Below are 115,343 nucleotides of genomic sequence, written 5' to 3' on the forward strand. Positions count from 1 at the left end.
TCACTCCCGAGGACCTCAAGGCCATCAAGAAGGAGATGGAGCGCATCGTCCGCGAGAACCAGCGCTTCGTCCGCCGCGTGGTCGACGAGACCGAGGCGCGAGAGCTCATGGCAGACGAGCCGTTCAAGCTCGAGCTCATCTCGCTCGCTGGTGGCCCGGGCTCCGGGGCGAACGCCGCCGAGGGTGCCTCCGCAGAGATCGGCGCCGGGGAGCTCACGGTCTACGAGAACGTGAACCGTGACGGCGAGGTCGTCTGGCGCGACCTGTGCCGCGGGCCCCACGTTCCCGGCACCCGCTATGTCGCCAACGGCTGGGATCTCACTCGCGTCGCCGGCGCCTACTGGCGCGGCAGCGAGAAGAACCCGCAGCTGCAGCGCATCTACGGCACCGCGTGGCCCACGAAGGACGAGCTGCGCGCGTACCAGCAGCGTCTGGAAGAGGCGGCCAAGCGCGACCACCGCAAGCTCGGCAAGGAGCTCGACCTCTTCTCGTTCCCCGACGAGATCGGCCCCGGACTCAGCGTGTTCCACCCCAAGGGCGGCATCATCCGCTACGAGATCGAGCGCTACATGCGCGAGCGCCTGCTCGCCAGCGGCTACGAGGTCGTGAACACGCCGCACATCACGAAGGGCGACCTGTTCATGACGAGCGGCCACCTGCAGTGGTATGCCGACGGCATGTACCCGCCGATGGTGCTCGACGAGGTCGTGGATGCCGACGGTCACGTCAGCCGCGAGGGCCAGGAGTACTACCTGAAGCCCATGAACTGCCCGTTCCACAACCTGATCTTCCGCTCGCGCGGCCGCTCCTACCGCGAGCTGCCGCTGCGCCTCAGCGAGTTCGGGTCGGTGTACCGCTACGAGAAGAGCGGCACCCTCTCGGGCCTCACGCGCGTGCGCGGCATGACCCAGGACGACACCCACATCTACGTGACGGCCGACCAGGTCAAGGGCGAGCTCACCCACAGCCTCGACTTCGTGCTGCAGACCCTCCGCGACTACGGCCTGAACGACTTCTACCTGGAGCTGTCGACGAAGGAGAACGGCAACCCGAAGTTCATCGGCGCCGACGAGCTCTGGACGGAGGCGACCGAAACCCTGCGCGAGGTGGCCGAGGCATCCGGGCTCGAGCTCGTGCCCGACCCGGGCGGCGCCGCCTTCTACGGGCCAAAGATCTCGGTGCAGGCGCGCGACGCGATCGGCCGCACCTGGCAGATGTCGACCATCCAGCTCGACTTCAACCAGCCCGAGCGGTTCGAGCTCGAGTACACCGGCCCCGACGGCGAGAAGCACCGCCCCGTGATGATCCACCGTGCTCTGTTCGGCTCGGTGGAGCGCTTCTTCGCGATCCTGCTCGAGCACTACGCCGGCGCCTTCCCCGTGTGGCTGGCTCCCGTGCAGGTGGTCGGCATCCCCGTCGCGGACGACTTCGCCCCCTACCTCGATGAGATCGTCGCGCGCCTCCGGGCCGCGGGCGTGCGGGCCGAGGTCGACCACTCCGACGATCGGATGCCGAAGAAGATCCGCACGCACACCACCCAGAAGGTGCCGCTGCAGCTGATCGCGGGGGAGCAGGACCGCTCCGCCGGTACCGTCTCGTTCCGTTTCCGTGACGGGTCGCAGACCAACGGCATCCCGGTGGATGAGGCGATCGACAAGATCGTCGCCGCGATCGCCGGCAAGCTGCTCGTCAACACCGCCGAGGACCTGGCGTGAGAGGGCCCGGTCGGTGAGCGAGCCGGAGGCGAGTCGAAACGCCGACGCCGCCCTCGAGGACGCCGCGACGTTCGCGGCCGTCCCCGACGCCTTCCAGCGGCTCTGGACGCCGCACCGCATGGCCTACATCAACACGGGCGCCGATGCCCTCCGGGGCTCGGGCTGCCCGTTCTGCGCCGCGCCGCAGAAGTCGGATGCCGAGGGGCTCATCGTCCACCGCGGTGTCACGTCCTACGTGCTGCTGAACCTCTTCCCGTACAACTCGGGTCACATGCTGGTGTGCCCGTACCGCCACATCGCGACGTACGACCAGGCCACGCCGGAGGAGGTCGCCGAGATCGGCGCTCTCACACAGACCGGGATGCGGGTGCTCCGCGAGGTCTCGCGCTGCGACGGCTTCAACATCGGCATGAACCAGGGCGCGGTCGCCGGCGCGGGGGTCGACGAGCACCTGCACCAGCACATCGTTCCGCGGTGGAGCTCGGACGCGAACTTCTTCCCGATCATCGCGCGTACGAAGGCCCTGCCGCAGCTGCTCGGCGAGGTCCGCGAGGCCGTCGCGGCCGCCTGGCCGACGGCGTGAGCCCGGGCGGTCCGGACGACGGCGCGGCACCGTTCACGGTCGACGCGCGGCGCCTGCGCACGCTCCCGGCATCCACCGTGGAGCTGTGCGGAGACATCACCGCGTTCGACGCTCGCCGCGCCGAGGCAGAGACGCGCGAGCGTCAGGACCCGCTGTACTGGGTCGACCTCGAGGTGCCACGGGGATGGGTGCTCGTCGGCGACAACGGCCAGGGCGATGAGTGGTGGCTCGGTCCGCGTGGCGACGTCTGGTTCTTCGACCACGTCGACGGCGAACGGGCCGTGTCGCGCTTCGCGCCGATGCACCTCTCGATCACGCAGTGGCTGATGGTGGGGCACGTGCTGCACGCGCTCGAGCAGTTCGACGAGGCGAATGATGCCGCCGTGGAGCGCACCCTCGCCGCACTGGATGCGATCTCGCCCGAGCTCGGTGTGCGCTGGCCATACGAGCTGGTCTGACCAGGCAGGGCGTTTCGACTCGCTGCGCTCGCTCAACGACCGGGGAAGGGCGCGAAGTCCCGGTCGTTGAGCGAGGCGCGCAGCGCCGAGTCGAAACGCCGAACCTCAGCGCACCCGGGTGACGGGGAACTGCAGGCGCGGGTGGGCGTAGAACTCCTGCGCCTCGACCAGCTGCAGTTCGCGCTGCCCGGAGTCGAACGTCGTCTGCAGTAGGTCGTACACACTCGACACGGTCTTCGCCAGCGCATCTGCGGCGTCGCCGCTCGCACGATAGTGGGCCGTGAACAACGCCGCCGTGACGTCGCCCGACCCGTTCGCCTTCATGGGGATGCGCGGCGTCTGCACGATCCACGCGCCGTCATCGGTCACGGCAAGCATCTCGATCGTGCCTTCGGGGGCATCCGGACGCTCGACCGACGTGACGAGCACGGTGCGCGGGCCCATCGCGCGCGCGGCATCCGCCGACGCGAGCGTCGAGGCGAGGTCCGTCGGCTCGGTTTCCGTGAGGAAGCCGAGCTCGAACTGGTTGGGCGTGATGATGTCGGCCGCCGGCACGACGCGATCGCGGAGCAGCACGGGGATCGCCGGAGCGACGAAGCACCCACTCTTGGCGTTGCCCATCACGGGATCGCAGGAGTACACCGCCGCAGGATTGGCCGCTTTCACGCGCGCCACCGCATCGAGGATGACGTCCGCGATGCCCTCCCCGCCCTGATAGCCGCTGAGCACGACGTCGATCTCCCCGAACACGCCCCGCTCCTCAATGCCCGTGATGACGTCGCGGACGTCGTCGGGGGCGATGAGCGGACCGCGCCAGGCGCCGTAACCGGTGTGGTTGGAGAAGTTCACGGTGTACACCGGCAGCACCTCGACGCCGATGCGCTGCAGCGGGAACACGGCGGCCGAGTTGCCGACGTGGCCGTACGCGACGGCGGACTGGATGGAGAGGATCTTCATCGGGCGATCATCCTGCTTTCGAGGTCGCGGCTGCGGCGGGGATCGCCGCGGCCAGGTCGGTGGCCAGACGCGCGAGATCGGCGTCCGAGAGGTCGTGGACGGTGATGCGCAGATGGCGGGCGGCGCGCGCGCCTTCGAGCACGAACTCGTCGCCCGGACGCACGAGCCATCCGCGACGCATGAGCTGCTCGGATGCCGCGCGCGCCGGAACCGGCAGCGACACCCAGAGGCTCAGACCGTCGCCCGCGACCACCGGGACGCCCGCCGCGGTGAACGCCGCGGCGGCCGCGCGGTTGCGCGCGGCGTAGTGGGCGGATGCCGCTGCCACCGCCGCGACGGCGTCCGGATCGGTGAGCTGTTCGAGCGCCACGCGCTGGAGGAGGTGGCTGACCCACGTCGCGCCCGGATTGAGGCGCTCAGCGAGCCGCTCGGCCGTGTCGGGGTCGGAGGCGACCACGGCGAGACACATGTCGGGCCCCAGGAACTTCGAGACGGACCGGATGAGCGCCCAGCGCCGATGCGACGCGGAGATCACCGAGTGAAAGGGCTGCGCCGACAGCATCGAGAAATGGTCGTCTTCGATGACGAGGACATACGGGTGGTCGGCCAGCAGTGTGCGCAGCGCCGCAGCGCGCTCGGCACTGAGGCTCGCCCCCGTGGGGTTCTGAGCGCGAGGAGTGAGCAGCACGGCGCGCACCCCGGCATCCAACGCGGCCTGGAGCCCGGCGACGGTCATGCCCTCATCGTCGACGGGGACGGCGATGGGGCGGTAACCGCCGAGGCGAACCGTGTTCAGGCTCGCGAGGAAGCACGGGTCCTCGAGAGCCACGGCATCGTCGCGCGTCAGCGTCTGGGCGAGCAGACGTTCGATCGCGTCGGAGGCGCCGCCCGTGATCGTGAGACGCAGCGCGCGGTCGTCTCCGACGGCGGCCCGCATCCACTCTTCGGACCACGCTGCCAGGTCGCGGTCGATGACGGGTTCGCCGTACAGCACCGGCCGACCCGCGATGCGACTGAGGGCTGGATGCAGATCGGGGATGAGTGCCGGGTCGGGGTTGCCCGCCGCGAGGTCGCGCAGCACCGTGCCGCGTGCGAAGCCTTCTTGCGCCACGGGGGTGCGTTCAGCGACGCGCGTGCCGGCGCGGCCGCGGGCCTCGACGAGCCCGGCCTGCGTCAGCAGACGATACGCGGACACGACGGTGTTGCGATTGACCCCCAGCTCGTCGGCGAGGGTTCGCACCGGGGGCAGTGCCGAGCCGGGCGCCAGCTCGCCGCGCTCGATCCTCTGTCGCACGCTGTCGGCGATATCGGTCGCGGTGGCCCCGGCGATGCGCAGCACGGAGGAGGCATCGGGGACGGCGTTCACGGTGATCAGTGTATGTGACAGGACATGCTACGTTTTGGCCTAGGCCAATAGCTGCGGCATCCCGCTCCGCCGCACCGAGCGACGTCCACACCCGAAGGAGAAACCCGTGTCCACTCCCGTCACCGGCTCGTCCCGCGTCAAGCGCGGACTCGCCGAAATGCTCAAGGGCGGCGTCATCATGGACGTCGTCACCCCCGATCAGGCGAAGATCGCCGAGGACGCCGGCGCCGTCGCCGTCATGGCCCTCGAGCGCGTGCCCGCCGACATCCGCGCCCAGGGCGGCGTGTCACGGATGAGCGATCCCGACATGATCGACGGCATCATCGAGGCCGTATCGATCCCCGTCATGGCGAAGGCGCGCATCGGCCACTTCGTCGAGGCTCAGGTGCTCCAGGAGCTCGGCGTGGACTACATCGACGAGTCCGAGGTGCTCTCACCGGCCGACTACGTGAACCACATCGACAAGTGGAACTTCACCGTTCCGTTCGTCTGCGGCGCCACCAACCTCGGCGAGGCGCTGCGACGTATCACCGAGGGGGCGGCGATGATCCGCTCCAAGGGGGAGGCGGGCACCGGCGACGTGTCGGAGGCCATGAAGCACATCCGCAAGATCCGCGGCGAGATCGCCGCGCTCGGGGCGCTGTCCCGCGACGAGCTGTACGTCGCGGCCAAGGAGCTGCAGGCACCGTACGAGCTCGTCGCCGAGATCGCCGAGACCGGCACGCTCCCGGTCGTGCTGTTCGTCGCCGGCGGGGTCGCCACACCCGCCGATGCCGCGATGATGATGCAGCTCGGCGCCGACGGCGTCTTCGTCGGCTCAGGGATCTTCAAGAGCGGCGACCCGGCCGCCCGTGCCGCCGCGATCGTGAAGGCGACCACGTTCTTCGACGACCCGAAGGTCATCGCGGATGTCTCGCGCGGCCTCGGCGAGGCCATGGTCGGCATCAACGTCGCCGACCTGCCGGCCCCGCACCGGCTCGCCGAGCGCGGATGGTGACGACGGGGATGCCTCGGGTCGGCGTCCTCGCCCTCCAGGGGGATGTCCGCGAGCACGTCCGGGCCCTGGAGACGCTGGGCGCGGAGGTCGTCGCGGTGCGCCGCCCCGAGGAGCTCGCAACCGTCTCGGGGCTCGTGATCCCGGGCGGCGAGTCCAGCGTGATCGACAAGCTGGCGCGGACGTTCGGTATGCAGCAGCCGATCCGTGAGGCCCTCGCAGGCGGGATGCCGGCGTACGGCACGTGCGCCGGGCTCATCCTGCTGGCGGACCGCATCGCCGACGGCATCCGCGGACAGGAAACCTTCGGAGGGATCGACATCACCGTGCAGCGCAACGCCTTCGGCTCGCAGATCGACTCCTTCGAGACGGAGCTCACGGTCGCGGGTTTCGATGAGCCGGTGTCCGCCACCTTCATCCGCGCGCCGCGGGTGGTGGAGACCGGACCGGCCGTCGAAGTGCTGGCCTCCCTTCCGGACGGAGCGATCGTCGCCGTCCGGCAGGGAGCGCTGTTCGGCACCGCGTTCCACCCCGAGGTGTCGGGGGAGACGCGGTTCCACGAGCTGTTCCTCGATCTCGTCGCCGCACGCGCGAGCTGAGCGGATGCCGCGACCCGCATCTACGGATGCGTAGGATCGCGCCATGACACGACGCGCATCGCGGATGATCGGCAGCGCCGCGGCCGGTGCGATCTCGGTCATCCTCCTGACGGGGTGCGTGGCCCATGAGAACGCAGCGGACGCGGCCGCACGCGACGCGGTCGCGGGGCTCATCGGCGAGATCTCACATCGGCAGGCGTCCGACATCGACGGATGGGCGCGGCTGGCTGCGCAAGCCGCGGGTGACCGCAGCGAGATCACCCTCATCGGCATCGCCCCGCAGACCGCGCAGAAGCCGATCGACCCGCTGGGCACGCTGTCCTTCCGCGTCGAGATGACCGCGCGCAGCACCGGCATGTGGTCCGCCGAGACCGTGTCGAGCACGTCGTGCTACGCCGTCGACTTCACGAGATACGGCCCGGTCGCTCAGGATCGGCCGTGGAGCGATCCCCCCTCGGTTCGCACGATCGACTGCTCGGACGGGGCGCGATCGGTGACACCGCCGCCCGACACCTTTCCGGTCTTCGTGGTCCCCGAGGGGGCGGCCGACGCGATCCTCGCCGTGGTCGCCGACGCCTCTGCGACGGACCCGACGAGCGAGCTGGAGAGCTCCATCCTGGCCCGACTCAGCCCGCCCACCGGCCCCTACGAGCACCTCGCCCCCCTCGAGGTCGTCCGGACCGCCGACGGTGCGATCGGCGCCTCGATGGGCACCGAGAGCAGATGCGTGCTCGTGCGTCGCGTGGACGGTGTGACCGAGCGGGTGTACGCGCCGCGCGTGTACCTGCAGCCGGGTGAGCTCGGATGCCGCGGAACGACCGCGCTCAGCGATCTCCGCCCACCGCACTGACCGTCCACGATCACGCCCTGTCGGTGCGGCGAGCTAACGTGGCGGCATGACGACATGGGTGGCGTTGCTTCGCGGCGTGAACGTCAACGGCATCACGATCCGCAGCGCGGAGCTGGCAGACCTGATGTACGCGCTCGACGTCGGCGAGGTGACGACCATACTGGCCAGCGGCAACGTCCGCTTCACCGCCGACGTCGACGTATCGGGGCGAGCGCACCTCAAGAAGCGGATCGAAGACGCCCTGCGTCAGCGGTTCGACTACGACGCCTGGATCGTCCTCATCACGCGGGACGAGCTGGAAGCGACCGTGGCGAGGTTCCCCTTCGATGCCCACGACGACGCCCGTCAGCCCTACGTCGTCTTCTGCAGCGAGATGGCGGTGCGCGACGCGCTCGTGGATGCCGCGGCATCCCTCGATCCGCAGGAGGATCCGACACAGCCCGGGTTCGGTGTCGTCTACTGGAGCCCGCCGAAGGGGCGCACCCTCGAGACGCCCTTCGGAAAGATCCTCGGACGCGCCGAGTACAAGCCGACGACCACGACGCGAAACCTGCGCACGCTCGTCAAGATCCTGCGCTGAGAATCGGCGGTGTCGCCTGAGTAAACTGGAGATCATGTCCGGACACTCCAAATGGGCCACGACCAAGCACAAGAAGGCGGTCATCGACTCCCGCCGCGCGAAGTCGTGGGCGAAGCTCATCAAGAACATCGAAGTCGCCGCGAAGCTCGGCGGCCCGGACCTGCAGGGGAACCCGACGCTGTTCGACGCGGTCCTCAAGGCCAAGAAGACCTCGGTACCCAAGGACAACATCGACCGCGCCATCAAGCGCGGCGCCGGCATCGGCGGCGAGTCGGTCGAGTACTCGTCGATCATGTACGAGGGCTACGGACCGAACGGCGTGGCGCTCATGATCGAGTGTCTGACCGATAACAAGAACCGCGCCGCCGCGGAGGTGCGCACCGCCCTCAGCCGCAATGGCGGAACGCTCGCCGACCCCGGCTCGGTCGCCTACAACTTCTCCCGCAAGGGCGTCATCGTCGTGTCCGAAGAGAACACCAGCGAAGACGACGTCATGCTGGCCGCCCTCGAGGCCGGCGCCGAAGAGATCGAGCCGCACGCGCAGGGCTTCGAGGTCATCACCGAGGCGTCCGATCTCGTTGCGGTCCGCTCGGCACTGACCGACGCGGGCATCGAGTACGAATCCGCCGACGTCGAATTCGTGCCGAACCTCAAGGTGGAGATCGACGCCGAGACGGCACGCAAGATCTTCCGCCTGATCGACGCGCTCGAAGACAGCGACGACGTGCAGAACGTCTTCAGCAACTTCGACCTGAACGCCGAGGTGCAGGCCGAGCTCGAAGACGACGAGTAAGCCGCGTTTCGACTCGCTCCGCTCGCTCAACGACCGGGAGGGAGCACCGGTCGTTGAGCGAGCGGCGCAGCCGCGAGTCGAAACGCCCCCGTCCGCGTCGAGCGCTTAGCGTGGGGGAGTGGCATCCGCTGTACGCATCCTCGGCATCGACCCCGGCCTGACCCGGTGCGGCGTCGGCGTCGTCGACGTGCGCGCCGACCGGTCGGCGACACTCGTCCACGTCGGGGTGGTCCGCTCCGGCGCCGATCTTCCCATCGCGGAACGTCTGGCACTCATCGCCCGGGGCCTGCGCGAGGTGTTCGCGGCGCACCACCCCGACGTGGTCGCCGTGGAACGGGTCTTCGCGCAGCAGAACCGCAGCACGGTGATGGGCACCGCCCAGGCCAGCGGCATCGCACTGCTGCTCGCCGCGGAACACGGTCTTCCCGCCGCGACACACACCCCCTCCGAAGTGAAGGCGGCGATCACCGGCTACGGGTCCGCCGACAAGCTGCAGGTGCAGACGATGGTCGCGCGGGTACTGCGCCTGGACGCCTTGCCACAGCCCGCCGATGCCGCGGACGCCCTCGCCATCGCCCTCTGTCACGGGTGGCGGAGAGGTGCCCCCTCGGGCAGCGCCGCCGCCGGGGCGCTCACGCCTGCGCAACGGGCGTGGGCGGATGCCGAGAAGAGAGCGACGCGACGCTGACAGCTGCGTACCCCGCGCGCGTGTCGATCGAACAAAACTGCGAATCACTGTCTAGGGTGGTGCCATGATCTCCTCGCTGCGCGGCCGTGTGCTGCATCTGGACGCCGAATCGGCGATCGTCGAGGTCGGCGGCGTGGGCTTCAGCGTGGCAGTGCCCGCCTCCGTGGCCCGCTCGCTCCACGTGGGCGACGAGACGACACTGCACACCGCGCTCATCGTGCGGGAGGACGCACTGTCGCTGTTCGGCTTCGCCGAGCGCGACGAGCTCACCGTGTTCCATCACCTGCTCAGCGTGTCGGGGGTCGGCCCCAAGTCCGCCCTCGGCGTGCTGTCGTCGCTGAGCGTCGATCAGATCGCGCACGCCGTCGCCGACGAGGATGACGCCCCGTTCCGGCGCGTTTCCGGGATCGGGCCCAAGACGGCCAAGCTCATCGTGGTGCAGCTCGCCGGCAAACTTCACGTGAGCTCCGCAACAAGCCGGCCGACTGCCGGCTCCGCCGCCGGCGATATCGCGGGCCAGGTCGTCGCAGCACTCACAGCCCTCGGGTGGAACGAGCGCACGAGCGTCGAGACGGTGACGCTGGTGCTGGATGCCGCGACCGATGCCGACAGGCGGTCGGTGCCGGTGCTGCTCAAGCTCGCCCTCGCCCAGCTGGGTCCCGCCCGTCCGGAGCGCGCCGGTGTCTGATTCCCAGGATCCCGCCGTGGCGGAAGACGAGACCGAGCTCGCCGTCGAGGGCGCGCTGCGGCCGGCATCCCTCGCCGAGTTCGTCGGCCAGCAGAAGGTGCGCGGACAACTCCAGCTGCTGCTCGATGCGGCGCGCATCCAACAGCGACCGCCGGACCACATCCTGCTGTCCGGTCCGCCGGGGCTCGGAAAGACCACGCTCGCCATGATCGTGGCGCACGAGAGCCAGCGGCCTCTGCGTCTGTCCAGCGGGCCGGCCATCCAGCACGCCGGCGATCTCGCCGCACTACTGTCGAGCCTGGTGCCCGGCGAGGTGCTCTTCATCGACGAGATCCACCGGATGGCGCGCTCCGCCGAAGAGATGCTCTATCTGGCGATGGAGGACTTCCGCATCGACATCATGGTCGGCAAGGGAGCGGGGGCGACCAGCATCCCACTCGACCTGGCGCCGTTCACCCTCGTCGGTGCGACCACCCGGTCTGGCCTGCTACCCAACCCGCTCCGCGACCGGTTCGGGTTCACCGCGCACCTGGAGTATTACGAACCCGGCGAGCTCGAACAGGTCATCTCCCGTTCGGCAGCGGTCCTCGGCGTCGATCTGCCCCGCACCGCCCGCGCCGAGATCGCCCGACGTTCTCGCGGCACACCCCGCATCGCCAACCGTCTCCTGCGGCGGGTACGCGACTACGTCATCGTGCACGGAAAGAGCGCGTCGTCGGCGACCGATGCGCACGTCGCGGCCGCCTTGGAGCTCTATGACGTCGACGCGATCGGTCTCGATCGCCTCGACCGTGCGGTGCTGGATGCCGTCGTCCGTCGGTTCCGCGGGGGACCGGTCGGCCTCAGCACGCTCGCGGTGACCGTCGGCGAGGAGGCGGAGACGATCGAATCGGTCGTCGAGCCGTACCTGGTGCGGATCGGATTCCTCGGGCGCACGCCGCGGGGACGGGTTGCCACGCCGGAGGCCTACGCGCATCTGCGCGTGCCTCGTCCGGACGGGGCGCTCAGATTCGATGACCTATAATCACTGAAGGCTTCCTGCCGCCCTCTTCAGCGTCGATCCGGCGCGCTCCCGAAAGGTGTATCCGCATGGATTGGATTCTGCTCGTCGCGATGGTGGCGCTGCTCGGCTTCATGTTCTGGAGCTCTCGCAAGCGCGCCGCCAAGATGAAGGCGGAGCAGGAGGCCAAGGCACGGGCGATGCTCCCCGGCGTCAAGGTGCTGCTGCAGGGGGGCCTGTACGGCGTGCTCGTCTCGTACGACGGCGAGGACCTGTCCAAGGCGGCAACCGTCGAGCTCGCGCCCGGCGTCGCGGTCGAGGTCCACAGCCAGGCGATCCTGCGCGTCGTGGACGACGAGGACGTCACCGAGGACGAGTTCATCGAAGCCGAGGCCGACCAGGCCGAGTACGAGGGCGATGTCGCCAACGGCGTCATCTCGTCAGTGAGCGACGACCGTGCCGCAGAAGCCGCCGAGAAGGTCGCCGACAAGCCGGCCGATTCCGGCGACGCGAAGCCGCACGCCTGATCTCGCCGCACGTTCCCGAAGAAAGCTGACCCTCCGTGGCCACACCCACCCCGGTGCGCCGTGCCTGGCGCGCACTGACCGGACTTCTCGTCATCACGGCACTGCTGTTCGGAGTGAACGCCCTCGGCGTCTACGTCTTCGGCAAGAGCTCGTGGGCGCCTGAGCTCGCGCTCGATCTGCAGGGCGGCACGCAGATCATCCTCGAGGCGAAGACTCCCAACGGTGCCGCGCCGACGACCGACCAGATGAACCAGGCCGCAGCCATCATCCGCCAGCGCGTCGACGCGTCCGGCGTGGGCGAGGCCGATATCACCACCCAGGCCGGCAACCAGATCGTCGTGCAGATCCCGGGACAGGCCGACGAGGAGACGCGCAAGCGCATCGAGTCCTCCGCACAGATGCAGCTGCGGGCAGTGCTGGCCACGACCGCCGCGAGCACGTCGTTCGTCGGACAGGACGGCAACTCCACGCCGTATCCGACGCCCGACCCGTCGCTGCCCTCCACACCCACGGCATCGCCCACCAACGGCAGCGACCTCGCCTGGATCACCCCCGCACTCCAGGCGAAGTTCCTCGCCTACGACTGCGCGAACAAGGACAATGACCCGGCAAACAGCCCGGCAGACCAGCCGCTGATCGCGTGCGACCCGACCGGCACGGCGAAGTATCTTCTCGGTCCCGTCGAACTCGACGGCTCGTCCATCAGCGACGCCACGAGCGGTATGAACACCCAGAACGGACAGTGGGTCGTCAACATCGTCTTCGACGATCAGGGCACCAAGACCTTCGGTGAGGTCAGCCAGCGCCTGTACGCGTTCACCCAGGCGGGCAAGAGCCCGCAGAACCAGTTCGCCTTCGTTCTGGACGGAGCGGTCATCTCCGCACCGTCCATGAACGGCGTGATCCTCGACGGCAAGCCGCAGATCAGCGGCTCCTTCAACCAGGAGAGCGCCAAGACGCTCGCCGACCAGCTGAAGTACGGCGCGCTGCCGCTCAGCTTCGGCATCGTGAGCGACAATGCGATCTCGGCCACTCTGGGCTCGCAGCAGCTGCAGATCGGCCTCATCGCCGGCCTCATCGGTCTCGCGCTCGTTGCCCTGTACTCGCTCATCGTGTACCGCGCGCTCGGCTTCGTCATCATCGCCTCCCTCGGCGTGATGGGGGTGCTCACCTACATCACCCTCTGCGTCCTGGCCTGGCGCATGGGATTCCGCCTGTCGCTGGCCGGCGTCGCGGGTCTGATCGTCACGATCGGGTTCACCGCGGATTCGTTCATCGTGTACTTCGAACGCATCCGCGACGAGCTGCGTGACGGCAAGTCGATCACCGGCGCGGTCGAGGACGGCTGGGGTCGCGCGAAGCGCACCATCTACATCTCGAAGTCGATCAACATCCTCGCCGCCGTGGTGCTGTACATCCTCGCCGACGCCACCGTCAAGGGCTTCGCGTTCACGCTGGGCCTGACGACGTTGATCGACATCCTGATCTTCATCCTGTTCACCCACCCGGTCCTGCAGCTGCTGGCTCGAACGCGCTTCTTCGGCGGGGGCCACCCGCTGTCGGGGCTCGATCCCGATGCCCTCGGCGCCGTCTATCGCGGGCGCGCGCAGTTCCGGGCTCCGGTGCTGGACGGCGCGAAGGGCTCGGCTGCGCGACGCGCGGGCCGCTCGCGCGGTGAGGCGGAACGCCGTCAGACCATCGCCGAGCGCAAGCAGGCCGAGCTCGCGGCGAAGAACGCCGGCAAACCGACTTCGACGACGGAGGGAGACGACTGATGCGCTCCATGAACGAGTTCGGCAACGACCTCTACACCGGCAAGACCTCTTTCCCCTTCGTCGGACGTCGCCGCCTGTGGTTCATCATCGCCGCAGCCCTCGTCATCGCCGCAGCGCTCGTACCGCTGATTCGTCCCATCCAGTTCTCGATCGAGTTCACCGGCGGATCGCAGTTCACCGTCAACCAGGTCGCGAACCCCGATCAGACCGCCGCGACCGCAGCGGTGCAGTCTGTGGTTCCCGGAGCGACGACGAAGGTCACGACCATCGGATCGGACGCGCTGCGCATCCAGACCGACCAGATGACCAACACCGACACGCAGGCCGTCACCACGGCCCTGGCACAGAAGTTCGGGGTGCAGGAGTCCGACGTCAGCTCGTCCTTCATCGGCCCGAGCTGGGGTCAGGACGTCACGCGTCAGTCGCTGTGGGGTCTCGCGATCTTCCTCGCCCTCACCTTCGTGATCCTCGCGATCTACTTCCGCACCTGGAAGATGTCGGTCGCCGCGATTATCGGCCTGGTCGATGTGCTCGTCATCACCGTGGGTGTCTACGCCCTCTTCGGGTTCGAAATCTCGCCGGCGGCCGTCATCGGCTTCCTCACGATCCTGTCGTACTCGCTGTACGACACGACGGTCGTCTTCGACAAGATCCGTGAGAACACACGCGATGACGGTGAGAAGTCAGGACGCACCTTCGGCGAGTCCGTCAACCTCGCCGTCAACCAGACGCTGATCCGATCGATCAACACGACGGTGGTCGCCGCGCTGCCGACGGGTGCGATCCTGTTCATCGGAGCGCTGTGGCTCGGCGCGCAGACGCTGACCGACATCTCCTTGTCGATCTTCGTCGGAACGATCGTCGCCGCATACTCGACGCTGTTCGTCGCTGCCCCGCTGTATTCGCTGTTGCGCGAGAACGAGTCGGACCTCAGGTCGCGCGACGCGCGCGTTCTCGCTGCTCGCGAGCGCGCCCGCGTCGACGCGTGAGCAGGACACGGTCCGCCCGGGCGTAGGATAAACGGATCAGTCAAGGCGGAGGTGAGCGGATGGCCGAGACGGTTCCCACGTCTGCCAGTGCCGGAAACGTCGCGCCCCCGCCCAGCTCGCTGCGTCGCCTCGTCCCGAGGATCTTCTCGCGCGCGCCCTCGCGCAACGGCGTCGAGCAGCTGATCCGCACTGTCCGCACGCACCACCCCAAGGGCGACGTCGCGATCATCGAGCGCGCCTATCAGGTGGCCGCACGGGCACATGCCAGCCAAAAGCGGCAGAGCGGCGAGCCCTACATCACGCACCCGCTCGCCGTCGCGCAGATCCTTGCCGATCTCGGCCTCGGCCCGCGCGCGATCGCCGCCGCGCTCCTGCACGACACCGTCGAAGACACCGACTACCGTCTCGACGAGCTGACGGCGGATTTCGGCGACGAGGTCGCCATGCTCGTCGACGGCGTGACCAAGCTCGACAAGGTCAAGTACGGGGATGCCGCGCAGGCGGAGACCGTCCGCAAGATGATCGTTGCGATGTCCAAGGACATCCGGGTCCTGATCATCAAGCTGGCCGATCGCCTGCACAACGCGCGAACCTGGGGCTTCGTGCCTCCGGAGAAGGCCGCGAAGAAGGCGACCGAGACGCTCGAGATCTACGCGCCGCTGGCCCACCGGCTCGGCATCCAGGCCGTCAAGAACGAGCTGGAGGACCTCTCGTTCGCAGTGCTGCACCCGAAGCTGTACGCCGAGATCGACAGCCTCGTGAAGCAGCGCACGCCGCAGCGCGAAGAGTACGTCCACAACGTGATCGACGCCGTCGAGGCGGACCTCCGTGACCTCCGCATCCGCGGACGCGTCATGGGCCGCCCGAAGCAGCTCTACTCCGTCTACCAGAAGATGGTCGTGCGCGGCCGCGAGTTCGACGACATCTACGACCTCATCGGCATCCGGGTGCTGGTCGGGACCGTGCGCGACTGCTACGCCGTGCTGGGCTCGATCCATGCGCGCTGGACCCCGATTCCGGGTCGCTTCAAGGACTACATCGCCACGCCCAAGTTCAACCTCTACCAGTCGCTGCACACGACGGTGATCGGCCCCGGCGGTCGCACCGTCGAGATCCAGATCCGCACCAACGAGATGCACCAGCAGGCGGAGTACGGTGTCGCCGCGCACTGGAAGTACAAGGAGCGGATGGCGGGCGGAAAGTCCGATACGAAGGCCGTCGACACCGATATGGCCTGGATCGCGCACATCTCCGACTGGCAGGCCGAGACGGCCGATCCGGGGGAGTTCCTCGACTCGCTGCGCTTCGAGATCGGCGCGAAAGAGGTGTACGTCTTCACGCCGAAGGGCCGGGTCATCGGGCTTCCCGCCGGCGGCACTCCCGTGGACTTCGCGTATGCGGTGCACACCGAGGTCGGTCACCGCACCATGGGCGCGAAGGTCAACGGCCGACTCGTTCCGCTGGAGTCCGAACTGCACTCCGGCGACGTCGTCGAGGTCTTCACCTCCAAGAACCCGGATGCCGGCCCGAGCCAGGACTGGCTGAGCTTCGTCAAGAGCACGCGGGCGCGCAACAAGATCCGCGGATGGTTCACCAAGGAGCGCCGCGAAGAGGCGGTGGAGCAGGGCAAGGACGCCATCGCGCGGGCCATGCGCCGCCAGAACCTGCCGCTGCAGCGCCTGATGAACCAGGACTCGTTCACCGAGGTCGCCCACCAACTGCGCTACGAGGACGTCACTGCCCTGTACGCCGCCGTCGGCGAGGGCCACGTGTCGACGCAGTCGGTGATCGAGAAGGTCACGGCGCTCGTCAGTTCGGAGGAGGACACCTCCACCGGCCCGATCGAGATTCCGCACATCGGCCGCTCGAAAGCACCCCGCGGCGGCGACTCGGGTGTCCTGGTGCGCGGCGCGCCGGACATCCTCGTCAAGCTCGCCAAGTGCTGCACGCCGGTACCGGGCGACGACATCGTCGGCTTCGTCACGCGTGGCAGCGGAGTGTCCGTGCACCGGGCGGACTGCACGAACGTGCGATCCCTTCAGGACGATCCCGATCGCATGATCGACGTGGCATGGGCGCCGACGACCAAGAGTGTGTTCCTGGTCCACATCCAGGTCGAGGCGCTGGATCGCTCGGGACTGCTCAGCGACATCACCCGCGTGCTGAGCGAGCACCACGTGAACATCCTCTCGGCCTCGGTGCAGACGACCAATGACCGCCTCGCGCTCAGCCGCTACGTGTTCGAGATGGGCGACATCGTGCATCTGGACCGGGTGCTCAACGCCGTCCGCCGTATCGACGCGGTGTACGACGTCTACCGCGTGACGTCCTCCTGAGCGCAGGCCCGCAGCACCGCGACGGCCGCGCGCTTGTGGTGAAGGGGCGGACCGTCCGCCAAGACCTGAGCCGCCGCGGAGGCAAGGCCCGGCGACCAGCGCAGGAGGGCGGCGATCGCCGCCGCGGTGTCGGCGCCACCGCACTGATCCCTCACGAGGTCGCCGAGCGTTCGCGCCGGTGTGGTCACGGCCACACCCGAGATCATCGTGACGTCCTCACGACGGAGCGCCACATCCCGATACGCCAGCCGGGTGTCGACCACGGAGTGGATGCGCCTCACGGACAGACGCTGAACGTCATGACGCACGGGTGGCTCCGCCAGCGCTCCATGCACCCAGGCCGCTGACCTTCGCGTCAGCGCGAGCGCCGCGGACAGCGTCGGACGCATCGATCCGGCCCGCAACTCGCGGGTTTCGACGGCGTCCGTCGGCATGTACGCTTCACCGACCTCGACGAGGTCGCCGTCCAGTCGCGCCGCGCTGAGCTCAGCGGTCGACAGCCGCTCGCCGGCGAAGTACAGAAAAGGCCAACCCATGACGGCAGTCTCCCCGTCGCACGCTGCGCGCGGACGGGGAGACGACGATCTGTGGACAGACGAGGACGAAGGCTCCTCCGGGAGGAAGCGTGCTCAGCCGCCGAGCGCCTTCAACCAGCTCTTGCGTGCCTCGAGGGCCTCGGTGGCCTTCGCGATCGCCCCGGCGTTCTTCGACGCCTTGGCCTTCTCGAGATCGGCCTCGAGAGCGGCGATGGCGTCGCGCAACTGCTGCGTCATGTCGTTCTGACGCGCCTTGGTCTCCGGGTTGTTGCTCTTCCAGTCGGCATCCTCGCGAGCCTTGACGCCGTGCTCGATCTTGCGCAGCTCGTCGTCGAGACCCCGTTCGGCCTCGCGCGGGAAGATGCGGCCGATCTCGTCCCAGCGACGCTGGATACCGGTCAGCAGCGTCCGCGCCTTCACCAGGTCCTTCTCCTGCGGCACCGCGGCGGCCTCCGCGAGGAGCGCGCGCTTCGCCTCGATCTTCTCGCGCGACTCCTCGGCATCCGCCTGCTCACGCTCGCTGCGGGCCGCGTAGAGCGCGTCGCCAGCCGCCTTGAAGCGTGCCCACAACGCGTCGTCTGCCTTCTTGCCGGCGCGCCCCGCGCTCTTCCACTCGTCCAGCAACGTGCGGTAGGCGCCGATGCCGTCCTCGCCCTTACTGGCCAGCGCCTCGGCGCGCTCGACGAGGCGAGCCTTGGCGTCGCGAGCGGCGCGGTGCTGTTCGTCCATGCCCGAGTAGAACTCGCGACGGTGCTTGTCGAGCGTGGCGCGCGCATCGCGGAAGCGCTTCCACAGCTGCTGGCCCGTGCTCTTGGGCAGGCGCGGACCCGTCGCCTGGTGAGCCTGCCACTGCGCGAAGAGCTCGCCGATATCCGCGGTGGTCTGCTTCCACTGGATCGACTTGGGGTCGCGGGCCGCCAGGGCCTCGATCCGCTCGACGAGCGCCGTCCGCTCTGCGATGGCGGCATCGACCGCCTCGCGCTGCGCCTGCGCCTCTTCGGCCGACGCCTCGCTGAGTGCGGCATCCAGCGCGCCCAGTCGCGCCTCCAGGGCCGCGAGGTCACCCACGGCGGCCGCACCGACGACGCGCTCACGCACGGTCGCCAGCGTCGAACGGAGATCGGAGGCCGACGCCCCGCCGTTGCGGTGACGAACCTCGAGCAGAGTGACCTCACCGGCGAGATCGACGTACTTCCGCTCGAAATAGGCGAGGGCCTCCGCGGGCGTGCCGTCGGGGTACTGACCCACGACACGCCAGTCATCGCCCTCGCGCACCGAGACGGTGCCGTCGTCATCCACGCGACCGAACGAGTCGGGCGCGGCTGCCGGGAGGGGGGCGACGGCGGCGCGACGCGCGGGAGGGCGCGGGACCGGCATCGCCCGGGGAGTCGGAGCCGGCGCCGGTCGCGCCGAAGCGGGCGTAGCCTCCGCGGCTGCGGCCTCGTCGGAGACGGGCGCGGCCTCGTCGGCGGCAACGGTGGCGGTGTCCTCGACAGCGGCCTGTTCGGCAGGCTCGTGGTCGGGCTGGGAAGGGGAGACGTCAGTCACGGATAGCACCTCGTCGCGGCGCACGCCGCATGGGGGTTCGGTCGGCTTACAGCCTATACGGGCGTGCCCGCCGTCCGTGGAGCGCTCACCCGCGACGCGCGCTCCACCGCTGACTGTCAGGGCGCGGTGGTAGAAGACGGTGTCGGTGCCGGGATCTCGGAGGAGCCGGGCAACTCCAGCGGCGTCGGGGCGGGTGTGGCGGCGCCGCTCGGAGCGGGCGTCGGCGCGCCTGGTCCGGCGGTGTAGTACGCGACCTGACCGCCGACCACCGCGAGCAGCAGAAGGCCTCCCGCGACGCCGGCGATGACGTTGTCGCGGCGCCGGCGTGCGATGAGGCTCGCGTGGAACTCCTGGCGTGCCCGATAGAGGCGCGCGCGTTCCTTCTCGTCGCGCGATTGCTTCTTGCCCGCCGCAGCCACCCGGACCTCCTTCGTGTTGATGCGCCCCGGCCGCCGTGATCCGGGCCGGGCAGCACTCTGGGAAGACTACGTCGCGGCGCACGCTGTCGACAAACCTGGACGACCCCGACGTCGGCGGTCACGGATACCCTGGTCCGGTGGCATCGGCATCCGCTCTCTTCCAAGGCCAGACCCCTCTGGCCGTCCGGATGCGACCGACCTCTCTGGAGGAGGTGGCCGGCCAGGGGCACCTGCTGCGCCCCGGATCTCCGTTGGTCGCCCTCGCCGACCCGGCAGGCGCCGCGAAGACAGCCGTCTCGGTGATCCTGTGGGGCCCGCCGGGCACCGGAAAGACAACGCTCGCGCAGGCGATCGCGCGCACGTCGGGACGCCGGTTCGTGGAGCTCTCGGCGGTCACCGCCGGCGTGAAAGATGTGCGCGAGGTGATGCAGGAGGCGATGACCCAGCGCGACCTCTACGGCATCTCGACGATCCTCTTCCTCGACGAGATCCACCGCTTCACCAAAGCCCAGCAGGACGCTCTTCTGCCGGGCGTGGAGAACGGTTGGGTGATCCTGATCGCCGCGACTACCGAGAACCCGTCCTTCTCGGTCATCTCGCCGCTGCTGTCGCGGTCGCTGCTACTGACCCTGAAGCCGCTCACCGACGACGATCTCGGCCTCCTGCTCGATCGCGCGGTGTCGGATGCTCGCGGGCTGAATGGGGCCGTGGTCCTGGATGCCGAGGCACGCACGGCGCTCGTCCAGCTGGCTTCCGGCGACGCACGCCGCGCGCTCACTTCGCTCGAAGCGGCGGCGGCCATGGTCGTCGACGACGATGCCGATGGCGACGGGCGCCCGGCCGTCACAGCGGCCCACGTCGCCCACGCCGTCGACCGCGCTCTGCTGCGCTACGACCGCCAAGGGGATGAGCACTACGACGTCATCAGTGCGTTCATCAAGTCGATCCGAGGCTCCGACGTCGATGCCGCCATGCACTATCTGGCGCGGATGATCGAGGCGGGGGAGGACCCGCGCTTCATCGCCCGGCGTCTCGTGATCTCGGCATCCGAGGACATCGGCCTCGCCGACCCGCAGGCGCTGGTCATCGCGGTCGCCGCCGCCGACGCCGTCGCCTTCATCGGCATGCCCGAGGGCCGTATCCCGCTCGCGGAGGCCACCGCCTATCTCGCGACGACGGCCAAGTCCAACGCCGCCTACCTCGCGATCGACACGGCGATCGCCGACGTGCGTGCCGGGGGATTCGGCCGTGTGCCCACGCACCTCCGCGACGCGCATTACCCGGGCGCGAAGCGGCTCGGCCACGGCAAGGGCTACGTCTATCCGCACGACCTCGAGGTGGGCGTCGCTACCCAGCAGTACCTGCCGGACGAGCTGCGGGGGCGCCACTACTACGAGCCCACCGGACGCGGTCTGGAGCGCGACATCGCGGCACGCGTCGAGAAGATCCGCAAGATTCTCGGGGATTGAGAGTGCCCGCGGCGTGCGAGGAGACTGTCGCTCCGCCGGCCGGTGCGAGGATCGAGAGATGGACGACGAGCGCGCACAGCCCTGGGAGCTGCTCACCGAGACCGAGGTCTACAACGGGTATACGCGGGTACGCCGCGACACGTACCGTCTTCCGGACGGCTCGGTCTCCGACTGGGACGTGCTCGATCAGGGCGACACCGTCGCCGTTATCGCTTTCACCGACACCGGTGACGCCCTCCTGTTCGAGCAGTACCGCGTCGGTCCGCGCGCTCTGGTGCGCGAGCTTCCCGGCGGGCTGATCGACACAGGCGAGGATGCTCTCACCGCCGGCGCGCGCGAGCTGCTCGAGGAGACGGGGCATCGCGCCGCGGCCCTGTTCCACGCCGGGAGCGAGTGGTCGGGAGCCAACTCCACTCGACGCAAGAACGTCGTGGTCGCCGCCGGCTGCCGCCGCGTCGCAGATCCGCACTGGGAAGACGGCGAGACGGGTGTCGTTCGCACGATCGGGATCGACGAGCTCGTCGCGCACCTGCTGGCGGGCGGTTTGAGCGACGCGGGGGAGGCTGCGCGTGGGCTGCTCGTGTTCACGCGGGCATCCGTCGCCGACCCCGTGCTCCGCCGTGCACAGGAGCGAGTGCGCTCCGCGCTGGAGCGTGCGCTGCGATCGACGCCGGTCGCTGATCCCGTTGATGAGTTCGCACTGTTCTGGGATCGCTTCGATCCGGCGGACCCCGCGACGGCGCACGCAGAGCTTGGGCGCCTCCTCGACGCGTGTGGACAGGAGGATGCCCGCGCCGCATTCGAGCGGGCGTCGCTGTATGACGCGCTCGGCGAGGAAGAAGCCGCGATCCCGCTGTACCGGCAGGCTCTTGATCGGGGCCTGGCCGCCTCGCACCGCACGCAGGCGGTCATCCAGCTGGCGAGCTCACTGCGCAACGTGGGCGACGCCTCCGCCGCGATGGCGCTCCTGCGCACGGTCGGCGACGACGACCCGCTGATCGCCCCCGCCCGCGCCTTCCTCGCCCTCGCGCTGCATGACGACGAGAAGCCGACCGCGGCGGTGCGCACGGCTCTGCAGACGCTCGCGCCGATGCTGCCGCAGTATCGCCGGGCCATCGACGCGTACGCGGGGGAGCTGGCGAGCCTCGCCCGCATCCGCGCGATCGCCGTCGGGCTGGTAGTCCAGGACGGACATGTGCTGCTGGAGTCGTACCCGGAGACCAACCGGCACGGCGAGTTCCTCCGCGCTCCGGGGGGCGGCATCGAGTTCGGCGAGACCGCGGCGCGTGCCGTCGTCCGGGAGTTCGCCGAGGAGCTTGCGGCGGAGTTCGACGACGCCATGCTCGTGGCCGTGACCGAGAACATCTTCGACAGCGGCAGCGGTCGCGGGCACGAGATCGTGCATGTCTTTCGGGGACGTTCGCCGCAGCTGGCCGCACTGCCGGTGGGTGAACGGCTGCCCGTGCGGGACAGCCACACGACGGTGGGATGGTACGAGATCGCGGCGCTGTCCGCTGCGGATGCGCCACCCGTATACCCGATCGGCGTCCTCGATCTGCTGCGCTGAGCGTCGACTATGACAGGCTGACGGGATGTCGGCTCTGCTCATCGGTGTCATCGCCGTCACGCTGCTCAACCTGTACGCGGCCGTCCTGATCGTGCTGCGCGCGCGGGTCTACGGCGTGAAGCTGTACCGGCCGATGCTCCTGAACATCGGACTTTCCTTTCTTCCGGTGCTGCTCGCTGTCGTGCTGGGCGCGGGCCTGCTTCTGCTGACGCCCTTGATCGGGCGGGCGACCGAGGCGATCGCCGGGGCGGGCGCGTTCGCCGTGTGGGCCTACCTGATCGTCGCGACGCTGCTGTGGCTCGTGTTCTTCCCGAACTCGGTGTACCTGATCACGGAGCTCAACTTCAGCCATCGAGCCGAGACCACACCGGTACCCCTGTGGTACGACATCGTCCAGACGCTGGCGCTGACGCTTTCCGGCATCGCCAATGCGGTCCTCAGCCTGGCCGTCGTGCAGACGATGGGCCTCGTTCTCATCGATCGCCCCGACGGACGCATCCCCGCAGCCAGCTGGGGCTTCGCCGCGACCGTGATCCTGCTCGGTGCCATCGGCGTCTATCTGGGGCGCTACCTGCGACTCAACAGCTGGGACATCCGCCATCCGGGATCAATGATCCGCAGGTTGGGCGCCCACCTGCGTCAGCGGGGGAAGGCTCTGGAGGCGTTCGGCTTCGTCCTCACCCACGCGCTGCTCATCGGCATCCTCTACGTCCCGCTGTTCGCACTCGGCTGGTCCGCGTTGCGCGCGGGAGCCCTCTGATACAGTGGAGTGGCTCGAAACCGGTTTTCGGGCATCCCCTCTCTTCTTCACCGACCTTCCGGCATGCCCCGGCGTGCAGTCCGGACAGGGCGAGGAGAGGCGATACGTCCGCGAGGCGCGACAGTCGCGTCCGCGTAATGAAAGGAACACTTCGTGGCTACGAAGTCCCAGGACCGCCGCAAGGTGCGTCTGTCGCGCGCCCTCGGCGTCGCGCTGACCCCGAAGGCAGCCAAGTACCTCGAGAAGCGCCCGTACGCTCCCGGCGAGCACGGCCGCACCAAGCGCAAGCAGGACAGCGACTTCGCTGTCCGCCTCCGCGAGAAGCAGCGTCTGCGCGAGCAGTACGGCATCCGCGAGAAGCAGATGCGCAACACCTTCAACGAGGCCCGTCGTCAGGACGGCCTGACCGGTGAGAACCTCGTCGAGCTGCTCGAGATGCGCCTCGACGCCCTCGTGCTGCGTGCGGGCTTCGCCCGTACCACCGCGCAGGCGCGCCAGCTCGTCGTGCACCGCCACATCCTCGTGGACGGCCAGCTCGTCGACCGCCCGTCGTTCCGCGTGAAGCCGGGTCAGACCATCCACGTCAAGCCCAAGAGCGAGTCGCTAGAGCCCTTCCAGGTCGCCGCCCTCGGTGGCCACGCCGAGGTTCTGCCCCCCGTCCCGGGCTACCTCGAGGTCGAGCTCGACAAGCTGCAGGCCAAGCTCGTGCGTCGTCCGAAGCGTGCGGAGGTCCCCGTCACCGGTGACGTCCAGCTCGTCGTCGAGTACTACGCCGCGCGCTGAGCGCGTGCACATCCGAAGGGCGTCGGGGTTCTCCCCGGCGCCCTTCGGCGTTCTCGCAGACCCACCGACACGAGCCGTGCACCTAACATGGAACGCATGAAGAAGGTGCTGTGGTTCGTCGTGGGTCTCGCGGGAGGCTTCGTCGCCGCCCACTTCGTGAACAAGGATCCGCGCGGCCACGAAGTTCTCGCCGAGGTCGATGCGCGCATCACCGAGTTCACCGACCGCATCGGCGAGGCATATCGCGCCCAGGAGGCGAAGATCGACGGCATCGCAGAAGACGTCAAGGATGCCGCCGCGAACGCCGTCGAGGCCGCGAAGGACGCGGCATCCAGCGCCGTGGACGCCGCGCACGACGTCGTCAAGAACGCCGACTGACCCACCCCGCACCGTCCCGTCCGGGACCGCCCGATCCCGCACGCCCGTGCTCTGCCGAGGAACCCACAGATGAAGACCGCCGAGATCGCCCAGCGCTACCTGGACTACTTCGAGAAGAACGGGCACACGATCGTGCCCTCCGCGTCCCTGGTCACCGACGACCCGGCACTGCTGTTCACCGTCGCCGGAATGGTGCCCTTCATTCCCTACCTCTCCGGCGACGTGCCGGCGCCCTACCCGCGCGCGGCCGACAACCAGAAGTGCATCCGCACCAACGACATCGAAGAAGTCGGCAAGACCCCGCGGCACGGCACCTTCTTCCAGATGCTCGGCAACTGGTCGTTCGGCGACTACTTCAAGGAAGGCGCCATCCGCTACGCCTGGGAGCTGCTGACCACCTCCGAGGAGGAGGGCGGGCTCGGCTTCGACCCGAAGGACCTGTGGGTCACGGTCTACGAAGAGGATGACGAGGCGCACGACCTGTGGCTGCGCCTGACCGACCTTCCCGAGGAGCGCATCCAGCGCCTCGGCAAGGACACGAACTACTGGTCGACGGGCCTGCCCGGCCCCGCGGGCCCCTGCTCGGAGATCTTCTTCGACCGCGGCCCCGCGTACGGCATCGACGGCGGACCGGCAACCGACGACGACCGCTATGTCGAGATCTGGAACCTCGTGTTCATGCAGTACGAGATCACGGATGTGCGCAGCAAGTACGACTTCACGATCGTCGGAGAGCTGCCCAACAAGAACATCGACACCGGCATGGGCCTGGAGCGCATCGCGTTCCTCAAGCAGGGCGTCGACAACATGTACGAGACCGATCAGGTGCGCCCCGTGCTCGATGCCGCCGTCGCCCTGTCGGGAAAGTCCTACGGCGCGAACCACGACGACGACGTCCGTTTCCGCGTCGTCGCCGACCACGTGCGCTCCTCGCTCATGCTGCTGAGCGACGGCGTGACCCCGGCGAACGAAGGTCGCGGCTACATCCTCCGCCGCCTCATGCGCCGCGTCATCCGCTCCATGCGTCTGCTGGGTGTGGACGGAGCGACGTTCGCGACCCTGTTCGCGGCGTCGCGGGATGCCATGAAGGACGCCTACCCGGTGGTCGGCACCGACTACGACCGTCTCGTGACTTATGCCCTCGCGGAGGAGGCCACGTTCCTGCGCACGCTCGCCGCAGGCTCGGAGAACCTCGACGCGTCCATCGCGGCGGCCAAGGATGCCGGGACCACCTCGATCGGCGGCGCGGAGGCGTTCCTGCTCCACGACACGTACGGCTTCCCGATCGATCTCACGATGGAGATCGTCGAAGAGGCCGGGCTCACCGTCGACCGCGACGCGTTCGACACCCTGATGCACGAGCAGCGGGCCCGAGCGAAGGCCGACGCCCGCTCACGCAAGCGCCAGCTCGCCGACACGAGCATCTACCGCGACTTCCGCGCGAAGGGCGAGACGGTCTTCACCGGGTACACCGACTGGGAGACCGAGTCGACCGTCCTCGGACTGCTCGTCGACGGCGCCCCCGCGCAGCGAGCGCTGCAGGGCCAGATCGCCGAAGTGATCCTCGCCGAGACCTCGCTCTACGCGGAGAGCGGCGGCCAGGTCGCCGACAAGGGTGTGATCGTGGGACCGGGCTACGAGCTCGAGGTGCTGGACGTGCAGCGTCCGGTGCCGGGGTTGGTCAGCCACACGGTCGAGGTGACCTCCGGCGAGGTCGGCGTCGGCCAGCCGGCGACGAGCGTCGTGGATGCCGTCAACCGCCGTGCCGCGCAGCAGGCGCACTCCGCGACCCACCTCGTGCACGCCGCCCTCCGCGACACCCTCGGGAAGTCCGCGACGCAGGCCGGATCGCTCAACCGCGCCGGCTACATGCGGTTCGACTTCTCGTGGGGTCAGACGCTGACGGAGGCGACCAAGACGGAGATCGAGGAGATCGCCAACAACGCGGTCCGCGACAACCTGCAGGTGACCACCCGTGTGCTGCCCCTCGACGAGGCCAAGGCAGCCGGCGCGATGGCGCTGTTCGGGGAGAAGTACGGCGACACGGTGCGTATGGTCGACATCGGCGGGCCCTGGTCGCGCGAACTGTGCGGCGGCACCCACGTCGGCTCGAGCGCGGAGATCGGCCTCATCAACCTCGTCGGAGAGTCGTCGGTGGGCGCCTCCACGCGACGGGTGGAAGCCCTCGTCGGTCTCGACGCCTTCCGGGAGCTCGCTGCCGAACGCGCCATCGTCTCACAGCTGTCGACCTCGCTGAAGACGCCGAAGGACCAGCTGGCCAGCCGAGTCGCGGATCTGGCCGCAAGCCTGAAGGCGGCCGAGAAGCGCATCGCGCAGTTCGAGGCGAAGGCCCTGGAGAGCCGGCTGCCGGAACTGGCCGGATCGGCCCAGGCGACCGGAGCATTCCGTCTCGTCGCCCAATCGTTGGGTGTCGCGGCCTCGGCGGACGACGTGCGCACGCTCGCCCTCCAGGTGCGCGAGCGCGTGGGCGCCGGTGCCGTCGTCGCGCTCGGCGCCGTCGTCGGCGGCCGGCCCGTCGTCATCGTCGCCACCGACGACGCTGCCCGCGCGGCGGGAGCGAAGGCGGGCGTGCTCGCGAAGAACGCCGCAGCCGCGCTCGGCGGCGGCGGCGGCGGACGTGACGATGTGGCGCAGGGCGGCGGAACGGATCCGGATGCCCTCCCGCACGCGCTCGCAGCGGTGACGCGCGCACTGGAGACCCCCGGCGCGTGAGCGGGTTCCGACCGGGCGTGCGCCTCGGGATCGACGTCGGCAAGGCGCGGATCGGGGTCGCCCGGTGCGACCGCGACGGACTGCTCGCCGTTCCTGTCGAGACGGTTGCGCGAACGGATGCCGCGGCGGCGCACATCGCGCGGCTCGCCGAGGAGTACTCCGCGATGGAACTGCTCGTCGGGCTGCCGATCAGTCTGTCCGGTGGGGAGACAGCCTCCACCGATGATGCCCGCGCCTTCGCGAGGGAGGTACGGGCGGCATCCGGGCTGGAGGTCCGCCTCGTCGATGAACGCCTCAGCACGGTGAGCGCGCACGCGGCCCTGCGCGATGCCGGACGCTCCCAGCGTTCGTCTCGTAGGATTGTCGACCAAGTCGCCGCCGTCGTCCTGCTGCAGCAGGCGATCGACGTCGAGAAGAGCACCGGCGCCCCTGCCGGCGCTGCGTTGCCCGACCCGCAGGAGCCCGCCTGATGCCTGACACCCCGCCGAACGACGACGAGTTCGCGGACCTGTTCAGCAAGCTGCCGACGCCGCGCGATCAGGCACCGACGTCCGGCGAGGGGGCGTCTGTGCCGCCGTCGCGCCGCGCCGCGAGGGAGGCCGCTGCCGCGGCGAACGCCGCACGCGACACGGCGCCGTCGGAGCCGGCCGCGCCGATCGCGGCGCCGGTACCCGCGCGGACAGCCGAGGATGCAGCCGAGCCGCGCCCTGCCGCCGCCGCGGCGAGCTCGGAGCCGTCGGCGGGCGCAGCCGCTCCGGTACATCAGCAGCTCGATGCGCTCTTCAGCGGGGATGCGCACTCCGACCGCGGGCGCGGCAAGAGCCACGACCGCGATCGCCGCAAGAGCCGCATCGCGGGCTGGGTGATCTTCGGGGTGATCCTCGCGATCCTCGGCGGCATCGTGGGGGGCGGCTTCTACGTCTGGAACACCTACGAGGACAAGATCCGCGCGTTCATGGGGTGGGAAGAGCCCAAGGATTACGAGGACGGCATCGCCGAGGGCGACGCGACGGTGACGATCGTCACGGGCGACACCGGATCGACGATCTCGACGTCGCTGTTCCAGGCGGGCGTCACGAAGACGGACACCGTCTTCTACGACTACCTGATCAAGACCGGCCAGAACCCGGACTTCCAACCGGGCGTGTACACGCTCAAGCAGAAGATGTCGTCCGCGGCGGCCCTGAAGGCTCTGGAAGACCCCAGCAGCCGACGCGAGAACACCGCGCAGCTGCCCGAGGGCTTGACCATGGGCTCGACCCTGACGCGACTCGCCGACGGAACCGGCATCCCGCTCGCCGATCTGCAGGCGGCAGTCGCCGATACCTCGCAGTACGGCGTCAGCGCGACGACGCTCGAGGGCTGGCTGTTCCCGGCGACCTATACGTTCGATCCCGGAACGACGGCGCAGCAGGTCATCAAGACACTCGTCGATCGCACGGTGGCCTCTCTCGACAAGGCCGGCGTGCCGACCGACCAGCGCGAGCGCATCCTCACCGTCGCGTCGATCATCCAGCGCGAGGCACGGTTCACGGCCGACTTCTACAAGGTGTCCCGAGTGATCGAGAACCGCCTCGATCCCAACAACGAGGAGACCCACGGCCTGCTGCAGATGGACTCGACGGCGCAGTACGGCTACAACGAGATCAACAAGGGCACAGCCAGCTCCTCGGCAGAAGCCCTCGCCAACGACAACCCGTGGAACACGTATCTGCACCCGGGTCTGCCGATCGGGCCGATCGCCAACCCCGGCGACCTGGCCATCGACGCGGCGATGCACCCGGCAGACGGGCCGTGGCTGTACTTCGTGACGGTCAACCTCGACACCGGCGAGACGATCTTCAGCACCACGTATGCCGAGCACGAGAAGGCCGTGGCCCAGTGGCAGCAGTGGTGCGCGGCCAATGACAGTGCCGACTGCTGAGGTCCCGACCGGATCGCTCCTGGAGGTGTGGGGCGACCCGATCGCTCACAGCCTCTCGCCGCAGATCCACGCCGCGGCGTACGTCGCGCTGGGATGGGACTGGACCTATGGACGCCGACGAGTCGCAGCGGCCGACTTCTCGCGCGAGCTGGGCGGCCTGGGCGCGGCGTTTCGGGGCCTCTCGCTGACGTTCCCCCTGAAGACCGAGGCCTTCGCCGCCGCGACGCACCGCGATCGTACGGCCGAGCTCACCGGCGCCGTCAACACGCTCGTTCGCGCGGACGGACAGTGGCGGGGCTTCAACACGGATGTCGGCGGAATCGTCGGCGACGTGCGAGCCCATGGTCTCGATGCGATCGAGACCGGCCGCATCGTCGGCGCGGGGGCGACGGCGACGTCGGCGCTCGTCGCGCTCGCACAGCTCGGCGCGCGCACGGTCGAGGTCGTCGCGCGACGCCCCGACGCGGCCCACGCCCTTGCCGAGCTGGGGGAGCGTCTGTCGGTCGCCGTCTCGATCGCGGCGCCGGACACGGTGGCGCCGGCATCCGTCCCGCTCACCGTCTCCACCCTGCCCGGCGGCGCCGCGCTGCCGGACGACACCGCCAGACGGATCGCGTCCGGCGGGGGGCTGCTCTACGACGTCGTGTACGGCCACTGGCCGACCCCGCTGGCCGTCGCATGGCAGGCGGCGAGTGCTCCCGCCGTCAACGGCCTCGGCATGCTCGTGCGACAGGCCGTGCTGCAGATCCGCGTGTTCCGAACGGGCGACGTCGACCAGCCACTGCCCGATGAGGATGCCGTCGTGGACATCATGGCCCGTGCGCTCGTGGGAGACTAGGCGAATGCTCCGCGTGCTCACGGCCGGCGAATCGCACGGCCCCGAACTCGTCGCCTTCATGGAGGGACTGCCCGCCGGCGTCCCCGTCTCCCGCGCCGCGATCCAGGCAGATCTCGCGCGTCGCAAGCTCGGCTACGGCCGCGGCTCGCGGATGAAGTTCGAAGAGGACGAACTGACGATCTCCGCCGGCGTCCGGCACGGCCTCAGCATGGGCAGCCCGATCGCGCTGCGCATCGGCAACACCGAGTGGCCCAAGTGGACCGAGGTCATGAGTGCCGAGCCGGTCGAGATGACCGAGATGTCTCGCGGCCGCGGCGCCGCGCTCACGCGCCCCCGCCCGGGCCACGCCGACCTGGTCGGCATGCAGAAGTACGGGTTCGACGAGGCGCGTCCGATCCTCGAACGCGCGAGTGCTCGCGAGACGGCGGCGCGCGTCGCTCTGGGCGCGATCGCCCGCTCGTTCCTCGGTGAGCTCGGAATCCGTCTCGTCAGCCACACGCTGTCGATCGGCCCCGTTCAGGTGCCGGCAGGGGCGACCCTTCCCACTCCGGACGACGTCGCTACACTCGACGCGGACCCGCTGCGCTGCTTCGATCCCGCCACCTCGGAAGAGATGGTCGCCGAAGTGGATGCCGCGAAGAAAGACGGCGACACGCTGGGCGGCATCGTCGAGGTTCTCGCCTACGGTCTTCCGCCCGGTCTGGGTTCCCACGTGCAGTGGGATCGCCGCCTCGACGGCAAGCTCGCGCAGGCCCTCATGAGCATCCAGGCGATCAAGGGCGTGGAGGTCGGCGACGGCTTCGAGACCACGCGTCGGCGCGGCTCGGCGGCGCACGACGAGCTGTTCGCGGCATCCGAGGGCATCACACGCTCCTCGGACAAGGCCGGCGGCACGGAGGGCGGCATGTCCACCGGGACGGTGCTGCGCGTGCGCGCGGGCATGAAGCCGATCGCGACCGTGCCGCACGCGCTGCGCACGATCGACGTCACGACGGGCGAGGCCGCCACGGCGCACCACCAGCGCTCCGACGTGTGCGCGGTGCCCGCGGCGGGCGTGGTGGCCGAGGCGATGGTCGCGATCGTGCTGGCCGAAGCGGTGCTCGAGAAGTTCGGCGGCGACAGCGTCGGCGAGACGGCCCGCAACCTCCGCAGCTACCTCTCCGCGATCCCCGAGACGCTGCAGACGGCCTCGGACAGCGACGACGCCCTCGGATGACGAGTCCTGCGATCGTCCTCATCGGCCCGATGGGGGCGGGTAAGACGAGCGTCGGCAAGCGGGTGGCCAAACGGCTGGGCCTGCCGTTCACCGACAGCGACGCCGCGATCGTTCGCGAACACGGCCCGATCGAGACCATCTTCGCCACGCACGGCGAGGCGTATTTCCGCGAGCTGGAACGCGAGGCTGTGGCCGACGCGCTCAAACGTGGCGGCATCGTCGCACTCGGCGGGGGAGCGGTGCTGCACCCCGACACCCAGGCGGCGCTGGCCCATCACCACGTCGCACTGCTGACCGTCGCGCCGCACAATGTGGCCGCACGCATCCGCGGCGGCGCGCGCCCCCTCCTGCAGGAGGGCGACGCCGTCGAGCGCTGGCATGAGATCTACGCCGCACGGCGCCCCCTCTACGAACGGCTCGCCCAGGTGAGCTTCGACACGTCCGCCGGTCCTCTGCAAGACGCGGTCGACGCCCTCGCGGCGTGGATCGAGGCGGAGCTGGCCGGCGACGATCACGCCCGAGGAGCACACGAATGACCGACACCACCGTCATCGGCGTCGCCGGCGACCAGCCTTACGACATCACGATCGGACGGGGCATCCTCGGCATGGTGGGCGACGCTTTGCCGCCCGCCGCGCAGAAAGTGCTCATCGTGCACCCGCCGACGCTGTCGGCCGCCGCCACCGAGCTGCGCGCGTCGCTGCTCGCCTCGGGGGAGCGTCAGGTGCTGCTCGCCGAGGTGCCGGACGCCGAGCAGGGCAAGCGTGTCGAAGTCGCGGCGTTCTGCTGGCAGGTGATGGGTCAAGCCGACTTCACGCGCACCGACGCGGTCGTCGGCTTCGGCGGCGGAGCCGTCACCGACTTGGCGGGCTTCGTCGCGGCGACGTGGCTGCGCGGCGTCGCGGTGGTGCAGGTGCCCACGACGGTGCTCGGCATGGTGGATGCCGCCGTCGGCGGCAAGACCGGCATCAACACGGCGGAGGGAAAGAACCTCGTCGGCGCGTTCTGGCCGCCGCGCGCCGTGATCTGCGATCTGGCGCTGCTCGACACGCTCAGCCGCAACGAGCGGGTGGCCGGGTTCGCCGAGGTCGTGAAGGCCGGCTTCATCTGGTACCCGGAGATCCTCGACATCATCGAGGCAGACCCGGAGGCTGCCGTCGACCCGCAGTCAGTCGCGTTCCGCCGCTGCATCGAACTGGCCATCGAGATGAAGGCGCGCGTCGTCGGCGAGGACCTGCGCGAAGCCGGCCTGCGCGAAGTACTGAACTACGGGCACACGCTCGGCCACGCGATCGAGCACGCCGAGCGGTACCAGTGGCGCCACGGCGCAGCGATCTCGATCGGTATGCTCTTCGCCGCCGAGCTCTCACGACTGGCCGGCCGGCTGTCCGACGATGCCGCCGCGCGACACCGCCGCATCCTCGAACTGCTGGGACTGCCGACCTCGTACCGCTCGGGCGCGTGGAAGCAGCTGCTGGCGACCATGCAGCGGGACAAGAAGACGCGCGGCGCGATGCTGCGTTTCATCGTGCTCGACGACATCGCCAAACCGACCGTCCTGCAGGCGCCGGACGAGTCCCTTCTGTTCGCGGCCTATCAAGAGGTCGCCGAGTGAGCATTCCCGTCGTCCGGCGCGTCCGCGCGGCGGAATGGCGGGAGATCCGTGATCTGCGTATCGATGCGGTCGGAGACCCGGCGGCATCCATCGCCTTCCTGTCGACCGTGGACCAGGAGCGTGCGCACGATGAGGCGTTCTGGCGGGAGCGCGCGGCCGGCGCATCACTGTCGGATGAGGCCGCACAGTTCATCGCCGACGACGAGGGGCGGTGGGTCGGTACGGTGACCGTGCTGCTGAGGGCGGCGGGCACGGCCGATCATCTGGGCCGGCCGGTGGCCGACGCGCGCGCGGACGTCGTCGGCGTGTACGTGGCGCCCTCGCAGCGGGGGTCGGGAGTGCTCGGGCGCCTCGTCGACGCGGCAGCGGCATGGGCTGCGGATCGTGGCGCCGACCAGCTCACGCTCGACGTGCACGTCGACAACCATCGCGCGCAGGGCGCCTATCGCAAACTCGGCTTCGCTGCGACGGGCGAGACATTCACGAGCGTCATCGGCCCCGAGATGATCATGGTGCGTGCCGGTAGGGTGAGCGCGTGACGACCCCTCGACGCCTCCTGCTGGTGAACGGACCCAACCTCAACCTGCTCGGCATCCGCGAACCCGACGTCTACGGGCACGACACCCTCGCCGACGTGGAGCGCATCGTCCAGGATGCCGCGGCGGCGCGCGGCTTCGACGTCGAGGCGATCCAGAGCAATCACGAGGGCGTGCTGATCGACGCGATCCATCAAGCCCGCACCACCTGCGCCGGGATCGTGATCAACCCCGGCGGTCTCACCCATACCTCCGTCGTGCTGCGCGACGCCCTGTCGGGCGTGTCTCTTCCGGTCGCCGAGGTGCACATCTCCAACGTCTACGAGCGGGAGAGCTTCCGCCATCACTCGTACGTGGCCGACGTCGCCGCCGTGCACGTCATCGGTGAGGGCGTCGCCGGCTACGCGCGCGCCACGGCACTGCTGATCGACGTCATCGCCGGCGCCGCCGAGGGCTGAGCCCCGGACGGCAATGCGGCCGTGGGCTAAGATCGACTGTCGGCCGCCCGCCACCGCGTGCGCCACCTCGAACTCACGAACGGAAACTCCACACTCATGGCATCGACCGCAGACATCAAGAACGGCGTCGTCCTCAGCATCGACGGACAGCTCTGGAGCGTCGTGGAGTTCCAGCACGTCAAGCCCGGCAAGGGGGGCGCGTTCGTGCGCACCAAGCTGAAGAACGTGATGACCGGCAAGGTCGTCGACAAGACATTCAACGCGGGCGCCAAGGTCGAGATCGAGAACGTCGACCGTCGCGACTTCACCTACCTCTACAACGACGGCGAGGGCTTCGTCTTCATGGACGTGGCCGACTACGACCAGATCACGGTCGGGGCCGCGACCGTCGGCGACGCCGCGAACTTCCTGCTGGAGAACCAGCAGGTGCAGATCGCGCTCAACAACGGCAACCCGCTCTACATCGAGCTGCCGGCATCCGTCGTGCTGGAGATCACCTACACCGAGCCGGGCCTGCAGGGCGACCGCTCGTCGGCCGGCACGAAGCCCGCCACCGTCGAGACCGGCTACGAGATCCAGGTGCCGCTGTTCCTGGAGACCGGCACGAAGGTCAAGGTCGACACCCGCACGGGCGACTACCTCGGCCGCGTCAACTGACGACCGGTCTTCGAAGCGATGAGCGCACGGTCCAAGGCGCGTAAGCGCGCCCTCGACATCCTCTTCCAGTCCGACGTCCGCGGCGATGAGCTTGCGGTGACCCTCGCCGCGGAGGCGAAGCGCGCGGCGAACGAGCCTGCTCGCGAGGCGTCGTGGCTGTACGCGCGCGAGATCGTCGACGGTGTCATCGACAACCGCGACGAGATCGACGAGCAGATCATCACCCACGCCCGGGACTGGAAGCTGGAGCGGATGCCGGCGGTCGACCGCGCCATCCTGCGTCTGGCGGTGTGGGAGCTGATGTTCAACGATGAGGTGCCCGCCGCGGTCGTGATCGACGAAGCCGTGGAGCTGGCGAAGGAGTTCTCCACCGACGATTCCGGCTCGTTCGTGCACGGCGTGCTGGGCCGCATCGCGCGCACCGCCTGAGCGGGCTTGTGTCGATGAGGGAACGCCGGTGAGTTCCGTCCTCACCCTCCGCATCGTCGACCCCTGGCTCATCGTCAGCCTGTGTGTGGCGAGCGCTGCCGTCGTCGTCTTCTTGCTGCTGCGTCGCCGCCCGGCGCCATGGCCACTCTGGGCTGCCGCCGCGCTCTTCTCCGGTGGTGCGCTGACCGTGCTGTTCGCACTCGTCGCACGCGCGACACGCATGTTCGGCATGCCGCTTCCGTGGCAAGTCGTGGCGTGGGGAGCGGTGGGCATGGCGGCGATCGCACTCGCGATCGCCAATTTCTGGAAGTCGCGGTGGGGGCGCAAGGCAATCGCCGCGGGAGCGATCCTCCTGTTCACCGTGACGACGGTGCTCGGGATCAACGCTTACTACGGCCTGAACACGACGGTCGCGGGACTCTTCCACATCCAGGTGCACCGCCCGATCAGCGTCCCGACAGGATCCGCCAGTTCGGGCCCGGAATCGCACACACCGCTCTACGAGCGCTGGCATCCTCCCGCCGACATGCCCGCCACAGGCCAGCAGGGCACGATCGAGATCCCCGCGACGCAGTCGGGCTTCTCCGCGCGGCTGGCAGGATTTTACAAGCCCCCCGCGGCACTCACGGCACACCCGCCCCGGTTGCCGTTGGTGATCATGATGATGGGCCAACCGGGTGATCCCGATCCGCAGTACATCGCGAAGATCCTGGACGCGCAGGCGCAGAAGAACAACGGCCTTGCACCCTACGTTCTCGTCGTCGATCAACTGGGCGACCCGACCAAGGATCCGGCGTGCGCGGACTCGGCGACGTACGGCAACGTGGAGACGTACGTCACGAAGGACGTCGTCGCCTTCGCCCGTACTCTGCCGGTGCAGCAACGGCCGCACCAATGGGTGATCGCCGGCTACTCGAACGGCGGTGGGTGCGCCTTCAAATACGCCGCCGAGCACCCCGAGGTCTGGGGCAACCTGCTGTCGATCAGCGGTGAGATCGTCCCCGGATCGGAGCATCCCGACGAGACGATCGCCGACGTCTACGGCGGCTCGCGCGCCGCGTTCGACGCGGCAGCGCCCGCCAGCATCCTCGCCTCGGGCTCCTTCTCCTACACCGACGAATGGGCCCTGTTCACGGCCGGTGAGAACGACCCGGCGTACATCGACCAAGCCCGGCACGGCGCTGCCGCCGCGTTCTCGGCAGGTTGGCAGGCCGACAGCTACGTGGTCCCCGGCGCCGGTCACGTGGTCGACGCCTTGGAGGGCGGGCTCGCCGAAGGCTTCGCCCGGCTGTATCCCCGCCTCGGCCTCTCTGCACCCTGAATCGCCCGCACCGCCTGAGCGGCGGCTCAGGCTCCCACGCGTAGACTCGGGAGCTGTTCGACCAGGAGGACCCATGCGGATCACAGGCCTCGGCCACGCCGGAATGTTCATCGAGACGACGGGCGGCAGCATCCTCTGCGACCCCGTGATGGGTCCGAGCTTCTTCGGCTCATGGTTCCCGTTCCCCGACAACCGCGGCCTGGACTGGGAGCGCTTCGGGAAGGCGGACTTCCTCTACATCTCGCACCGCCACCGCGATCACTTCGACCCGGCGCTGCTGGAGCGCTACGTGCCGAAGGACATCCGCGTCCTGCTGCCGGAGTACCCGACGGACGACCTCGAGGTGGACCTCCGCCGCCTCGGCTACGACAACATCGTCTACACGCAGGCAGGGCAGACTCTGGAGTATCCGGGTGGGCTGAAGATCATGGTGACGCCGCTGCGGGCGCCCAGCGACGGACCCATCGGCGACTCATCACTGAGCGTGGACGACGGCACCGCCAGCATCCTGAACCAGAACGACTCGCACCCCCTCGACCTCGATCGTCTGCTGTCGTTCTCCAAGCCCGACGCCTACTTCACGCAGGTCTCCGGCGCGATCTGGTGGCCCATGGTCTACGACCTGCCGCAGGACTCGAAGCAGCACTTCGCGAAGCTCAAGCGCGACGCGCAGAACAAGCGGGCGATGTATTACATCGAGAAGGTGGATGCCGAGCACGTCTTCCCGATGGCGGGCCCGCCCATGTTCCTGCGCGAAGACCTCTTCCGCTTCAACGGGTGGGGGCTGGAGGACGACTCGATCTTCACCGATCAGCGCCAGTTCCTCGCGCACATGCGCGCCGAGCGTCCCGACCAGAAGGGCTACGAGTTCGTGCCCGGCACGCAGGTCGACCTCAACGGTGGCGTGATCGAGATCACGCAGACCCTCTACACGCCGGAGGAGATCGACCGGGTCTTCGACGACAAGTGGGCCTACCTCGCCGAGCAGCGCGACAGCCGCCAGGCGGAGGTCATCGCGGAGATCGAGACGCGAGCCGAGCCGATGGCACCGGATGAGATGCTCGCCGCGCTGCAGGAATGGTGGGAGCCGCTGCTGCGTCGCGCCCGCACGATCCGCACCGGCGTCGGCGGCAACGTCCGCTTCCGCATCGGCGAGCTCGACCTGCTCGTCGACTTCCCCAAGGCGAAGGTGCGGGAGTACGCGGGGGAGGAGTGCATCTACTGGTACACGATCCCGGCCGATCTCGTCTCCACCAACATCCGCGATCACGAGATCGACTGGTCGAACTCGATCTTCCTGTCGATGCAGTTCGAGGTCGGCCGCAGCGGCAAGTTCAACGAGTTCCTCACGACCTTCCTGAAGTGCCTGTCCCGCGACCGCATCGAGTACGTCGAGAACTGGTATGCGGAGCAGTCGGACCAGACCGAGGATGCAGAGATCGGCGAGTGGACTGTGCAGCGTCGCTGCCCTCACCTGCGCGCCGACCTCACCAAGACCGGCAAGATCGAGGACGGCGTGCTCACCTGCGCGCTGCACGACTGGAAGTGGGATCTGGCGAGCGGGCAGTGCCTCACCGCGCCCGGGCACCCCATCCGTGCATCTCGGGTCGTCGAAACGGCATCCGCGCAGACCTCGTGATGCGTCGCTGACGTAGCGGGATCACGTCGTCAGGATTCGTCTCACGCGTTTCTTCCGTCGCACGGGCGACGTCGTCACCGGCCGCCACCGATGATCCGTGCCGTGCCAGGGCGGCGCTTTAACCTCGGGCACCCCGCTGTTCATGCCCAGCTGCCAGCCGATGCGGTCGAGGAAGCGGTGGTGGTACCAGCATCCCCACGGCTACCCCACACGCCGCGGCGCGGCGCGCGGTTCCCCTCGCCGCGTGGGCCCAGCAGGACGCCGTTGTCGGTGTGTGTCGGGCCGCCTCGGGCATGCTCGGTGACATGGTGGATCTCGCACCAGCCGGCGGGCACGCCGCAGCCGGGGATGACGCAGCCGCCGTCGCGAAGGGCGATGGCGCGACGCTGGTACCGGTTGAACACGCGCTCCTCGGTGCCGATCGCGACGATGCGACCGTCTGAGCCGGTGACGACGCGCTGGATCGCACCCGCGCAGGCGACGTGGCGGGCGACCAGCGTGCTGACAGGCTGATCGCAGCCCTGCGCGTGGGCGAAGCCCGTGCCGGAGACGAGATCGTCGGAGTCGACTTCTGCGGGCGAGTGCGCTCGTCCCGGACGATGAGCGGGGCGTCGGCGGCGGTGATCGGGTCGTCGAAGGCGACGGCAGGGAACAGCTGCGCATCGAAGATCGTCTGCAGCTGAGCGGCCACCTCCGGCAGGAGCGTTCCGCGGATCGGAACTCCTCCCGCGGTGGCCACACCGAGCACGACCGAGCGCTTCCGCTCCGCGATACGCTCGCGCGGCTCGGCGCCGTCCTGATCGAGCGCGAGCGCCCACGTCTGCGCGTGGATGCGCAGCAGCTCGGCGCAGGCGGGCGGCGCGGCATCCGGCCCCTCGCCCCGGGCCTCCGCGACGACGAGGTCGGCGGCTTCCCGGCGTGCGTCCGCGGAGACACGCGGCGCGGTCTGCTGGAGCGGTCCGGTGATCGCGAGGATGCCGTCGGTACCGACCACCCCGTCGACCATCGCGGCCCGCACCGACGGGAACGGCGCGTCGAGCGCCTCACCGGTCGTGGGCGACACGGCGCGGCGGACGGCCGTCGCCGCCCGCTGCAGCCGGGCCGCCGACCGCGGTTCGAGCCGGGTGAGCGTCTGCAGCAGTTCGGTGACATCGCGGCATCCGAGGTGGGAGGTCATCCGCTCGTCGCGCACGAGGTGCTCCGAACGCCGCATGGCCTCGCCGGTCGCGTCGATCAGGAGCGCCTCGACGAAGCGGACGATCTCGGCGATCGCGGTGATCTGCCGGGCGAGCTCGCGTTCGGTGCCCCGCTCGAAGACACGGTTCGAGACCGCCGCACGCAGCACGTCCACGACCTGCGAACGCAGGTCATCGAGGGGCTGTGCGAGGAGATCCATACCCCCATTCTGCCGAGGGCCTCCGACATCGCACGCTGGAAAAGTCCAGATCGAGAGAGGAAACATCAAATGCTGGTCCTCGCCCTCACCGCCGCCCGCGCAGGCGTGCGGCGCGCGATCGCGCCGGGGAGACCCACAACCTGAGGCGCCGCCTGGTTCGGGTAGAGTGGGACCGAACCACAGCAACCTTTAACACCGTCCAGAGAGGCGGAGAAGGGAGCGGCGGATGAGCACCGGTAACACGCGTACCGTGATGCAGACAGCCGACATCGCCCGCGCACTGACTCGGATCTCCCACGAGATCTTGGAGTCCAACAAGGGGGCCGATGATCTCGTCCTCCTCGGCATCCCGACCCGGGGAGTGACGCTCGCCGGGCGCATCGGCGCCCTCCTCGGCGACATCTCCGGCACCTCCGTGCCGGTCGGCGCCCTCGACGTCACGATGTACCGCGACGACCTGCACCGCAACCCCACGCGGACTCCCCGCCCGACGCAGATCCCGGCCGGAGGCGTCGACGGCAAGACCATCGTCCTGGTCGACGACGTGCTCTTCTCCGGACGCAGCATCCGTGCGGCCCTCGACGCGCTCGGCGACATCGGCCGCCCGGCCGCCGTGCGGCTCGCGATCCTCGTCGACCGGGGACACCGAGAGCTGCCGATCCGACCCGACTTCGTCGGCAAGAACCTGCCGAGCGCGCGCAGCGAGCGCGTCAACGTGCACCTGGCCGAGGTCGACGGCCTCGAAGAGGTGACGATCGCGTCATGAGGCACCTGCTCGACACCCGCACGCTCTCTCGCGATGACGCCCTGCGCATCCTCGACGTCGCCGAGGACATGCGCGACACCCAGTCGCGCGAGATCAAGAAGCTGCCGACCCTGCGCGGCAAGACGATCGTCAACCTCTTCTTCGAGGATTCCACCCGCACCCGGATCTCCTTCGAAGCGGCCGCGAAACGACTGTCCGCCGACGTGATCAACTTCTCCGCCAAGGGCTCCAGCGTCAGCAAGGGCGAGTCGCTCCAGGACACCGCCCAGACGCTGCAGGCGATGGGGGCGGATGCCGTGGTCATCCGTCATGGCGCCTCAGGCGCTCCGCAGACGCTCGCCACCAGCGGCTGGATCACCGCGGGGGTCGTCAACGCCGGTGACGGCACCCACGAGCACCCCACGCAAGCGCTCCTGGACGCGTTCACCATCCGCAAGCGCCGCTTCGGCGACGACAGCCGTGGCCGCGACCTCGCCGGCGTGCGGGTGGCGATCGTGGGGGACATCCTGCACTCGCGCGTGGCCCGCTCCAACGTGTGGCTGCTGCACACGCTCGGCGCCGAGGTCACCCTCGTCGCTCCGCCGACGCTGGTTCCGCAGGACGTGTCGCGGTGGCCGGCTCGCGTCGTCTACGACCTCGATGAGGCACTGTCCGCACGGCCCGACGCCGTCATGATGCTGCGAATCCAGCTGGAACGCATGAACGCGGCATATTTCCCGACTGAACGGGAGTATTCCCGTCGATGGGGACTGGACGCCGCGCGTCTGGCCACTCTGGCGGACGGTAGCATTGTGATGCACCCGGGCCCCATGAACCGGGGCCTGGAGATCTCCGCCGACGCCGCCGATTCCCCGCGATCGACCGTGCTGGAGCAGGTCGCGAACGGCGTCTCGGTGCGGATGGCGGTGCTGTACCTGGTGTTGGCCGGAGAGCGTCCCGGCGAGCGCGACACGAACGCAGAGGAGCACACCCCGTGACGGTTCGACACGCGTCGGCGCGCCCGACGATCATCCGCGGGGCCCGCATCGGCGACGGCGCGGCCACGGATCTCCTTCTCGAAGACGGCCGGATCAGCGAGATCGGCGGCGGACTGGCTCGCACCGGCGCCGACGTCGTGGATGCCGACGGTCTGATCGCCCTGCCGGGCCTGGTCGACCTGCACGTGCACCTGCGCGAGCCCGGATACGAGGCCTCCGAGACGGTGCTCACCGGCTCCCGCGCCGCGGCGGCCGGTGGCTTCACGACCGTGTTCGCGATGCCGAACACCTCGCCGGTCGCCGACACCGCCGGCGTCGTCGAGCAGGAGCTCGCCCTGGGCGAAGCGGCCGGCTACGTGCACGTGCAGCCGATCGGCGCCGTCACCGTCGGCCAGAAGGGCGAGCGTCTCGCCGAGCTGGGCGCGATGGCGTCCTCGCGGGCCCGCGTGCGCGTCTTCAGCGACGACGGCTTCTGCGTGTTCGACCCGCTCATCATGCGCCGCGCGTTGGAGTACGTGAAAGCGTTCGACGGCGTCGTGGCCCAGCATGCGCAGGACCCGCGCCTGACCGAGGGCGCGCAGATGAACGAGGGCTCCGTGTCGGCCGAACTCGGCCTCGCCGGGTGGCCGGCCGTCGCCGAGGAGTCGATCATCGCCCGCGATGTGCTGCTCGCCGAACACGTCGGCTCGCGTCTGCACGTGTGCCACCTCTCGACGGCCGGTTCGGTCGACATCATCCGGTGGGCCAAGAAGCGTGGAGTGAACGTGACCGCCGAGGTCACCCCCCACCACCTGCTGCTGACCGAGGAGCTCGTGCGCGGCTACGACGCGCGCTACAAGGTCAACCCGCCGCTGCGCCGCGACGAGGACGTGCAGGCCGTGCGCGAAGGCCTCGCCGACGGCACCATCGACATCGTCGCCACCGACCACGCGCCCCATCCCGCGGAGGCGAAGTCGTGCGAGTGGCAGGCCGCCGCCAACGGCATGGTCGGCCTCGAATCCGCGCTGCGCGTCGTGCACCACGCGATGGTGCAGACCGGCATGCTGTCGTGGGACGACGTCGCCCGCGTGATGTCGGCGGCCCCGGCGCGCATCGGTCGGCTCGACGACGCCGGCACGCCGCTGGCCGTGGGAGCTGCGGCATCCCTCACGCTGTACGACCCCACTCCGACGCGGACGTTCGGCCGCGACGACCTGCGGGGCCGGAGCGTCAACTCGCCCTACCTCGGACGGGAGCTTCCGGGCGAGGTGCGCTGGACGTTCTTCCGCGGCGCCGCGACGGTCGCCAACGGCGTGGTGTCCGAGAGCATGGGGGAGGTGTCGGCATGAACCGCGAAGGCGCCCTCCTCGTCATGATCGCCGTCGCAGTCGCCCTGCTGGCGCTGGGAGCATTCGCCTGGCGACGACGATCGCGGCGGGATGCCGGGATCACCGCCCCCTTCGGGGAGGTGCCGGATGCCGCCGCCGTCCAGACCGTGTCGACCGGCTTCTACGTCGCCACGACCCGGCACGGCGACGCGCTCGAACGGCTCGCCATCCGCGGACTGGGCTTCCGCTCACGCGTCGACGTCACGGTCACCGACCGCGGCGTGGCGCTGGACCTCGTCGGCCAGCCGCGGATGTTCGTCACGACCGAGCGCATCGTCTCCGTCGGCCGGGCCACCACCGCCATCGACCGCGTTGTCGAGCCGGGCGGTCTCGTCCGCCTCGCCTGGCGCGCCGAACGCACCGACGGGACGACCGAGACGGTCGACAGCTACCTCCGCCCGCAGGACCAGTCCGCTCAGGGACTCGCCGCTGCGATCACCGCCATCCTGCCGCCTTCGACCCCGACCGCGACAGACCAGACCTCCACCACTTCGACGGGAAACGCCGCATGACCTTCTTGCTCGACCCCGCCGTCCTCGTCCTCGAAGACGGCTCCCGCCACCCCGGACGCGCGTACGGCGCCCGGGGCACGACCCTCGGCGAAGTCGTCTTCTCCACCGGCATGACCGGTTACCAGGAGACGCTCACCGACCCCTCCTACGCGGGACAGATCGTCCTGCAGACCGCGCCGCACATCGGCAACACCGGAATGAACGGCGAAGACCCGGAGTCCCGTCGCATCTGGGTCGCCGGCTACATCGTGCGCGACCCTTCGCGCGTCGTGTCGAACTGGCGCGCCGACGAGTCGCTCGACGACGCCCTCATCCGTGACGGCATCGTCGGCATCGCGGGCGTCGACACCCGCGCCATCACTCGCGTACTGCGGTCTTCGGGCTCGATGCGCGGCGGCGTGTTCTCGGGCGAGGCCGCCGGCCTCGCGCCGGAGGAGCAGCTGCGCATCGTCCGCGAGGCCCCGCAGATGGCCGGCCAGAACCTCTCCGCCGCCGTCTCCGTGACCGCGGTCGAGGTGACCCCCGCCGCGGAGGGCGTCGAGCGCCTCGGCACCCTCGCCGTGCTCGACCTCGGCGTCAAGCGCGCGACGATCCTCAACCTCGCCGCCCGCGGGTTCGACGTGCACGTGATGCCGCAGTCGACCACGATCGACGAGGTCCGCGCCCTCGCGCCGGCCGCCGTGTTCTACTCGAACGGCCCCGGCGACCCCGCGGCATCCGACGACCACGTCGCCCTGCTTCGCGCCGTGCTGGATGACCGCACACCGTTCTTCGGCATCTGCTTCGGCAACCAGCTGCTCGGCCGCGCCCTCGGCTTCGGCACCTACAAGCTGCCGTTCGGGCACCGCGGCATCAACCAGCCGGTGCGCGACAAGCAGACCGGTCGCGTGGAGATCACGGCGCAGAACCACGGGTTCGCCGTCGACGCCCCGCTGGAGGGTGTCATCGACAGCCCGAACGGGTACGGCCGCGTCGAGGTGAGCCACATCGGCCTCAACGACAACGTCGTGGAGGGCCTGCGCGCTCTCGACATCCCCGCGTTCAGCGTGCAGTACCACCCCGAGGCCGCGGCCGGTCCGCACGACGCCAACTACCTCTTCGACCGCTTCGCCGACATGGTGCGCACCACTCTGGAGAACAAGAACTGATGCCCAAGCGCGACGACATCAACAGCGTCCTCGTCATCGGCTCCGGCCCGATCGTGATCGGTCAGGCCTGCGAGTTCGACTACTCCGGAACCCAGGCGTGCCGCGTGCTGCGCGAGGAGGGCGTGCGCGTCATCCTCGTGAACTCGAACCCGGCGACGATCATGACCGACCCCGACTTCGCGGACGCGACCTACATCGAGCCCATCACGCCGGCGGTGATCGAGACGATCATCGCCAAGGAGAAGCCCGACGCGATCCTGCCGACCCTGGGCGGCCAGACCGCGCTGAATGCCGCCATGGCGCTGCACGAGCAGGGCATCCTCGACAAGTACGGCGTGGAGCTCATCGGCGCCAAGGTCGACGCCATCCGCAAGGGCGAGGACCGTCAGATCTTCAAGCAGCTCGTGCTGGATGCCGGGGCCGACGTCGCCCGCAGCGTCATCTGCCACACGATGGACGACCTGATCTCCGGCGCCGCCGAGCTCGGCTATCCACTCGTGGTCCGGCCCTCGTTCACGATGGGCGGGCTCGGCTCGGGCTTCGCCTACAACGAGGAAGACCTCCGCCGCATCGGCGGCGCCGGCCTGCGCGACTCGCCCACGACCGAGGTGCTCCTGGAGGAGTCGATCCTCGGGTGGAAGGAGTACGAGCTCGAGCTCATGCGCGACATGGCCGACAACACCGTCGTCGTCTGCTCGATCGAGAACGTCGACCCCGTCGGCGTGCACACGGGCGACTCGATCACGGTGGCGCCCGCGCTGACCCTCACCGACCGCGAGTACCAGAAGCTCCGTGACATCGGCATCGACATCATCCGCGCCGTCGGCGTGGACACCGGCGGCTGCAACATCCAGTTCGCCGTCGACCCGACATCCGGACGCATCATCGTCATCGAGATGAACCCGCGCGTCTCGCGCTCGTCGGCGCTCGCGTCGAAGGCGACGGGATTCCCGATCGCCAAGCTCGCCGCGAAGCTCGCCATCGGCTACCGCCTCGACGAGGTCCCCAACGACATCACCCAGGCGACGCCGGCGAGCTTCGAGCCGACGCTCGACTACGTCGTCGTCAAGGTGCCCCGCTTCAACTTCGAGAAGTTCCCCGCCGCCGACGCGACGCTGACGACCACCATGAAGTCGGTCGGCGAGGCGATGGCGATCGGCCGCAACTACACGACGGCGCTGCAGAAGGCGTTGCGCTCGCTGGAGAAGCGCGGTTCGAGCTTCCACTGGGGCGAGGAGCATCGCTCGGTGGAGGAGCTGCTGGAGATCGCGAAGACGCCGACCGACGGCCGCATCGTGACGCTCCAGCAGGCGATGCGCAAGGGGGCGACGGTCGCGCAGGCCTTCGAGGCCACCAAGATCGACCCGTGGTTCCTGGACCAGATGGCTCTCATCAACGAGGTCGCCGCGTTCGTGCAGGCGGCACCCGAGCTGGATGCCGCGACACTGCGTCTCGCGAAGGAGCACGGCTTCAGCGACGCCCAGCTCGCGCAGCTGCGCGGCGTCACGGAGGCGGAGATCCGCGGAGTGCGCTATGGCCTCGGCATCCGCCCGGTGTACAAGACGGTGGACACGTGCGCGGGGGAGTTCCCGGCGCTCACGCCATACCACTACTCGAGCTACGACCACGAGACCGAGGTCACGCCGAGCGAGCGCACCAAGGTCGTCATCATCGGCTCGGGGCCCAACCGGATCGGTCAGGGCGTCGAGTTCGACTACTCGTGCGTGCACGCCTCCTTCGCCCTCTCGGATGCCGGCTACGAGACGATCATGGTCAACTGCAACCCGGAGACGGTGTCGACCGACTACGACACGAGCGACCGGCTCTACTTCGAGCCGCTGACGCTGGAGGACGTGCTCGAGGTGCTGCACGCGGAGAGCGCGTCGGGAACCATCCTGGGCGTCGTCTGTCAGCTCGGCGGCCAGACGCCGCTGGGCCTGGCGAAGGGCATCGAGGAGGCCGGGTACACGATCCTGGGAACCTCGCCCGCCGCGATCGACATCGCCGAGGAGCGCGAGCTGTTCTCGCAGCTGCTCGACCGGGCCGGACTGATCGCCCCGCGTCATGACACCGCCATCGACGAGGCGGGCGCCGTCGCGATCGCCGAAGAGATCGGCTACCCCGTGCTCGTGCGCCCCAGCTTCGTGCTCGGTGGCCGTGGAATGGAGATCGTCTACGACACCGAGAGCCTGCGCGACTACTTTGTGCGCACCGCCGGCGAGGTCGTCATCGAGGAGGGCAAGCCGCTGCTGGTCGACCGCTTCCTCGACGACGCGATCGAGCTCGACGTCGACGCGCTCTACGACGGCCATGAGCTCTACATCGGCGGCGTCATGGAGCACCTCGAGGAGGCCGGTATCCACTCCGGCGACTCGTCGTGCACGCTGCCGCCGATCTCGCTCGGTCGCACCGAGATCGACCGCGTCCGCACCGCCACCCAGGCGATCGCCGAGGGCGTCGGCGTGCGGGGACTGCTCAACGTCCAGTTCGCCGTGTCGGCGGGCGTGCTCTACGTGATCGAGGCGAACCCGCGCGCGTCGCGCACCGTCCCGTTCGTATCGAAGGCGCTCGGCATCCCGCTGGCGAAGGCGGCCTCGCGCATCATGGCGGGCTCGACGATCGCCGACCTGAAGGCGGAGGGGCTGCTTCCGCTCGTGGACGGATCGCGCGTGCCGCTGGATGCCCCCGTCGCCGTCAAGGAGGCCGTGCTGCCGTTCAAGCGTTTCCGCACCGCCGACGGCCACACCGTCGACTCGGTGCTGGGCCCGGAGATGCGCTCCACCGGCGAGGTCATGGGCATCGACCGCGACTTCCCGACGGCGTTCGCGAAGAGCCAGGCCGCGGCGTACGGCGGCATGCCGACGTCGGGGACCGTGTTCCTGTCGGTCGCCGATGACGACAAGCGTGCCGTCATCCTGCCGGCCCACCGCCTGCAGGAGCTCGGCTTCCGCCTCATCGCGACCGAGGGCACCGCCGAGATCCTGGCCCGTAACGGCATCCGCGTCGGTGTGGTGGGCAAGTACTCCGAAACGCAGGAGTCCGGCGAGCGCAACGTCGTCGATCTCATCAACGCCGGGGAGATCGACATCGTCGTGAACACCCCGTCCGGAGGAATCGCCCGTGCCGACGGGTACGAGATCCGCGCGGCGGCGGTGGCGGCCGACAAGGCACTGTTCACCACGATGGCCGTCCTGGGCGCCGCCGTGAGCGCACTGCCCGTCCTGCGTGAAGGCTTCTCGGTGCGCAGCCTCCAGGAGTATGCGCGCGACCGGTCGGACGCTCTCGCCGCCGCCGAGCAGCGGGCGGCCGTGTGATCTCGTCCGGTTCTCGACTGCCGTTCGGCTCTCGACTTCAGAAGGCCGTCGCGGCGCGCGGACGCCTGTGCGTCGGCATTGACCCCCACGAAGCGCTCCTGCGCGAGTGGCGTCTCGGTGTCGACGCCGCCGGCGTCCGCGAGTTCGGGCTGCGCACGGTGGATGCCGCGGCATCCACCGTCGCCGTCGTCAAGCCCCAGGTCTCGTTCTTCGAGCGATTCGGCTCGGCCGGGTACGCCGCCCTCGAAGAGGTGATGGCGGCGGCGCGCGCCGCGGGTCTGCTGGTGATCGCCGACGCCAAGCGGGGCGACATCGGCACCACGATGGACGCGTACGCCGCGGCGTGGCTCACGCCCGGCTCTGCGCTGGAGGCCGATGCGCTGACCGTCAGCCCGTATCTGGGCGTGGGTGCACTGTCGTCGACGTTCGCGTACGCGCTCGCGCACGACAAGGGCGTCTTCGTCCTCGCCGCCACCAGCAATCCCGAAGCCGCGGGACTGCAGTCCGCCCGGCGTGGGCAGGAGACGGTGGCCGCGACGGTGGCCGCCGAGGTCGTCGCCGCTGATCCGACGGGTGCCGACGAGTGGGCGTCGCTGGGGCTCGTCGTCGGTGCGACGGTCGATCTCGCCGCGCTCGGGCTGCGTGCGTTCGAGCGTCCGGTTCCGCTTCTGGCGCCGGGCTTCGGCGCGCAGGGGGCGCAGCCGGCCGACCTCCCGCGTGTTTTCGGCGATCTCGCCGCGGCCGTCATCGCGAGCGAGAGCCGCAGCATCCTCTCGGCCGGCCCGGAGGGCCTCGCCGCACGCATCGCGGAGCGCGCAGAGCTGTACCGTGGAAGATCCCATGGCTGATCCCCGCACTCCTCCCGAGGTCGACCGCGTCGCGGCATCCCGCCGCGCTGTCGCGGCCCGACGCGAGCGCGCCGCGCTCAAACACGATGTCGCGATGCGCGTCATCACGCCGCAGGAACTGCTGCAGCGCGCCCTCGACGCCCCCGACTCGCCCGCCGGTGCGATGCGGATCACCGAGTTCCTGACGGCGCTGCCCGCCATCGGCGAGGGCAAGCGCGACCGCGTGCTCGCCGAGCTCGAGATCGCGCCCGTGAAGCGGCTCGGCGGACTCGGGACGCGCCAGCGCGCCGCGCTCACGGCGTGGCTCGACGGCCGCTTCCCGCCGCTCCAGCCGCGCAGCGGCCGCAGCCGCCTCATCGTTTTGGCCGGCCCGACGGCCGTCGGCAAGGGCACCGTCGCCGCGCACATCAAGGATCACCACCCCGAGATCCTGCTGTCGGTGTCGGCGACCACGCGCGCACCGCGCCCGGGAGAGGTCGACGGCGAGCACTACTTCTTCGTGGACGATGACGGTTTCGACGCCCTCATCGCCGACGACGCCCTCCTCGAGCACGCGAAGGTCCACAACGCGTTCCGTTACGGCACGCCGCGCGCGCCCATCGAGAAGGCGCTGGCGGAGGGGCGCACGGTGCTCCTGGAGATCGACCTGCAGGGCGCACGCCAGGTGCGTGCGGCCGCCCCGGACGCGACCCTCGTGTTCCTGACCCCGCCGAGCTGGGACGAGCTGGTCAACCGCCTCGTCGGGCGCGGCACGGAAGGTCCGGAGGAGCGGGCGCGCCGCCTCAAGACGGCGAAGGTCGAGCTGGCCGCGCAAGGGGAGTTCGATTACCGCGTCGTCAACGACGACGTCGCCCGCGCCGCGGCCGAAATCGCCGCCCTCGCCCGCTGAGGCAGCGGGTTCATCCGTCCGCAGACGCCGTCTCGGTCCCGCAGATGCGGCGTGTCGGGACGGATGAACGGCTTCCTGGAGCGGCGAACGTCGATGAGCTCGGCGCGGACGCGGCGCTGATAGAATGAACGGATGCCGCGGCATCCTGCGGCCACGATTTCTCCCGCGTGGGCATTCCCCGCGAGTTTTCCCACCGCCATTCGATCCTGGAGGTTCATCATGGCCGGACGTGACAAGGGCATCATCGACCCGCCCATCGACGCGCTGCTCGACAAGGTCGACTCCAAGTACCAGCTCGTGATCTACGCGTCCAAGCGCGCACGTCAGATCAACGACTACTACTCCGATCTGCACGAGGGCAACCTCTTCGACAACGTCGGTCCGCTCGTCGACTCGAGCGTCGAGGACAAGCCGCTCACGATCGCGCTGCACGAGATCCACGAGGACAAGCTGCGCCTGCGCGCGGCCGAGTGATCCCTCGCTGACACCATGACGCCGTATGGCGTCCCCATGCCCGTGATCTCCGTTACGACGCCGTCGTGTCGGAGATCACGGGCATGATTGTCGAGTACCCGTTGTCGTCTGGAGCACCGATGAGCGCGCTGCGTCTGTTCACGTCCGAATCCGTCACCGAGGGTCATCCGGATAAGATCTGCGACCAGATCTCCGACTCGATCCTCGACGCGTTGCTGACGGTCGACCCGGGCAGCCGTGTCGCCGTGGAGACGCTGGTGACCACGGGCCTCGTGCACGTGGCCGGCGAGGTCCGCACGGACGGGTACGTCGATATCCCCGGCATCGTCCGCCGTGTCGTCAACCGCATCGGCTACACCTCGAGCGAGACCGGCTTCGACGGCGACTCCTGCGGCGTCACCGTCTCGATCGGCGAGCAGTCCGGCGACATCGCCGCCGGCGTCGACAACGCCATCGAGCACCGCGAGGGCGGGTCGATCGACCCCGTCGACGCGCTCGGTGCCGGCGACCAGGGCATCATGTTCGGCTACGCGACGAACGAGACGCCCCAGCTCATGCCGATGGCGATCTGGACCGCGCACCGCCTCGCCGAGCGCCTCACCGACGCACGCCGCTCCGGTGCGCTCGGCTTCCTGCGGCCCGACGGCAAGACCCAGGTCACGCTCGGCTACGACGGCAACGTGCCCCGCACCGTCGACACCGTGGTGCTCTCGACGCAGCACAACCCCGACATCTCCCTCCCGGCGCTGCGCGCCGCCGTCCAGGCCGAGGTCATCGACCCCATCCTCGCCACGACGGGGCTGGATGTGTCGAACGTGCGGTACGTGATCAACCCCGCGGGCCCCTTCGTCATCGGCGGCCCCAAGGGCGACGCCGGGCTCACCGGCCGCAAGATCATCATCGACACCTACGGGGGCGCCTCCCGTCACGGCGGAGGAGCTTTCAGCGGCAAGGACCCGTCCAAGGTCGACCGCTCCGCCGCCTACGCCATGCGCTGGGTCGCGAAGAACGCCGTCGCCGCGGGTCTCGCCGACCGCCTCGAGGTGCAGGTCGCCTACGCGATCGGCCGCGCGGAGCCGGTGGGGCTCTACGTCGAGACGTTCGGCACCGCGCACGCGTCGGATGAGAAGATCACGGCAGCCATCCGCGAGGTGTTCGATCTGCGTCCGAAGGCGATCATCGACGACCTCGACCTGCTGCGGCCCATCTACGCGCAGACGGCCGCCTACGGGCACTTCGGCCGCGAACTGCCGGAGTTCACCTGGGAGCGCACCGACCGCGTCGAGGAGCTGCGCGCCGCCGCCGGTCTCTGACGCGCGTCCGTGATCGTCGTCGCCCGAGTCCTCATCGACTCGCCTCTGCCGCAGCTCGACCGGCTCTTCGACTATGAAGTCCCGGCCGAGCTCATCGGCGACGCCGTGCCCGGGGTGCGCGTGCGCGTGCCGTTGCGCACCGCCGGTCGCGTGGTCGACGGCTACCTCGTCGATGTCGTCACGGCAGAGGCGCCCGAGCGACCGCTGTCGGAGGTCGATGCGGTCGTCTCGTCGGTGCCCGTTCTCACGCCGCAGCTGTACGCGCTCGCGCGCCGCGCGGCCGATCGCGCGGCGGGTTCGGCGAGCGACATCCTGCGCCTGGTCATCCCGAAGCGGATGGTGCGCGCGGAGAAGGCGTGGCTTGCGAGCGATGCCGCGGATCCGGCACCGGTCGAGGTGTCGAAGGATGCCGCGGCGTGGGCCGACGGCGTGCTCGCCCCGTTCCCGGGGCTGGCCGAGGCCGTGCTGGCGGGGGAGCGGCTCGCGCTCGACGCCCCGCCGCGGCCCGCGTCCGAGCGTTCGGTGGGTGCCTGGGCCGAGCTGGTCGCGGCGATCGCCGTCCATGCCCTGTCGGAGGGACGCAGCGCCGTGCTGGTCGTTCCCGACCACCGCGACCAGGAGCAGCTGCTGACCGCCCTCGACGGACGGGCGCCCGAGGGCGCGGTCGTCCGCGACGACGCGCGGCGTTCCGGGCCGGAGCGGTACGGGACCTATCTGCGACTGCTGACACCGTCGCCGTGCATCGTGATCGGCAACCGGTCGACGGTGTACGCCCCCGCGCACGACACGGCGTGCGTCGTGGTGTGGGACGACGGCGATCCGCTGCTGGCCGAACCGCTCAGCCCCGGCGTGCACGCGCGCGACGCCGCCCTCATCCGCCAGGAACTCGAGGGCTCGGCGCTCGTGTTCGCGGGCCACACGCGCACCACCGACGTGGAGCGGCTCGTCCAGATCGGCTGGGTGCGTGAGCTCCCCGCCGTCCGCCGGCCGAGTCCGACGGTCGTGCTCTCGGCCACCCGCGAGGGGGAGTCCCGCGGGGCACGTGTGCCCTCCAGCGCGTTCGCCGCGGCGCGCGACGCCCTGCGCGAGGGCCCCGTGCTCGTGCAGGTCGCCCGCCCGGGGTACTCGCCCGTGCTCGTGTGCGCCGACTGTCGCACACCGGCTCGCTGCCGCCACTGCACGGGCCCGCTGCGGGCGCGCCGCCCGGGGGCGACACCCGACTGCGCGTGGTGCGGACGCTCTGCGCCGGCGTGGACCTGCGTCCAGTGCGACTCGGTGAAGCTGCGCATGGCCTCGTCGGGCAGCGAGCGCACGGCCGACGAGCTCGGTCGCGCATTCCCGAACACGCGCGTCATCGTCGCCGACGGCGCCCACCCGGTGACCCACGTCGACGACCGCCCCGCGCTCGTGATCGCGACGCGCGGCGCCGAGCCCTCGGCCCGCGGCGGGTACCGCGCCGTCATCTTGCTGGACGGCGATCGGATGCTGCTGGCCGAGCAGCTGCGCATCGGGGAGTCCGCGCTGCGCTGGTGGTCGAACGCGGCCGCACTCGCGGCGCCGGCCGCACCCGTCCACCTGGTGGGAGTGGCGGGCCCGGTGGCGCGGGCTCTCGCGACGTGGACGCAGCCGGCGTACGCCCGCGCCGAGCTCGCCGACCGCACCCCCCTTTTGATGCCCCCGGTCGTCCGGGTCGCGGCCGTCGAGGGCACCGTCGCCGCGGTGGAGGCGGCGCTCGGCGCGGTGCGCGAGGCCGTACCCGCCCTGGCCGCGCCCTCCGGCGCGATCCTGGGCCCGGTCCCACTCGAGGAGGGGATGGTCCGCGCTCTGGTGCGGTTCGACTACGCCCACGGCAAGACCGTCGCCGAGACGCTGCGCGCCGCCGTCGTGGCCGAGGCTCTGCGCGGACGCCGCGCCGCACGGCGCGGACCGGCGCGCGGGGCGAACGCCGGCACGCGCACTACACTGCGGGTGCGGCTCGACGTCCCCGAACTCGATCTCTGATCCGGCGGGCTCGCCGCCGTGATCGTCGTCATCAACCGAGGTATTCCATGCGCATCGTCTTCGCCGGCACACCGGCGCCCGCCGTTCCGTCCCTGAGGGCGGTGGCGGCATCCGCCCACGATCTGGTCGGAATCGTCACCCGCAGCGACGCGCCCATGGGCCGCAAGCGCGTGCTGACGCCGTCGGCGGTGGCCGCCGCAGCCGCCGACGTGGACGTGCCGATCGTCAAGGCGGACCGCCTGGACGCGGCGGCGACCGCCGCGATCGCAGAGCTCGCCCCCGACCTCGGCGTCATCGTGGCGTACGGGGGTCTCGTGCGCGAACCGTTGCTGTCGACGCCGCGGCACGGCTGGATCAACCTGCACTTCTCGCTGCTGCCGCGCTGGCGCGGCGCGGCGCCGGTGCAGCACGCGCTCATCGCGGGCGAGCGCACGACCGGCGCGAGCGTGTTCCAGCTCGTCGCCGCCCTCGATGCCGGCGACGTGTTCGGCGAGGTCCGCTACGACGTTCCGCGAGGCGCGACGGCCGGCGAGGTCCTGACGGACCTGGCGGATGCCGGGGCGCAGCTGCTCGTCCGCGTGGTCGACGAGATCGCGGCGGGCACCGCTCGGGCGGTCCCGCAGACGGGGACGCCCACCCTGGCGCCGAAGCTGTCGATCGCCGACGGCGCGCTCGACCTCACGGCATCCGCCGACGTCGTGCTCGACCGGTTCCGCGGCACGACGCCCGAGCCGGGCGCGCACGTGAGCTTCGACGGCGCCCGCCTCAAGGTGCTCGCCGCCCACCGCGGCCCCGATGCGACTCTGGAGCCCGGGGTTCTCACCGCCTCGGGACGGGACGTGCTGCTCGGAGCGGGTGGCGGCACCACCGTGGTGCTGAAGACCGTGCAGCCGGCCGGCAGGAGCGCGATGGCGGCGGGGGATTGGTGGCGGGGTGTGCGGGTCGACGATCCGCGTGTCGCACTGCCCTCCGCGACGGAGGCGACCTCGTGAGCGCGTCGCCGCGCTGGGTGGCGTACGACGTGCTGCGCGCCGTGCACGACTCGGATGCCTACGCGAACCTCCTGCTGCCGCGCGCGATCTCGCGGGCCGGGCTCACCGGCGCGGATGCCGGCCTCGCCACGGAGCTGACCTACGGAACGCTGCGCCGCGAAGGCACCTACGACGCGATCATCGCGGATGCCGCGCGTCGCCCCGTCACCGACATCGACCCCGCGGTTCGGGACGCCCTGCTGCTCGGGGTGCATCAGCTGGTGGCCATGCGGACGCCGTCGCACGCGGCCGTGAACGAGACGGTCCGCCAGGTCCGCAAGGCGGTGGGCCCATCCGCGGCGGGCTTCGCGAACGCCGTGCTGCGCCGGGTCAGCGAGCGGACGGCGCAGGAGTGGGAGGAACGCCTCGCCGCGGCGGCGCGGTCGGACGACGAGCGCCTCGCGGTCCGCTACGCGCACCCCGTGTGGGTGATCCGCGCCTTCCGTCGCGCGCTGGCCGCCGAGGGGCGCGCCGACGAGCTCGAGGCACTCCTCGCGGCCGACAACGCCGCGCCGGTGGTCACTCTGGCCGCTCTGCGCGGGCTGGCCGATCGTCCGGCCGACGCGGTGCCGACGCCGTTCTCGCCGCTCGGCTTCCGCTCCGCGGGCGGCGACCCGGGAGCGGTGGTCGCGGCATCCGGGGGACTGGTCCGGGTGCAGGACGAGGGATCACAGCTGGCCGCGCTCGCCCTCGCCCGGGTGCGACCCGTCGCTGCCGGCGAGCGCTGGCTCGATCTGTGCGCGGCTCCGGGTGGCAAGACGGCCGTGCTCGCCGCGGAGGCTCTGACACACGGCGCAACCCTGGAGGCCAACGAGCTCTCCTCCGCCCGCGCGGGCCTGGTGCGCGACTCCGTCGCCGCAGTCCCGCTCGACGTTCCGGTGTCCGAGGAGGACGGCCGCACGCGCGCGGGTCGGGGGCTCTACGACCGCATCCTCGTCGACGCGCCCTGCACGGGGCTCGGAGCGCTGCGGCGGCGCCCCGAGGCCCGGTGGCGAAAGCAGCCCGGCGATGTGCCCGAGCTCGCGGCCTTGCAGTCCGAGCTCCTGTCGGCCGCCCTCGACGCGCTGCGCCCCGGCGGCGTCGTGGCGTACGTGACGTGCTCGCCCCACCTCGCCGAGACGGCGGCCATCGTCTCCGATGCGCTGCGCACGAGCGACGGCGCGATCGAGGAACTCGACGCCCGCGCGGCGGTGGCGGCTATCGCCGAGCAGCCGATCGATCTGCCTGCACCGGTGGACGGATCGGGTCGCGCGCAGCTGTGGCCGCACCGGCACGGCACCGACGCCATGTCGATCTCGCTGCTGCGCCGGCGCTGAGCTCGGCCCCGCCACTCAGTCCCAGCGCACGACGGGTGGCGTGACCGTGAGATCGACCAGTGCCGACCCCAGCGACGGCAGGAAAAGAAGCGAGCAGCCGGTGCGGCGTTGGCCGTTGACGTCGCAGTCCGCGGTGACCTCGACACCGCCCAGATACGGCGTACGCACCTGACCCGGATCGCCGTACATCGCGTCGGGCTTCAGGTTCGCGAGCTTCGCCTGCGTCTCGGCGCGGAGCGTGCGGGTGATGGTCCCGTCGATGATCTTCGTGCCGTCGCTGAGGGTCTCCGGAATGTCGATGCCGCATCCCGCTGCGAGATTCTTCGACGCGATGCACGCGTCGACGGCGCTGCGGACGGCCGTCTGGAACAGGCTCGTTCCCTCATCGCTGAGCTCGACGGTGGTGTCGAACCTCAGCGAGAAGTCGTTCGGGTCGGCCGCGAGAAGGGTCGTCGTTCCCGACACGGTGTAGTTGGGATTGTCGATCGCGACGGTGACCGTCCCCGGGAACACGGTGATCGAATCACTGTCGACCGGCACGCCATTGACCGTCGCGTTGAGGCCGCGGAAGCTGCCGCCGAGGTAGATGTCGACGGTGCCGTGCGCCAGCTTCCACGTGCCGTCATCCTCGTAGTCGACGACGTCGAACTGGCCGCTCACGGGCTTTCCGCCGATCGTGTAGTCGACGCGGACGGGGATCGAGTATCCCTTGTCGCTGCCCTTCGGCACCGATACCACGATGTTCTCGATCGTCCCCTTCTCGGAAGCTGCGGCGAGCGCTTCGTCCGACAGGAGCGCGCCCTGACGCGGCTTCGAGTCGAGCATCGCGAGCGCGGCCTCACTGTCGCCGGCGGCGACCGCTTTCAGGTAGTCCGACACGACCGTCTCGGGGGCGGCGCCGGCCGTCGTCGCGCCGCGGACAGCGAACACCACGCCCACAACGATGGCCAGCAGCACCACCAGTGCGCCGGCGATGATGCCGACGAGCGCCCCGGTGGGAAGCTTCTTTCGCGGCGGTACCGGCGCATGGCCGTGTCCGGGAAGTGGCTGCGGGGCGGGCTGCTCGACCGGGGCGCCGTACGGTGCCGAGGCACCGACGTGCTGCGGAGGCGTGAACGCCGCGACGTGCGGCTCTGCCGCCGCGGGCTCTGCGGGTGCCGGTGCCACGGCGGCGGTCTCTGCAGCCGCCTCCGTCGTGCGCGGCACCCACTGGGCCGCCGCGGCATCCCAGCGCAACGCGCCCGCGACCCATTCGCCGCGCTCGGCATCCCACATCGGCGCCTGACCGTCACCGTTCCCGCTCATCGTCCACCCTTTCGTCGGTCACCCGGCTGCGCGCCCATCGGCGCGAACCACCCCCGTGGCTCTCCGGAGACCCTACCGATGGCGGGCCGAGGGCGCGGGCAGGGTGTGGATAATGGGGCCGTGGCACGAATCAACCCCAGCATCCTGTCCGCCGACTTCGTCAACATGCAGGCGGACCTCGAACGGATCGCCACCGCCGACTTCGTGCACGTCGACGTCATGGACAACCACTTCGTGCCGAACCTGACCTTCGGACCGCAGATGGTCCAGCGCATCCAGGAGACGAGCCCGGTACCGCTGGACGTGCACCTCATGATCTCGGACGCCGACAGATGGGCACCCGGGTACGCCGAGCTGGGCGCGGCATCCGTCACCTTCCATCTCGAGGCCGCGACCGACCCCGTCACGCTCGCCCGTCGCCTCCGCTCGATCGGCGCCCGCGCCGGTGTCGCCGTGAAGCCCGCGACACCGGTCGAGGGGCTGTTCGACGTGCTGGACGAGTTCGACCAGATCCTCGTGATGACGGTGGAGCCGGGCTTCGGGGGGCAGTCGTTCATGGCCGATCAGATGCCGAAGCTGGCGCGCCTGTACGACGAGGCGCGCCGCCGCGGATCGCAGGTGTGGTTGCAGGTCGACGGCGGCATCTCGGAGTCGACGATCGCGCAGGCCGCCGAGGCCGGGGCCGACACGTTCGTCGCGGGCTCCGCCGTGTTCGGCGCGGGCGAGCCCGATCGCGCGATCGCGGCCCTGCGCAGCCTCGCCACCGAGCATCATCGCCACTGACGCCGCCACCCGCCGGCACCTCACGAACTCCGCAGAAGCCGCTGTACTCCGCATCCGAGAGGCCGTGCGGATGCGGAGAGCGTGCGAATCTGCGGAGTTCGTGTCACGGCCCGCGGCGCTCACGCGCGGCGCGGACCGGTAGCCTGTCAGGGTGAAGACGTTCGACGCCCTGTTCGCGGAGCTGACGACGACCGCCGAGACCCGTCCCGAGGGCTCCGGCACGGTCGCGCAGCTCGATCGCGGCGTGCACGCCATCGGGAAGAAGATCGTCGAAGAAGCCGCCGAAGTCTGGATGGCCGCGGAGTACCAGTCCGACGACGAGACCGCCGAAGAGATCTCGCAGCTGCTGTACCACCTGCAGGTGCTGATGCTCGCCAAGGGCCTCACACTGCAGGACGTCTACCGACATCTCTGAGCGCGCTCCCGCCCCCGCTCGTCCCGACACCGAAAGCCCTTCACCCATGCTGCGCATCGCCGTGCCGAACAAGGGGTCGCTCGCCGACACCGCCGCCGAGATGCTCGCGGAAGCCGGATACATCGGCCGCCGCGACCCCAAGGACCTCCACGTCATCGACCCCGTCAACGAGGTCGAGTTCTTCTACCTGCGCCCGAAGGACATCGCGACCTACGTCGGCTCCGGCGCGCTCGACGTCGGCATCACCGGCCGCGACCTCCTCCTCGACGCCCGGATGCCGGGTGCCCGCGAGATCGAGCAGCTCGGCTTCGGCGGCTCGACGTTCCGTTTCGCCGGTCCTCCCGGACGCTTCGCGCACGTGACCGACCTCGAGGGTCTGCGCGTGGCGACGGCCTACCCGGGCCTGGTCGACGGCTTCCTCGACGAGCAGGGCGTCGCGGTCGACCTGGTGCCGCTGGACGGCGCGGTCGAGTCCGCCGTGCAGCTCGGCGTCGCCGACGCCGTCGCCGACGTGGTCTCGACGGGCACGACCCTCCGCCAGGCCGGGCTGGAGATCTTCGGCCCCGTCCTGCTCGAATCGGAGGCCGTGCTGATCGGAGCTCCGACCGAGGCCGACGGCACGGAGACGCTCCTGCGGCGCCTGCGGGGCGTCATGGTGGCCCGCCGCTACGTGCTCATCGACTACGACCTGCCGGCAGCGCTCGTCGACGACGCCGTCGCCATCGCCCCCGGCATCGAATCGCCCACGATCTCGCCGCTGCGCGACCCCGAGTGGGTCGCCGTGCGGGTCATGAGCCCCCGCAAGACGGTCAACCAGGTCATGGACGCGCTCTACGCGATCGGCGCACGCGCGATCCTCGTGACGCCGATCCACAACGCGAGGCTTTGACGTGTCTCTGGCACGACGCATCATCCCCTGCCTCGATGTGGCCGCTGGCCGCGTCGTCAAGGGGGTGAACTTCGAGAACCTCCGCGACATGGGTGATCCCGTCGAACTCGCCGCCCTCTATTTCGCTCAGGGCGCCGACGAGCTGACCTTCCTCGACGTGACCGCCACGGTGGACGACCGCTCGACGACCTACGACGTCGTGCGCCGCACCGCCGAGGAGGTCTTCATCCCGCTGACCGTCGGCGGGGGAGTGCGCAGTGCCGACGACGTCGCTCGACTGCTCGCCGTGGGCGCCGACAAGGTCGGCGTCAACTCTGCGGCCATCGCCCGTCCCGATCTGGTGGGCGAGATCGCCGACCGGTTCGGTGCGCAGGTGCTCGTGCTCTCGCTCGATGTGAAGCGCGCGCCCGGAACACGCTCCGGCTTCGTCGTCACCACCCACGGCGGCCGCACCGCGACGAACCTCGACGCCCTTGACTGGGCACGCGAGGCCATCGATCGTGGCGCCGGCGAGCTGCTCGTCAACTCGATCGACGCCGACGGCACCAAGGACGGCTTCGACCTCGAACTCGTCGGCCTCATGCGCGAGCTGTCGCCGGTCCCCGTCATCGCCTCCGGCGGTGCCGGCAGCGTCGACCATTTCGCCCCGGCCGTGCACGCCGGAGCCGACGCCGTACTCGCGGCATCCGTCTTCCACTCCGGGCAGCTGACGATCGGCGACGTCAAGGACGCGCTCAGCGCCGACGGCATCGAGGTGCGCCGATGACCGTCGTCGACGACCCGCGGATCGGTCGCGTGGCGTTCAACGCCGACGGTCTGGTGCCCGCGATCATCCAGCAGCACGACACCGGCGAGGTGCTGATGCTCGGCTGGATGGATGCCGAGGCTCTCCGCCGCACGCTCACGGAGGGGCGCGTGACGTTCTGGTCGCGCTCCCGTCAGGAGTACTGGCGCAAGGGCGACACCTCCGGACACGCGCAGTACGTGCGCGGCGCCCGGCTGGATTGCGACGGCGACACTCTGCTGATCGCCGTCGAGCAGATCGGCGCAGCCTGCCACACGGGCGATCACACGTGCTTCGACGCCGACGATCTCTCGCCCCTCGTCTCGTTCGCACCCCTCGATTCCGACGGCGACGCGTCGTGACCGCACGTGCACGCAGCTACGCCGTTCTGGCGATCATCGCCGGGGGCGCCCTCGCGATCATCTCCTCGACGCAGACGTGGCTGGACGTCGCGCTGGATGCCGGCGCGACGGCGTCGCTGACGGTGGCCGGTGCCAAGGCGTTCACGCTGCTGGCACCTCTCAGCCTCGCCGCACTCGCCCTCGGGCTCGCGCTGACCGTCGTCGGACGCGTGCTCCGCTACGCCTTCGGCGCGGTCGCCGTGGTCATCGGCGGCACCCTGCTCGTCGGTGCGGCGCGCATCGTGATCGAGCACCCGGTGGATGCCGTCGCCGCGGCCGTGACGACGGCGACGGGGCTGTCGGGCACCGAGGCGATCGCCGGGCTCGTGGCCGCGATCACGGCGACCCCGTGGCCCTGGCTCACCGTCGTCGCGGGTGCGCTGATCGGCGCCGGCGGCATCCTGACCCTCGCGACGTCGCACCGGTGGCGCGGGAGCGGACGCCGATACCGCACCGACGCCGCGAGCGCGTCGGCGACGCCAGCGGCATCCGGCGCCGCCGCATCGCGCCCGCACGACGCGATCGACTCCTGGGACGACCTGTCGCACGGCGACGATCCCACCGCCCGCTAGACTGGCCCTGAACGCCCGAATGACACCGAGGAGCAGCATGAGCAACAGCATCGACGACCCCGGCCACGGACACTCGCCCGCCGCCTGGACGGCTGTGGTCATCATGCTGCTCGCCGTCACTCTCGGCACGGTCTTCTACTGGTTCGACATGCCGGCGCTCGTCTGGGCCTCGGCAGGTCTGCTCGTCGTGGGCGCCCTCGTCGGCTGGGCCATGGCGAAGGCGGGCTACGGCGCCAAGGGTCCGAAGTACGCCCCGAAGCAGCACTGACATGCTCGATGGCCTGACGGCCGGCGCGGTGGAAGATGCCCGGTCGCGGGAGCAGACGCGTCCTCTCCGTGACGTCGAGCGCGCCGCGCTCGCGCAGACTCCGGCGCTCGACGCCCTCGCCGTGCTCGCGCCCGCCGAACGCGTGAAGATCATCGCCGAGGTGAAGCGCGCCAGCCCCTCGCGCGGCGACCTCGCCGCGATCCCCGACCCTGCGCTGCAGGCGTCGCGCTACGAAGAGGGCGGCGCGTCCGCGATCTCGGTGCTCACCGAGCAGCGCAAGTTCAAGGGTTCCCTCGCCGACCTCGAGGCGGTCAAGGAACGTGTGTCGTTGCCGGTCCTGCGTAAGGACTTCATCGCCACCGCGTACCAGGTGCTGGAGGCGCGCGCCTCGGGGGCCGACCTGGTGCTCCTGATCGTCGCGGCGCTCGAGCAGCCGCTCCTGCGAGAGCTGCACGAGCTGGTCTTGCAGCTCGGCATGACCCCCCTCGTCGAGACGCACTCGCGAGAGGAGCTCGACCGCGCCGGCGACCTCGGAGCGAAGCTCATCGGCGTCAACGCCCGCAACCTCTCCACGTTCGAGCTGGACCGCGACCTCTTCGGCTCGCTCGCGGAGCATTTCCCCGCCGACGCGATCAAGATCGCCGAGTCGGCGGTGCTCGCGCCGGCCGACGTCGCGCACTACCGCGCCGACGGCGCTGACGTCGTCCTGGTGGGCGAGGCACTCGTCACCAACGACCCCGTGACCACTCTGCACGCCTTCCTGGAGGCCGGATCATGAGCCTGCGCGACCAGCACGGACCCTTCTTCGGAGACTTCGGCGGGCGCTACATGCCCGAGTCGCTCATCGCGGCCATCGACGAGCTGACCGCGGAGTACGAGGCGGCCAAGGCCGATCCGGCGTTCGCGGCCGAGTTCGAGAGCCTCCTGCACTCCTACGCCGGCCGACCCTCGGCTCTCACCGAGGTGCCGCGCTTCGCCGAGCACGCGGGGGGCGCGCGCATCTTCCTGAAGCGCGAAGACCTCAACCACACCGGCTCGCACAAGATCAACAACGTCATCGGTCAGGCGCTGCTGACCAAGCGACTCGGCAAGAAGCGCGTCATCGCCGAGACCGGTGCCGGCCAGCACGGCGTCGCGACCGCGACCGCAGCGGCTCTGTTCGGTTTCGACTGCACCGTCTACATGGGCGAGGTCGACACCGAGCGCCAGGCGCTGAATGTCGCGCGTATGAGGCTGCTCGGCGCCGAGGTCATCCCGGTGAAGACCGGATCGCGCACCCTGAAGGACGCGATCAACGAGGCGTACCGCGACTGGGTCGCTTCCGTCGAGACGACGAACTACATCTTCGGGACGGCCGCCGGTCCGCACCCCTTCCCGGCGATGGTCCGCGACTTCCAGAAGATCATCTCCGAAGAGGCCCGCGCACAGCTGCTCGCCGAGACCGGACGCCTGCCCGATGCGGTCGTCGCCTGCGTCGGCGGCGGCTCCAACGCGATCGGTATGTTCGATGCGTTCCTCGATGACGACGGCGTCAAGCTCTACGGCGTCGAGGCTGCCGGCGACGGCGTCGACACGCCCAAGCACGCGGCATCCATCGAGCGCGGCCGCCCCGGCATCCTCCACGGGGCGAAGACATTCGTCCTGCAGGACGAGGACGGCCAGACGGTCGAGTCGCACTCGATCTCCGCCGGACTCGACTACCCGGGTGTCGGCCCCGAGCACGCCTGGCTGGCCGACATCGGCCGCGCCCAGTACATCCCCGCGACGGATGCCGAAGCCATGGACGCGCTGCGCCTGCTGTCGCAGACAGAGGGCATCATTCCCGCCATCGAGTCCGCGCATGCACTGGCCGGGGCGTTGCGCCTGGGCCGCGAGCTCGGACCCGACGCCCTCATCGCCGTCAGCCTTTCGGGACGCGGCGACAAAGACATGGACACCGCCGCGCGCTGGTTCGGTCTCTACGACAAGGGGGCCACGGCGTGACCTCTCGCGTGGCCGCCGCCATCGATGCGGCGAAGGCGGACGGACGCGGCGCGTTCGTCGGCTATCTGCCGCTCGGCTACCCCGATCTGCAGACGAGCATCGATGCCGCCGTCGCGCTGGCGGAAAACGGCGCCGACGTCCTCGAGCTGGGCCCGCCCTACTCCGACCCGGTCATGGACGGGCTCGTCATCCAGGAGGCGACCCAGGCCGCACTCGCGGCAGGTTTCCGCCTGCGCGACACCTTCATCGCCGTGCGGGCGATCGCCGATCGGGTGGATGTCCCCATCCTCGTCATGACGTACTGGAACCCGGTCCTGCAGTACGGCGTCGACCGCTTCGCCGACGATCTGGTCGCCGCCGGGGGCGCCGGTCTCATCACCCCGGACATCACTCCCGACGCCGCCCCCGACTGGATCGCCGCCTCCGAGCGCACCGGACTCGACCGCGTCTTCCTGGCCGCTCCGACCTCGACCGATGAGCGACTGCGAATGATCGCCGAAGCCTCCACGGGCTTCGTCTACACGGTGTCGACGATGGGCATCACGGGCGAACGAGCCGAGCTGGATGCCGCCGCCCGCACGCTCGTCGGGCGCCTGCGCGGATTCGGTGTGGAGCACGCGTGTGTCGGGATCGGCATCTCTACGCCGGACCAGGTGGCCGGCGTGCTGGAGTACGCCGACGGCGCGATCGTCGGGACGGCGCTCGTGCGAGCGCTGCGTGACGGCGGGGTCGAGGCGCTCGCTGCGGAGACCCGCGCGCTGACGGCCGGCGCCGGGCGCTGACGCCCCGTTACTTTCTTTGTGGCCCGGATGGAGGGATCCTGAGGGTTGACGGCCTGCCGGGCTCGGCATGATTGCTGCCCCCTGTCGAAGTCATGATCTGGGGGGTGTTGTCACCGGGCCTGGTTGGCGGTGTGTGATCGCTGATAGGGGCTGGACCCGAGCTGCTGCTCGAGGCCGTTCGTAACGTGGATGCCGAGACGCGCCGCCTGCGGTTGCCGTCGTTTGCGAAACCGGATGGAGGACGAGGTGGTCACAAGCATCGGCAGGTACGACGAGGTCGACGTGTTCGTCGGGCTCGACGTCGGCAAAGGCGAACATCACGCGGTCGCTCTGGATCGGGCGGGCCAGCGGCTCTACGACCGGCCGCTCCCGAATGACGAGCGCAGGCTCAAGGCGGTGCTCGACCAGCTCGCCGCGCACGGCACCGTGCTGCTGGTCGTCGACCAGCCCGCGACGGTCGGCGCGCTTCCCGTCGCGCTCGCGCAGGCCAACGGCGTACTCGTGGGCTACCTGCCCGGTCTGGCGATGCGACGCATCGCTGACCTGCATCCGGGCGAGGCGAAAACCGACGCCCGTGACGCGTTCATCATCGCGGAGACCGCGCGGACGATGCCGCACACGCTGCGGTCGATCCAAGTGACCGACGAGCAGGTCGCCGAGCTCTCCATGCTCTGCGGGTTCGATGACGACCTCGCAAGTCAGATCACTCAAGTCTCGAACCGGATCAGAGGCCTGCTGACGCAGATCCACCCCGCTCTGGAACGCGTGCTCGGCCCGCGACTGGACCACCCCGCGATCCTCGACTTGCTGGCGCACTACCCGTCTCCGGCCGCGATGCGCACCGCTGGCGAGAAGCGACTCGGGAACCGGCTGCTCAAGAACGCGCCCCGCAAAGGCCGCGTCTGGGCGGCTGAGATCCTCACGGCTCTCGGCGAGCAGACGGTCGTGGTCACGGGCACCGGTGCTGCCGCGCTCGTGCTCCCCCGCCTGGCAGAGCAGCTCGCGGCGCTGCGTCGGCAGCGTGACGAGATCGCCATCGAGGTTGAGAAGCTCGTCGATCAGCACCCTCTTCAGCCGGTCCTGACGAGCATGCCCGGAGTCGGCGTCAGGACCGCAGCCCGACTCCTCACCGAGGTCACCACGAAGAGCTTCCCAACCGCCGGGCACCTAGCCGCCTACGCCGGCCTCGCACCCGTCACCCGCCGATCCGGATCCTCGATCCGCGGCGAGCACCCCTCCCGGCGCGGAAACAAGATCCTGAAACGAACGATGTTCCTCTCCGCATTCGCCGCGCTCCGCGACCCCGAATCCCGCGCCTACTACGACCGCAAGATCGCACAGGGCAAACGACACAACCAAGCGCTCATCGCCCTCGCAAGGCGCCGCTGCGACGTCCTCTACGCCATGCTCCGCGACGGCACCCTCTACCAGCCGCACGTCACCGAATCCGCCCTTGCCGCTTGACAAACGACATAGGGGCACCCCCCCCCCCCCGGCGACACGTGCCGATACCGCCAGCGAAGTAGACTGCCCCTCGTGCTTTCCTCCGCCTCCGTCGTCGCCAGCATCCCGAGTCCGCCGATCAGTTCCTTCCAGATCGGCCCGCTGACGATCCACTTCTACGCCCTGTGCATCCTCACGGGTATCGTCGTCGCGGCCTTCATGACCAACCACCGCCTCACCAAGCGCGGCGCGGAGTCGTGGGTCGTCATCGACATCTGCCTGCTCGCCGTGCCCCTGGCGATCATCGGCGCGCGAGCCTTCCACGTCGTGACGCACTGGGGCTTCTACTTCGAGCAAGGGCGCGAGTGGTGGAACCCGTTCGTCCGCGACGCGATCTGGAACGTGTGGGACGGCGGGATCGCGATCTTCGGCGCGCTCATCGGAGGCGCCATCGGCGCCTGGCTCGGCTGCAAGTGGACCGGCATCCGGTTCTGGACCTTCGCCGATGCTCTCGCTCCGGGCCTGCTGCTCGCTCAAGCGCTCGGTCGGTTCGGCAACTGGTTCAACCAGGAACTGTACGGGCTTCCCACCGACCTGCCCTGGGGTCTGCAGATCGACTACCCCAACCCGGCCTGGCCGGTCGGCCTGCCCGTCGGCACGCTGTTCCACCCGACCTTCCTCTACGAGGTCATCTGGAACACGATGGGCGTGATCGTCCTGCTGTGGGCCGGTCACCGCTTCCGACTGCAATGGGGGCGCCTGTTCGCGCTCTACCTCGTCTGGTACAGCGCCGGGCGCATCGTGTGGGAGAGCATCCGCATCGACCCGAGCGAGGTGTTCTTCGGACTGCGCACCAACGTCTGGGCGGCGATCTTCGGCGTGCTCGTCGGAATCGTCATCTTCGCGGTGCAGACCCGCCGCCACCCGGGCTTCGAGCCGTCGCCGTACATGCGCGGCCGTGAGCGGAGCGGGGCTGTACAATCGCAGAACACCGATGAATTCGTGGACGTCAGCGCACCCCCGACAGCCGAATCCATCGCGGACGCAGCCACAAGCACTGTCACGTCGAAGTAGCACCGCGCCGATGCGCATGATGCTTCGACTTCTCCTCCGCTGAACACACCTCCGCTGAATGCCCAGGGCCGACGTCGTCCCCGATCAGTTTGACCATGAGGACGGTTGCCATGGCTTCGAGCCCCCGTCGTGAGAAGACCCACGAGACGCCCGTGATGCGCCCCGCATCGGGCTTCCCCGCCAAGCAGGGAATGTACAACCCCGCGTTCGAGAAGGACGCCTGCGGCCTGGCCATGGTGGCCACACTGCGCGGCGAGCCCGGCCATGACATCGTCGAGCTCGCGCTGACGGCGCTGCGCAACCTCGAGCACCGCGGCGCGATCGGGTCGGACGCGGGCACCGGTGACGGTGCCGGCATCCTGACCCAGATGCCCGACGCGTTCCTGCGCGCCGTCGTCGACTTCGAACTGCCACCGGTGGGGGAGTACGCGGCGGGCATGGCGTTCCTGCCACTGGACGAGACCACCCGCGCCGAGATCAAGACGGGCGTCGAACGCATCGCGGCGGCAGAGGGCCTCACCGTCCTCGGCTGGCGCGACGTGCCGACCGAGCAGGAGCACCTCGGCAAGCTGGCATACGAGGCCCGCCCGCACTTCGAGCAGCTCTTCGTCTCGCGCCCCGCTGTCGGTGACGCGCCCGCCCTGAGCGGAATCGACCTCGACCGCCGCGTGTACCGGCTGCGCAAGCGCGCCCGCCGCGAGCACGACGCCTACTTCGTGTCGCTGAGCTCGCGCACTCTCGGGTACAAGGGCATGGTCACGACCCTCCAGCTCGAGCCGTTCTACCCCGACCTGCAGGACGAGCGGTTCCAGAGCGAGCTCGCCGTCGTGCACTCGCGCTACTCAACCAACACGTTCCCGTCGTGGCCTCTCGCCCAGCCGCTGCGGATGCTCGCGCACAACGGCGAGATCAACACGGTCGGTGCCAACCGCAACTGGATGCGCGCCCGTCAGTCCCAGCTCGAGTCCGAGCTGATCGGCGACATCCGTCCGCTCCTGCCGATCTGCACCGAAGGCGCGAGCGACTCGGCATCCTTCGACGAGGTGCTCGAGCTGCTGACCCTGACCGGTCGCAGCCTGCCGCACGCGGTGATGATGATGGTGCCGGAGGCCTACGAGAAGCAGGCCGACATCGCGCCGGATCTCCGCGCGTTCTACGAGTACCACTCGATGCAGATGGAGCCCTGGGACGGCCCCGCCGCCCTCATCTTCACCGACGGCACGCTCGTCGGCGCGACGCTCGACCGCAATGGTCTGCGTCCGGGTCGCTGGACCGAGACCACCGACGGGCTCGTCGTCATCGGCAGCGAGACCGGTGTGCTCGACTTCGCCCCGGAGCGCATCAAGCGCCGCGGGCGCCTGCGCCCCGGCCGCATGTTCGTCGTCGACACCGCCCAGCGCCGCATCATCGAGGACGACGAGGTCAAGGCCGAGCTCGCCGCGCTGCAGCCGTGGCAGGAATGGCTGGATGCCGGTCGCGTGCGCCTGAAGGAGCTGCCCGAGCGCGAGCACATCGTGCACCCGATCGCCTCGATCACCCGCCGTCAGCGTACCTTCGGATACACCGAGGAGGAGGTGCGCATCCTCCTCACGCCCATGGGACAGACCGGCGCCGAGCCGCTCGGCGCGATGGGATCGGACACGCCGATCGCGGTGCTCAGCAAGCGTCCGCGCCTGCTGTTCGACTACTTCGTGCAGCAGTTCGCGCAGGTCACCAACCCGCCGCTGGACTCGATCCGTGAAGAGGTCGTGACCTCGCTCGCCCTCGGGCTCGGCCCCGAGCGCAACCTCCTGGAGTGGGGTCCCGAGCACACCCGCACGATCACCCTCGATTTCCCGGTGATCGACAACGACGAGCTGGCGAAGCTGCAGAACATCGACAAGGCGCTGCCCGGGCGTCGCTCCGTGACCATCCGCGGCCTGTACCACCTGGAGCACGGCGAGGATGCGCTCGAACGCCGACTCGAGGAGATCTCGGCCGAAGTCGATGCCGCGATCGCCGACGGCGCCGAGTTCATCATCCTGAGCGACCGCGACTCCAACAAAGACCTGGTGCCGATCCCGTCGCTGCTCATGCTGTCGGCCGTGCACCACCACCTGATCCGCCAGGAGAACCGGATGAAGGTCGGTCTCGTCGTGGAGGCCGGGGACGTGCGCGAGGTGCACCACGTGGCCACGCTCATCGGCTACGGCGCCTCAGCGGTCAACCCGTACCTGGCGATGGAAACCGTCGAGTACCTCGTTCGGGCCGGGTTCATCACGGGTGTCACTCCCGAGAAGGCCGTCAAGAATCTCATCTACGCGCTCGGCAAGGGCGTGCTGAAGATCATGTCGAAGATGGGCATCTCCACGGTCTCGTCCTACGCCGGATCACAGGTCTTCGAAGCCGTGGGCCTGTCGGAAGAGTTCGTCCGGAAGTACTTCACGGGCACCGAGACGAAGCTCGGCGGCGTGGGGGTGCGCGAGATCGCGGTGGAGAACCAGGCTCGCCATGACTACGCCTACCCCGAGGACGGAGCCGCGCGCGCCCACGAGCGGCTGTGGACCGGCGGCGAGTACCAGTGGCGCCGCGACGGTGCACCCCACCTGTTCACGCCCGACACCGTCTTCCGCCTGCAGCACTCGACGCGCACGCGCCGTTACGACATCTTCCGGGAGTACACGAAGCTCGTAGACGACCAGGCTGCGGAGCTCAAGACCCTCCGCGGCATGTTCCGCCTCAAGACCGGCATGCGTCCGCCCGTGCCGATCGACGAGGTCGAACCCGTCTCCTCGATCGTGAAGCGGTTCTCGACCGGCGCGATGAGCTACGGCTCGATCTCGAAGGAAGCGCACGAGACCCTCGCGATCGCCATGAACTCGATCGGCGCCAAGTCGAACACGGGGGAGGGCGGCGAGGACGTCGACCGTCTGCTGGACCCCGAGCGTCGCAGCGCCATCAAACAGGTCGCCTCGGGACGCTTCGGCGTGACGAGCATGTACCTCACGCACGCCGACGACATCCAGATCAAGCTCGCTCAGGGCGCCAAGCCCGGCGAGGGCGGTCAGCTGCCCCCCGGCAAGGTGTACCCGTGGATCGCACGGACCCGCGGGGGCACCCCCGGCGTGGGGCTCATCTCACCCCCGCCGCACCACGACATCTACTCGATCGAAGACCTCAAGCAGCTCATCTTCGACGTCAAGCGGGCGAACCCCAAGGCGCGCGTGCACGTCAAGCTCGTGAGCCAGTCGGGCATCGGCGCGGTGGCCGCGGGGACCGCCAAGGCTCTCGCCGACGTCATCCTCGTCTCGGGCCACGACGGCGGCACCGGCGCGAGCCCGTTGAACTCGCTCAAGCACGCCGGAACCCCGTGGGAGCTGGGCCTGGCCGAGACGCAGCAGACCCTCATGCTCAACGACATGCGCGATCGTGTCGTGGTGCAGGCGGACGGTCAGCTCAAGACCGGCCGCGACGTCGTGATCGCGGCCCTGCTCGGGGCTGAGGAGTTCGGCTTCGCGACCACGGCGCTGGTGGTCGAGGGCTGCATCATGATGCGCGTGTGCCATCTTGACACGTGCCCGGTCGGCGTCGCGACCCAGAACCCCGTGCTGCGCAGCCGCTTCACCGGCAAGCCCGAGTTCGTCGTCAACTTCATGGAGTTCCTCGCACAGGAAGTGCGCGAGTACCTCGCCGAGCTCGGCTTCCGCTCGATCGAAGAGGCGGTCGGCCACTCCGAGATGCTCGACATGAACGGCGCGATCGACCACTGGAAGGCCAGCGGGCTCGACCTGACCCCGATCCTCGAGGGTCCCGCGTTCGGACCCGATGCACCTCGCCGTCACCTGCGCGATCAGGACCACGAGCTGGACCAGCACTTCGATGTGCCGCTGATCGAACGCGCCCAGGACGTCATCGCGCACGGGGGACACTTCTCGATCGATCTGCCGATCCGCAACACCGAGCGTGCCGTCGGCACGATGCTCGGCAACCGCGTCACCCTCGCCCACGGCGAGCACGGCCTTCCCTCCGGCACCATCGAGATCAATCTCACCGGTTCCGCCGGTCAGTCCTTCGGCGCGTTCCTGCCGTCGGGAATCACCCTGCGACTGGAGGGCGACTCCAACGACTACGTGGGCAAAGGCCTGTCGGGCGGTGAGATCATCGTCCGTCCGCCCCGCGGGGCGAGCTTCGACGCTGCGCAGAACGTCATCGCCGGCAACGTCATCGGCTACGGCGCCACCCAGGGAACGCTGTTCCTGCGCGGCGTCGTGGGCGAACGCTTCCTCGTCCGCAACTCGGGAGCAACCGCCGTCGTCGAGGGCGTCGGTGACCACGCGCTGGAGTACATGACCGGCGGCCTGGCCGTCATCCTCGGGCCGACGGGACGCAACCTCGGCGCGGGCATGTCCGGCGGCAGCGCGTACATCTACAAGCTCGACCGCGCCCTCGTGAACCGAGAGGCACTCGCCAGCGGCGAGCTCGAGCTACTCGAGATGGGCTCGGGCGACGTGGAGATTCTCCGCGATCTGCTCGAACGCCACGTGACCGAGACGGACTCGGCCCTGGCCGCCGCTCTCCTGGACGACCTCGAGGCCGAGGCCGCGAACTTCGTCCGTGTCCTGCCGCGCGACTACGCCGCGGTTCTGCAGACCCGCCAGGAGGCGGCCGCCGAGGGGCTCGACCCCGACGGCGACGTCGTCTGGACCCGCATCTTGGAGGTGACCGGTGGCTGACCCGAAGGGCTTCCTGAAGACCACCGAGCGTGAGCTCCCGGCGCGCCGGCCGGTTCCCGTGCGCATCATGGACTGGAAAGAGGTCTACGAGCCGGGCGACACCGCCGTCCTGCGCCGTCAGGCCGGCCGTTGCATGGACTGCGGCATCCCGTTCTGCCACCAGGGCTGTCCGCTCGGCAACCTCATTCCGGAGTGGAACGACCTCACCTGGCGCGGCGAGGGTCGCGCCGCGATCGAGCGCCTCCACGCCACGAACAACTTCCCGGAGTTCACCGGGCGGCTGTGCCCGGCGCCGTGCGAGAGCTCGTGCGTGCTCGGCATCAACCAGCCGGCGGTCACGATCAAGCAGATCGAGGTCTCGACCATCGACGAGGCGTTCGCGAACGGCTGGGTCGAGCCGGAGCCGCCCGCACGCCTGACCGGTAAGACCGTCGCGGTCGTCGGCTCGGGCCCGGCCGGACTCGCCGCTGCCCAGCAGCTGACGCGCGCCGGCCACACCGTCGCCGTGTACGAGCGTGACGACCGCATCGGCGGTCTGCTGCGCTACGGCATCCCCGACTTCAAGATGGAGAAGCGCCACCTCGAGTCACGCCTGCGTCAGATGCAGGACGAGGGCACGCGGTTCCGCGCGGGTGTCGAGATCGGCAAGGACATCTCCTGGAGCGATCTGCGTGCCCGCTACGACGCGGTCGTCATCGCCACGGGAGCCACACTCCCGCGCGAGCTCGCCATCCCCGGGCGCGACCTGGCCGGCGTGCACTTCGCGATGGAGTACCTCATCGAGTCGAACAAGGCCGTCGCCGGCGACCAGGTTCCGCAGCAGATCCACGCCGAGGGCAAGCACGTGATCGTCATCGGCGGCGGTGACACCGGTGCTGACTGCATCGGAACCGCGCACCGACAGGGCGCGCTCAGCGTCACGAACCTCGCCATCGGCAAGCAGCCGCCGGCGAACCGGCCCGACCACCAGCCGTGGCCGATGACACCGACCGTCTTCGAGGTGTCCTCGGCACACGAGGAGGGCGGGCAGCGCAGCTTCCTGGCCTCGACGGTGGAGTTCCTGGGCAACGAGGCGGGGGAGGTGCGCGCCCTCCGCGTCGCGGAGACGGAGTACCTACCCGACGGCCGCCGTGTTCCCCGCAGGGGCACCGAGCGCGAGATCCCCGCCGATCTCATCCTCATCGCGATGGGTTTTACCGGCCCCGAGCGTGCCGAACTCGAGTCGCAGCTGGGTACCGTGTTCACGGGCCGCGGCAACGTCGAGCGCGGCGATGACTACCAGACGACCGCGCCCGGCGTGTTCGTCGCCGGAGACGCCGGGCGTGGCCAGTCCCTGATCGTCTGGGCGATCGCGGAAGGGCGCGCCGCAGCGGCAGCCGTCGACGAGTACCTCATGGGACGCACGAGCCTGCCGTCACCGGTGCGCCCGACCGACGTCGCGATCGGCCTTCAGCCCGCGTAGGCTGAAATCACCCCCGAACAACCCATAGAGACCGGAGAGTCTTCAGTGAGACGCGCGAAGATCGTCGCAACCCTGGGTCCGGCCACCGAATCGTATGAGATGATCCGCGCGATCATCGATGCGGGCGTGGACGTCACCCGAATGAACCTGAGCCACGGCTCGTACGCCGAGCACGAAGTCCGCTTCGCGAACGTGCGCAAGGCCGCCGACGACGCGGGCCGCGCCGTCGCCATCCTCGTCGACCTGCAGGGCCCCAAGATCCGCCTCGGCAAGTTCAGCGACGGACCCCACGACCTCGCCGTCGGCGAGACGTTCCGCATCACCACCGAAGACGTCGTCGGCACGCGTGACCTCGTCGGCACCACCTTCAAAGGTCTCGCCGGCGATGTGAAGCCGGGCGACTTCCTCCTCATCGACGACGGCAAGGTGCGCGTCCAGGTGGAGAGCGTGGACGGCCCCGTCGTCACGACCAAGGTCATCGTCGCGGGTACCGTCTCCAACAACAAGGGCATCAACCTTCCGGGCGTCGCCGTCAGTGTGCCGGCACTGTCCGAGAAGGATGAGTCTGACCTGCGCTGGGGCCTTCAGGCCGGCGCCGACCTCATCGCGCTGTCGTTCGTGCGCGACGCGGCCGACATCACCCGCGTGCACGAGATCATGGCGGAGGAGGGCCGCAAGGTCCCCGTGATCGCCAAGATCGAGAAGCCGCAGGCGGTCGACAACCTCGAGGAGATCATCGACGCGTTCGACGGCATCATGGTCGCCCGCGGCGACCTCGCGGTCGAGCTTCCGCTGGAGGCCGTGCCGGTCGTGCAGAAGCGCGCTGTCGAGATGTGCCGCCGGATGGCGAAGCCCGTCATCGTCGCGACGCAGATGCTCGAGTCGATGACCCACGCCCCGGTGCCCACGCGCGCCGAGGCCTCCGACGTCGCCAACGCCGTCCTCGACGGCGCGGACGCCGTCATGCTCTCCGGTGAGACCAGCGTCGGCGACTACCCGGTCGTCACGGTGCAGACCATGGCCCGCATCGTCGAGTCGACCGAGGAACACGGCCTCGAGCGGATCCGCCCCTTCAGCGCCAAACCCCGCACGCAGGGCGGCATCCTGACCCTCGCCGCGAACGAGGTGGCCGAGTTCATCGAGGCGAAGTACATCGCCATCTTCACGGAGTCCGGCGACACCGCGCGCCGCATGTCGCGCCTGCGCCCCGGCATCCCGATGATGGCCTTCGCCGTCGACCCGGCCATCCGCCGCCGCATGGCGCTGACGTGGGGCGTGCAGTCGACGCTCGTGGAGCACGTCGCGCACACCGACATGATGTTCATGCAGGTCGACGAGTTCTTCCTCGGCCAGGGCCTCGCCACCGAAGGGGACAAGGTCGTCGTGATCTCCGGTTCCCCTCCCGGAATCATCGGCTCGACCAACGACATCCGGGTGCACCGGATCGGCGACGCCGTTCACGGCAAGGCGCCGATCTACCAGTCGGAGAAGTAGGTCGCACAGACACCAGAGGGCGGATGCCGGGATAGCCGGCATCCGCCCTCTGCGTTGCGTGCCGGTGGTGGGAGTCGAACCCACACGTCCGAAGACAACCGAGTTTGAGTCGGTCGCGTCTGCCATTCCGCCACACCGGCGCACGCGGACGTTCATCAGCGCACGTCCGGGATTGACCATACCGTAGGATTCAAAGGTGACTGAGCAGGAACCGAGCACGACTCCCACGGCATCCTCCCCGCGACGCGTCGTCGTCGCCGAGGACGAATCGCTGATCCGCCTCGACATCGTCGAGATCCTCCGCGACAACGGCTTCGACGTCGTGGGGGAGGCCGGTGACGGCGAGACCGCCGTGCAGCTGGCCACCGAGCTGCGCCCGGACCTCGTCATCATGGACGTGAAGATGCCCGTCCTGGACGGCATCAGCGCCGCAGAGAAGCTCAGCAAGAACCACGTCGCCCCCGTCGTGCTGCTGACCGCCTTCAGCCAGAAGGAGCTCGTCGAGCGCGCCAGCGAGGCCGGCGCCCTGGCCTACGTCGTCAAGCCGTTCACCCCGAACGACCTGCTGCCGGCGATCGAGATTGCCCTCGCGCGCTACGAGCAGATCATCACGCTCGAGGCCGAGGTGGCCGACATGGTCGAGCGCTTCGAGACCCGCAAGCTCGTCGACCGCGCCAAGGGCCTGCTCAACGAGAAGATGGGCCTGAGCGAGCCTGAAGCCTTCCGCTGGATCCAGAAGGCGTCGATGGATCGCCGACTGACGATGCAGGATGTCGCCAAGGCGATCATCGAGCAGCTCTCGCCCAAGAAGGGCTGAGCCGCCACCTCGTGCGGGGGCGCCGGCTCAGGATGCCGAGCGCTCCCTGATCATGTTCGTGATGCGGATCGTCGAGCAGCGCCGCCCCTGATCGTCGGTCACGACGATCTCGTGCACCGTGAGGCTACGGCCGAGATGAACCGGCGTGCAGACCCCCGTGACGACGCCGCTCGTGGCGGACCGCGTGTGGGTCGCGTTGATGTCGACACCGACGGCGAGTCGCCCGGGCCCCGCGTGCAGGTTGGCCGCCATCGAGCCGAGGGACTCGCCGAGAACGACGTATGCGCCGCCGTGCAGCAGTCCGACCGGCTGCGTGTTGCCTTCAACGGGCATGGTCGCGACAGAGCGCTCGATACTGAACTCCGTGAACTCGATGCCCATCTTCTCGGCGAGGGCGCCCATTCCGCGCTGACGCGCCCAATCCATGCCGTCGTCGACAGGGGAGTTCTCAGCGGTCATCGTCCACCTTCGGAAGTGATCGGGTCGAAATTTCCGGTGTCCGCCGCCGCGTCTAGAGTTGCAGGGTGACGGACTCCGCAAAGCCTACTCTCCTCGTCGTGGACGGCCATTCGCTGGCCTACCGCGCCTTCTTCGCCCTTCCTGTGGACAACTTCACGACGCGCGATGGTCAGCACACGAACGGCATCTACGGCTTCCTGTCGATGTTCGTCAACCTCGTCAAGGCGGAGCAGCCGACGCATCTCGCCGTCGCGTTCGACACCTCCCGTCACTCGTTCCGCACCGACGAATACCCCGAGTACAAGGCGAACCGCTCCGAGTCGCCGGCGGAGTTCAAGGGCCAGATCCCCCTGCTGCAGGAGTGCCTCGCCGCGATGAACGTGACGGTGCTCACGAAGGAGGGCGTCGAGGCCGACGACATCCTCGCGACTCTCGCCACGCAGGGTGCCGCCGAAGGCTACGACGTGCTCGTCTGCTCCGGCGACCGCGACACCATTCAACTCGTCACCGACGACGTGACGCTGCTGTACCCCAGCGTGCAGGGCGTGTCGCAGCTCAAGCGCTACACGCCGGATGCCGTCGTGGAGAAGTACGGCCTGCCCCCCGCCAACTACCCCGACATCGCCGCGCTCGTGGGCGAGACCAGCGACAACCTGCCCGGGGTGCCGAAAGTGGGCGAGAAGACCGCCGTCAAGTGGCTCACGCAGTGGGGCAGCCTGAATGCTCTGCTCGAGGACGCCGACAAGATCACTGGTGTCGTGGGGGGCAACCTGCGCGATCACCTCGACGACGTGCGGCGCAACCGGACCCTGAACGCCCTGCTGCGCGATGTCGAGCTCGGCGTCGGACCGGTCGACCTCGCGGTCCGGCCGATCGATGCGCAGGCTGTCCGCGACATCTTCGCCCGACTGGAGTTCCGCACGCTCCTGCCGCGCGTCTTCGAGGCCGTCGGCGCCGACCCCGAGGACGGCGCCGACGACACCGCGAGCGTGGTGACGGCGCCGAAGGCCGTCGAAGCCGATGCCGCCGCGATCGAGCAGTGGATCACGGCTCGCGGCGCGGCATCCGAGATCGCCGAAGTGGCCCTCACGCTCACCACGGAAGGCGGCCTTCCGTCGCGGCTGGGGCTCGCAACCGGTGATGAGGCCATCGAGACGACGTGGGCGGCGGACGTCTCCGCGGTGCTCGGGCCGTGGTTGAGCAGCGATGCTCCGAAGGTGATGGCCGACGCGAAGCCGCAGGTGAAGGCTCTCCGACGCGCGGGCGTGCGCCTGCGAGGACTGGTGTTCGACCCGATCCTCGCCGGGTGGCTGCTGCGGCCCAGCTTCCCCGACAAGGGGCTCGGCGACCTGGTCGACCGTTATCTCGACGAGAAGCTACCCGAGGCCGACCCGACCCAGCTGGTGCCCGAGACCGAAGGCGCCACACCGGGTCAGCTGTCGTGGTACGCGCTGCGCGTCGCCGACGCGATGCGGGCGCAGATGCCCGCGCCCGTCGCGCGCGTGATGACCGAGATCGAGCTTCCCACCCTCGACACCCTCGCCGACATGGAGGTAGCCGGCGTCGCCGTCTCTCACGAGAAGCTCTCGGGATTCTCTGCCGAGCTCGGTGCGCGCGCCGACGCGGTCGCCCAGCTCGCCTACGCCGAGATCGGTCGGGAGGTGAACCTGGGTTCGCCCAAGCAGCTGCAGGACGTGCTGTTCGAGCAGCTCGAGTTGCCGAAGACCCGCAAGACGAAGACGGGCTACTCCACGGATGCCGCGGTGCTCGCCGACCTGCAGGAGTCGAATCCGCACCCCTTCCTCGATCTTCTCCTGCAGCATCGCGAGGCGACCAAACTCCGACAGATCATCGAGTCGCTCGATGCGTCGATCGGCAACGATCGCGCCGCCGGCTCCGACGGCCGCATCCATACGACGTACGTGCAGACGGGCAGCCAGACGGGGCGTCTGTCGAGCACCGACCCGAACCTGCAGAACATCCCGATCCGCACGGAGGAGTCTCGGCGCATCCGCGCCGCGTTCGAGGTCGGCGAGGGCTACGAGACCCTGCTGACGGCGGACTACTCGCAGATCGAGATGCGCATCATGGCGCACCTGTCCGGCGACGAGGGTCTCATCGAAGCCTTCAACTCCGGCGAGGACCTGCACCGGTTCGTCGGGGCACGGGTGTTCGGCGTCGAGCCGGCCGACGTGACGTCCGCCATGCGCACCAAGGTCAAGGCGATGAGCTACGGCCTCGTGTACGGTCTCAGCGCGTTCGGTCTGTCGAAGCAGCTGCGCATCGAACAGTCTGAGGCGAAGCTGCTGATGACCGAGTACTTCGCCCGCTTCGGCGCCGTGCGCGACTACCTGCGCTCCTCCGTCGAGCAGGCCCGTATCGACGGCTACACGGAGACGATCTTCGGGCGCCGCCGTCCCTTCCCCGATCTCGCGAGCCCCAACCGGGTGCTGCGTGAGAATGCGGAGCGCGCCGCACTGAACGCGCCGATCCAGGGCAGCGCCGCGGACATCATGAAAATCGCCCTCTTCCGCATCCACGACGAGTTCCGCGCTCAGGGTGTCGCGTCTCGGGTGCTGCTCCAGATCCACGACGAGCTCGTGGTGGAGGTGGCACCGGGGGAGTGGGAGACGGTGGAGAAGATCGTCCACGACCGTATGGGCGACGCCGCAGAGCTGTCGGTGCCGCTCGATGTCCAGATCGGCCGGGGCGAGAACTGGGACATCGCGGGGCACTGAGAGGGCGCGGCCGCGGTGGCATCCGGTTGCGCAGTCGTCGGCATCCCGCCCCACGTCGAGGCCGTGTCGGGATTAGGCTCGAAGAATGACCGATTCCCCCCGTACCCCCACGCCGATCGACGCGATCGCCGAGGCATGGGTCGACACCTGTGCCGAGCTTTCCCCGGGATTGGCCACCTACATCGGACGCTTCGAGCACAACGGTCGACTCGACGACTACTCGCTCGCCGGCGCCGCCGCGCGCGTGGACGCTGCGCGCGCCACCCTCGCCGCCCTGCAGGCCGCCGAGCCGGTCGATGACGTCGACGTCGTCACCAAGGCCGACCTGAGCGGAGACCTGGAGCTGTCGATCGCGCTGTACGAGGCGGGCGCCCATCTGCGCGACGTCAACGTCATCGCCTCGCCCGCGCAGGAGCTGCGCAGCGTCTTCGATCTCATGCCCACCGACACGATCGAGGACTGGGCAGTCATCGCCACGCGGCTGTCCGCCATCCCCGAGGCGATCGGCGGCTACATCGAGACCCTCCGCGAGGGGATCGCGACCGGGATCGTCCCGGCCCGCCGCCAGGTCACCGAGGTCATCGGTCAGATCGCGCGATACACGTCCGACAACGGTTTCTTCGCGACCTTCGCCGCCGACGCCGCCCCCGCCGAGGGGCAGCTGCCCGCCTCGCTCGCCAAGGCTCTGTCCGGTCATGCCGGTGCGGCCCGGGTCGCGTACGACGAGCTCGCGAACTTCCTGCGCACCGAGCTCGCTCCCGCAGCCTCCGAGGTGGACGGCGTCGGTCGTGAGCTCTATGCGCTGCACTCCCGGAGCTTCCTCGGAGCGGTCATCGACCTGGATGAGACCTACGAGTGGGGCCTGGAAGAGCTTGCCCGCATGGTGGCGGAGCAGGAGGCCATCGCGAACGAGATCCTCCCGGGTGCGACCGTCGAAGAGGCCGTGGCCTTCCTCGAGAACGACGAAGCGCGCAAGCTCCGCGGCACGCAGGCCCTGCAGGAGTGGATGCAGGCCACGAGCGACCGCGCGGTGGACGAGCTCGGCAAGACCCACTTCGACATCCCGGAGCAGATCCGTCGTCTGGAGTGCATGATCGCGCCCACCAACGAGGGCGGCATCTACTACACAGGCCCCACGGACGACTTCTCCCGTCCCGGTCGCATGTGGTGGTCGGTGCCCGAGGGCGTCGACTCCTTCGACACGTGGCGCGAGCTGACCACGGTCTACCACGAGGGCGTTCCCGGCCACCACCTGCAGATCGCCCAGGCGGTCTACAACCGCGCGGAGCTCAACTCCTGGCGCCGCCTCCTCGCGGGCTCCAGCGGTCACGCGGAGGGCTGGGCCCTGTACGCGGAGCGCCTCATGGAGCAGCTGGGCTACCTCGACGACCCGGCCGATCGGCTCGGCATGCTCGACGGTCAGCGCATGCGCGCCGCCCGCGTCGTCCTCGACATCGGCGTGCACCTGGGCAAGCCCCGCCCCGACGGCGAGGGCATCTGGGACGCGGACTTCGCTCTCGAGTTCATGCGCCGCAACGTCAACATGTCGGACGAGTTCATCCAGTTCGAGGTGAATCGCTACCTCGGCTGGCCGGGTCAGGCCCCCTCCTACAAGGTCGGTCAGCGTATCTGGGAGCAGATCCGCGACGAGACGGCCGAACGCGAGGGCGCCGACTTCGACATCAAGCGCTTCCACATGCGCGCGCTGCGTCTGGGCGGTGTCGGTCTCGACACACTGCGGATGGCACTGGCTCAGGGCTGATCCGGCCGAGAATCTCCGCACGGAATGATCACGGCACACGGGAGGTTCTCATTCGTATGAATGCACAACTGGGACTGGACACCTTCGGCGACGTCACCGTCGGCGACGACGGCGAGCGCCTGAGCGACGCGCAGACGATTCGCGACATCGTCGATCAGGCGGTGCTCGCCGACCAGGTGGGGCTCTCCTTCTTCGGCGTGGGGGAGCACCACCGTCACGAGTTCGCCGTGTCCAGTCCCGAGCTGGTGCTGGCTGCGGCGGCGGCCCGTACCGAGAGCATCCACCTCGGTACGGCCGTCACCGTCCTCTCCAGTGATGACCCGGTGCGCGTGTACGAACGCTTCGCGACGCTGGACGCGCTGTCGTCGGGTCGCGCCGAGGTGATTCTCGGCCGGGGTTCGTTCATCGAGTCCTTCCCGCTGTTCGGCTACGACCTGAGCGACTACGAGGTGCTCTTCGAGGAGAAGCTCGACCTGTTCTCCCAGCTGCTCACCGAGAAGCCGGTCACGTGGCAGGGGACGACCCGCGCCTCGCTCGAGGCGGCGGACGTGTACCCCAAGACGGAGAACGGCATTCGCGCATGGGTCGGAGTCGGCGGCTCGCCGGAGTCCGTCGTGCGCACGGCCCGTTACGGCTATGGGCTGATGCTCGCCATCATCGGCGGCTCGGCCGACCGCTTCCGTCCCTACGTCGACCTGTACCACCGCTCACTGGCGTCTTTCGGTCACACCGAGGCGATGCCCGTCGGCATCCACTCGCCCGGTCACATCGCCGACACTGACGCGCAGGCGTGGGATGAGCTGTACCCGGCGATGGAGGCCAACCGCAACGCGATCGGCGCCGAGCGCGGATGGCCGCCGTACAGCCGGCTGCAGTTCCAGCACGATATCGGCCCGGAGGGTGCGGTCTACGCGGGATCCCCTGAGACCGTCGCGCGAAAGATCGCGGCCACCATGAAGACGCTCGGGGCGACCCGCTTCGACCTGAAGTACGCCAACGGTACCCTCTCGCATGCGAAGCTCATGCGCTCGATCGAGCTGTACGGCACGAAGGTCGCGCCGCTGGTGTCGGAGATGCTCTCGGCATCCTGAGTAGCATTCAGGCATGACGGATGCCGCTGCCTCTCCCCCTGCGCCGACGCCGACCGGCACCGACGTGGGGGAGAGGCTGGACGCTCTGCCGTTCACCCGCCGACACCTGCGCGTGCTGACCGGCTCCGGCCTCGGCTGGGCGCTCGACGCGATGGACGTCGGGCTCGTGTCGTTCGTTCTCACGGCATTGATCGCACAGTGGTCGTTGACCGGCGAGCAGGCGTCGTGGATCGCGTCGGCCGGGTTCGTCGGCATGGCGGTCGGCGCGAGCCTGGGCGGTCTCCTGGCGGACCGGTTCGGCCGCCGCTCGGTGTTCGCGGTCACGTTGCTCGTCTACGGTCTGGCGACCGGGGCGAGCGCCCTGGCCGGGGGACTTGCGGCGCTCATCGCGCTGCGCGTGATCGTCGGACTGGGTCTGGGTGCCGAGCTGCCGGTGGCGAGCACGTACGTCAGCGAGGTCGCCCCGGCACGCATGCGCGGGCGACTCATCGTCATCCTCGAGGCGTTCTGGGCTTTGGGCTGGACGGCGGCCGCGCTCATCGGGTTCTTCGTGATCCCGGCATCCGCCGACGGCTGGCGCTGGGCCTTGGCGCTCGGGGCGATCCCGGCGATCTACGCGCTGATCGTGCGCTGGTCGCTGCCGGAGTCACCGCGATGGCTCGCGCGGCGTGGGCGCCACGTCGAGGCCGAGGCGATCACACGCGCGTTCGAGTCGTCGCCGGCGCTGCAGGGCACGCCTCGTCGCCACGCCCCGGTGGGCACCGCGGCCGGCGCGCAGCTGGCCGACCGAGGCCTGCGTGCACTGTGGTCGGGCGAGTTCCGCGTGCGCACGGCGGCTCTGTGGGTCGTCTGGTTCTGCGTCAACTTCTCGTACTACGGCGCGTTCATCTGGATGCCGACGATCCTCTTCGCGCAGGGGTATGGACTCGTGAAGTCGTTCGGCTTCACCTTGATCATCACGCTCGCTCAGTTGCCGGGGTACGCCGTGGCGGCATGGCTCATCGAGGTGTGGGGGCGGCGCGTGACGCTGTCCGCGTTCCTCGCGGGATCGGCGCTGGCGGCGATCGCCTTCGGGACCGCGACGGGCGAGGGCATGATCATCGCGGCGGGGATGGCGCTGTCGTTCTTCAACCTCGGCGCGTGGGGCGCACTGTACGCCGTCAGCCCGGAGAACTACCCCACGTCGCTGCGTGCGACCGGAGCCGGATGGGCCGCGGGCGTCGGACGCATCGCATCTATCGTCGCACCGCTGTGCGTGCCACCGCTGCTCGCCGCCGGCGGCGCACCGCTGCTTTTCATCGTGTTCGCCACGTTCTTCGTGCTCGCGGCGGCGGCCGCGTGGGCCCTCGCCGACCATCGCGGCGCGGCACTCGACGACCGCTGAGGCCGCGGCATCCACTGTCATCCGTCCTCTTCTGCCGCTTTCGCGCTCCCGACGCGACCAGAGCGGACCGATGAACCCCGGGTGGGTCGCGGCGTAGGCTGAACGGATGGCAGACGTGCGCTTCGTGGCGATCGGCGACTCGTTCACGGAGGGTGTCGGCGATGAGTTGAGCGACGGCCGCGTGCGCGGGTGGGCCGACCTCACCGCGCAGGGATGGGCGGACTCCCGCCGCGAACCCATCCAGTACGCCAACCTTGCGATCCGCGGAAAGCTGATCTGGCCGATCGTCGCCCAGCAGCTCGAGCCTGCTCTCGCACTCAAGCCCACCCACCTGTCCTTCAACGGTGGCGGCAACGACATGCTGCGACCTCGCACGTCGATCGGCCACATCGCCGATGCGTTCAGCCAGGTGCTCCGCCGGTGCGACGAGGAAGGGGTCACGCTGATCCTGCTGTCGGGCGCCAATCCTTCGGCGCAGCTGCCGATGAACCGGCTCATCCAGCGACGCGGCGATCTCATGTCGGATGCCGTGGTGCAGCGCATCGCCGAGCGCCCCGATGTCATACGAGCGCTGAACTGGCCGGATGCCGAGCTGTCGCATCCGTCGTTCTGGTCTCAGGATCGCCTGCACATGAACAGTCGCGGCCACCACCGTGTCGCCGCCCGCGTGCTGGAAGCTCTGGGGGAGCGGGTCCCCGACGGCTGGTGGGCCATGCCGGAGCTCTCGGATGCCGTGCGCCTGGCGCAGCGCGAGTACCTGCGCGAACACCTGGGTCCATGGGTGCGCCGCCGCCTCACCGGCACCTCGTCGGGCGACGGTCGGGAGCCGAAGTTCGGCGGAGCCTGGCGCCTGGTGGAGCCTCGCTAGCCGTCCGGAGCCGAGCCTGTCAAGGGCGTGTGCGCGCACGCGACGTTCCGCCACCATGAGGACGTCCCATCCCCGAACAAGGAGACGCACTTATGAGCATCGGAGCCGGAATCGCACTGTTCGTCATTGGAGCGATCCTCGTTTTCGCCGTCAACGCCGACGTCCCGTACGTCGACCTCGACATGATCGGCTACATCCTGATGGGCGCGGGCGTGCTTATCTTCGTCATCGGACTCGTCCTCATGCTGCGCCGTCGGTCGACGCAGCAGGTGACGCGCACCGTCGAGCCCGGTGTCGGCGAGCGGATCACGCAGACCGAGTCCCGCACCTCGGGCGACGGAACGGTCTGAGGCTGTCGGCTGCCGCACGGCCGCGCGACGATCAGTCGGCGCGCGGCCGACGTGGCGGGTCCATCCCCAGCAGCACCCGCGTCTTGCGGCGCTCGATGACGATGAATGTCCAACCGAGCGCCCAGAGCGGCACCTGCGCGAGGAACGCCAACCGGAACGCGTCCAGCCGATAGGTTTCCGGGGTGCCGGCGCCCTGCAGGTCGAGCGCGATCCCGATCGCGAAGATCGCGACCAGCGCGGCGAGGAAGCCGCCGACGTTCGTGATTCCCGTCGCGGTGCTCAGCCGGTGGGCCGGGTTGTGGGTGCGGGCGTGGTCGAAGGCAATCATCGAGGCTGGGCCGCCCATCGCCAGCGCCACAGCGAGCCCGTAGAGAAGCCAGAGCGGTGCGGGCCCGGGCCACGCGATGACCACCGCCCACGCGACGAACTGGGTGCCCACCGCAGGAAGAACCAGCGCCCGAGAACGCAAGTGGGGAATGCGCCGCGAGATGTCACCCATGATCGGGCCGAGCGCCATTCCCACCACGACATAGGTCGACAGGACGCCTGCCGCCTGCGCGAGTGTGAGTCCCTCGCCCGCCGTGAGGAACGGCGTTCCCCACAGCAGCACAAACGCGGTGCCGGCGAACGGCGCCGTGAAGTGCGACCAGAACGCGAGGCGCGTACCGGGATGCGCCCAGGCGGCGCGGATGCCGACGCCGGTGTCCATCGAAGAGCGCACAACACGGATCGCCCCGGTGTTCGTATCGACCGAGACGTCCGCTCTCAACGCCGGCGGACGGTTGCGGATGACGGCCCACACCAGGATGCCGAAGAGCACGCAGAGCCCGGCGATGCCGCCGAAGACGATCTCCCAACTGGTCGCGTGGAGCATCGCGGCGAGCGGGGCGAGCGCGAGGAGCTGCCCGGCTTGGCCGACGAGCCCCGTGAGCTGACTCATCAGCGGACCGCGCTGCGCGGGGAACCACACGGCGACCAGACGGAGCACGCCGGGGAAGATCGCGGCGTCACCGGCACCCAACAGCATGCGGGCGAAGATCGCGACGCCGACACTGGGGGAGAACGCGAGCGTGAGCTGACCGGCCGCCATCAGCAGCATCCCGATCGTCATGATGGGGCGGGCGCCGTAGCGGTCGAGCAGAAGGCCGATCGGAATCTGCATCCCGCCGTAGACGGCGAGCTGGACGACCGCGAACATCGACAGCGTCGCGGCATCCGCCCCGAAGCGCTGAGCCGTGTCGACGCCGACAGCGGAGAGTGAGCTGCGGTTGATCACCGCGAGCATATAGGCGGCGACGCCGACGCCCCAGATGAGCCACGCTCTGGCATCCGGCCCGACCGACGCAGGGGAGAGGCGGGGTGAGCTCACCCCACAACGCTACTCGCGTCGGAGCGCGTACTCGGACCCTGAGCGCGTGCGCTCCAGGATGCCATGGTCGACCAGATGACGTCGGAGCGCGGCGACGTCGCCGTTCGGCGCGTAGCACTCGAGCCGTTCGTTGACCTCGCGCTCGTCCATGATCGCCCCGGGGGAGAACGCCCGCTCGGACACGAACCGCAGCAGTGACGCGCGCTCACCGGCCTGAGAGGGGTAGCGATCGATTCGGCCGTCACGATCGAGGAAGCGTTCGGGACCCTGCGGCCGGGGCGCAGTGGCGAGCAGGGGCCGCAACGGGGCGTCGTCGAAGTGGATCCCGTCGACGTCCACGTCTACGAGCCCAAGCGCCTGCAATCGCATGACCGCTGCCAGCCAGGATCCATCGTCCATGACGTCAGAGGAGGCCACTGAACAGCGAGCTCGCCGTCACCGCCAAGATCTCCCGCGAGAAGCTCTTTCCCCTCGTGAGGCTGGAGTGGGGAAGACTCATTCCCGCTTCTGACATAATGTGCATTATCGGCAATGCTTCAACGTGCGACATCGGTGTCGTAAAGCTCGCGCGAGGCGGCCGTGAGCACACCGCGCGCCGGGGCCCACACGCGCGGGGCAACAGCGCTGCCCTGAAACCATCTCCACTCACAGGAGATTTTCAGAAAGGGCTTCGCCATGACTGCTGAACCGTCCCTCGAGAAGACGGCAACCAACGGCATCCGGACCGCTCTCGGTCTGGGTGGCGCGTTGTCCGTCATCCTCGGCATCGTCATTCTCATCTGGCCCGGAAAGACGGCGATGGTCGTGACCGCGATCATCGCGATCTACGCCATCGTCGCCGGTCTCGTCTACGCGGGAATGGGAATCTTCGCAACCGGAAAGGGCGGCTGGTCGCGCGTCGGTCACGTGCTGCTCGGCGTGCTCTACGTCGTCGCCGGTATCGTCGCGTTCTCCAACCTGGGCCTGGCCGCACTCTCGCTGGCCGTCTTCCTCGGCATCCTCGTCGGGATCATGTGGGTCATCGAGGGCGTCGTCGCGCTGTCGACGCTCGATCTGGCGCCTTCCCGCGGGTGGACGATCTTCTACGCCATCATCTCGATCATCGCCGGTGTCACACTGCTGTTCTCGCCCCTGTGGGGCGCGGTCGTGCTCTGGTGGCTCCTCGGGATCTCGGCCATCGTGATGGGCATCGTCCAGATCGGACGCGCGTTCTCGTTCGGCAAGTGACACAACAACGAAGCGCCCCGCTCGCCGAGAGGCAGTGGGGCGCTTCGTCGTTGCGGATTGCCCGCGGCTCAGCGAGCCGGCAGGTGACGCGACCACCATTCGAGGACCGCGTCGAATCTCTCCACCCGGTGACGCGGCCGGCCCGACCGCGTCAGTTCGTGGTTCTCCCCCGGGAAGATGAGCATCTCGGCTTCCGTCCCCTGCCGCTTCAGCGCCGCGTAGTAGCGGGTCGCCTGCTCAAGGGGGCACCGGAAGTCCAGCTCGGAGTGCATGACCAGGGTCGGCGTCCGCACGGACCGAACGACGGCCATCGGGCTCTGGCGCGCCATGTCGTCGGGCTCCGTGCCGACGTACTCATCACCGAAGAACGAGCCGATGTCGCTGGTGCCCTGGAAACTCACCGGGTCGAGGAAGCCGCGCTCGACGATGGCGCCGGCGAACCGGTGGTCGTGCGCGATGGTCCACGCGGTGAGATACCCGCCGTACGAACCGCCCTGGATGCCGACGCGTGCGCCGTCCAGACGAGCATCGTCGTCCACGACGCCGTCGAGGAAATCGAGGACGTCGGCCATGTCGACGGTGCCCATGGCGCCACGGATGCTCCGTCCGTGCGCCCGACCGTATCCGGCGCTCCCCCGCGGGTTGCAGTACACAACGGCGTACCCGGCATCGACGAGGACCTGCGTCTCATCGAACAGATGTATGCCGTACGACGCATGCGGGCCGCCGTGGATCTGCAAGATCACCGGGAAGGGGCCCTCGCCCGCGGGAACGGCCACCCAGCCGTGCACAGGGTAGCCGTCGCGGGCGACAATCTCACGCTCCTCCGGCCGCGCGAGGACATGCGCGGCGGCGGCCTCCCCGAACGTGGTGAGCGGCCCGGCGCCGAGCAGCGACAGCTCACCGAGGCTGCGAGGCGTCGCGTGCGAGAACACCACGCGCTCCCCCGCCGCGGCGTGTCCGCCCACCTCGATGTCGCCGTCGACGAGCGCGTGGACGCTCCCGTCGCGCGTGACACGCAGCAGTTCCACCCGTCCGCGAGTGCGGTTCTGGACGAGGAAATCATCTCCGAGCGGCGTGATGTGGGAGCCCACTTCGCCGAGGTCGACGGTGTCGGGGTCGGTCAGCGCGCGCGGCGCGGGCGCAGACAGCGGTCCCTCGAGGACGTAGAGCGCGACGTCCGGAGCGATGAAATCGATGCCGGACTCCCCCGGTCGCGACGCCAGGACGGCGACCGTTCCGTCGTGAGCGACGCTCACGTCGTCGATCGAGTACCCCGCGCCGCGAGCGAGCACCTCGATCGTGGCCGAGCCGTCGACGGCAACGGCGACGAGCGGCGTCCGCAGATCGCGGCGATCGTCTTCGATCTCGTCGAGGACTGTCAGCACGTGAGCGCCGTCGGCCGTGAACACGACGCCGTGATGCGACACGGCGCCGGCGGTGAGCGCCATCGCCTCCGCAGCGACGCGCGGCGCCTTGCCGGCCTCGCCCGTTGCCGTCGGCGCCGGCGCATAGAACGGCTCCGCACCGGTGTCGGGGACGTCGATGATGAACAGATGCGACGGCCGGTCGGCGATGTAGCCGAGACCGTTGGCGTGCCAGCGGATCCCGGTGATGCGCCGCGGCGACTCCGCCTCGGCCGGGCGGCCCTCCACGGTGCCGTAACGCCCCTGCTCGAGGACCCGTGCCGTGAACGCGATACGTCCCCCATCGGGCGACCACGCGAACGACCCCACGCCGCCGCGGGCCTCGGTCGCCTGCACCGGCTCGCCACCGGATGCCGGGATCACGAAGATCTGCGAGGTTCCGTCGGCGTCCGCGCGCACGAAAGCGACGCGCTCACCGTCGGGTGATACCTGCGGCGACGAGTCCGACACCCCACGCGTCAGGCGACGGGGCGCACCGTCCGGCAGATCGATCCGCCAGATCTGACCGACGTTGCGGTCGGCGCCGAGGTCGGGACGCGACGTTGCGAAGACGGTGAACGAGCCATCGGGGGCGATGCTGGGGCGTCCAACGCTGGTGAGGGATGCGATGTCGACGGGACGCATGCTCACTCGCCGCCGAACGAACTCACGTCTCCGACGAGACGCGTGTTGTCGTCCGGAATCGGCTCGACCGCGGCGAGGGCCACCTCGGCGGCGAACTCGGAGACGTTGTACAGCTTGCCGGCCGACTCCCGGCGATCGGCGATCGCGCCGGGGTTGGCGCGCTCGAGCAGCGTTGCCGTGATCGTGCCCTCGATCATGTCGCCGGAAACGACCACGAAATCGATGCCCTCCGCCGCCAGGGCGGGGATCCGCTCGCGCAGCGCGTCCTCACCGGCGCGCTTGGACAACGCGACCGGCTCGTACTCGGGCATCGTGGGCGTCGTGCGGATGAAGTGGGCCTGGTGGCTCGTGACGAAGACCACCCGAGAGCCGTCGTGCAGCAGGGGCAGCGCCGCGTCGAGGACTCCCAGCTGGGCGTCGCGGTTGAGGACGAGCGCATAGTTGGCACCCATCCCGCTCTCCATGCCGCCGGACGCGTTGAGGACGAGCAGATCGAGAGCTCCGAACGTCTCCTTGACGGCTTCCATCATCGCCGCCACCGAACCGGCATCGGTCAGATCGGCGCCGACGACCAGCACCTCGACACCGAGTTCCCGCAGCTCGGCAGCGAGCTTCTCGGCCCGCGGCGCCTTGTTGCGGAAGTTGATGACGACGTTCGCGCCGCCCTCGGCGAGGTAGCGAGCCGTGTCGGCACCGATGCCGCGCGAAGATCCGGTGACGAGGGCCGTCCGTCCGGCGAGCGAGCCGGCGGGGATGGGCTGGGACATGATTGCTCCTGCAAGAAGACGGATGCCGGGCGGGTGTCGCCGCAGCCTTCTCGACACTATCAACCGGTGCCCGACGAACACCCGGCGGCTGGGCACCGCATCGAGACGGCCGGGTGTTAGGGTTCGAACAAGACCCACGAAGGGAGCGCGCATGCTGCCCGATCTCACGCAATATCTCTGGATCGCCTGGATCGTGCTCGCCGTGGTCTTCGTGATCATCGAACTGCTGACCCTCGAGTTCACCTTCCTCATGCTCGCCGCCGGCGCGGTCATCGGCGGCCTCGGCGTGAACCTGCTCGGCGGCCCCTGGTGGCTTCAGATACTCATCGCCGCTGCCGTGTCTGCACTGCTGCTGTTCACGATCCGCCCGCTCCTGCTCACCGCGCTGCGCCGATCGAGCCAGCCGCACCCGACGAACGTCGACGCGCTGTACGGCATGGCCGCACGTGTGACGGCGCCCTTCGTCGATGGTCGCGGCTTCGTCCGTCTCGACAACGGCGAGCAGTGGACGGCAGAGCTCGCTCCGGCGGCGCCCGCACTGTCTCCGGGCGAGCGGGCGGTGGTCACTGCGGTGCGCGGCGCCACGGTCGAAGTCGCGCCTGCCCCCTCCTTCCCCGCCTCCGGCTCCCCGGCGGCCGACTCTCCCGAAAGGAGCACCGACTGATGGTCGACGTCGGAGCGTTCGTGGGTCAGATCTTCGTGATCGTCCTGCTCGTCGTAGTCGCGATCTTCGTGATCGTGGTCCTCTTCCGATCCATTCGGATCATCCCGCAGGCCTACACCGGCGTCGTGGAGCGGCTGGGCCGCTATCAGCGCACCCTCTCCCCCGGACTCAACATCCTGGTGCCGTTCATCGACCGCCTGCGTCCCCTGGTCGACATGCGCGAGCAGGTGGTCTCCTTCCCGCCGCAGCCCGTCATCACCGAGGACAACCTCGTCGTCTCGATCGATACGGTCGTCTACTTCCAGGTGACCGACGCGCGCGCCGCGACATACGAGATCGCCAACTACCTGTCGGCCGTCGAACAGCTCACGACGACCACGCTCCGCAACGTCGTCGGCGGTCTCAATCTGGAAGAGGCGCTCACGAGTCGGGACAACATCAACGGACAGCTGCGCGTCGTCCTCGATGAGGCGACAGGCAAGTGGGGCCTGCGGGTGTCCCGCGTCGAGCTGAAGGCCATCGACCCGCCCCACTCCATCCAGGACTCGATGGAGAAGCAGATGAGAGCCGAGCGCGAGCGTCGCGCGACCATCCTGACCGCCGAGGGATCGAAGCAGTCGCAGATCCTGGAGGCGGAGGGACGCCGTCAGGCGGCGATCCTGGGCGCAGAGGGCGACAAGCAGGCCGCGATCCTCCGTGCCGAGGGCGAGGCCGCCGCGATCCAGAACGTCTTCTCCGCGATCCACGCGGGCCGCCCCGACGACAAGCTCCTCGCGTACCAGTACCTGCAGACCCTGCCAAAGATCAGCGACAGCTCGTCGAGCAAGCTGTGGATCATCCCCAGCGAGTTCACGGAGGCGATGAAGGGTCTCGGAAGCGCGTTCGCCGCACGCACGGATGCCGGCGACGCACCGAGGCCGCCCGCGACGACGGCCACGCCTCCCGCTGATCCCTCGTGAGCCACCCGTGGTTCGCCGCCACGGCGGCTCCGCGTGTGCTGGCTCATCGCGGATACGTTCCCCACGACTCGGAGGGCATCGTCGAGAACTCGGTCGCTGCCTTCGCTGCCGCGCACGCGATCGGTGCGAGATATGTGGAGTCGGACTGCCATCTGACCGCCGACGGCGTCGTGGTCTTCTTCCACGATGACGACCTGCGCCGGGTGACCGGTGACCCCCGGAAGCTCTCAGCCGTGCGTCATGACGAGCTCGCGGAGATCATGGCCGACCGCGGCGGTCTCGCGACCGCCGCGGACACGATCGAGGCGTTTCCGACGCTGCGCTTCAACATCGACGTCAAGTCGGCCGATGCCGCTCATCCCCTGGGCCGCGTGGTCGCCGGGCACGCGGATCGCGTGCTGGTCACGAGTTTCTCGGACGCGCGCCGCAGGCGAGCGCTCGATGCGGCACGTCATCTCGGCGGCGAACCGGCGACCTCGGCCGGCCGCGAGACCATCGCGAGACTGCTGGCTGCCGTCTCGACGGGATCGAGCGCTCTGGTCAGACGGGTGCTCCGCGGCGTGGATGCCGTGCAGATCCCCGAGCGTCAGGGACCGATCCGCATCGTCACGCCGCGCCTGCTGCAGCTGGTGCACGACGCCGGCGTCGAGGTGCACGTGTGGACCGTGAACGACCGAGACGACATGGATCGCCTTCTGGCGCTGGGCGTCGACGGTCTCGTCACCGATCGTGCCGACCTCGCGCTGACCGCCACCGCGTCGCGCCCCTGATCAGGGCTGGGGATCCCCTGTGAAAGGGTGATATTGCACGGTCGTTCGGATGAGGCACACAGGTGCGCACGTTATACCTGAGACGACGAGAGGACCACACAATGGCAGATCGCAGCCTGCGCGGCATCCGACTCGGCGCCTCGAGCCTACAGAGCGAAGAAGGCGTCGTGTTCCATGAGCGCGCCAACCACACCTATGTCTGCACGCAGTGCGGACGCGAGACCGTGATGACCTTTGCAGCCGATGCCGAGCTTCCCGACGCCTGGGAGTGCCGCACGTGCGGCGCCGAGGCCGTGCTCCGCGTGGGCGATTCGGTTGTCGAGGTCGACCACTCCGGGGACAAGGCTCCCCGCACCCACTGGGACATGCTGCTGGAGCGTCGTACCGTTCCCGAGCTGGAGGAGCTGCTCGAAGAGCGCCTCTCCCTGCTGCGCGCCCGTCGCGGCGCCGCGGACGACTCCCGCCTGAGCGCCTGACGCTCACTCCCCCGCTTCGACGCCGGCCCCTTCGGGGGTCGGCGTCTTCGGCGTGCGCGCGCGACGGCGGACGATGAGGCCGACCAGGGCGAGCGCCACCACACTGCCCCACCCGAGCAGGGTCTGGATGGCGTCGCCCAGAAGGATGCCGGGGGTCAGACCGGTGCGCAGCGGCACGTCGGTGACCATCGCACCGGGCTCGTCGGCGGGCAGCGCATCGATCGTGCGGCCGTCGGGTCCGATGACCTGACTGGTGCCGACGGTCGACAGGTTGACGACGGCGCGGCCGGTCTCCACGGCACGAATACGGGCGAACGCGAGTTGCTGCAGGTTCTCGTCGGTTCCGCGGAAGTCGGCGTTGTTCGTCTGGAACATATAGACCTGGGCCCCGGACAGGGCGCCCTCGCGGATGACATCGTCGTAGATCACGTCGAAGCAGATGGCGAGCCCGACGCCCACTCCGTTCACGTCGAACATCGGCGTCGTCGTCCCCGGCGTGTACTCGCGCTGGATGAGGCCGATGAGATCCGGGGCGAGCATGCTGTAGAACCAACGGTCCGGTACGTACTCGCCGAACGGAACCGGGTGGCGCTTGTCATACAGCGCCGTCGGGTTCTGCCCCCCGGCCTTCCACAGCAGCGAGGAGTTGAAGTACTGGTCGCCGCGTTGAGTGACGCCGCTGACCAGCAGCGGTGCGCCGACACGGTCTGCCAGCGCGTCCAGGGCTGTGCGCACCGACGTGTTCGACAGCGGGTCGGCATCGATCCCGCCCTCCGGCCAGAGCAGCAGATCGATGTCGCGGTCTTCGATGGGCCGCGTCGCCGCAAGCTGCGCGCGGAACACGTCGTAGGCGGCACGCTGATCGAAGTAACCGGCGGGCCCGTTGCCTTGCACGGCACCCACGCGGATACTGCCGGCATCCGACGTCGGAAAGGCGGGAAGAAGAAACAGCACCAGGACGGTGATTCCCGCGGGCAGTATCCGCAGCGCTGCCGCGGGCACACCGCGGGCCCGTCCGAGCCGCGCCGCCTCGATCGCTGCGGCGCAGGCGAACACGATCAGGAACGACAGACCGCTCATCCCCGTCCACGACGTGACGTGCACGAGCGGCGAGTCCGCCTGCGTCACGGCGATGCGGGTCCAGGGGAAGCCTCCGTAGGGGAACGTGCCCTGGAGTTCTTCCCGCGACACCCACAACCCCGCCACGAGAGCCGGCAGCACGAGGAGGCGTCCCGCGGTGCCGGGTGCCCAGCGAGGCAGCCATCGATAGGCCCAGGCGATGGGAATGGCCATGACCGCCGTCAGCAGCGACTCCAGCGTCGACAGCGCGATCCACGGCACCGGCCCGAGATAGCGGGCCGTGAAGGAGAAGTTCACGAAGAACAGGCCGACGCCGAAAAGGAGTCCGACCGTGAACGCGCCGCCGGTGCGCCGTCCGATGAGCGTCAGCAGCCCCAGCGGTACGGCGACGAAGACCACGGGCCACCACGACATCGCGGGAAACGCGAGCGTGAGCACCAGCCCCGCGGCCGTCGCGACGACGCCCGCCGCCCACAGCGGAAGAAGGGGTCGTACCCGCGGGGCGGCAAGATGGAGTCGTTCGGGCACGGATCGAGCCTAGGCGAGCCGATTCAGTACGAGCCGTACGCGACGATCCCGCGTCGAACGGCATCGAGGGCGGCGCGTGCCGTCGTGGCGAGCGGTGCGTCGGCGACCATCGACAGCTGGTCGAGGAGGTCTATGGTCTGCTTCGTCCAGCGTACGAAGTCGCCCGCGGCGAGATCTGCCTCCTGCAGCACACGGTCGAGCGAAGCCCCGCGCGCCCAGGAGTGCATGGCCTGGGCGAGTCCGGTGGCCACCGGGGACGACCCCGGCAGGCGGTGGTCCTGTTCCAGATCGTCCAGTCGTGCCCACAGCTCCTGCGTCGCCGTCAGCGCCGCGCGGAACGCGCCCCGTGGAAGCCCGTGCTCACCGGGGCCGCTCTCGTCGCGACGCGGCTCATAGACGAGACAGCACGCGAGAGCGGAGAGGCCGGCCGGATCGAGGTCTTTCCAGATGCGGGTGCGCAGCGATTCCGCGACGAGGAGATCGCGCTCACCGTAGATTCGCTTCATCGTCGCGCCGGCCGCCGTCAGCGCGGTGGCTCCGTCGGCATCGACGTGCACATAGTTCAGCGCAGTGAGCACGTCGACGACCCGGTCGAAGATGCGCGCGACCGTACCGGTACGCGTGTCGATCTGCTGACGCAGCTTGTCGGTGTGGCGCCGCAGCTTTCCGTAGCGTTCGGCCCATCGGGCGTGCTTCTCGCGGTCGGGGCAGCTCTGGCACGGATGCCGCTTGAGGCTCCGCCGCAGCGACTCGATGTGCTCCTGACGCTGCTGGCGCACCTTCGGAGGGCCGGAGCGGTCACCCTTGCGTTCGAGGTCGCCGAGCTCGCGTCTCATGCGGGCGAACTCGGCGAAGTCGCCCCGATCGCACGCCATCGACGCCGCATACCCGGCCAGGGAGACCTCGGCATCCTTGACTTCGCGCGCCAGCCCCACCACGGCGCGGTCGGCCTGGAACTGGGCGAACGACGACTCGAGGATCTCGCGCGCTCGGGCACGACCGAACTGGTCGATGAGGTTCACCGCCATGTTGTACGTCGGGCGGAAGCTCGAGTTGAGCGGGTACGTGCGCCGCGAGGCCAGTGCCGCCACGGCCTGGGGATCGAGATTCTCACTCCACTGGATGACCGCGTGGCCTTCGACATCGATCCCGCGCCGCCCCGCACGCCCCGTCAGCTGCGTGTACTCGCCGGACGTGATGGCGACCCGCGCCTCACCGTTGAACTTCTCGAGCTTTTCGAGGACGACGGTGCGCGCCGGCATGTTGATGCCGAGCGCGAGCGTCTCGGTCGCGAAGACGACCTTGACGAGCTTGCGCTGGAAGAGCTCTTCGACGATCTCCTTGAACGCGGGGAGCAGGCCCGCGTGGTGGGCCGCGACACCGCGTTCGAGGTTCTCCCGCCACTCCCAGAAGCCGAGCACGGCGAGATCCTCGTCGGGAAGCGTCAGCGTACGCTCGTCGACGATCCGGCGAATCTCATCGCGCTCGTCGCGGTCGGTCAGGCGCACGCCGGAGCGTCGAACCTGCTGCACGGCGCCCTCGCAGCCCGCACGGCTGAAGATGAAAAAGATCGCGGGCAGGAGGTTCGCCCGCGCCAACAGCTCGACCACCTGTGGCCGATCGATGCGCTCGATGCGCTGCATATTTGCAGAGCGCAGCGGCCGCGTAGCCCCCTTCGGGGGCCGCGCGGCGCCGGATCGATCGGCCTGCGCCCGGTGACGGTGAGAGCGGTAATCCTGAGCCCGGCGATTGCTCTCGAACGTGGAGCCGCGCACCGATCGCAGGCGCATGAGCTCCTGATTGACCTGCGCGGTCGCGATGCCGGCGCGATCGTCGAACAACGGCAGCAGATCGCCACGGACCAGCACATGCTGTTCGAGCGGAACGGGTCGGGTTTCGGAGACGATGACCGCCGTGTCACCACGCACGGTGTCGAGCCAGTCGCCGAACTCCTCGGCATTGGACACGGTGGCCGACAGCGACACGAGCTTCACACGCGGCGGCAGATGGATGATGACCTCCTCCCACACCGCGCCGCGGAACCGATCGGCGAGGTAGTGGACTTCGTCCATCACCACGTAGCGCAGACCGCGCAGCGCCGGGGAGTCGGCGTAGAGCATGTTGCGGAGCACCTCGGTGGTCATCACGACGACGCGGGCGTTGCCGTTGATGTTCGTGTCGCCCGTGAGCAGGCCGACCTCGTCCTCGCCGTACACCTGCTGCAGCTCGCGGAACTTCTGGTTCGACAGCGCCTTCATCGGCGTCGTGTAGAAGGCCTTCTCGCCGGGCTCGCGCATGGCCAGATGCACGGCGAACTCGCCGACGATGGTCTTTCCCGCGCCGGTGGGCGCCGCGACCAACACGCTGCGTCCGTCCTCGAGGGCGTGACATCCCGCGATCTGGAAGGGGTCGAGGTCGAAGCGTTGGCCGTCGGCGAAGGAGGCCGTGATCGGATGCGCCTGGCGGGCCTGGGCCTGCGCGAAGCGGCTCGCGGGATCCGTCACAGGTCGAGCCCGAGCGCCTTCTCGCGCTTGGCGCGTCGGCGATCGAAGAGCACCGACAGCCCGGCGGCGGCGAAGTAGAGCACGGTCAGGATGCCGGCCAGCAGCAGCATGCTGACGATGTCGGCGGCGGGCGTGGCGAGTGCCGCGAACAGTGACGCAACGAGCACGGCCACCCTCCATCCCTTCAGGATCGCCATACCGCTCATCACACCGGCGAGGTTCAACGCGACCAGGAAGACGGGAAGCACGAAGGAGACGCCGACGACGAGCAGCAGCTTGAAGACGAAGTCGTAGTAGTACTTCGAGTCGTAGATGTTCGACGCGCCCTGCGGAGTGAAGGACGCCATGAGCTCCACGATGTGGGGCATGATCAGCCACCCGACGAACACGCCGGCGGCAAAAAGGGGCACGGCGGCGCTCACGAACCCGATGGTGTAGCGGACCTCCTTGCGGGTGAGGCCCGGAACGAGGAACGCCCAGATCTGCCAGACCCACACCGGTGCGGAGAAGATGACGCCGACGGCCAGTGCGATGCGCAGCCGCATGTCGAACGGGCCCGTGATGCTCTGGTACATCAGAGTGACGACGTCGCCGTCGCCGCGCTGCGCGGCGACGACCCGGATCGGCTCCGTCATCGCCCAGATGATGGCGTCGGTGAAGATCCACGCGATGATCATGCCGACGACGAGCGCGATGATGCCGATGATGAAGCGTCGGCGCAGCTCCGTGAAGTGCTCCGCCAGCGACATCCGACGATCGCGACGGGGCGCGTCGTCCTCGCCGAGACGAGCGGACTCGACCGTGGCCACCGACGTCAGGGCTTGGTGTCGGGTCCGGGCTCGGCGCTCGAGGCGGCCGTCCCGGCTGCGCTTCCGGTCACCGGCGGCGCGGGCGGCGTCGCGGCGGCGGCGTCGTCTTCCTTCATCGCCTTCATCTCGCCCTTGAAGACGCGCGCGGACTGACCGACGCTCTTGGCCAGCGCAGGGAGCTTCGCCGCCCCGAACAGGAGCAGGATGATGACGACAAGGGCCAGCAGGTGCCAGCCGGTCAAGCCTCCGAGCATGAGGGTCTCCTCGGGTCTGGGGATATCGCCCAGTCTACCTGTCGGTCCCGCCGCCGGGCTCAGGCGTACTGGGCGAGCCCCGCCTCGGCCCACGCCGCGGCTGCGTGACGCGCGGCATCCGGTCCGACGATCTCCAGATCTCCGCCGAGCTTCGCCGCGACACGCTTCAGGCTGCGGGCATCCCCCACGCGCACCCGCGCCGAGCGCACCGCGGCGCCGGCATCGGCCGGGTCGTCGATCACGACGTAGTCGGCCAGCAGCGGCGCTGCCGATGCCCGGTAGCGGACGACGACTTCGACGTCGCGGGAGGCGCCTTCGAACAGTGCGGGAACGCTGTCGTCGCCGTGGGTGCTCACGATGTCGGTGAGATGCACGTCGGAGACACGATCGAGATGGAAGGTGCGCATCGCCTGACGCAGGTGGCACCATCCCTGCAGGTACCACTGACCACCGGCGAGGTGGACCTTGACCGGGTCGACCGTGCGGGTGGTGGGCGCGGCATCCGGGGCTTGGTAGGTGAAGGCCACGGCGACGCCGTCACGCAGCGCGCGATCGACCGTCAGACGGACGTCGTCGACCTCGCCGGACGCGACGATGACATCGGCCGGCACGCCCGAGGCGCCACGCGCGAGCTTGGCGAGCAGCCCCTGGATCACGCCGCTGTCGCCGACCCCGGGTAGCGACGCCGCGACACGGAGTCCGGCGAGGAGGGCGGCGGCTTCCGGTGCCGTCAGACGCGGGGTGCGCTCGAGACCGACCGTGTTGGTGATGACGATGAGGTCCTGCTGATCGAGAAGATCCCAATCGATGTCGAACAGATCGTTCGCCATCTGCCAGAAGCCGCCGTCGCCGGGCAGCCCGATGACGGTCAGCTTCTCCACCATGGTCCGCATCTGCTCGACCGTGACGTCGAATTCCTCTGCCGCCTCGGTGAGCGACACCTCGCCCTTCCCGATCAGGTAGGGCACGAGCTGCAGGATCAGGGCGGCGCGATCGGTGGCGAGAAGAGGTTTACGCCGCGCGCTCATGATCGCTCCCCCGCGCCGGTGCCATGCACACGCAGCGTGCGCTCCAAACGCGCGATCACCTGCTCGCGCAGTTCGCCCGGTTCGACCACGCGCACCTCCGGGCCGTACGAGGCCAGCTCGTCGGCGAAGATGTGGACGTCGACGTAGGGCACGCGGATTCCCTGGTCGGCGGGCGTCGCCCGGCGCGTGAGTCGCAGAGCGGCCTCGGTGCCCGGGGCGATCTCCAGCAGTGCCTGCTGACGGGCGGCGAGCTCCGCCAATCCGGTCAGCGCACGCTCGCCGGCGCCCTCGCGCAGGGCGAGATCGAACGTCGTCCGCGTGATCGCGACATCCGACACGATCCGCGACAGCAGGAACGTGCGCACGTCGCCCTGAATCAGATCGAACCCGTAGACGTGCCACCGCGCCTCGTACTCGATCAGCGCGTAGGGCTGCACGCGACGCACGCGCGCGTTCTCCTCTCCCGCCTTCAGATAGGAGAACTCGACGACGCGCCCCTGTTCGATCGCGCGCTGCATCGGCGCGAAGGCGGACTCGCGCAGATTCACGCGCGGCGAGTAGCCGATGATCGGCGCGTCGACGTCGATGCCCAGCGCCCGGATCTTGCGCAGGCCGCTGCGCGCGTCCGCCGACATGGAGCTCTCGCTCCACACGCCGCCGGCGAGGTTCAGCACGGCCAGCTCGGCCGGCGTGAACTCGATATCGGCGGGAAGCTCGTATTCTGCGGTGGGAATGCGGTACCGCGCCTCACGGAGGTCGTCGGGGTCGGCGTAGTCGCCGATGGTCTCCACAGGGATGCCGAGCGAGCGGAGGTTCTCCTTGTCACGCTCGAACATCTTCTCCAGCGCATCCTTCGAAGCGCCCGCAGAGCCCTGCTCGCGGTAGCCCGCCACCGAGGACAGAATCGTGTCCTTCGTCAGCCCCTGCTCCGTCGCCATGAGTGCGACCACGAGGTTGACGAGGCGCTCCTCGGGCGCGCTGCGGCTGGTCTCGGTGGGCACGCATCAATCTTAGGCGTCGCCTGTGGAGCGACGGCGGTGCCGCGCGGCCGTGAGCGGACCGTGGGCGATCAGCACCCCGGTCGGGTCAGGGAGCGGCGGGAGTGTCGACGCCGAGGACGTCGATCACGAAGACGAGCGTCGAGCCTGCCGGGATGGACGAGGTGGCCTTGTCTCCGTATCCGAGGGACGGCGGGATCACCACGAGGATCTGAGATCCGACGGTCTGCCCCTTCAGAGCCTGTGCGAAGCCCGGGACGACGGCGTCGAGCGTGACCGCGGTGGAGGCCCCCTTGTCCCATGTCGAGTCGAAGACCTTGCGGTCGGCCCACGTGACGCCGGTGTAGTTGATCCGGATCTGATCGCCGTCGCCGACCGCGGGGCCGTCGCCCTTCTTGAGAACCTCTACGGCCAGCTCGGACGGCGGCGCGGTGTCGGGGATGATGATCCCCGGTGTGCCGTTCGGAGCCAGCACCACCGAGGGCATCCCCCGGCGATCGTTGTACTGGGGCGTGCCGTCCGCAGCGGCGAGGTAGACCTTCTGCAGGTCGATCGCGACGACGATCGAGTCGGCGCCGGTGAGACCCCACCCCTGAGCGGCCGGGGCCGACAGCGCGCTGGCCGGGACGGCGCCGAGGATGCGGGAGCCCTCGGTCGCACAGGTCATCAGCTCGGCGAACCCGGCGTACTGCTCGCGCCACTTCGACAGCGGAGTGACCTGCGTGCCCGACGTCAGGATCTTCTGACCGGTCGACCCGCTCATGATCGTGATGGCGAACTGCACATCCTGCATATCGGATGTGACCCGCGGTCCGGAGCCCACGCTCTCGTCGACGGCGACGGTGTGATCGACGTAGACCGGAGCGCTCAAGGTCACGTCCGGGGCGCCGGCGGCGCCGGAGACGCTCACCGTGTTCAGCACGCCCGAACTGTCGGCCGGGCGGTCGCAGGACGCCGCCGATCCGGGCGTCGACGCGCATCCGACGAGGGTCAGAGCAGACAGGCCGATGACGGCGAGGGCAGCAGGGATCCGGCGCACCGGATCAGTCTACGTCGTCCGCTGCGCCGCCCCCGGCCGCGACGATGTCGGCCGACGCCTGCCGAGCGCCGTCGGCCGCGCGCTGAGCCTCGCGCACGCGCTTGCGGAGATTCTTGCCCGTGATCTGGCGATCGCCGACGGCCCCGGGCGTCCAGAGTTCGACGTCCTCGTCGGCATAGCTCGGCTTCTTCAGCGCGCGCTTGCGCACGTCGGGGGGCATCGCGCCCGGTGCAAGGCGGCGCGCCGTGATGAGGAACCCCGTGTGGGCGATCATCCGGTGATCCGGTCGCACCGCGAGTCCCTCGACGTGCCATCCACGCACCATCGTCTCGGTCGCCTCGGGCTCCGTGAACAGACCGGTGGCGCGGATGTACTCCGCGACACGGCTGAGCTGAGTTGCTGTGGCGATGTAGCAGAGAACGACGCCGCCGGGCGTGAGAGCGTCAGCGACCGCGTCGATGCACTCCCACGGAGCGAGCATGTCCAGAACGACGCGGTCCACGGATGCCGGGCGCACCGCGGCGGGAAGCTCCTCGACGAGGTCTCCCACGACCACGTCCCAGCTGTCGGGTGTGTGCCCGAAAAAGGTCTCGACGTTGGCCCGGGCCACTTCCGCGAACTCGTCGCGCCGCTCGAAGGAGACCAGCCGCCCGGCCGGACCGATCGTGCGCAGCAACCACATCGACAGCGCACCAGATCCGACACCCGCTTCGACGACCGTCGCGCCGGGGAAGATGTCGGCCGAGGCCAGGATCTGTGCGGCATCCTTCGGGTACACGATGGCCGCGCCACGCGGCATCGACATGACGAAATCGCGCAGCAGCGGCCGCAAGGCCAGGTACTCGTGGCCGCCGGAGTTGGTGACCACCGAGCCGTCGGGCTGGCCGAGGAGCTGTTCGTGCTTGAGCACCCCGTGGTGCGTGTGCAGCTCGCCACCCTCCCGGAGGGTGACGGTGTGCAGGCGCCCCTTGGGACCGGTCAGCTGCACGCGATCTCCGAGGCGGAACGGGCCGCTCGGACGGAGGTCCACGAGGGAAGTCGGCGTGGTCATACGTGCTCTCCTGTGCGGTGGGTGCGGTGCGCCGCGTGGACCGCGGCGATGTCGTCGGGTGTGCGCCCCGCGAGCGTCGGCCACAGGGCGTGGGCGCCCGTGCCGACGAGCGAGACCATCAGCGGCACGCCGATCGTCGTGACCCCGGCGGCGACGGCGGCCCGCACGCCTGTCGGTGAGTCCTCGATCGCGATCGCGTCGACGGGATCGACGCCGAGGGCACCGCACGCCTGCAGATACGCGTCCGGGAACGGCTTGGGCCGCGCGACGTCATCGCCCGCGACGATGATCTCGAACAGCTCGGGAAAGGGCGCCACGACCTGTTCGGCCATCCGCCGCATCGACATCGTCACCAGCGCACAGCGAATGCCGGCGCCGCGCAGCGCCGCGAGCAGCTCGTGGGCTCCGGGGCGCAGCGGGCTCCCCCGCTCGGCCAGCAGGCGCGTCACCTCGCCGGTGAGGTGATCGATGATGCCGGCGACCGGCATTCGCACGCCCGCCTCCTGCAGAATCGCGCCAGAGGTCTCGAGTCCCTGTCCGACGAGCGTCAACGCCTGTTCGTGCGTCCAAGTGCCGCCGAAGCTCTTGACGAGAGCCGTCTCTGCTTCCATCCAATAGGGCTCGGTGTCCACGAGGGTGCCGTCCATGTCCCAGAGAACGGCGGCGGGAAGGGCGGAACTCATCGGACCATGCTACCCAGGCGCCTCGACGCTGCTGTTGCGTGCGGCACGTCCGCCCCCGGGTCGGCCCCGGCGCGTATCGTGGAGGAATTGATGCACCGTGCGAGAGGGGCGGAGTGGACGAACTGGGTAACCGCGTGCTGATCGTAGCCTTCGACGGCTGGAATGACGCGGGCGAAGCCGCCTCGGCCGCCGCGGCACACATCAAGGAGTCCGGCGCGTACCGGGAGGTCTTCGCCGTCGACCCGGAGCTGTACTTCGACTACCAGTACACCCGCCCGCAGATCACGCTCGACGCCGACGGCTCGCGCACGCTGACCTGGCCGGACGCGACGCTGTGGCGGCCTCTCCATCCCGCCGACGGCACCCGCCTCTGGGTGCTGTCCGGGGTCGAGCCGGCGCGCGCCTGGCAGTCCTTCGCCGCCGAGCTGGTGGATGCCGCGCTCACGGAGGGGATCACCGGCATCGTCGCGCTGGGCTCGATGATGTCCGATGTTCCACACACCCGGCCGATCTCAGTGTTCGCCGGCAGCGACAACGACAGCCTCCGCGCCGCCCTCAGCCTGGAGAAGCCCACCTACGAGGGCCCGGCGGGCATTCTCAGCGTGCTCACGGCCGCCGCCGAGACCGCCGGCATCCCGACCGCAGCCCTGTGGGCCAATGTGCCTCATTACGTCGCCGGACACACCCCGTCGCCCAAGGCGACGCTCGCTCTGCTGGACCGCGTCACCGATCTCACCGGGGCGGTCGTGGCGCGTGGGGAGCTGCCCGCCCAGGCGCTGGCCTGGGAGGCGTCGATCGACGCCGCCGCGGCCGACGATGAGGAGATGACGGAGTACATCCGCCAGCTGGAGCAGACACGCGACACGTGGGATTCGCCCGAGGCGTCCGGCGACGCCATCGCGCAGGAGTTCGAGCGCTATCTCCGCCGCGGCGGCGAAGGCCCGGGCAAACCCGGTCCGCCGGACCCCCGCCGCTCCTGATCAGTAGGCCTGCAGCACGCCGACGCTGAGCAGGATGATCAACAGGATGCCGAGCGCGAGCCGATACAGCACGAACGGCAGGAAGCTGCCGCGCTTGAGGTAGCGCATCAGGAACGCGATCACGGCCAGACCCACCCCGAACGCGACGACCGTCGCAACCCCGGTTTCGACCATGGTGTAGACCTGGTCGCCCGGATCCTTGATCGCCTGGATCAGCTCGTACAGGCCGCTGCCGAAGACGGCGGGCACGGCGAGCAGGAAGGCCACTTCCGCCGCCGCCGGCCGCGTGTAGCCGAGGGCCAGCCCCATCGTCGTCGTCGCGCCCGAGCGGGAGACGCCGGGGATGAGCGCGAGCATCTGCGCCAGGCCGAGGGAAAGACCGTGCCCGTACGTCAGATCCTCCTCCGTGCGGGTACGGCGTCCGAGAGCGTCGGCCGCCCCGAGGAGCAGACCGAAGACGATGAGAACGGTCGCCACGAGCCAGAGATTGCGGAACGTGTCGCGGATCACGTCCTGGAAGAGGTAGCCGGCGATGCCGATCGGGATGGTGCCGATGATGACGATCCATCCCATGCGGGCATCGGGATCGTTGCGCGGCACGCGACCGGTCAGCGACTTCGCCCACTGCGAGATGATGCGCACGATCTTGCCCCAGAAGTACACGAGCACCGCGAGTTCGGTGCCGATCTGGGTGATGGCGGTGAAGGTCGCGCCAGGGTCTTCGGCCGACGGGAGGAACTCGCCCATGATGCGCAGGTGGGCACTGGAGGAGACGGGGAGAAACTCGGTGAGTCCCTGGACGAGGCCCAGGATGATCGCCTCAAACAGATGCATGGGGGGCCTTTCAGTACGTGCGGATCAGATCGGTGAGCACGCGCTGCCCGAAGACCAACGCGTCGATGGGGACGCGTTCGTCCACACCGTGGAACATACCGGTGAAATCGAGATCCAGGGGAAGCCGCAGCGGAGCGAAACCGTATCCGGCGATCCCGAGCTCGGCGAGCGCCTTGTTGTCGGTGCCGCCGCCCATGAGATACGGCAGAACGGGCACGCCCGGATCGTGGCGTTCCAGGGCCCCGACCATCGCGTCCACGAGCGGTCCCGCGAACGGCACCTCCAGCCCGATGTCGCGATGCGACACATCGACCACGATGTCCTCGCCCACGATTCGCTGGATCTCGGCCAGCACGCGCTCTTCATGTCCCGGGAGGGTGCGCACGTCGATCGTGGCGACCGCGGCATCCGGGATCACATTGTGCTTGTACCCCGCGACCAGGCCCGTCGGGTTGGCCGTCGTCCGGAACGTGGAGCGCAGAAAACCGGATGCCGGTCCCGTCGCGTCCGCGACGGCGTCGGGGTCGGCCGGGTCGACGCCGCAGAGGACCGCCAGCCCGTCGACGGTCTGGCGCGTCGTGGTGGTCAACTCCAGCGGCCACGAGGAACGTCCGAGGGCGGCGACCGCCTCGGCCAGACGGGTGACGGCGTTGTCCGGGTGGAATCGACTGCCGTGCCCCGCGGCACCGTGCGCGCGCAGACGCAGCCAGACAAGGGCCTTCTCCCCCACCTGCAGCAGGTAGGCCCGCCGGTCGCCCACCGGGATCGAGTAGCCGCCGACCTCGCTGATCGCCTCCGTGGCACCGGCGAACCACTCCGGCCGATCGCGCACGACCAGCTGCGAGCCCTCGACGCCGCCGTTCTCCTCGTCGGCGAAGAACGTGACGATCAGGTCTCGAGCAGGCTGCTCCCCCGCGCGCAGCAGGTCGGCGACGGAGGCGAGGATCATCGCGTCCATGTCCTTCATGTCGACGGCGCCACGTCCCCACAGCATCCCGTCCTTCACGACGCCGCCGAACGGATCGACGCTCCAGTCCTCGGCGACGGCCGGGACGACGTCGAGGTGTCCGTGCAGCACCAGGGCGGGCTTGTCGCGGTCACGGCCCGGCACGCGGACGGTGAGGTTCGTGCGCCGCGGGATGGGCTCGTAGTACTCGGGGCGCAGTCCGAGGCCTTCGAGGTAGGCACCGACGTACTCCGCGGCCTCCCGTTCTCCCCGCGAGCGCCCCTCGCCGAAGTTCGTCGTGTCGAAGCGGATGAGATCGCGCGCGACGCAGGCGACCTCGGGCAGTTCGGAGTCGGACATGCCTCCACGCTAGCGCGCCCGACGCCCCGAACGGAGAACGCACGAGGACTCCTTTGACAAAAGAAAAAGGCCCCTGACGGGACCTTTTTCCTTCTGTGCGCGAGGGGGGACTTGAACCCCCACGCCCTATACGGGCACTAGCACCTCAAGCTAGCGCGTCTACCTATTCCGCCACCCGCGCAGGTGGTTTTCGGTTTCGCAACCGAAGATCGACAGTACCAGATTCCGAGCCAGACGCGGAATCGGGGCCGGGCTCATCCCGCCGAGACGCCGAAGAGCAGACCGAGCACGTACGTCACCGCCGCCGCCCCGAAACCGATCGCCAGCTGCCGCAGCCCTCGCCGCAGCGGCGGCGCACCCGAGAGCAGTCCCACCATCGCTCCTGTGCCCAGCAGCGCCGAACCGACGAGCACGAGAGCGACGACGACAGCGGGGATGCCGCTGAGCCCGAAGATCCAGGGAAGCACCGGAATGATCGCACCCGACGCGAAGAAGAGGAAGCTCGACCCGGCGGCGCCCAGGGCACTGCCGACCACTTCGTGATCGGCGCCGGCGGCGCGGTGCAAGCGGTACGGCTCACTGCGGTCGGCGGCCTGCGCGGCCTCGACGATCTGGCGCGCACGCTCCTCGGCGTCGCGTTCACCGAGACCCCGCGCACGGTAGACCAGAGCGAGCTCGTTGGCATCGAGGTCGAGGTCCGGCAGCACATGGTCGGCGTAGTCACTCGGCTCCGTGGCATCCAGCAGTTCCCGCTGTGAGCGCACCGACACGTACTCCCCCGCCCCCATGGACAGGGCGCCGGCGAGAAGGCCGGCGACGCCGCTGAACAGCACGAACTGCGCCCCCACGCCGGTGGCACCGATGCCCATCACGAGAGCGAGGTTGGAGACGAGACCGTCGTTGGCGCCGAACACCGCGGCGCGGAACGTGCCGGACAATCGCCGCCGCCCGCGGGCGGCCAGACCTCGCACGACCTCACGATGGATCTTCTCGTCAGCGACCATGCGTGCCGTCGCGAACGGCTCGCTGTCGTACGGCGAGCGCCCTTCCGCGTTCTGGGCCAGAGCGAGCACGAAGATGGAGCCGAACCGCCGAGCCATCCATCCCAGCAGGAGGGAGCCGAGGCCTGGAGAGGGCAGGCGCGACGGTTCGCCGCCGAGCAGTTCGAGCCAGTGCGCCTCGTGGCGTCCCTCGGCGTCGGCCAGGGCCAGCAGGATCTCGCGCTCCTCGCCTTCGCGGCGCTGCGCGAGGTCGCGGTACACCTGCGCTTCCGCGCGTTCGTCGGCGAGGTAGCGCGCCCAACGGCGGCGGTCACGAGGCGTGGGAACGGGCTGCGCGGTCACGGGAGTTCACGCTAGCCGCGCGGGGTGCCGGGTGACTCCCGATCGCCGGGATTGCCAGCATTTCGGACGTCCGAACCCCGCGCGATCTCGGCCAGGAGTCCGCGCTCGCCGCGACGCATCACGATCGCGTGCGCCGCAGCGAACGCGGGACGCAGAACGGGGCTCGCCACCCGCATCCACCGGCGGACGAGGGCCACCTCCCACACCCACGTGAGCCGCGTCCGCGCACCGGCGGCGCCGCCTTCGGGCGTGAGCCGGAGACTCCCCCGACCGGCCAGGTCGCCCGTGCTCGCGGCCGCCAACAGTCGGGGCGGCGTCGCGGCGGTGATCGTGAGCGCGACCCGCAGACGATACCCCCACGGGCTGCGCACCTGCAGCCGCACGACGTCACCGGGCGTGAGCGGGTGGGGCTGGGGCTCGACGCGGACGGCCGGCCACCACGCGACGACGCCCGTCGTCAGGCTCCGCTCGCACAGGCGCCAGCACTCCTCGACGGACACCGGCACGAGCCAGTGCGAAGTGAAGGCGTACTCCCGCGACATGCGCGCGAGTGTACGCGTCGCCGAGGCTCGATCAGGAGCGCACGCGCGAGCGCAACACCTCGATCCGCGCTTGCAGCTGTGCCACCGTCGCTCGCGCGACCTCGGGTCCCCCGCAGATCCGGCGGAGTTCCGCGTGGACGGCTCCGTGCGGCTCTCCGCTCTGGCGCGCGTAGAGACCGACGAGGCTGTTGAGCAGCTGACGCTGTTCGCGCAGCGTGCGGTGCAGCGCCGGCGGCAGTGTCGACTCGGCATCCGGGGCCTCGGTGACCGCCGCGCCCTCCTTCGCCTCGCGGGCGCGGCGGTGCCGGCTCTGGCGGGACTGGCGCTGCATGAGCAGTTCGTGGACGTGCTCGGGCTCGAGCAGTCCCGGAAGGCCCAGGAACTCCTCCTCCTCGGGCGTTCCCGGCACCGCAAGCTGACCGAACTCCTTGCCGTCGTAGAGCACACGGTCGAAGTGGGCGACCGAACCGAGCGCCTGGTAGGAGAACTCCTGCTCGAGTTCGTCGGAGGCCTTGTCCTCGCGTTCCGCCTCGGCGAGCAGGGTGTCTTCGAGCCCGTCGTCGTCGCCGCCCTCGCGGTCGAGGGCGTGGTCGCGCTCACGCTCCATCTCGCCCGCCAGCGTGAGCAGCACCGGCACGTTGGGAAGGAAGACGGATGCCGACTCGCCCCGACGCCGCGCCCGCACGAAGCGGCCGATCGCCTGCGCGAAGAACAGCGGCGTCGACGCGCTCGTGGCATAGACACCGACCGCGAGGCGGGGGACGTCGACGCCTTCGGACACCATGCGCACGGCGACCATCCAACGGGTCGTCGCATTTCCGAACGTCTCGATGCGGCCGGAGGCGGCCTTGTCGTCGGACAGGACGACCGTCGGCGCTTCGCCCGTGATCTCGCGGAGAATCGCCGCGTAGGCGCGTGCCGCCGTCTGATCCGTCGCGATGACCAGGCCCCCGGCATCCGGGACGTCCTGACGCACCTCGGTGAGACGGCGGTCGGCGCTGCGGAGCACGGCGGGGATCCAGTCGCCCTCCGGATCGAGCGCCGTGCGCCAGGCTTGGGCGGTGACGTCCTTCGTGTTGTCCTGCCCGAGATGCGCTTCGAGTTCGTCGCCGGCTTTCGTGCGCCAGCGCATCTTGCCGGCGTAGACGAGGAAGAGCACCGGGCGCACGACCCCGTCGGCGAGCGCGCGCCCGTAGCCGTAGTTGTAATCGGTGCGCGAAAGGCGGATGCCCTTCTCGTTCGGGTGGTACTCGACGAACGGGATCGGCGCGGTGTCACTGCGAAACGGCGTTCCCGACAGCAGCAGCCGGCGCGCCGCGCGCCCGTACGCCTCGCGGAGCGCATCGCCCCAACTGAGCGCATCGCCACCGTGGTGCACCTCGTCCAGGATCACCAGCGTGCGCGCATCCATCGTCAGCCGCTGATGCACCGAGGCTTTCACCGCGACCTGCGCATAGGTGACGGCTACGCCGTGGAAGTGACGAGCCGGCGCGCTCTGACGGTTGGTGAAGCGCGGGTCGAGGCGGATGCCGACACGTGCCGCCGCGTCGGCCCACTGTGTCTTGAGATGCTCGGTCGGCGCGACGACGACGAGGCGGTCCACGATGCCGCGGCGCAGCAGCTCACTGGCCAGACGCAGCGCGAAGGTCGTCTTGCCGGCGCCAGGGGTCGCCGCGGCGAGGAAGTCGCGCGGACCGGACCCCACACCGTCCGGCCCGTCGGCCGAGAAGTAGGCCTCGAGCGCTTCGGCCTGCCACGCGCGGAGGTTCTGCGCCGTACCCCACGGGGCGCGCTGGGGGAAGGCGGGCGAGAGGTGCTCGGCGGCGAAGTTGCCGAAGTGCTCCTGTCCTCGCTCGTCCGTCCCGTCCACGACTGACCACCCTAAACGACGCCTCCCCCACGGCGGCTCTCGGTGGGAAGGCCGCTCCCCGGTAGCCTCGAAGAAGACCACGAGTCAGGAGAGCCATGCGCAGGAACGAAGCAACCCCCGACGAGCACCGTTCGCCTTACATTCCCAACGAGAGTGCGCACCCCTGGCGTCGCATGGTGTCGATCGGCGACTCCTTCACCGAGGGCATCGGCGATCCCATCCCCGGCACCGCCGACGGTCACCGCGGATGGGCCGACCGCGTCGCCGAGGTGCTCGCCGCCCAGGTCGACGACTTCGCCTACGCCAACCTCGCGGTCCGCGGAAAGCTGATCACGCAGATCATGGCCGACCAGGTGGAGCCCGCCCTCGCCCTGAACCCCGACCTCATCACGTTCTCCGCCGGCGGGAACGACGTGCTGCGTCCCAACGGCGATCCCGACGCCGTGGCGCAGCAGTTCGAGGACGCCGTCGCGCGCCTGAGCTCCCAGGGGGCGACGCTTCTCGTCTTCACCGGCGTCGACACCGAGTTCACGCCGGTGTTCCGCGGCATCCGCGGGCGCGTCGCCATCTACAACGAGAACATCCGGGCGATCGCCGACCGTTACGACTGCATCGTCGCCGACCAGTGGGCGTTGAAGGAGGTGCAGGACATGCGGTTCTTCGACGACGATCGCCTGCACTACAACGCGCTCGGCCATCACGAGATCGCCCGCATGGTGCTGCGCGCGCTCAACGTGCCGAACGAGCTGCAGCCCATGCAGCCCGATCCGCTGCCGCGGCTGACGTGGCGCGAGGCCCGCACCAATGACCTCGTCTGGGCGCGCACGCACTTCGTTCCCTGGGTGCTGCGACGCCTTCGTCACCAGTCCTCCGGCGACAACATCACCGCAAAGCGCCCCGAGCCGCTGCCGGTCACCGTGGAGGCTCCGGCCCGCGACCGCACCGCGGCCCCGGGTCGGCAGGCTTAGCGCAGGGCCCAGAGCGCCACGGCCGCGGCCGCCGCGACGTTGAGGGAGTCGACGCCGCCCGTCATCGGGATCGTGACGACCGTGTCGGCCGCGGCCAGCGCGCGCCGCGAGAGCCCGTCGCCTTCGGCGCCCATGAGCAGCGCGACCTGCGGCGGACGAGCGGCGGCAAACGCGTCGAGGGCGACCGCATCGTCGGCGAGCGCCAGGGCGGCCAGGTGCAGCCCGGCATCGTGCAGCAGGTCGCGGCCCGCGCTCCAGCCGCCGTCCGCCTCGTCGGGCAGACGTGTCCACGGCACCTGGAACACCGTCCCCATGCTGACGCGGACGCTCCGACGGTAGAGGGGGTCGGCGCAGCGCTGCGTGACCAGCACGGCGTCGGCGCCGAGCCCGGCGGCCGCGCGGAACGCCGCCCCGACGTTGGTGTGGTCGACGATGTCCTCCAGGACGAGAACCAGGCGCGCACCGGCGACGACCTCCTCGACGGGCGGCAGCGCCGGCCGATGCATCGCCGCGAGTGCTCCGCGGTGCACGGCGTAGCCGGTGAGCCGCTCGGCCACGTCGTCGTCGACCAGGTAGACGGGGGCGTCACCGGCGAGGTGCGCCGTATCGTCGAGCCACTTCTGCTGCACCAGCAGGGATCGTGGCCGGTGGCCCGCGGCGACGGCTCGGGCGATCACCTTCGACGACTCGGCGATGTACAGACCGCCCGCCGGCTCCAGCACACGCCGCAGGGCGACGTCGGTCAGGTCGCGGTAGTCCGCGAGACGGTCATCGGTCGGATCGTCGATGCGCACGACAGGCATCCGTCCATGCTGTCACGCCGCGCGCGGGTGCGGCGGGCCACCGCGTAACCTCCGCGAAAAGCGGGGCGCGTAGTCTCGAGGTGGGATCGATGGAGGGAGGACGCCATGTCGACGCTGCTGGATCACTCGCACGAGGCCGTACCGCACCTCGATCCGGAGATCGCGGATGCCGTCGAGCGCGCCGTGGATGCCCTCTCGGGTCGGCGCATCGCGGTGCTCACCGGCGCGGGTGTGTCGACGGACTCCGGCATTCCCGACTACCGCGGCAAGGGCGCTCCCACACGCACCCCGATGACGGCGCAGCAGTTCCTCTCCAGTGCGTCCTCTCGCCGACGGTACTGGGTCGGGAGCCACCTGGGATGGCGCGCTTTCGCCGCCGCTCAGCCCAACGGCGGCCATCTCGCCCTCACCGAGCTGGAGAGCCGCGGGATCGCGAGCGGTGTCATCACCCAGAACGTCGACGGTCTGCACGTGCGCGCCGGAAGCCGCCGCGTCGTCGAGCTGCACGGCACGATGCGCCGGGTACTGTGCACCCACTGCGGGCAGGTGTTCGATCGCCGCGACCTGGCGGCGCGCGTGGAGGCGGACAATCCGTGGATCACGGTGCCGGATGCCGTCGAGCTCGGCCCCGACGGCGATGTCCTCCCCTCCTCGAGCGACGGCTTCGTCGTGCCGGAGTGCAGCGTGTGCCGCGGGATGCTCAAGCCCGACGTCGTCTTCTTCGGCGAGTACATCCCCGTCGCCAAGTTCACCGAGGCGGAGCAATTGGTGCAGACCAGTGAGGCACTCGTCATCGCCGGATCCTCTCTGGTCGTCAACTCGGGCATCCGGCTGCTCGAACGCGCACGACGCCGGAAGCTCCCGGTCGTGATCGTCAACCGCGGGCAGACTCGCGGCGATGCGCGCGCGACCGTGAAGATCGACGCGGGCACGACGGAGGTGCTGCGGGCCCTCGCCCGCGCGCTGCCCGCGAAGCGCTGAGCGGACGCCGAACTCGCCTAGGCTCGAAGCGTGACGACCCTCATCCTCGTGCGCCACGGCGAGACCGACTGGAACGCGACGAGACGCATCCAGGGCTCCACCGACATCCCGCTCAACGACACCGGCCGCGCCCAGGCGCAGGAGGTCGCCGAGCGACTGCACCAAGAACTGGCGGACGCCGGCCCCGTGGTCGTCTCGTCGAGTGATCTGTCCCGTGCCGCCGAGACCGCGAAGATCATCGCCGCCACTCTCGCAGCGACGCCGCCGCGCACCTACCGGCAGCTGCGCGAGCGCTCGTACGGCATCGCCGAAGGCGCCAGCGTCGAGGAGTTCCGCGACCGTTGGGGGTCGTGGGCCGAGGCGGAGGTCCCGGAGGCGGAGACCTGGCCGCAGGTGCGCCGCCGCGCGCTGGCGGGGCTCCAACGCGCCGTCCGCGACGCGCGGCGCGATACCGCGCCGCACGCGCCCACGGTGATCGTCGTCTCGCACGGCGCCCTCATCCGCGAAGTCATCCGGCATGCGTCCTCCGGCGCGTTCCCGCTCGAAGGTGAGCGTCTGGCCAACGCGTCCACGCATCGCTTCCTCCTGGAGCGCGACCGCCTCAGCGTGCAGTCGTACGCCGCGATCCCGATGACCTGACCCGCGCGCGATCCTTCGGCGGATGCCGCGGCGTCACACGTCGCGGGCGAGGAGGGTGCGGGCGTGACGCAGCACCGGTTCGTCGATCATCCGGCCGCGGAAGGCGAAGACGCCTCGCTCGCCGACGGCGGCGTCCAGCACGGCGCGGGCCCACGCGAGGGTGTCGGGGTCGGGCCGGTAGGCGGCGCGGATCGTCGCGACCTGCGCCGGATGAATGCAGGCGGTGGCCTGGAAGCCGCTCGCGGCGGCATCCCGCGCCTCCTTCGCGAGCCCCTTCTCGTCGCCGATGTCGAGGTGAACCGCATCGATCGCCGCGATACCCGCCGCCCCCGCCGCCAGCAGAAGACGCGAGCGGGCGGCACGGGCGACATCGCGGTACCGCCCCTTGGGCGTGCGACTCGACGTTCCTCCCAGGGAGGCGACGAGATCCTCCGCACCCCACATGAGCGCCACGACATTGTCCTGAGCGGCGATCTCCTCGGCCGCGACGATGCCGCGTGCGGTCTCGCAGAGCGCGACGACGTCGAACCGCGGGTCGATGCGGGAGATCGCTTTCGCCGATTCCGCCTTGGCGACCATGACGCGCCGATAGTCGGTCTGGGAGAGCGAGGCGAGATCGGAGTCGATCTCTGCGGAGTCGAGCGCATTCACGCGCACGATGACCCGGTCGGGGTCCAGCTGCGAGTCGATGAGCGCGACCCGCGCCGCCACCTTGTCGGCGGGTGCGACCGCGTCCTCGAGGTCGAGGATCACCCCGTCGGCTCGCTCGAGGGCCTTCTCGTAGCGCTCGGGACGGTCGGCCGGGCAGAACAACAGGGCGGGCCCGAGCGTGAAATCGGCGGTCATGCGTTCACGCTACCGGGCCGGTCGCGCGCCCGATCCGAGGCTGGTCAGTCCGAGGGCACGAGCGATCAGGAGGAGCTGCACCTCGGTGGTCCCCTCGCCGATCTCGAGGATCTTCGCATCGCGGTAGTGGCGCGCGACGGGGTACTCGTTCATGAAGCCGTTGCCGCCGAAGATCTGCGTCGCATCCCTCGCATTGTCCATCGCCGCCTCCCCCGCCGTGAGCTTGGCCAGCGCGGCAGCGGTCGCGAAGGGCCGTCCGGCATCACGCAGGCGCGCGGCGTGCAGCCACGCCAGGCGCGACAGATGCACGCGCTGCTGCATCCGTGCCAGCAGGAACTGGATCGACTGGCGCGAACCCAGCGGTTCGGCGAACACGATGCGACTGCCGGCGTAGTCCAGCGCCGCCTCCAGACAGCCCTCCGCCGCACCGGTGGCGAGGGCCGCGATGGCGATGCGGCCCTCGTCGAGGATGCTGAGGAAGTTGGCGAAGCCGCGGCCGCGCTCGCCGAGCAGGTTCTCGGCCGGGACGCGGGCGCCCGAGAAGCTCAGCGGATGGGTGTCGGACGCGTGCCACCCCACTTTGTCGTACGCCGGGCCCACCGTGAAACCGGGGGTTCCGGAGGGCACGATGATCGTGGAGATCTCTTTGCGCGCGCCGCTGTGGCCGGTCACCGCCGTGACGGTGACGAAGCGCGTGATGGCCGTGCCGGAGTTCGTGATGAACTGCTTGGCTCCATCGATGACCCACTCGCCGCCTTCGAGACGAGCGGTGGTGCGGGTCGCGCCGGCATCCGATCCCGCTTCGGGTTCGGTGAGACCGAAGCCGGCGAGCGCGCGCCCCGCGAGCAGGTCGGGAAGAAGTGCCTCCCGCTGCGCGTCGCTGCCGAAACGGTACACGGGCATGGCGCCGAGGCTGACGCCGGCCTCGAGCGTGATCGCGATCGACTGGTCGACGCGGGCCAGGGCCTCGATCGCGAGCCCGAGCGCGGTGTAGTCGCCGCCCTGCCCGCCGACGTCTTCGGGGAAAGGGAGTCCGAACAGCCCCATCTCCCCCATCTCGGCGACGATGTCCAGCGGCAGGGTCTTGGTGCGGTCGGCTTCATAGGCCTGCGGTGCGACTCGCTCGTCGGCGAAGGCACCGACCATCCCCGCCAACTCCCGCTCTTCGTCGCTCAATCCGTAGTCGTGGGGGTCGAGGATCGCCATGCCATCTCCTTCGATGTCGCGGTCGCGTAACGGCTCACGCGCGCGCGTGGCGCACGGGCGAGCGTGTGGGTTAGTGTTCATTAACCCACCGGTTCAGGTTATCGAGGATTAACTGGAATGACAACGCACTCCCGGGCATCGCGCACCACTCGCGAGCGCGCCAAGGCGGAGCGTGCGGACGCACTCGTCGAGGCGGCAGCACGCCTGTTCGCCCAGCACGGGTTCGACGGCGTGAGCCTCGAAGAGCTCGGCTCGGCCGTCGGCGTCAGCGGGCCCGCCGTCTACCGACACTTCGACAGCAAGCGCGCACTCCTCGGCGCCATCCTCCTGCGAGCCAGCGCCGATCTGCTCACCGGCGGTCGCCGCGTGACGGCGGCAGGGTACGACGCCCAGCGCTGCCTCCGTGAGCTCGTCGATTTCCACGTCGACTTCGCAGTGCGAGGCGCCGATGTCATCCGCGTGCAGGACCGTGACCTCACCCGATTGAGCGATGAGGATCGCGGCACCGTCCGCCGCCTGCAGCGCGAGTACATGGAGTTGTGGGTCGACGCGCTCCGCGCCGTGCACCCGGACCGCGGCGACACCGACCTGCGCGTGCGGGCCCACGCGGGGTTCGGGCTGATCAACTCCACGCCCTACGTCGTGCGCACACGTCGGGAGGTGGCGGTGGATGCCGAGACGGACGCACTCCTGCGTCAGATCCTCTCCGAGATGGCTTACGCAGCACTCGCCAGCCCCTGAACCGCGCGACACCGCTCACCCGAACAGCAGCGCACGCCCAGGCTCGCGCAGGATGTCACCGACCGCCGTCAGGAAACGCGACGCCTGCTGACCGTCCACCAGCCGGTGGTCGAATGACAGGCTCAGCGTCATCACGTCACGCAGCACGATGTCGCCCTCGTGCTCCCAGGGCCGACGGCGCACTGACCCCAGACCGAGAATGCCGGCCTCGCCGGGGTTGAGGATGGGCGTGCCTGCGTCGATCCCGAAGACGCCGAAGTTGGTGATGGAGAACGTCCCGCCGCTGAGGGCGGACGGGCTCGTGCGTCCCGAACGCGCGGTCTCCGCCAGACGACCGATCTCGTCGGCGAGCTCGATCAGACTGAGGCTGTCGGCGTCGGCGACGTGCGGGACGACGAGGCCACGCTCCGTCGCGGCGGCGATGCCGAGGTTGACGTAGTGGTACTGGACGATCTCCGCGGCATCCTCGTCCCATGCCGCGTTCAGAGTCGGCTCGGCGCGCAGCGCGAGACACACGGCCTTCGCCACCACCGCCATGATGCCGACGCGGTGACCGTCCAGTCGCCGGTCGGTGCGCAGGCTCGCGACGAACCGCGTCGCCTCCGTGACATCGACCTCCAGGAACGTCGTGACATGCGGGGCGGTGAAGGCGCTGCGCACCATCGCCGCGGCCGTGTGCTTGCGGACGCCGCGGATCGGCAGGCGCGTCTCCCGGTCTCCGGCCGCCCGTCCGGCCCCCGCGGGCGGCACCCGCTGCGCATCAGCCGGCGACGCGCCCGGTGCGCTCAGGGTGCGACCGGCGAGGAACTGGTCGATGTCGTCGCGTCGGATGATCCCGGTGACCCCGGATGCCTCGATGAGCGCCAGGTCGACGCCGCGCTCACGTGCATAGGCGCGCACCGGCGGAGTCGAGCGCGGACGCTCATCACGCACGTCGTCCCTCAGCGGCGTCACCACGTCATGCGGGGCGTCGTGCATGACCTGTGCGGCGGCCGTCTGGGTGACCTGGAGCTCGTCGGGGCGCGCGCCCGCGCGGGCGCGGCGCTGCGGGCGTCCCGTGCCGCGTGGCGCAGCGCCGTATCCGACGAGGTTCGGCAGCGGGGGCTCGGGCTCCG

The 115,343-nt window shown here is 69.7% G+C and carries 108 protein-coding genes and 2 tRNA genes (2 of these 110 running past the window's edge); 78 read left to right on the top strand and 32 right to left on the bottom strand.

Annotated elements, in window-relative coordinates; genetic code table 11:
* The 3 genes in view from thrS to HMPREF1529_RS13610 are tightly spaced (at most 13 nt apart) and all read left to right on the top strand, a layout consistent with a single transcriptional unit that may run on beyond the window.
* Nucleotides 1–1,715, top strand: the 3' portion of a protein-coding gene (gene thrS, locus HMPREF1529_RS13600; protein WP_016465232.1) for a threonine--tRNA ligase. It extends 304 nt beyond the left edge of the window; the window shows 1,715 of its 2,019 coding nt (coding positions 305–2,019); its start codon lies off the left edge, out of view; its stop codon occupies nt 1,713–1,715.
* Between the two features lie 13 nt (nt 1,716–1,728).
* Nucleotides 1,729–2,298 (top strand): HIT family protein, encoded by a 570-nt coding sequence (locus tag HMPREF1529_RS13605; RefSeq protein WP_016465233.1) that lies wholly within the window; start codon nt 1,729–1,731, stop codon nt 2,296–2,298.
* Entirely contained in the window at nt 2,295–2,756 is a 462-nt protein-coding gene (locus HMPREF1529_RS13610) for an SMI1/KNR4 family protein (RefSeq protein ID WP_016465234.1), read from the top strand. The genes HMPREF1529_RS13605 and HMPREF1529_RS13610 overlap by 4 nt, the downstream gene beginning before the upstream one ends.
* A 105-nt stretch (nt 2,757–2,861) precedes the next feature.
* On the opposite strand, the gene pdxY is transcribed toward HMPREF1529_RS13610, so the two are convergent.
* Together pdxY and HMPREF1529_RS13620 are read right to left on the bottom strand one after the other, a co-directional pair.
* Complete coding sequence (gene pdxY, locus HMPREF1529_RS13615) at nt 2,862–3,713, bottom strand: pyridoxal kinase PdxY (RefSeq protein WP_016465235.1); 852 nt, start codon at nt 3,711–3,713, stop codon at nt 2,862–2,864.
* Between the two features lie 7 nt (nt 3,714–3,720).
* Complete coding sequence (locus HMPREF1529_RS13620) at nt 3,721–5,079, bottom strand: aminotransferase class I/II-fold pyridoxal phosphate-dependent enzyme (RefSeq protein ID WP_016465236.1); 1,359 nt, start codon at nt 5,077–5,079, stop codon at nt 3,721–3,723.
* Nucleotides 5,080–5,185: 106 nt separating this feature from the next.
* Here HMPREF1529_RS13620 and pdxS point away from each other — a divergent pair, with 106 nt between their 5' ends.
* From pdxS to HMPREF1529_RS13680, 12 genes are all read left to right on the top strand, one after another.
* Nucleotides 5,186–6,076, top strand: a complete 891-nt coding sequence (pdxS, locus tag HMPREF1529_RS13625; RefSeq protein ID WP_005049522.1) for a pyridoxal 5'-phosphate synthase lyase subunit PdxS — start codon at nt 5,186–5,188, stop codon at nt 6,074–6,076.
* Nucleotides 6,070–6,672 carry a pyridoxal 5'-phosphate synthase glutaminase subunit PdxT gene (gene pdxT / locus HMPREF1529_RS13630; protein WP_016465237.1) on the top strand — a complete coding sequence of 201 codons (603 nt, stop codon included), beginning with the start codon at nt 6,070–6,072 and terminating at the stop codon, nt 6,670–6,672. Before pdxS ends, pdxT begins: the two co-directional genes overlap by 7 nt.
* Nucleotides 6,673–6,715: 43 nt before the next feature.
* Nucleotides 6,716–7,522, top strand: coding sequence for a hypothetical protein (locus tag HMPREF1529_RS13635; RefSeq protein WP_016465238.1), 807 nt, complete (start codon nt 6,716–6,718; stop codon nt 7,520–7,522).
* A gap of 46 nt (nt 7,523–7,568) precedes the next feature.
* Nucleotides 7,569–8,102 carry a DUF1697 domain-containing protein gene (locus HMPREF1529_RS13640; RefSeq protein ID WP_016465239.1) on the top strand — a complete coding sequence of 178 codons (534 nt, stop codon included), beginning with the start codon at nt 7,569–7,571 and terminating at the stop codon, nt 8,100–8,102.
* Between the two features lie 34 nt (nt 8,103–8,136).
* Nucleotides 8,137–8,895 carry a YebC/PmpR family DNA-binding transcriptional regulator gene (locus HMPREF1529_RS13645; RefSeq protein ID WP_016465240.1) on the top strand — a complete coding sequence of 253 codons (759 nt, stop codon included), beginning with the start codon at nt 8,137–8,139 and terminating at the stop codon, nt 8,893–8,895.
* Between the two features lie 118 nt (nt 8,896–9,013).
* Nucleotides 9,014–9,583: a crossover junction endodeoxyribonuclease RuvC gene (gene ruvC, locus HMPREF1529_RS13650; RefSeq protein WP_005049527.1), complete on the top strand. Its 570-nt coding sequence runs from the start codon at nt 9,014–9,016 to the stop codon at nt 9,581–9,583.
* A 64-nt stretch (nt 9,584–9,647) separates the two neighbouring features.
* Nucleotides 9,648–10,271 (top strand): Holliday junction branch migration protein RuvA, encoded by a 624-nt coding sequence (gene ruvA, locus HMPREF1529_RS13655; RefSeq protein WP_016465241.1) that lies wholly within the window; start codon nt 9,648–9,650, stop codon nt 10,269–10,271.
* Entirely contained in the window at nt 10,264–11,295 is a 1,032-nt protein-coding gene (gene ruvB / locus HMPREF1529_RS13660; protein WP_005049529.1) for a Holliday junction branch migration DNA helicase RuvB, read from the top strand. The genes ruvA and ruvB overlap by 8 nt, the downstream gene beginning before the upstream one ends.
* 65 nt (nt 11,296–11,360) lie before the next feature.
* A complete protein-coding gene (locus HMPREF1529_RS13665; RefSeq protein ID WP_005049530.1) occupies nt 11,361–11,798 on the top strand; it encodes a preprotein translocase subunit YajC in 438 nt (145 codons plus the stop codon).
* Between the two features lie 35 nt (nt 11,799–11,833).
* The gene (secD, locus tag HMPREF1529_RS13670; protein WP_016465243.1) at nt 11,834–13,573 is read left to right on the top strand and encodes a protein translocase subunit SecD; all 1,740 of its coding nucleotides are present in this window, start codon (nt 11,834–11,836) and stop codon (nt 13,571–13,573) included.
* Nucleotides 13,573–14,562 (top strand): protein translocase subunit SecF, encoded by a 990-nt coding sequence (gene secF, locus HMPREF1529_RS13675; RefSeq protein WP_016465244.1) that lies wholly within the window; start codon nt 13,573–13,575, stop codon nt 14,560–14,562. The genes secD and secF overlap by 1 nt, the downstream gene beginning before the upstream one ends.
* A gap of 59 nt (nt 14,563–14,621) precedes the next feature.
* Complete coding sequence (locus tag HMPREF1529_RS13680; RefSeq protein WP_005049533.1) at nt 14,622–16,898, top strand: RelA/SpoT family protein; 2,277 nt, start codon at nt 14,622–14,624, stop codon at nt 16,896–16,898.
* Here the strand turns inward: HMPREF1529_RS13680 and HMPREF1529_RS13685 are convergent.
* The 3 genes from HMPREF1529_RS13685 to HMPREF1529_RS13695 all read right to left on the bottom strand — a co-directional run bounded on the left by HMPREF1529_RS13685 (nt 16,877) and on the right by HMPREF1529_RS13695 (nt 19,401).
* Nucleotides 16,877–17,434: a hypothetical protein gene (locus HMPREF1529_RS13685; RefSeq protein ID WP_005049535.1), complete on the bottom strand. Its 558-nt coding sequence runs from the start codon at nt 17,432–17,434 to the stop codon at nt 16,877–16,879. The genes HMPREF1529_RS13680 and HMPREF1529_RS13685 overlap by 22 nt on opposite strands.
* A 93-nt stretch (nt 17,435–17,527) precedes the next feature.
* Complete coding sequence (locus HMPREF1529_RS13690) at nt 17,528–18,982, bottom strand: DUF349 domain-containing protein (protein WP_005049536.1); 1,455 nt, start codon at nt 18,980–18,982, stop codon at nt 17,528–17,530.
* Between the two features lie 116 nt (nt 18,983–19,098).
* Entirely contained in the window at nt 19,099–19,401 is a 303-nt protein-coding gene (locus HMPREF1529_RS13695) for a hypothetical protein (protein ID WP_016465245.1), read from the bottom strand.
* 188 nt (nt 19,402–19,589) lie between these two features.
* Between HMPREF1529_RS13695 and HMPREF1529_RS13700 the strand changes: the two genes are divergently transcribed.
* The 18 genes from HMPREF1529_RS13700 to HMPREF1529_RS13785 all read left to right on the top strand — a co-directional run bounded on the left by HMPREF1529_RS13700 (nt 19,590) and on the right by HMPREF1529_RS13785 (nt 37,724).
* Nucleotides 19,590–20,870: a replication-associated recombination protein A gene (locus tag HMPREF1529_RS13700; protein ID WP_016465246.1), complete on the top strand. Its 1,281-nt coding sequence runs from the start codon at nt 19,590–19,592 to the stop codon at nt 20,868–20,870.
* A 58-nt stretch (nt 20,871–20,928) separates the two neighbouring features.
* Nucleotides 20,929–22,437 (top strand): tetratricopeptide repeat protein, encoded by a 1,509-nt coding sequence (locus tag HMPREF1529_RS13705; protein WP_016465247.1) that lies wholly within the window; start codon nt 20,929–20,931, stop codon nt 22,435–22,437.
* 25 nt (nt 22,438–22,462) lie between these two features.
* The gene (locus HMPREF1529_RS13710; RefSeq protein ID WP_016465248.1) at nt 22,463–23,197 is read left to right on the top strand and encodes a DUF1361 domain-containing protein; all 735 of its coding nucleotides are present in this window, start codon (nt 22,463–22,465) and stop codon (nt 23,195–23,197) included.
* A gap of 153 nt (nt 23,198–23,350) precedes the next feature.
* Complete coding sequence (gene rpsD / locus HMPREF1529_RS13715; RefSeq protein WP_005049541.1) at nt 23,351–23,980, top strand: 30S ribosomal protein S4; 630 nt, start codon at nt 23,351–23,353, stop codon at nt 23,978–23,980.
* Nucleotides 23,981–24,076: 96 nt separating this feature from the next.
* The gene (locus HMPREF1529_RS13720; RefSeq protein WP_231477285.1) at nt 24,077–24,358 is read left to right on the top strand and encodes an ATPase; all 282 of its coding nucleotides are present in this window, start codon (nt 24,077–24,079) and stop codon (nt 24,356–24,358) included.
* 69 nt (nt 24,359–24,427) lie between these two features.
* Nucleotides 24,428–27,091 (top strand): alanine--tRNA ligase, encoded by a 2,664-nt coding sequence (gene alaS / locus HMPREF1529_RS13725; RefSeq protein WP_016465249.1) that lies wholly within the window; start codon nt 24,428–24,430, stop codon nt 27,089–27,091.
* Nucleotides 27,088–27,561 (top strand): Holliday junction resolvase RuvX, encoded by a 474-nt coding sequence (gene ruvX, locus HMPREF1529_RS13730; protein ID WP_005049544.1) that lies wholly within the window; start codon nt 27,088–27,090, stop codon nt 27,559–27,561. The genes alaS and ruvX overlap by 4 nt, the downstream gene beginning before the upstream one ends.
* Nucleotides 27,561–29,015: an endolytic transglycosylase MltG gene (gene mltG / locus HMPREF1529_RS13735; protein WP_016465250.1), complete on the top strand. Its 1,455-nt coding sequence runs from the start codon at nt 27,561–27,563 to the stop codon at nt 29,013–29,015. Before ruvX ends, mltG begins: the two co-directional genes overlap by 1 nt.
* Nucleotides 28,996–29,853 (top strand): shikimate dehydrogenase, encoded by an 858-nt coding sequence (locus HMPREF1529_RS13740; RefSeq protein ID WP_016465251.1) that lies wholly within the window; start codon nt 28,996–28,998, stop codon nt 29,851–29,853. The genes mltG and HMPREF1529_RS13740 overlap by 20 nt, the downstream gene beginning before the upstream one ends.
* Nucleotides 29,854–29,857: 4 nt before the next feature.
* Nucleotides 29,858–31,069: a chorismate synthase gene (aroC, locus tag HMPREF1529_RS13745; RefSeq protein ID WP_005049547.1), complete on the top strand. Its 1,212-nt coding sequence runs from the start codon at nt 29,858–29,860 to the stop codon at nt 31,067–31,069.
* Nucleotides 31,066–31,605: a shikimate kinase gene (locus HMPREF1529_RS13750; RefSeq protein ID WP_016465252.1), complete on the top strand. Its 540-nt coding sequence runs from the start codon at nt 31,066–31,068 to the stop codon at nt 31,603–31,605. The genes aroC and HMPREF1529_RS13750 overlap by 4 nt, the downstream gene beginning before the upstream one ends.
* A complete protein-coding gene (aroB, locus tag HMPREF1529_RS13755; RefSeq protein WP_016465253.1) occupies nt 31,602–32,684 on the top strand; it encodes a 3-dehydroquinate synthase in 1,083 nt (360 codons plus the stop codon). Before HMPREF1529_RS13750 ends, aroB begins: the two co-directional genes overlap by 4 nt.
* The gene (locus HMPREF1529_RS13760; RefSeq protein WP_016465254.1) at nt 32,681–33,223 is read left to right on the top strand and encodes a GNAT family N-acetyltransferase; all 543 of its coding nucleotides are present in this window, start codon (nt 32,681–32,683) and stop codon (nt 33,221–33,223) included. Before aroB ends, HMPREF1529_RS13760 begins: the two co-directional genes overlap by 4 nt.
* A complete protein-coding gene (gene aroQ, locus HMPREF1529_RS13765; protein ID WP_005049551.1) occupies nt 33,220–33,678 on the top strand; it encodes a type II 3-dehydroquinate dehydratase in 459 nt (152 codons plus the stop codon). Before HMPREF1529_RS13760 ends, aroQ begins: the two co-directional genes overlap by 4 nt.
* Nucleotides 33,679–33,774: 96 nt before the next feature.
* Complete coding sequence (efp, locus tag HMPREF1529_RS13770) at nt 33,775–34,335, top strand: elongation factor P (protein WP_036283795.1); 561 nt, start codon at nt 33,775–33,777, stop codon at nt 34,333–34,335.
* An 18-nt stretch (nt 34,336–34,353) separates the two neighbouring features.
* Nucleotides 34,354–34,764 (top strand): transcription antitermination factor NusB, encoded by a 411-nt coding sequence (nusB, locus tag HMPREF1529_RS13775; RefSeq protein WP_005049553.1) that lies wholly within the window; start codon nt 34,354–34,356, stop codon nt 34,762–34,764.
* A 28-nt stretch (nt 34,765–34,792) separates the two neighbouring features.
* Nucleotides 34,793–36,085, top strand: coding sequence for an alpha/beta hydrolase (locus HMPREF1529_RS13780; RefSeq protein ID WP_005049554.1), 1,293 nt, complete (start codon nt 34,793–34,795; stop codon nt 36,083–36,085).
* A gap of 73 nt (nt 36,086–36,158) precedes the next feature.
* Entirely contained in the window at nt 36,159–37,724 is a 1,566-nt protein-coding gene (locus tag HMPREF1529_RS13785) for a Rieske 2Fe-2S domain-containing protein (RefSeq protein WP_005049555.1), read from the top strand.
* 118 nt (nt 37,725–37,842) lie between these two features.
* Here HMPREF1529_RS13785 and HMPREF1529_RS13790 read toward each other — a convergent pair whose 3' ends face one another.
* Nucleotides 37,843–39,120, bottom strand: coding sequence for a hypothetical protein (locus HMPREF1529_RS13790; RefSeq protein ID WP_232212134.1), 1,278 nt, complete (start codon nt 39,118–39,120; stop codon nt 37,843–37,845).
* Between the two features lie 226 nt (nt 39,121–39,346).
* On the opposite strand from HMPREF1529_RS13790, the gene pyrR reads away from it, so the two are divergent.
* The 13 genes from pyrR (at nt 39,347) to HMPREF1529_RS13855 (ending at nt 55,076) form a co-directional block, all read left to right on the top strand.
* A complete protein-coding gene (gene pyrR, locus HMPREF1529_RS13795) occupies nt 39,347–39,886 on the top strand; it encodes a bifunctional pyr operon transcriptional regulator/uracil phosphoribosyltransferase PyrR (protein WP_005055202.1) in 540 nt (179 codons plus the stop codon).
* Nucleotides 39,883–40,863 (top strand): aspartate carbamoyltransferase catalytic subunit, encoded by a 981-nt coding sequence (locus HMPREF1529_RS13800; protein WP_005055204.1) that lies wholly within the window; start codon nt 39,883–39,885, stop codon nt 40,861–40,863. The genes pyrR and HMPREF1529_RS13800 overlap by 4 nt, the downstream gene beginning before the upstream one ends.
* Nucleotides 40,860–42,191 (top strand): dihydroorotase, encoded by a 1,332-nt coding sequence (locus HMPREF1529_RS13805; RefSeq protein ID WP_016465256.1) that lies wholly within the window; start codon nt 40,860–40,862, stop codon nt 42,189–42,191. Before HMPREF1529_RS13800 ends, HMPREF1529_RS13805 begins: the two co-directional genes overlap by 4 nt.
* Entirely contained in the window at nt 42,188–42,742 is a 555-nt protein-coding gene (locus HMPREF1529_RS13810) for a PH-like domain-containing protein (protein ID WP_005055207.1), read from the top strand. The genes HMPREF1529_RS13805 and HMPREF1529_RS13810 overlap by 4 nt, the downstream gene beginning before the upstream one ends.
* On the top strand, nt 42,739–43,890 hold the full coding sequence (gene carA / locus HMPREF1529_RS13815; RefSeq protein WP_016465257.1) for a glutamine-hydrolyzing carbamoyl-phosphate synthase small subunit: 1,152 nt from the start codon (nt 42,739–42,741) through the stop codon (nt 43,888–43,890). Before HMPREF1529_RS13810 ends, carA begins: the two co-directional genes overlap by 4 nt.
* Nucleotides 43,890–47,204, top strand: a complete 3,315-nt coding sequence (carB, locus tag HMPREF1529_RS13820; RefSeq protein WP_016465258.1) for a carbamoyl-phosphate synthase large subunit — start codon at nt 43,890–43,892, stop codon at nt 47,202–47,204. Before carA ends, carB begins: the two co-directional genes overlap by 1 nt.
* Complete coding sequence (gene pyrF / locus HMPREF1529_RS13825) at nt 47,201–48,052, top strand: orotidine-5'-phosphate decarboxylase (RefSeq protein ID WP_016465259.1); 852 nt, start codon at nt 47,201–47,203, stop codon at nt 48,050–48,052. The genes carB and pyrF overlap by 4 nt, the downstream gene beginning before the upstream one ends.
* Nucleotides 48,045–48,941, top strand: a complete 897-nt coding sequence (gmk, locus tag HMPREF1529_RS13830; RefSeq protein WP_016465260.1) for a guanylate kinase — start codon at nt 48,045–48,047, stop codon at nt 48,939–48,941. The genes pyrF and gmk overlap by 8 nt, the downstream gene beginning before the upstream one ends.
* A 219-nt stretch (nt 48,942–49,160) precedes the next feature.
* Nucleotides 49,161–49,415: a DNA-directed RNA polymerase subunit omega gene (gene rpoZ / locus HMPREF1529_RS13835; protein ID WP_005055218.1), complete on the top strand. Its 255-nt coding sequence runs from the start codon at nt 49,161–49,163 to the stop codon at nt 49,413–49,415.
* 119 nt (nt 49,416–49,534) lie between these two features.
* Nucleotides 49,535–50,728 carry a methionine adenosyltransferase gene (metK, locus tag HMPREF1529_RS13840; RefSeq protein ID WP_036283568.1) on the top strand — a complete coding sequence of 398 codons (1,194 nt, stop codon included), beginning with the start codon at nt 49,535–49,537 and terminating at the stop codon, nt 50,726–50,728.
* A 9-nt stretch (nt 50,729–50,737) separates the two neighbouring features.
* Nucleotides 50,738–52,729, top strand: coding sequence for a primosomal protein N' (replication factor Y) - superfamily II helicase (locus HMPREF1529_RS13845; RefSeq protein ID WP_016465262.1), 1,992 nt, complete (start codon nt 50,738–50,740; stop codon nt 52,727–52,729).
* Between the two features lie 47 nt (nt 52,730–52,776).
* Nucleotides 52,777–53,721: a methionyl-tRNA formyltransferase gene (fmt, locus tag HMPREF1529_RS13850; protein WP_016465263.1), complete on the top strand. Its 945-nt coding sequence runs from the start codon at nt 52,777–52,779 to the stop codon at nt 53,719–53,721.
* Entirely contained in the window at nt 53,718–55,076 is a 1,359-nt protein-coding gene (locus HMPREF1529_RS13855) for an RsmB/NOP family class I SAM-dependent RNA methyltransferase (RefSeq protein ID WP_016465264.1), read from the top strand. The genes fmt and HMPREF1529_RS13855 overlap by 4 nt, the downstream gene beginning before the upstream one ends.
* A 15-nt stretch (nt 55,077–55,091) precedes the next feature.
* Here the strand turns inward: HMPREF1529_RS13855 and HMPREF1529_RS13860 are convergent, their stop codons facing one another.
* The gene (locus HMPREF1529_RS13860; RefSeq protein ID WP_016465265.1) at nt 55,092–56,381 is read right to left on the bottom strand and encodes a hypothetical protein; all 1,290 of its coding nucleotides are present in this window, start codon (nt 56,379–56,381) and stop codon (nt 55,092–55,094) included.
* A gap of 78 nt (nt 56,382–56,459) precedes the next feature.
* Here HMPREF1529_RS13860 and rpe point away from each other — a divergent pair, with 78 nt between their 5' ends.
* The 15 genes from rpe (at nt 56,460) to pyk (ending at nt 73,443) form a co-directional block, all read left to right on the top strand.
* Nucleotides 56,460–57,164 (top strand): ribulose-phosphate 3-epimerase, encoded by a 705-nt coding sequence (gene rpe / locus HMPREF1529_RS13865; protein WP_005055232.1) that lies wholly within the window; start codon nt 56,460–56,462, stop codon nt 57,162–57,164.
* A 151-nt stretch (nt 57,165–57,315) separates the two neighbouring features.
* Nucleotides 57,316–57,579, top strand: coding sequence for a phosphoribosyl-ATP diphosphatase (locus HMPREF1529_RS13870; RefSeq protein WP_005055234.1), 264 nt, complete (start codon nt 57,316–57,318; stop codon nt 57,577–57,579).
* Between the two features lie 46 nt (nt 57,580–57,625).
* A complete protein-coding gene (gene hisG / locus HMPREF1529_RS13875; RefSeq protein WP_005055235.1) occupies nt 57,626–58,468 on the top strand; it encodes an ATP phosphoribosyltransferase in 843 nt (280 codons plus the stop codon).
* Nucleotide 58,469: 1 nt separating this feature from the next.
* Nucleotides 58,470–59,234: an imidazole glycerol phosphate synthase subunit HisF gene (gene hisF / locus HMPREF1529_RS13880; protein ID WP_005055237.1), complete on the top strand. Its 765-nt coding sequence runs from the start codon at nt 58,470–58,472 to the stop codon at nt 59,232–59,234.
* Nucleotides 59,231–59,614 (top strand): phosphoribosyl-AMP cyclohydrolase, encoded by a 384-nt coding sequence (gene hisI, locus HMPREF1529_RS13885; protein ID WP_005055238.1) that lies wholly within the window; start codon nt 59,231–59,233, stop codon nt 59,612–59,614. The genes hisF and hisI overlap by 4 nt, the downstream gene beginning before the upstream one ends.
* Complete coding sequence (locus tag HMPREF1529_RS13890) at nt 59,611–60,225, top strand: Trp biosynthesis-associated membrane protein (protein ID WP_016465266.1); 615 nt, start codon at nt 59,611–59,613, stop codon at nt 60,223–60,225. Before hisI ends, HMPREF1529_RS13890 begins: the two co-directional genes overlap by 4 nt.
* A 37-nt stretch (nt 60,226–60,262) precedes the next feature.
* A complete protein-coding gene (locus tag HMPREF1529_RS13895) occupies nt 60,263–60,493 on the top strand; it encodes a DUF6704 family protein (protein WP_005055241.1) in 231 nt (76 codons plus the stop codon).
* Nucleotide 60,494: 1 nt separating this feature from the next.
* Nucleotides 60,495–61,271, top strand: coding sequence for an indole-3-glycerol phosphate synthase TrpC (gene trpC / locus HMPREF1529_RS13900; RefSeq protein ID WP_016465267.1), 777 nt, complete (start codon nt 60,495–60,497; stop codon nt 61,269–61,271).
* Nucleotides 61,268–62,476, top strand: a complete 1,209-nt coding sequence (gene trpB / locus HMPREF1529_RS13905) for a tryptophan synthase subunit beta (RefSeq protein ID WP_016465268.1) — start codon at nt 61,268–61,270, stop codon at nt 62,474–62,476. Before trpC ends, trpB begins: the two co-directional genes overlap by 4 nt.
* On the top strand, nt 62,473–63,258 hold the full coding sequence (trpA, locus tag HMPREF1529_RS13910) for a tryptophan synthase subunit alpha (RefSeq protein ID WP_016465269.1): 786 nt from the start codon (nt 62,473–62,475) through the stop codon (nt 63,256–63,258). Before trpB ends, trpA begins: the two co-directional genes overlap by 4 nt.
* Before the next feature lie 234 nt (nt 63,259–63,492).
* Nucleotides 63,493–64,722 (top strand): IS110 family transposase, encoded by a 1,230-nt coding sequence (locus HMPREF1529_RS13915; RefSeq protein ID WP_036283572.1) that lies wholly within the window; start codon nt 63,493–63,495, stop codon nt 64,720–64,722.
* 72 nt (nt 64,723–64,794) lie between these two features.
* Entirely contained in the window at nt 64,795–65,775 is a 981-nt protein-coding gene (gene lgt, locus HMPREF1529_RS13920; RefSeq protein WP_005055246.1) for a prolipoprotein diacylglyceryl transferase, read from the top strand.
* A 110-nt stretch (nt 65,776–65,885) separates the two neighbouring features.
* Nucleotides 65,886–70,487, top strand: coding sequence for a glutamate synthase large subunit (gltB, locus tag HMPREF1529_RS13925; protein ID WP_016465271.1), 4,602 nt, complete (start codon nt 65,886–65,888; stop codon nt 70,485–70,487).
* Nucleotides 70,480–71,949 carry a glutamate synthase subunit beta gene (locus HMPREF1529_RS13930; protein ID WP_016465272.1) on the top strand — a complete coding sequence of 490 codons (1,470 nt, stop codon included), beginning with the start codon at nt 70,480–70,482 and terminating at the stop codon, nt 71,947–71,949. The genes gltB and HMPREF1529_RS13930 overlap by 8 nt, the downstream gene beginning before the upstream one ends.
* A 45-nt stretch (nt 71,950–71,994) precedes the next feature.
* Complete coding sequence (gene pyk / locus HMPREF1529_RS13935; RefSeq protein WP_005055253.1) at nt 71,995–73,443, top strand: pyruvate kinase; 1,449 nt, start codon at nt 71,995–71,997, stop codon at nt 73,441–73,443.
* Nucleotides 73,444–73,502: 59 nt separating this feature from the next.
* Here the strand turns inward: pyk and HMPREF1529_RS13940 are convergent.
* A tRNA-Leu gene (locus tag HMPREF1529_RS13940) sits at nt 73,503–73,583 on the bottom strand.
* A gap of 56 nt (nt 73,584–73,639) precedes the next feature.
* On the opposite strand from HMPREF1529_RS13940, the gene HMPREF1529_RS13945 reads away from it, so the two are divergent.
* The gene (locus tag HMPREF1529_RS13945; RefSeq protein ID WP_005055255.1) at nt 73,640–74,260 is read left to right on the top strand and encodes an ANTAR domain-containing response regulator; all 621 of its coding nucleotides are present in this window, start codon (nt 73,640–73,642) and stop codon (nt 74,258–74,260) included.
* 27 nt (nt 74,261–74,287) lie between these two features.
* Here HMPREF1529_RS13945 and HMPREF1529_RS13950 read toward each other — a convergent pair whose 3' ends face one another.
* A complete protein-coding gene (locus HMPREF1529_RS13950) occupies nt 74,288–74,719 on the bottom strand; it encodes a hotdog fold thioesterase (protein ID WP_005055257.1) in 432 nt (143 codons plus the stop codon).
* A 65-nt stretch (nt 74,720–74,784) separates the two neighbouring features.
* Here HMPREF1529_RS13950 and polA point away from each other — a divergent pair, with 65 nt between their 5' ends.
* From polA to HMPREF1529_RS13980, 6 genes are all read left to right on the top strand, one after another.
* A complete protein-coding gene (gene polA / locus HMPREF1529_RS13955; protein WP_016465273.1) occupies nt 74,785–77,457 on the top strand; it encodes a DNA polymerase I in 2,673 nt (890 codons plus the stop codon).
* Nucleotides 77,458–77,542: 85 nt separating this feature from the next.
* Nucleotides 77,543–79,219: a DUF885 domain-containing protein gene (locus tag HMPREF1529_RS13960; RefSeq protein ID WP_016465274.1), complete on the top strand. Its 1,677-nt coding sequence runs from the start codon at nt 77,543–77,545 to the stop codon at nt 79,217–79,219.
* A gap of 56 nt (nt 79,220–79,275) precedes the next feature.
* Nucleotides 79,276–80,310 (top strand): LLM class flavin-dependent oxidoreductase, encoded by a 1,035-nt coding sequence (locus tag HMPREF1529_RS13965; RefSeq protein WP_016465275.1) that lies wholly within the window; start codon nt 79,276–79,278, stop codon nt 80,308–80,310.
* Nucleotides 80,311–80,323: 13 nt separating this feature from the next.
* Complete coding sequence (locus tag HMPREF1529_RS13970) at nt 80,324–81,694, top strand: MFS transporter (protein ID WP_016465276.1); 1,371 nt, start codon at nt 80,324–80,326, stop codon at nt 81,692–81,694.
* A 106-nt stretch (nt 81,695–81,800) separates the two neighbouring features.
* Entirely contained in the window at nt 81,801–82,562 is a 762-nt protein-coding gene (locus HMPREF1529_RS13975) for an SGNH/GDSL hydrolase family protein (protein WP_016465277.1), read from the top strand.
* A gap of 92 nt (nt 82,563–82,654) precedes the next feature.
* Nucleotides 82,655–82,912, top strand: a complete 258-nt coding sequence (locus HMPREF1529_RS13980; protein ID WP_005049366.1) for a DUF6458 family protein — start codon at nt 82,655–82,657, stop codon at nt 82,910–82,912.
* A gap of 31 nt (nt 82,913–82,943) precedes the next feature.
* Here the strand turns inward: HMPREF1529_RS13980 and HMPREF1529_RS13985 are convergent, their stop codons facing one another.
* The gene (locus tag HMPREF1529_RS13985; RefSeq protein ID WP_005049365.1) at nt 82,944–84,281 is read right to left on the bottom strand and encodes an MFS transporter; all 1,338 of its coding nucleotides are present in this window, start codon (nt 84,279–84,281) and stop codon (nt 82,944–82,946) included.
* A 9-nt stretch (nt 84,282–84,290) separates the two neighbouring features.
* On the bottom strand, nt 84,291–84,680 hold the full coding sequence (locus HMPREF1529_RS13990; protein ID WP_016465278.1) for a DUF2087 domain-containing protein: 390 nt from the start codon (nt 84,678–84,680) through the stop codon (nt 84,291–84,293).
* Nucleotides 84,681–84,956: 276 nt separating this feature from the next.
* On the opposite strand from HMPREF1529_RS13990, the gene HMPREF1529_RS13995 reads away from it, so the two are divergent.
* Nucleotides 84,957–85,508 (top strand): HdeD family acid-resistance protein, encoded by a 552-nt coding sequence (locus HMPREF1529_RS13995; RefSeq protein WP_005049363.1) that lies wholly within the window; start codon nt 84,957–84,959, stop codon nt 85,506–85,508.
* A 68-nt stretch (nt 85,509–85,576) separates the two neighbouring features.
* Here HMPREF1529_RS13995 and HMPREF1529_RS14000 read toward each other — a convergent pair whose 3' ends face one another.
* Together HMPREF1529_RS14000 and HMPREF1529_RS14005 are read right to left on the bottom strand one after the other, a co-directional pair.
* Complete coding sequence (locus tag HMPREF1529_RS14000; protein ID WP_016465279.1) at nt 85,577–87,559, bottom strand: S9 family peptidase; 1,983 nt, start codon at nt 87,557–87,559, stop codon at nt 85,577–85,579.
* A 2-nt stretch (nt 87,560–87,561) separates the two neighbouring features.
* The gene (locus HMPREF1529_RS14005; protein ID WP_016465280.1) at nt 87,562–88,326 is read right to left on the bottom strand and encodes an SDR family oxidoreductase; all 765 of its coding nucleotides are present in this window, start codon (nt 88,324–88,326) and stop codon (nt 87,562–87,564) included.
* Nucleotides 88,327–88,477: 151 nt separating this feature from the next.
* Between HMPREF1529_RS14005 and HMPREF1529_RS14010 the strand changes: the two genes are divergently transcribed.
* The 4 genes from HMPREF1529_RS14010 (at nt 88,478) to HMPREF1529_RS14025 (ending at nt 91,195) form a co-directional block, all read left to right on the top strand.
* Complete coding sequence (locus HMPREF1529_RS14010; RefSeq protein WP_016465281.1) at nt 88,478–88,990, top strand: NfeD family protein; 513 nt, start codon at nt 88,478–88,480, stop codon at nt 88,988–88,990.
* Nucleotides 88,990–89,949, top strand: a complete 960-nt coding sequence (locus HMPREF1529_RS14015; protein ID WP_016465282.1) for an SPFH domain-containing protein — start codon at nt 88,990–88,992, stop codon at nt 89,947–89,949. Before HMPREF1529_RS14010 ends, HMPREF1529_RS14015 begins: the two co-directional genes overlap by 1 nt.
* Nucleotides 89,946–90,719, top strand: a complete 774-nt coding sequence (locus HMPREF1529_RS14020) for a glycerophosphodiester phosphodiesterase family protein (protein WP_016465283.1) — start codon at nt 89,946–89,948, stop codon at nt 90,717–90,719. Before HMPREF1529_RS14015 ends, HMPREF1529_RS14020 begins: the two co-directional genes overlap by 4 nt.
* A 101-nt stretch (nt 90,720–90,820) precedes the next feature.
* Nucleotides 90,821–91,195: an RNA polymerase-binding protein RbpA gene (locus tag HMPREF1529_RS14025; protein ID WP_005049356.1), complete on the top strand. Its 375-nt coding sequence runs from the start codon at nt 90,821–90,823 to the stop codon at nt 91,193–91,195.
* Between the two features lie 3 nt (nt 91,196–91,198).
* Here HMPREF1529_RS14025 and lnt read toward each other — a convergent pair whose 3' ends face one another.
* The 9 genes from lnt to HMPREF1529_RS14070 form a co-directional block, all read right to left on the bottom strand.
* Nucleotides 91,199–92,803 (bottom strand): apolipoprotein N-acyltransferase, encoded by a 1,605-nt coding sequence (gene lnt / locus HMPREF1529_RS14030; RefSeq protein WP_016465284.1) that lies wholly within the window; start codon nt 92,801–92,803, stop codon nt 91,199–91,201.
* 23 nt (nt 92,804–92,826) lie between these two features.
* Nucleotides 92,827–95,307 (bottom strand): DEAD/DEAH box helicase, encoded by a 2,481-nt coding sequence (locus HMPREF1529_RS14035; RefSeq protein ID WP_016465285.1) that lies wholly within the window; start codon nt 95,305–95,307, stop codon nt 92,827–92,829.
* Nucleotides 95,304–96,056 carry a twin-arginine translocase subunit TatC gene (gene tatC / locus HMPREF1529_RS14040; protein WP_016465286.1) on the bottom strand — a complete coding sequence of 251 codons (753 nt, stop codon included), beginning with the start codon at nt 96,054–96,056 and terminating at the stop codon, nt 95,304–95,306. The genes HMPREF1529_RS14035 and tatC overlap by 4 nt, the downstream gene beginning before the upstream one ends.
* 65 nt (nt 96,057–96,121) lie before the next feature.
* Nucleotides 96,122–96,370 carry a twin-arginine translocase TatA/TatE family subunit gene (locus HMPREF1529_RS14045; RefSeq protein ID WP_016465287.1) on the bottom strand — a complete coding sequence of 83 codons (249 nt, stop codon included), beginning with the start codon at nt 96,368–96,370 and terminating at the stop codon, nt 96,122–96,124.
* Nucleotides 96,371–96,429: 59 nt separating this feature from the next.
* Nucleotides 96,430–97,398, bottom strand: coding sequence for a helix-turn-helix transcriptional regulator (locus HMPREF1529_RS14050; protein WP_016465288.1), 969 nt, complete (start codon nt 97,396–97,398; stop codon nt 96,430–96,432).
* The gene (locus tag HMPREF1529_RS14055) at nt 97,395–98,399 is read right to left on the bottom strand and encodes a helix-turn-helix transcriptional regulator (RefSeq protein WP_016465289.1); all 1,005 of its coding nucleotides are present in this window, start codon (nt 98,397–98,399) and stop codon (nt 97,395–97,397) included. Before HMPREF1529_RS14055 ends, HMPREF1529_RS14050 begins: the two co-directional genes overlap by 4 nt.
* 85 nt (nt 98,400–98,484) lie before the next feature.
* Nucleotides 98,485–99,435: an FKBP-type peptidyl-prolyl cis-trans isomerase gene (locus tag HMPREF1529_RS14060; protein WP_005049349.1), complete on the bottom strand. Its 951-nt coding sequence runs from the start codon at nt 99,433–99,435 to the stop codon at nt 98,485–98,487.
* A gap of 4 nt (nt 99,436–99,439) precedes the next feature.
* On the bottom strand, nt 99,440–100,486 hold the full coding sequence (locus HMPREF1529_RS14065; protein WP_016465290.1) for a tRNA (adenine-N1)-methyltransferase: 1,047 nt from the start codon (nt 100,484–100,486) through the stop codon (nt 99,440–99,442).
* Complete coding sequence (locus HMPREF1529_RS14070; RefSeq protein ID WP_005049347.1) at nt 100,483–101,169, bottom strand: HAD family hydrolase; 687 nt, start codon at nt 101,167–101,169, stop codon at nt 100,483–100,485. Before HMPREF1529_RS14070 ends, HMPREF1529_RS14065 begins: the two co-directional genes overlap by 4 nt.
* A gap of 113 nt (nt 101,170–101,282) precedes the next feature.
* Between HMPREF1529_RS14070 and HMPREF1529_RS14075 the strand changes: the two genes are divergently transcribed.
* The gene (locus HMPREF1529_RS14075) at nt 101,283–102,149 is read left to right on the top strand and encodes a PAC2 family protein (RefSeq protein ID WP_016465291.1); all 867 of its coding nucleotides are present in this window, start codon (nt 101,283–101,285) and stop codon (nt 102,147–102,149) included.
* Here the strand turns inward: HMPREF1529_RS14075 and HMPREF1529_RS14080 are convergent, their stop codons facing one another.
* The 6 genes from HMPREF1529_RS14080 to HMPREF1529_RS14105 all read right to left on the bottom strand — a co-directional run bounded on the left by HMPREF1529_RS14080 (nt 102,150) and on the right by HMPREF1529_RS14105 (nt 108,044).
* Nucleotides 102,150–102,983: an undecaprenyl-diphosphate phosphatase gene (locus tag HMPREF1529_RS14080; RefSeq protein WP_016465292.1), complete on the bottom strand. Its 834-nt coding sequence runs from the start codon at nt 102,981–102,983 to the stop codon at nt 102,150–102,152.
* A gap of 10 nt (nt 102,984–102,993) precedes the next feature.
* A complete protein-coding gene (locus HMPREF1529_RS14085) occupies nt 102,994–104,289 on the bottom strand; it encodes a M20/M25/M40 family metallo-hydrolase (protein ID WP_016465293.1) in 1,296 nt (431 codons plus the stop codon).
* A gap of 96 nt (nt 104,290–104,385) precedes the next feature.
* Nucleotides 104,386–104,470: transfer RNA gene (locus HMPREF1529_RS14090), tRNA-Leu, on the bottom strand.
* A 73-nt stretch (nt 104,471–104,543) separates the two neighbouring features.
* On the bottom strand, nt 104,544–105,632 hold the full coding sequence (locus HMPREF1529_RS14095; protein WP_016465294.1) for a VIT1/CCC1 transporter family protein: 1,089 nt from the start codon (nt 105,630–105,632) through the stop codon (nt 104,544–104,546).
* 11 nt (nt 105,633–105,643) lie between these two features.
* Entirely contained in the window at nt 105,644–106,174 is a 531-nt protein-coding gene (locus tag HMPREF1529_RS14100; protein ID WP_016465295.1) for a hypothetical protein, read from the bottom strand.
* Nucleotides 106,175–106,205: 31 nt separating this feature from the next.
* Nucleotides 106,206–108,044: a DEAD/DEAH box helicase gene (locus tag HMPREF1529_RS14105; protein ID WP_016465296.1), complete on the bottom strand. Its 1,839-nt coding sequence runs from the start codon at nt 108,042–108,044 to the stop codon at nt 106,206–106,208.
* A 95-nt stretch (nt 108,045–108,139) separates the two neighbouring features.
* On the opposite strand from HMPREF1529_RS14105, the gene HMPREF1529_RS14110 reads away from it, so the two are divergent.
* Nucleotides 108,140–109,012: an SGNH/GDSL hydrolase family protein gene (locus HMPREF1529_RS14110; RefSeq protein ID WP_005049338.1), complete on the top strand. Its 873-nt coding sequence runs from the start codon at nt 108,140–108,142 to the stop codon at nt 109,010–109,012.
* Here the strand turns inward: HMPREF1529_RS14110 and HMPREF1529_RS14115 are convergent.
* On the bottom strand, nt 109,009–109,815 hold the full coding sequence (locus HMPREF1529_RS14115; RefSeq protein WP_005049337.1) for a TrmH family RNA methyltransferase: 807 nt from the start codon (nt 109,813–109,815) through the stop codon (nt 109,009–109,011). The genes HMPREF1529_RS14110 and HMPREF1529_RS14115 overlap by 4 nt on opposite strands.
* A 105-nt stretch (nt 109,816–109,920) precedes the next feature.
* Here HMPREF1529_RS14115 and HMPREF1529_RS14120 point away from each other — a divergent pair, with 105 nt between their 5' ends.
* Entirely contained in the window at nt 109,921–110,796 is an 876-nt protein-coding gene (locus HMPREF1529_RS14120; protein WP_016465297.1) for a Sir2 family NAD-dependent protein deacetylase, read from the top strand.
* A gap of 30 nt (nt 110,797–110,826) precedes the next feature.
* On the top strand, nt 110,827–111,435 hold the full coding sequence (locus HMPREF1529_RS14125; protein ID WP_016465298.1) for a histidine phosphatase family protein: 609 nt from the start codon (nt 110,827–110,829) through the stop codon (nt 111,433–111,435).
* Nucleotides 111,436–111,468: 33 nt separating this feature from the next.
* Here the strand turns inward: HMPREF1529_RS14125 and HMPREF1529_RS14130 are convergent, their stop codons facing one another.
* A complete protein-coding gene (locus HMPREF1529_RS14130) occupies nt 111,469–112,281 on the bottom strand; it encodes an HpcH/HpaI aldolase/citrate lyase family protein (protein ID WP_016465299.1) in 813 nt (270 codons plus the stop codon).
* A gap of 9 nt (nt 112,282–112,290) precedes the next feature.
* Nucleotides 112,291–113,487, bottom strand: coding sequence for an acyl-CoA dehydrogenase family protein (locus HMPREF1529_RS14135; RefSeq protein ID WP_016465300.1), 1,197 nt, complete (start codon nt 113,485–113,487; stop codon nt 112,291–112,293).
* 117 nt (nt 113,488–113,604) lie between these two features.
* On the opposite strand from HMPREF1529_RS14135, the gene HMPREF1529_RS14140 reads away from it, so the two are divergent.
* Entirely contained in the window at nt 113,605–114,228 is a 624-nt protein-coding gene (locus HMPREF1529_RS14140; protein ID WP_016465301.1) for a TetR/AcrR family transcriptional regulator, read from the top strand.
* 15 nt (nt 114,229–114,243) lie between these two features.
* Here the strand turns inward: HMPREF1529_RS14140 and HMPREF1529_RS14145 are convergent, their stop codons facing one another.
* On the bottom strand, nt 114,244–115,343 hold the 3' portion of the coding sequence (locus HMPREF1529_RS14145) for a dihydrolipoamide acetyltransferase family protein (protein WP_016465302.1). The gene runs 295 nt beyond the window's last position; the window shows 1,100 of its 1,395 coding nt (coding positions 296–1,395); its start codon lies beyond the right edge, outside the window; the stop codon is at nt 114,244–114,246.

It is taken from the genome of Microbacterium sp. oral taxon 186 str. F0373, from assembly GCF_000411455.1.
In the GTDB taxonomy this organism is placed as follows: domain Bacteria; phylum Actinomycetota; class Actinomycetes; order Actinomycetales; family Microbacteriaceae; genus Microbacterium.

Coding starts and splice junctions, on each gene's coding strand:
- HMPREF1529_RS13685 (WP_005049535.1), bottom strand. CDS start 17,434: ATGGGTTGGCCTTTTCTGTACTTCGCCGGCGAGCGGCTGTCGACCGCT.
- HMPREF1529_RS14085 (WP_016465293.1), bottom strand. CDS start 104,289: ATGTCCGACTCCGAACTGCCCGAGGTCGCCTGCGTCGCGCGCGATCTC.
- ruvA (WP_016465241.1), top strand. CDS start 9,648: ATGATCTCCTCGCTGCGCGGCCGTGTGCTGCATCTGGACGCCGAATCG.
- HMPREF1529_RS14080 (WP_016465292.1), bottom strand. CDS start 102,983: ATGCATCTGTTTGAGGCGATCATCCTGGGCCTCGTCCAGGGACTCACC.
- HMPREF1529_RS13995 (WP_005049363.1), top strand. CDS start 84,957: ATGACTGCTGAACCGTCCCTCGAGAAGACGGCAACCAACGGCATCCGG.
- HMPREF1529_RS13950 (WP_005055257.1), bottom strand. CDS start 74,719: ATGACCGCTGAGAACTCCCCTGTCGACGACGGCATGGATTGGGCGCGT.
- HMPREF1529_RS13975 (WP_016465277.1), top strand. CDS start 81,801: ATGGCAGACGTGCGCTTCGTGGCGATCGGCGACTCGTTCACGGAGGGT.
- HMPREF1529_RS13810 (WP_005055207.1), top strand. CDS start 42,188: ATGAACCGCGAAGGCGCCCTCCTCGTCATGATCGCCGTCGCAGTCGCC.
- aroB (WP_016465253.1), top strand. CDS start 31,602: ATGACCGACACCACCGTCATCGGCGTCGCCGGCGACCAGCCTTACGAC.
- mltG (WP_016465250.1), top strand. CDS start 27,561: ATGCCTGACACCCCGCCGAACGACGACGAGTTCGCGGACCTGTTCAGC.
- fmt (WP_016465263.1), top strand. CDS start 52,777: ATGCGCATCGTCTTCGCCGGCACACCGGCGCCCGCCGTTCCGTCCCTG.
- HMPREF1529_RS13915 (WP_036283572.1), top strand. CDS start 63,493: ATGGAGGACGAGGTGGTCACAAGCATCGGCAGGTACGACGAGGTCGAC.
- secF (WP_016465244.1), top strand. CDS start 13,573: ATGCGCTCCATGAACGAGTTCGGCAACGACCTCTACACCGGCAAGACC.
- HMPREF1529_RS14050 (WP_016465288.1), bottom strand. CDS start 97,398: ATGAGCGCGCGGCGTAAACCTCTTCTCGCCACCGATCGCGCCGCCCTG.
- HMPREF1529_RS13970 (WP_016465276.1), top strand. CDS start 80,324: ATGACGGATGCCGCTGCCTCTCCCCCTGCGCCGACGCCGACCGGCACC.
- gmk (WP_016465260.1), top strand. CDS start 48,045: ATGGCTGATCCCCGCACTCCTCCCGAGGTCGACCGCGTCGCGGCATCC.
- HMPREF1529_RS13960 (WP_016465274.1), top strand. CDS start 77,543: ATGACCGATTCCCCCCGTACCCCCACGCCGATCGACGCGATCGCCGAG.
- HMPREF1529_RS14120 (WP_016465297.1), top strand. CDS start 109,921: ATGTCGACGCTGCTGGATCACTCGCACGAGGCCGTACCGCACCTCGAT.
- HMPREF1529_RS13645 (WP_016465240.1), top strand. CDS start 8,137: ATGTCCGGACACTCCAAATGGGCCACGACCAAGCACAAGAAGGCGGTC.
- efp (WP_036283795.1), top strand. CDS start 33,775: ATGGCATCGACCGCAGACATCAAGAACGGCGTCGTCCTCAGCATCGAC.
- HMPREF1529_RS14025 (WP_005049356.1), top strand. CDS start 90,821: ATGGCAGATCGCAGCCTGCGCGGCATCCGACTCGGCGCCTCGAGCCTA.
- rpe (WP_005055232.1), top strand. CDS start 56,460: ATGGCGGGCCGAGGGCGCGGGCAGGGTGTGGATAATGGGGCCGTGGCA.
- pyrR (WP_005055202.1), top strand. CDS start 39,347: ATGAGCACCGGTAACACGCGTACCGTGATGCAGACAGCCGACATCGCC.
- HMPREF1529_RS13965 (WP_016465275.1), top strand. CDS start 79,276: ATGAATGCACAACTGGGACTGGACACCTTCGGCGACGTCACCGTCGGC.
- HMPREF1529_RS13635 (WP_016465238.1), top strand. CDS start 6,716: ATGACACGACGCGCATCGCGGATGATCGGCAGCGCCGCGGCCGGTGCG.
- HMPREF1529_RS13640 (WP_016465239.1), top strand. CDS start 7,569: ATGACGACATGGGTGGCGTTGCTTCGCGGCGTGAACGTCAACGGCATC.
- HMPREF1529_RS13750 (WP_016465252.1), top strand. CDS start 31,066: ATGACGAGTCCTGCGATCGTCCTCATCGGCCCGATGGGGGCGGGTAAG.
- HMPREF1529_RS13720 (WP_231477285.1), top strand. CDS start 24,077: ATGAAGAAGGTGCTGTGGTTCGTCGTGGGTCTCGCGGGAGGCTTCGTC.
- HMPREF1529_RS13860 (WP_016465265.1), bottom strand. CDS start 56,381: ATGAGCGGGAACGGTGACGGTCAGGCGCCGATGTGGGATGCCGAGCGC.
- carA (WP_016465257.1), top strand. CDS start 42,739: ATGACCTTCTTGCTCGACCCCGCCGTCCTCGTCCTCGAAGACGGCTCC.
- nusB (WP_005049553.1), top strand. CDS start 34,354: ATGAGCGCACGGTCCAAGGCGCGTAAGCGCGCCCTCGACATCCTCTTC.
- trpB (WP_016465268.1), top strand. CDS start 61,268: ATGAGCCTGCGCGACCAGCACGGACCCTTCTTCGGAGACTTCGGCGGG.
- HMPREF1529_RS13790 (WP_232212134.1), bottom strand. CDS start 39,120: ATGGATCTCCTCGCACAGCCCCTCGATGACCTGCGTTCGCAGGTCGTG.
- HMPREF1529_RS13785 (WP_005049555.1), top strand. CDS start 36,159: ATGCGGATCACAGGCCTCGGCCACGCCGGAATGTTCATCGAGACGACG.
- HMPREF1529_RS14065 (WP_016465290.1), bottom strand. CDS start 100,486: ATGACCACGCCGACTTCCCTCGTGGACCTCCGTCCGAGCGGCCCGTTC.
- HMPREF1529_RS13980 (WP_005049366.1), top strand. CDS start 82,655: ATGAGCATCGGAGCCGGAATCGCACTGTTCGTCATTGGAGCGATCCTC.
- HMPREF1529_RS14115 (WP_005049337.1), bottom strand. CDS start 109,815: ATGCCTGTCGTGCGCATCGACGATCCGACCGATGACCGTCTCGCGGAC.
- HMPREF1529_RS14100 (WP_016465295.1), bottom strand. CDS start 106,174: ATGTCGCGGGAGTACGCCTTCACTTCGCACTGGCTCGTGCCGGTGTCC.
- HMPREF1529_RS14005 (WP_016465280.1), bottom strand. CDS start 88,326: ATGTCCCAGCCCATCCCCGCCGGCTCGCTCGCCGGACGGACGGCCCTC.
- HMPREF1529_RS14110 (WP_005049338.1), top strand. CDS start 108,140: ATGCGCAGGAACGAAGCAACCCCCGACGAGCACCGTTCGCCTTACATT.
- HMPREF1529_RS13665 (WP_005049530.1), top strand. CDS start 11,361: ATGGATTGGATTCTGCTCGTCGCGATGGTGGCGCTGCTCGGCTTCATG.
- HMPREF1529_RS14010 (WP_016465281.1), top strand. CDS start 88,478: ATGCTGCCCGATCTCACGCAATATCTCTGGATCGCCTGGATCGTGCTC.
- tatC (WP_016465286.1), bottom strand. CDS start 96,056: ATGTCGCTGGCGGAGCACTTCACGGAGCTGCGCCGACGCTTCATCATC.
- HMPREF1529_RS13700 (WP_016465246.1), top strand. CDS start 19,590: ATGCGACCGACCTCTCTGGAGGAGGTGGCCGGCCAGGGGCACCTGCTG.
- HMPREF1529_RS13705 (WP_016465247.1), top strand. CDS start 20,929: ATGGACGACGAGCGCGCACAGCCCTGGGAGCTGCTCACCGAGACCGAG.
- HMPREF1529_RS14015 (WP_016465282.1), top strand. CDS start 88,990: ATGGTCGACGTCGGAGCGTTCGTGGGTCAGATCTTCGTGATCGTCCTG.
- HMPREF1529_RS14140 (WP_016465301.1), top strand. CDS start 113,605: ATGACAACGCACTCCCGGGCATCGCGCACCACTCGCGAGCGCGCCAAG.
- HMPREF1529_RS13710 (WP_016465248.1), top strand. CDS start 22,463: ATGTCGGCTCTGCTCATCGGTGTCATCGCCGTCACGCTGCTCAACCTG.
- pdxT (WP_016465237.1), top strand. CDS start 6,070: ATGGTGACGACGGGGATGCCTCGGGTCGGCGTCCTCGCCCTCCAGGGG.
- pdxY (WP_016465235.1), bottom strand. CDS start 3,713: ATGAAGATCCTCTCCATCCAGTCCGCCGTCGCGTACGGCCACGTCGGC.
- HMPREF1529_RS14070 (WP_005049347.1), bottom strand. CDS start 101,169: ATGAGTTCCGCCCTTCCCGCCGCCGTTCTCTGGGACATGGACGGCACC.
- HMPREF1529_RS14000 (WP_016465279.1), bottom strand. CDS start 87,559: ATGCGTCCCGTCGACATCGCATCCCTCACCAGCGTTGGACGCCCCAGC.
- HMPREF1529_RS13740 (WP_016465251.1), top strand. CDS start 28,996: ATGACAGTGCCGACTGCTGAGGTCCCGACCGGATCGCTCCTGGAGGTG.
- alaS (WP_016465249.1), top strand. CDS start 24,428: ATGAAGACCGCCGAGATCGCCCAGCGCTACCTGGACTACTTCGAGAAG.
- rpoZ (WP_005055218.1), top strand. CDS start 49,161: ATGGCCGGACGTGACAAGGGCATCATCGACCCGCCCATCGACGCGCTG.
- HMPREF1529_RS14135 (WP_016465300.1), bottom strand. CDS start 113,487: ATGGCGATCCTCGACCCCCACGACTACGGATTGAGCGACGAAGAGCGG.
- hisG (WP_005055235.1), top strand. CDS start 57,626: ATGCTGCGCATCGCCGTGCCGAACAAGGGGTCGCTCGCCGACACCGCC.
- aroC (WP_005049547.1), top strand. CDS start 29,858: ATGCTCCGCGTGCTCACGGCCGGCGAATCGCACGGCCCCGAACTCGTC.
- HMPREF1529_RS13990 (WP_016465278.1), bottom strand. CDS start 84,680: ATGGACGATGGATCCTGGCTGGCAGCGGTCATGCGATTGCAGGCGCTT.
- HMPREF1529_RS13895 (WP_005055241.1), top strand. CDS start 60,263: ATGAGCAACAGCATCGACGACCCCGGCCACGGACACTCGCCCGCCGCC.
- metK (WP_036283568.1), top strand. CDS start 49,535: ATGAGCGCGCTGCGTCTGTTCACGTCCGAATCCGTCACCGAGGGTCAT.
- carB (WP_016465258.1), top strand. CDS start 43,890: ATGCCCAAGCGCGACGACATCAACAGCGTCCTCGTCATCGGCTCCGGC.
- hisI (WP_005055238.1), top strand. CDS start 59,231: ATGACCGTCGTCGACGACCCGCGGATCGGTCGCGTGGCGTTCAACGCC.
- trpC (WP_016465267.1), top strand. CDS start 60,495: ATGCTCGATGGCCTGACGGCCGGCGCGGTGGAAGATGCCCGGTCGCGG.
- gltB (WP_016465271.1), top strand. CDS start 65,886: ATGGCTTCGAGCCCCCGTCGTGAGAAGACCCACGAGACGCCCGTGATG.
- HMPREF1529_RS13680 (WP_005049533.1), top strand. CDS start 14,622: ATGGCCGAGACGGTTCCCACGTCTGCCAGTGCCGGAAACGTCGCGCCC.
- HMPREF1529_RS13800 (WP_005055204.1), top strand. CDS start 39,883: ATGAGGCACCTGCTCGACACCCGCACGCTCTCTCGCGATGACGCCCTG.
- HMPREF1529_RS14130 (WP_016465299.1), bottom strand. CDS start 112,281: ATGACCGCCGATTTCACGCTCGGGCCCGCCCTGTTGTTCTGCCCGGCC.
- HMPREF1529_RS14045 (WP_016465287.1), bottom strand. CDS start 96,370: ATGCTCGGAGGCTTGACCGGCTGGCACCTGCTGGCCCTTGTCGTCATC.